Source organism: Rossellomorea aquimaris (genome assembly GCF_001877785.1).
Lineage (GTDB): Bacteria > Bacillota > Bacilli > Bacillales > Bacillaceae_B > Rossellomorea > Rossellomorea aquimaris_A.
Genome location: NZ_MINN01000074.1, coordinates 459,289 through 574,631 on the forward strand (window position 1 = coordinate 459,289; position 115,343 = coordinate 574,631).

Annotated in this window: 103 protein-coding genes, 1 tRNA gene, 1 pseudogene, 1 riboswitch and 1 other annotated feature (2 of these 107 only partly in view); of the genes and pseudogenes, 18 read left to right on the forward strand and 87 right to left on the reverse strand. The window is 42.1% G+C overall.

Going from position 1 to position 115,343, the window contains the following annotated elements; all coding sequences use genetic code 11:
• The 4 genes in view from metH to BHE18_RS06230 are tightly spaced (at most 25 nt apart) and all read right to left on the reverse strand, a layout consistent with a single transcriptional unit that may run on beyond the window.
• Positions 1-2,514: the 5' portion of a methionine synthase gene (gene metH, locus BHE18_RS06215; protein ID WP_071617728.1), read on the reverse strand. Its footprint begins 936 nt before the window's first position; only the first 2,514 of its 3,450 coding nucleotides appear in the window; its start codon is at positions 2,512-2,514; the stop codon falls past the left edge of the window.
• On the reverse strand, positions 2,495-4,345 hold the full coding sequence (locus tag BHE18_RS06220; RefSeq protein WP_071617729.1) for a bifunctional homocysteine S-methyltransferase/methylenetetrahydrofolate reductase: 1,851 nt from the start codon (positions 4,343-4,345) through the stop codon (positions 2,495-2,497). Before BHE18_RS06220 ends, metH begins: the two co-directional genes overlap by 20 nt.
• A gap of 25 nt (positions 4,346-4,370) precedes the next feature.
• Positions 4,371-5,555, reverse strand: coding sequence for a cystathionine beta-lyase (metC, locus tag BHE18_RS06225; RefSeq protein ID WP_071617730.1), 1,185 nt, complete (start codon positions 5,553-5,555; stop codon positions 4,371-4,373).
• Positions 5,548-6,669 (reverse strand): methionine biosynthesis PLP-dependent protein, encoded by a 1,122-nt coding sequence (locus tag BHE18_RS06230; protein ID WP_071617731.1) that lies wholly within the window; start codon positions 6,667-6,669, stop codon positions 5,548-5,550. Before BHE18_RS06230 ends, metC begins: the two co-directional genes overlap by 8 nt.
• A gap of 92 nt (positions 6,670-6,761) precedes the next feature.
• A riboswitch (SAM riboswitch) is annotated at positions 6,762-6,864 on the reverse strand.
• Positions 6,865-7,065: 201 nt separating this feature from the next.
• Between BHE18_RS06230 and BHE18_RS06235 the strand changes: the two genes are divergently transcribed.
• On the forward strand, positions 7,066-8,199 hold the full coding sequence (locus BHE18_RS06235) for a zinc-dependent alcohol dehydrogenase (protein WP_071617732.1): 1,134 nt from the start codon (positions 7,066-7,068) through the stop codon (positions 8,197-8,199).
• A 54-nt stretch (positions 8,200-8,253) separates the two neighbouring features.
• Here BHE18_RS06235 and BHE18_RS06240 read toward each other — a convergent pair whose 3' ends face one another.
• From BHE18_RS06240 to BHE18_RS06300, 13 genes are all read right to left on the reverse strand, one after another.
• On the reverse strand, positions 8,254-9,255 hold the full coding sequence (locus BHE18_RS06240; protein WP_071617733.1) for a tryptophan--tRNA ligase: 1,002 nt from the start codon (positions 9,253-9,255) through the stop codon (positions 8,254-8,256).
• 46 nt (positions 9,256-9,301) lie between these two features.
• Positions 9,302-9,547, reverse strand: a binding site (T-box leader).
• Positions 9,548-9,599: 52 nt separating this feature from the next.
• Complete coding sequence (locus tag BHE18_RS06245) at positions 9,600-10,226, reverse strand: metal-dependent hydrolase (protein ID WP_071617734.1); 627 nt, start codon at positions 10,224-10,226, stop codon at positions 9,600-9,602.
• An 80-nt stretch (positions 10,227-10,306) separates the two neighbouring features.
• Positions 10,307-10,942: an NUDIX hydrolase gene (locus BHE18_RS06250; RefSeq protein WP_071617735.1), complete on the reverse strand. Its 636-nt coding sequence runs from the start codon at positions 10,940-10,942 to the stop codon at positions 10,307-10,309.
• A 29-nt stretch (positions 10,943-10,971) separates the two neighbouring features.
• Entirely contained in the window at positions 10,972-11,841 is an 870-nt protein-coding gene (locus tag BHE18_RS06255) for a GNAT family N-acetyltransferase (RefSeq protein ID WP_071618265.1), read from the reverse strand.
• A gap of 520 nt (positions 11,842-12,361) precedes the next feature.
• Positions 12,362-12,934 (reverse strand): VanZ family protein, encoded by a 573-nt coding sequence (locus BHE18_RS06260; protein WP_071617736.1) that lies wholly within the window; start codon positions 12,932-12,934, stop codon positions 12,362-12,364.
• 107 nt (positions 12,935-13,041) lie between these two features.
• The gene (gene selB / locus BHE18_RS06265; RefSeq protein ID WP_235860261.1) at positions 13,042-14,931 is read right to left on the reverse strand and encodes a selenocysteine-specific translation elongation factor; all 1,890 of its coding nucleotides are present in this window, start codon (positions 14,929-14,931) and stop codon (positions 13,042-13,044) included.
• Positions 14,932-15,250: 319 nt separating this feature from the next.
• A complete protein-coding gene (locus BHE18_RS06270; RefSeq protein WP_328585873.1) occupies positions 15,251-15,847 on the reverse strand; it encodes an SCO family protein in 597 nt (198 codons plus the stop codon).
• A gap of 84 nt (positions 15,848-15,931) precedes the next feature.
• The gene (gene coaW, locus BHE18_RS06275; RefSeq protein WP_071617738.1) at positions 15,932-16,759 is read right to left on the reverse strand and encodes a type II pantothenate kinase; all 828 of its coding nucleotides are present in this window, start codon (positions 16,757-16,759) and stop codon (positions 15,932-15,934) included.
• Positions 16,756-17,046, reverse strand: a complete 291-nt coding sequence (locus BHE18_RS06280; RefSeq protein ID WP_071617739.1) for a hypothetical protein — start codon at positions 17,044-17,046, stop codon at positions 16,756-16,758. The genes coaW and BHE18_RS06280 overlap by 4 nt, the downstream gene beginning before the upstream one ends.
• 122 nt (positions 17,047-17,168) lie before the next feature.
• The gene (locus tag BHE18_RS06285) at positions 17,169-20,303 is read right to left on the reverse strand and encodes an SbcC/MukB-like Walker B domain-containing protein (protein WP_071617740.1); all 3,135 of its coding nucleotides are present in this window, start codon (positions 20,301-20,303) and stop codon (positions 17,169-17,171) included.
• Positions 20,300-21,445 (reverse strand): exonuclease SbcCD subunit D, encoded by a 1,146-nt coding sequence (locus BHE18_RS06290; RefSeq protein WP_071617741.1) that lies wholly within the window; start codon positions 21,443-21,445, stop codon positions 20,300-20,302. The genes BHE18_RS06285 and BHE18_RS06290 overlap by 4 nt, the downstream gene beginning before the upstream one ends.
• 155 nt (positions 21,446-21,600) lie before the next feature.
• Positions 21,601-21,738: a YvrJ family protein gene (locus tag BHE18_RS06295; protein WP_032088683.1), complete on the reverse strand. Its 138-nt coding sequence runs from the start codon at positions 21,736-21,738 to the stop codon at positions 21,601-21,603.
• Positions 21,739-21,859: 121 nt separating this feature from the next.
• Positions 21,860-22,387 (reverse strand): hypothetical protein, encoded by a 528-nt coding sequence (locus BHE18_RS06300; protein ID WP_071617742.1) that lies wholly within the window; start codon positions 22,385-22,387, stop codon positions 21,860-21,862.
• Positions 22,388-22,672: 285 nt separating this feature from the next.
• Here BHE18_RS06300 and BHE18_RS23175 point away from each other — a divergent pair.
• Positions 22,673-22,769 (forward strand) — tRNA-Sec (locus BHE18_RS23175).
• 55 nt (positions 22,770-22,824) lie between these two features.
• On the opposite strand, the gene BHE18_RS06305 is transcribed toward BHE18_RS23175, so the two are convergent.
• Positions 22,825-24,150, reverse strand: a complete 1,326-nt coding sequence (locus tag BHE18_RS06305) for an ATP-binding protein (RefSeq protein WP_071617743.1) — start codon at positions 24,148-24,150, stop codon at positions 22,825-22,827.
• A gap of 215 nt (positions 24,151-24,365) precedes the next feature.
• Here BHE18_RS06305 and BHE18_RS06310 point away from each other — a divergent pair, with 215 nt between their 5' ends.
• A complete protein-coding gene (locus BHE18_RS06310) occupies positions 24,366-24,794 on the forward strand; it encodes a DUF2621 domain-containing protein (RefSeq protein WP_071617744.1) in 429 nt (142 codons plus the stop codon).
• Between the two features lie 157 nt (positions 24,795-24,951).
• Here the strand turns inward: BHE18_RS06310 and BHE18_RS06315 are convergent, their stop codons facing one another.
• From BHE18_RS06315 to BHE18_RS06330, 4 genes are all read right to left on the reverse strand, one after another.
• Positions 24,952-25,431 carry a site-2 protease family protein gene (locus tag BHE18_RS06315; RefSeq protein ID WP_071617745.1) on the reverse strand — a complete coding sequence of 160 codons (480 nt, stop codon included), beginning with the start codon at positions 25,429-25,431 and terminating at the stop codon, positions 24,952-24,954.
• Positions 25,432-25,624: 193 nt separating this feature from the next.
• The gene (locus BHE18_RS06320) at positions 25,625-26,104 is read right to left on the reverse strand and encodes a CcdC family protein (RefSeq protein WP_071617746.1); all 480 of its coding nucleotides are present in this window, start codon (positions 26,102-26,104) and stop codon (positions 25,625-25,627) included.
• Between the two features lie 105 nt (positions 26,105-26,209).
• Positions 26,210-26,572: a response regulator gene (locus BHE18_RS06325; RefSeq protein WP_071617747.1), complete on the reverse strand. Its 363-nt coding sequence runs from the start codon at positions 26,570-26,572 to the stop codon at positions 26,210-26,212.
• 131 nt (positions 26,573-26,703) lie between these two features.
• Positions 26,704-27,411 carry a cytochrome c biogenesis CcdA family protein gene (locus BHE18_RS06330; protein ID WP_071617748.1) on the reverse strand — a complete coding sequence of 236 codons (708 nt, stop codon included), beginning with the start codon at positions 27,409-27,411 and terminating at the stop codon, positions 26,704-26,706.
• Between the two features lie 257 nt (positions 27,412-27,668).
• Between BHE18_RS06330 and BHE18_RS06335 the strand changes: the two genes are divergently transcribed.
• Positions 27,669-27,845 (forward strand): aspartyl-phosphate phosphatase Spo0E family protein, encoded by a 177-nt coding sequence (locus BHE18_RS06335; protein ID WP_071617749.1) that lies wholly within the window; start codon positions 27,669-27,671, stop codon positions 27,843-27,845.
• 72 nt (positions 27,846-27,917) lie between these two features.
• Here BHE18_RS06335 and BHE18_RS06340 read toward each other — a convergent pair whose 3' ends face one another.
• From BHE18_RS06340 to yneA, 9 genes are all read right to left on the reverse strand, one after another.
• Positions 27,918-29,729: an ABC transporter ATP-binding protein gene (locus BHE18_RS06340; RefSeq protein WP_071617750.1), complete on the reverse strand. Its 1,812-nt coding sequence runs from the start codon at positions 29,727-29,729 to the stop codon at positions 27,918-27,920.
• A 5-nt stretch (positions 29,730-29,734) separates the two neighbouring features.
• Positions 29,735-31,483, reverse strand: coding sequence for an ABC transporter transmembrane domain-containing protein (locus BHE18_RS06345; protein WP_071617751.1), 1,749 nt, complete (start codon positions 31,481-31,483; stop codon positions 29,735-29,737).
• Between the two features lie 536 nt (positions 31,484-32,019).
• Positions 32,020-33,144: a CamS family sex pheromone protein gene (locus tag BHE18_RS06350; RefSeq protein ID WP_071617752.1), complete on the reverse strand. Its 1,125-nt coding sequence runs from the start codon at positions 33,142-33,144 to the stop codon at positions 32,020-32,022.
• Between the two features lie 364 nt (positions 33,145-33,508).
• Entirely contained in the window at positions 33,509-33,727 is a 219-nt protein-coding gene (locus BHE18_RS06355; protein WP_071617753.1) for a YneF family protein, read from the reverse strand.
• 84 nt (positions 33,728-33,811) lie between these two features.
• Positions 33,812-34,249 (reverse strand): sporulation inhibitor of replication protein SirA, encoded by a 438-nt coding sequence (gene sirA / locus BHE18_RS06360; protein WP_071617754.1) that lies wholly within the window; start codon positions 34,247-34,249, stop codon positions 33,812-33,814.
• 178 nt (positions 34,250-34,427) lie between these two features.
• Complete coding sequence (gene tkt, locus BHE18_RS06365) at positions 34,428-36,431, reverse strand: transketolase (protein ID WP_071617755.1); 2,004 nt, start codon at positions 36,429-36,431, stop codon at positions 34,428-34,430.
• Between the two features lie 719 nt (positions 36,432-37,150).
• Entirely contained in the window at positions 37,151-37,384 is a 234-nt protein-coding gene (locus BHE18_RS06375) for a DUF896 domain-containing protein (protein WP_032088697.1), read from the reverse strand.
• 89 nt (positions 37,385-37,473) lie between these two features.
• Complete coding sequence (locus BHE18_RS06380) at positions 37,474-38,124, reverse strand: YneB family resolvase-like protein (RefSeq protein ID WP_071617757.1); 651 nt, start codon at positions 38,122-38,124, stop codon at positions 37,474-37,476.
• Positions 38,125-38,139: 15 nt separating this feature from the next.
• Positions 38,140-38,466, reverse strand: coding sequence for a cell division suppressor protein YneA (gene yneA, locus BHE18_RS06385; protein ID WP_071617758.1), 327 nt, complete (start codon positions 38,464-38,466; stop codon positions 38,140-38,142).
• 159 nt (positions 38,467-38,625) lie between these two features.
• Between yneA and lexA the strand changes: the two genes are divergently transcribed.
• Positions 38,626-39,246 carry a transcriptional repressor LexA gene (gene lexA / locus BHE18_RS06390; protein WP_071617759.1) on the forward strand — a complete coding sequence of 207 codons (621 nt, stop codon included), beginning with the start codon at positions 38,626-38,628 and terminating at the stop codon, positions 39,244-39,246.
• A 114-nt stretch (positions 39,247-39,360) separates the two neighbouring features.
• Here the strand turns inward: lexA and glnA are convergent, their stop codons facing one another.
• From glnA to hflX, 4 genes are all read right to left on the reverse strand, one after another.
• Positions 39,361-40,695, reverse strand: coding sequence for a type I glutamate--ammonia ligase (gene glnA / locus BHE18_RS06395; RefSeq protein WP_071617760.1), 1,335 nt, complete (start codon positions 40,693-40,695; stop codon positions 39,361-39,363).
• 38 nt (positions 40,696-40,733) lie between these two features.
• Positions 40,734-41,150, reverse strand: coding sequence for a MerR family transcriptional regulator (locus BHE18_RS06400; protein WP_071617761.1), 417 nt, complete (start codon positions 41,148-41,150; stop codon positions 40,734-40,736).
• Between the two features lie 141 nt (positions 41,151-41,291).
• A complete protein-coding gene (locus BHE18_RS06405; protein WP_071617762.1) occupies positions 41,292-42,569 on the reverse strand; it encodes a methionine gamma-lyase family protein in 1,278 nt (425 codons plus the stop codon).
• A complete protein-coding gene (hflX, locus tag BHE18_RS06410) occupies positions 42,569-43,837 on the reverse strand; it encodes a GTPase HflX (RefSeq protein WP_141771819.1) in 1,269 nt (422 codons plus the stop codon). The genes BHE18_RS06405 and hflX overlap by 1 nt, the downstream gene beginning before the upstream one ends.
• A gap of 189 nt (positions 43,838-44,026) precedes the next feature.
• On the opposite strand from hflX, the gene BHE18_RS06415 reads away from it, so the two are divergent.
• Positions 44,027-44,635, forward strand: coding sequence for a trimeric intracellular cation channel family protein (locus BHE18_RS06415; protein ID WP_071617764.1), 609 nt, complete (start codon positions 44,027-44,029; stop codon positions 44,633-44,635).
• A gap of 58 nt (positions 44,636-44,693) precedes the next feature.
• Here BHE18_RS06415 and spoVK read toward each other — a convergent pair whose 3' ends face one another.
• From spoVK to BHE18_RS06470, 11 genes are all read right to left on the reverse strand, one after another.
• Complete coding sequence (gene spoVK, locus BHE18_RS06420; protein ID WP_071618267.1) at positions 44,694-45,635, reverse strand: stage V sporulation protein K; 942 nt, start codon at positions 45,633-45,635, stop codon at positions 44,694-44,696.
• 376 nt (positions 45,636-46,011) lie between these two features.
• Positions 46,012-46,245: an RNA chaperone Hfq gene (hfq, locus tag BHE18_RS06425; RefSeq protein WP_071617765.1), complete on the reverse strand. Its 234-nt coding sequence runs from the start codon at positions 46,243-46,245 to the stop codon at positions 46,012-46,014.
• Between the two features lie 29 nt (positions 46,246-46,274).
• Entirely contained in the window at positions 46,275-47,231 is a 957-nt protein-coding gene (gene miaA / locus BHE18_RS06430; RefSeq protein WP_071617766.1) for a tRNA (adenosine(37)-N6)-dimethylallyltransferase MiaA, read from the reverse strand.
• A gap of 666 nt (positions 47,232-47,897) precedes the next feature.
• Positions 47,898-50,291: a penicillin acylase family protein gene (locus BHE18_RS06435; protein ID WP_071617767.1), complete on the reverse strand. Its 2,394-nt coding sequence runs from the start codon at positions 50,289-50,291 to the stop codon at positions 47,898-47,900.
• Between the two features lie 122 nt (positions 50,292-50,413).
• Entirely contained in the window at positions 50,414-50,989 is a 576-nt protein-coding gene (locus BHE18_RS06440) for an MFS transporter (protein WP_071617768.1), read from the reverse strand.
• Positions 50,986-52,437 carry an FAD-binding oxidoreductase gene (locus BHE18_RS06445; protein ID WP_071617769.1) on the reverse strand — a complete coding sequence of 484 codons (1,452 nt, stop codon included), beginning with the start codon at positions 52,435-52,437 and terminating at the stop codon, positions 50,986-50,988. The genes BHE18_RS06440 and BHE18_RS06445 overlap by 4 nt, the downstream gene beginning before the upstream one ends.
• 175 nt (positions 52,438-52,612) lie before the next feature.
• The gene (mutL, locus tag BHE18_RS06450; protein WP_071617770.1) at positions 52,613-54,508 is read right to left on the reverse strand and encodes a DNA mismatch repair endonuclease MutL; all 1,896 of its coding nucleotides are present in this window, start codon (positions 54,506-54,508) and stop codon (positions 52,613-52,615) included.
• Between the two features lie 13 nt (positions 54,509-54,521).
• Positions 54,522-57,149 (reverse strand): DNA mismatch repair protein MutS, encoded by a 2,628-nt coding sequence (mutS, locus tag BHE18_RS06455; RefSeq protein WP_071617771.1) that lies wholly within the window; start codon positions 57,147-57,149, stop codon positions 54,522-54,524.
• Between the two features lie 331 nt (positions 57,150-57,480).
• A complete protein-coding gene (locus BHE18_RS06460; protein WP_071617772.1) occupies positions 57,481-57,765 on the reverse strand; it encodes a hypothetical protein in 285 nt (94 codons plus the stop codon).
• Positions 57,766-58,401, reverse strand: coding sequence for a DedA family protein (locus BHE18_RS06465; protein WP_071617773.1), 636 nt, complete (start codon positions 58,399-58,401; stop codon positions 57,766-57,768).
• A 114-nt stretch (positions 58,402-58,515) separates the two neighbouring features.
• A complete protein-coding gene (locus BHE18_RS06470) occupies positions 58,516-59,376 on the reverse strand; it encodes a hypothetical protein (RefSeq protein ID WP_141771820.1) in 861 nt (286 codons plus the stop codon).
• A gap of 138 nt (positions 59,377-59,514) precedes the next feature.
• Here BHE18_RS06470 and BHE18_RS06475 point away from each other — a divergent pair, with 138 nt between their 5' ends.
• The gene (locus BHE18_RS06475; protein WP_071617775.1) at positions 59,515-60,435 is read left to right on the forward strand and encodes a VanW family protein; all 921 of its coding nucleotides are present in this window, start codon (positions 59,515-59,517) and stop codon (positions 60,433-60,435) included.
• 42 nt (positions 60,436-60,477) lie between these two features.
• On the opposite strand, the gene BHE18_RS06480 is transcribed toward BHE18_RS06475, so the two are convergent.
• From BHE18_RS06480 to BHE18_RS06545, 14 genes are all read right to left on the reverse strand, one after another.
• The gene (locus BHE18_RS06480; RefSeq protein WP_071617776.1) at positions 60,478-60,846 is read right to left on the reverse strand and encodes a glyoxalase; all 369 of its coding nucleotides are present in this window, start codon (positions 60,844-60,846) and stop codon (positions 60,478-60,480) included.
• Between the two features lie 110 nt (positions 60,847-60,956).
• Complete coding sequence (locus BHE18_RS06485) at positions 60,957-62,303, reverse strand: aspartate aminotransferase family protein (protein WP_071617777.1); 1,347 nt, start codon at positions 62,301-62,303, stop codon at positions 60,957-60,959.
• A gap of 23 nt (positions 62,304-62,326) precedes the next feature.
• Positions 62,327-63,793 carry a CoA-acylating methylmalonate-semialdehyde dehydrogenase gene (locus BHE18_RS06490; RefSeq protein ID WP_071617778.1) on the reverse strand — a complete coding sequence of 489 codons (1,467 nt, stop codon included), beginning with the start codon at positions 63,791-63,793 and terminating at the stop codon, positions 62,327-62,329.
• Positions 63,794-63,967: 174 nt separating this feature from the next.
• On the reverse strand, positions 63,968-65,566 hold the full coding sequence (locus BHE18_RS06495) for a PucR family transcriptional regulator (RefSeq protein WP_071617779.1): 1,599 nt from the start codon (positions 65,564-65,566) through the stop codon (positions 63,968-63,970).
• Positions 65,567-65,637: 71 nt separating this feature from the next.
• Entirely contained in the window at positions 65,638-65,823 is a 186-nt protein-coding gene (locus tag BHE18_RS06500) for a hypothetical protein (protein ID WP_071617780.1), read from the reverse strand.
• Between the two features lie 19 nt (positions 65,824-65,842).
• The gene (locus tag BHE18_RS06505; RefSeq protein WP_071617781.1) at positions 65,843-66,046 is read right to left on the reverse strand and encodes a hypothetical protein; all 204 of its coding nucleotides are present in this window, start codon (positions 66,044-66,046) and stop codon (positions 65,843-65,845) included.
• A 30-nt stretch (positions 66,047-66,076) separates the two neighbouring features.
• Positions 66,077-67,528, reverse strand: a complete 1,452-nt coding sequence (locus BHE18_RS06510; protein WP_071617782.1) for an NCS1 family transporter — start codon at positions 67,526-67,528, stop codon at positions 66,077-66,079.
• Between the two features lie 139 nt (positions 67,529-67,667).
• Positions 67,668-69,095, reverse strand: a complete 1,428-nt coding sequence (hydA, locus tag BHE18_RS06515; protein WP_071617783.1) for a dihydropyrimidinase — start codon at positions 69,093-69,095, stop codon at positions 67,668-67,670.
• A gap of 15 nt (positions 69,096-69,110) precedes the next feature.
• Positions 69,111-70,397 (reverse strand): NAD-dependent dihydropyrimidine dehydrogenase subunit PreA, encoded by a 1,287-nt coding sequence (gene preA / locus BHE18_RS06520; protein ID WP_071617784.1) that lies wholly within the window; start codon positions 70,395-70,397, stop codon positions 69,111-69,113.
• A 23-nt stretch (positions 70,398-70,420) separates the two neighbouring features.
• Positions 70,421-71,776 carry an NAD(P)-dependent oxidoreductase gene (locus BHE18_RS06525; RefSeq protein WP_071617785.1) on the reverse strand — a complete coding sequence of 452 codons (1,356 nt, stop codon included), beginning with the start codon at positions 71,774-71,776 and terminating at the stop codon, positions 70,421-70,423.
• A gap of 119 nt (positions 71,777-71,895) precedes the next feature.
• Positions 71,896-72,786, reverse strand: a complete 891-nt coding sequence (locus BHE18_RS06530) for a nitrilase-related carbon-nitrogen hydrolase (RefSeq protein ID WP_071617786.1) — start codon at positions 72,784-72,786, stop codon at positions 71,896-71,898.
• Positions 72,787-73,166: 380 nt separating this feature from the next.
• On the reverse strand, positions 73,167-74,615 hold the full coding sequence (locus BHE18_RS06535) for a carbon starvation CstA family protein (RefSeq protein ID WP_071617787.1): 1,449 nt from the start codon (positions 74,613-74,615) through the stop codon (positions 73,167-73,169).
• A gap of 262 nt (positions 74,616-74,877) precedes the next feature.
• Positions 74,878-75,396, reverse strand: coding sequence for an ankyrin repeat domain-containing protein (locus BHE18_RS06540; protein ID WP_071617788.1), 519 nt, complete (start codon positions 75,394-75,396; stop codon positions 74,878-74,880).
• A gap of 97 nt (positions 75,397-75,493) precedes the next feature.
• Positions 75,494-77,659 (reverse strand): DNA topoisomerase III, encoded by a 2,166-nt coding sequence (locus BHE18_RS06545; protein ID WP_071617789.1) that lies wholly within the window; start codon positions 77,657-77,659, stop codon positions 75,494-75,496.
• A 134-nt stretch (positions 77,660-77,793) separates the two neighbouring features.
• Here BHE18_RS06545 and BHE18_RS06550 point away from each other — a divergent pair, with 134 nt between their 5' ends.
• On the forward strand, positions 77,794-78,780 hold the full coding sequence (locus tag BHE18_RS06550; RefSeq protein WP_071617790.1) for a YeiH family protein: 987 nt from the start codon (positions 77,794-77,796) through the stop codon (positions 78,778-78,780).
• 191 nt (positions 78,781-78,971) lie between these two features.
• On the opposite strand, the gene BHE18_RS06555 is transcribed toward BHE18_RS06550, so the two are convergent.
• The 3 genes from BHE18_RS06555 to miaB all read right to left on the reverse strand — a co-directional run bounded on the left by BHE18_RS06555 (position 78,972) and on the right by miaB (position 82,032).
• Positions 78,972-79,508 carry an outer spore coat protein CotE gene (locus BHE18_RS06555; protein ID WP_032088754.1) on the reverse strand — a complete coding sequence of 179 codons (537 nt, stop codon included), beginning with the start codon at positions 79,506-79,508 and terminating at the stop codon, positions 78,972-78,974.
• A gap of 522 nt (positions 79,509-80,030) precedes the next feature.
• On the reverse strand, positions 80,031-80,462 hold the full coding sequence (locus tag BHE18_RS06560) for a RicAFT regulatory complex protein RicA family protein (protein WP_071617791.1): 432 nt from the start codon (positions 80,460-80,462) through the stop codon (positions 80,031-80,033).
• Between the two features lies 1 nt (position 80,463).
• On the reverse strand, positions 80,464-82,032 hold the full coding sequence (gene miaB / locus BHE18_RS06565) for a tRNA (N6-isopentenyl adenosine(37)-C2)-methylthiotransferase MiaB (protein WP_071617792.1): 1,569 nt from the start codon (positions 82,030-82,032) through the stop codon (positions 80,464-80,466).
• A gap of 334 nt (positions 82,033-82,366) precedes the next feature.
• Here miaB and BHE18_RS06570 point away from each other — a divergent pair, with 334 nt between their 5' ends.
• Complete coding sequence (locus BHE18_RS06570) at positions 82,367-83,422, forward strand: hypothetical protein (RefSeq protein WP_071617793.1); 1,056 nt, start codon at positions 82,367-82,369, stop codon at positions 83,420-83,422.
• Positions 83,423-83,469: 47 nt separating this feature from the next.
• Here BHE18_RS06570 and BHE18_RS06575 read toward each other — a convergent pair whose 3' ends face one another.
• The gene (locus tag BHE18_RS06575; protein WP_071617794.1) at positions 83,470-84,675 is read right to left on the reverse strand and encodes a hypothetical protein; all 1,206 of its coding nucleotides are present in this window, start codon (positions 84,673-84,675) and stop codon (positions 83,470-83,472) included.
• Positions 84,676-84,853: 178 nt separating this feature from the next.
• Here BHE18_RS06575 and sat point away from each other — a divergent pair, with 178 nt between their 5' ends.
• The 5 genes from sat (at position 84,854) to BHE18_RS06600 (ending at position 90,232) form a co-directional block, all read left to right on the forward strand.
• Positions 84,854-86,008, forward strand: a complete 1,155-nt coding sequence (gene sat, locus BHE18_RS06580; protein WP_071617795.1) for a sulfate adenylyltransferase — start codon at positions 84,854-84,856, stop codon at positions 86,006-86,008.
• A gap of 24 nt (positions 86,009-86,032) precedes the next feature.
• On the forward strand, positions 86,033-87,793 hold the full coding sequence (locus tag BHE18_RS06585) for an SLC13 family permease (RefSeq protein ID WP_071617796.1): 1,761 nt from the start codon (positions 86,033-86,035) through the stop codon (positions 87,791-87,793).
• 20 nt (positions 87,794-87,813) lie between these two features.
• Positions 87,814-88,410: an adenylyl-sulfate kinase gene (cysC, locus tag BHE18_RS06590; RefSeq protein WP_235860278.1), complete on the forward strand. Its 597-nt coding sequence runs from the start codon at positions 87,814-87,816 to the stop codon at positions 88,408-88,410.
• 76 nt (positions 88,411-88,486) lie between these two features.
• Positions 88,487-89,254, forward strand: a complete 768-nt coding sequence (gene cysQ / locus BHE18_RS06595) for a 3'(2'),5'-bisphosphate nucleotidase CysQ (protein WP_071617798.1) — start codon at positions 88,487-88,489, stop codon at positions 89,252-89,254.
• 72 nt (positions 89,255-89,326) lie between these two features.
• The gene (locus tag BHE18_RS06600) at positions 89,327-90,232 is read left to right on the forward strand and encodes a glycosyltransferase family 2 protein (protein ID WP_232353652.1); all 906 of its coding nucleotides are present in this window, start codon (positions 89,327-89,329) and stop codon (positions 90,230-90,232) included.
• A 47-nt stretch (positions 90,233-90,279) separates the two neighbouring features.
• Here BHE18_RS06600 and BHE18_RS06605 read toward each other — a convergent pair whose 3' ends face one another.
• From BHE18_RS06605 to BHE18_RS06645, 10 genes are all read right to left on the reverse strand, one after another.
• Entirely contained in the window at positions 90,280-91,149 is an 870-nt protein-coding gene (locus tag BHE18_RS06605; RefSeq protein WP_071617799.1) for an NAD-dependent epimerase/dehydratase family protein, read from the reverse strand.
• Complete coding sequence (locus BHE18_RS06610) at positions 91,146-91,967, reverse strand: dTDP-4-dehydrorhamnose reductase family protein (RefSeq protein ID WP_071617800.1); 822 nt, start codon at positions 91,965-91,967, stop codon at positions 91,146-91,148. Before BHE18_RS06610 ends, BHE18_RS06605 begins: the two co-directional genes overlap by 4 nt.
• Positions 91,964-92,956, reverse strand: a complete 993-nt coding sequence (locus BHE18_RS06615; protein ID WP_071617801.1) for a polysaccharide biosynthesis protein — start codon at positions 92,954-92,956, stop codon at positions 91,964-91,966. Before BHE18_RS06615 ends, BHE18_RS06610 begins: the two co-directional genes overlap by 4 nt.
• Complete coding sequence (gene wecB, locus BHE18_RS06620; protein WP_071617802.1) at positions 92,946-94,034, reverse strand: non-hydrolyzing UDP-N-acetylglucosamine 2-epimerase; 1,089 nt, start codon at positions 94,032-94,034, stop codon at positions 92,946-92,948. The genes BHE18_RS06615 and wecB overlap by 11 nt, the downstream gene beginning before the upstream one ends.
• A gap of 77 nt (positions 94,035-94,111) precedes the next feature.
• A complete protein-coding gene (locus tag BHE18_RS06625; RefSeq protein ID WP_071617803.1) occupies positions 94,112-94,831 on the reverse strand; it encodes a sulfotransferase family 2 domain-containing protein in 720 nt (239 codons plus the stop codon).
• Positions 94,832-94,873: 42 nt separating this feature from the next.
• Positions 94,874-95,665, reverse strand: a complete 792-nt coding sequence (locus tag BHE18_RS06630) for a sulfotransferase family 2 domain-containing protein (RefSeq protein ID WP_071617804.1) — start codon at positions 95,663-95,665, stop codon at positions 94,874-94,876.
• 35 nt (positions 95,666-95,700) lie between these two features.
• Positions 95,701-96,924 (reverse strand): glycosyltransferase family 4 protein, encoded by a 1,224-nt coding sequence (locus BHE18_RS06635; RefSeq protein ID WP_071617805.1) that lies wholly within the window; start codon positions 96,922-96,924, stop codon positions 95,701-95,703.
• Positions 96,921-97,091 carry a hypothetical protein gene (locus BHE18_RS23180; protein ID WP_171910670.1) on the reverse strand — a complete coding sequence of 57 codons (171 nt, stop codon included), beginning with the start codon at positions 97,089-97,091 and terminating at the stop codon, positions 96,921-96,923. Before BHE18_RS23180 ends, BHE18_RS06635 begins: the two co-directional genes overlap by 4 nt.
• 25 nt (positions 97,092-97,116) lie before the next feature.
• Positions 97,117-98,076 (reverse strand): hypothetical protein, encoded by a 960-nt coding sequence (locus BHE18_RS06640; protein ID WP_071617806.1) that lies wholly within the window; start codon positions 98,074-98,076, stop codon positions 97,117-97,119.
• 20 nt (positions 98,077-98,096) lie between these two features.
• Positions 98,097-98,789 carry a glycosyltransferase family 2 protein gene (locus tag BHE18_RS06645; RefSeq protein ID WP_071617807.1) on the reverse strand — a complete coding sequence of 231 codons (693 nt, stop codon included), beginning with the start codon at positions 98,787-98,789 and terminating at the stop codon, positions 98,097-98,099.
• Between the two features lie 185 nt (positions 98,790-98,974).
• Between BHE18_RS06645 and BHE18_RS06650 the strand changes: the two genes are divergently transcribed.
• The gene (locus BHE18_RS06650) at positions 98,975-100,045 is read left to right on the forward strand and encodes a glycosyltransferase family 4 protein (protein WP_071617808.1); all 1,071 of its coding nucleotides are present in this window, start codon (positions 98,975-98,977) and stop codon (positions 100,043-100,045) included.
• Between the two features lie 85 nt (positions 100,046-100,130).
• Entirely contained in the window at positions 100,131-101,045 is a 915-nt protein-coding gene (locus BHE18_RS06655) for an NAD-dependent epimerase/dehydratase family protein (RefSeq protein WP_071618269.1), read from the forward strand.
• A 54-nt stretch (positions 101,046-101,099) separates the two neighbouring features.
• Here the strand turns inward: BHE18_RS06655 and BHE18_RS06660 are convergent, their stop codons facing one another.
• From BHE18_RS06660 to BHE18_RS06675, 5 genes are all read right to left on the reverse strand, one after another.
• Positions 101,100-101,798: a glycosyltransferase gene (locus BHE18_RS06660; RefSeq protein ID WP_071617809.1), complete on the reverse strand. Its 699-nt coding sequence runs from the start codon at positions 101,796-101,798 to the stop codon at positions 101,100-101,102.
• A gap of 68 nt (positions 101,799-101,866) precedes the next feature.
• Entirely contained in the window at positions 101,867-102,241 is a 375-nt protein-coding gene (locus tag BHE18_RS06665) for a M67 family metallopeptidase (RefSeq protein WP_268876300.1), read from the reverse strand.
• A gap of 25 nt (positions 102,242-102,266) precedes the next feature.
• Complete coding sequence (locus BHE18_RS23750; protein WP_268876304.1) at positions 102,267-102,401, reverse strand: hypothetical protein; 135 nt, start codon at positions 102,399-102,401, stop codon at positions 102,267-102,269.
• Positions 102,402-102,418: 17 nt separating this feature from the next.
• Positions 102,419-103,615, reverse strand: a complete 1,197-nt coding sequence (locus tag BHE18_RS06670) for a hypothetical protein (RefSeq protein ID WP_071617811.1) — start codon at positions 103,613-103,615, stop codon at positions 102,419-102,421.
• A 96-nt stretch (positions 103,616-103,711) separates the two neighbouring features.
• The gene (locus BHE18_RS06675) at positions 103,712-104,899 is read right to left on the reverse strand and encodes a hypothetical protein (protein ID WP_071617812.1); all 1,188 of its coding nucleotides are present in this window, start codon (positions 104,897-104,899) and stop codon (positions 103,712-103,714) included.
• A 484-nt stretch (positions 104,900-105,383) separates the two neighbouring features.
• On the opposite strand from BHE18_RS06675, the gene BHE18_RS06680 reads away from it, so the two are divergent.
• Entirely contained in the window at positions 105,384-106,202 is an 819-nt protein-coding gene (locus BHE18_RS06680) for a hypothetical protein (RefSeq protein WP_071617813.1), read from the forward strand.
• Positions 106,203-106,365: 163 nt separating this feature from the next.
• Positions 106,366-106,803 carry a hypothetical protein gene (locus tag BHE18_RS06685; RefSeq protein WP_071617814.1) on the forward strand — a complete coding sequence of 146 codons (438 nt, stop codon included), beginning with the start codon at positions 106,366-106,368 and terminating at the stop codon, positions 106,801-106,803.
• A gap of 43 nt (positions 106,804-106,846) precedes the next feature.
• Here BHE18_RS06685 and BHE18_RS06690 read toward each other — a convergent pair whose 3' ends face one another.
• The 8 genes and pseudogenes from BHE18_RS06690 to BHE18_RS06725 form a co-directional block, all read right to left on the reverse strand.
• Positions 106,847-107,713, reverse strand: coding sequence for a 2-oxoacid:ferredoxin oxidoreductase subunit beta (locus BHE18_RS06690; protein ID WP_071617815.1), 867 nt, complete (start codon positions 107,711-107,713; stop codon positions 106,847-106,849).
• 3 nt (positions 107,714-107,716) lie between these two features.
• Positions 107,717-109,459, reverse strand: coding sequence for a 2-oxoacid:acceptor oxidoreductase subunit alpha (locus tag BHE18_RS06695; protein ID WP_071617816.1), 1,743 nt, complete (start codon positions 109,457-109,459; stop codon positions 107,717-107,719).
• 159 nt (positions 109,460-109,618) lie between these two features.
• Positions 109,619-110,542: a dipeptidase gene (locus BHE18_RS06700; RefSeq protein WP_071617817.1), complete on the reverse strand. Its 924-nt coding sequence runs from the start codon at positions 110,540-110,542 to the stop codon at positions 109,619-109,621.
• 153 nt (positions 110,543-110,695) lie between these two features.
• Complete coding sequence (gene spoVS, locus BHE18_RS06705) at positions 110,696-110,956, reverse strand: stage V sporulation protein SpoVS (protein WP_034760060.1); 261 nt, start codon at positions 110,954-110,956, stop codon at positions 110,696-110,698.
• 136 nt (positions 110,957-111,092) lie between these two features.
• Positions 111,093-111,896, reverse strand: a complete 804-nt coding sequence (locus tag BHE18_RS06710) for a TIGR00282 family metallophosphoesterase (RefSeq protein ID WP_071617818.1) — start codon at positions 111,894-111,896, stop codon at positions 111,093-111,095.
• Positions 111,897-112,179: 283 nt separating this feature from the next.
• Positions 112,180-113,739: a ribonuclease Y gene (rny, locus tag BHE18_RS06715; RefSeq protein ID WP_071617819.1), complete on the reverse strand. Its 1,560-nt coding sequence runs from the start codon at positions 113,737-113,739 to the stop codon at positions 112,180-112,182.
• Between the two features lie 340 nt (positions 113,740-114,079).
• Positions 114,080-114,508 (reverse strand): annotated as a pseudogene (locus BHE18_RS06720) (recombinase RecA); the annotation flags it as partial.
• Between the two features lie 280 nt (positions 114,509-114,788).
• Positions 114,789-115,343 carry the 3' portion of a topoisomerase I gene (locus tag BHE18_RS06725; protein ID WP_071617820.1) on the reverse strand. Its footprint extends 69 nt past the window's final position, so only the last 555 of its 624 coding nucleotides appear in the window; the start codon falls outside the window, past its right edge — the gene reads right to left on this strand; it ends in the stop codon at positions 114,789-114,791.

The following is a 115,343-nucleotide window of genomic DNA, read 5'->3' on the forward strand; positions in this document are numbered from 1 at the left end:
CTGCACTCCGTTAATGATACTTAATCCATCCATTGCATCTTTGGCATACAATACCAGTCCCCCATATTCCTTCGCTATTTTGGACGAAGTGAATTTCCTGGTAAGTGCTGCCCCTCCGACGATGATGGGAACCGAAATATTTGACTGTCTCAAGTCTTGAGCCGTTACAACCATCTGCTGTGCTGATTTCACCAGTAGTCCTGAAAGACCGACGATATCGGGTTTTTCTTTTCGTATAACTTCAATCAATTCCTGCGGGGTCACTTTGATGCCCAAGTCTTTTACTTCATACCCGTTATTACTGAGTATGATGTCCACCAGATTTTTTCCAATATCATGTACATCACCCTTTACGGTAGCAAGTACCACCTTTCCTTTTGAAGAAGAATGTGCATCTCCCTGCTCCATATGTGGCTCCAAATAAGCGACCGACGCCTTCATTACCTCGGCACTTTGAAGAACTTCCGCCACGATAAGCTGATTATCGTTGAATAAGCGGCCAACCTCACTCATCCCCTCCATCAGCGGACCATTAATGATTTCAAGCGGAGTGCTATACTGTTTAAGTGCCGATTCAAGATCTGGGAGCAGCCCTTCTTTTGTACCTTCCACTATATAATGAGCGAGTCTTTCTTCAAGAGTCATCGTATTTACCGGGATTTTGACTTCTTTTTTCTTCCCCCGGTAAAATTCAGTAAAAGCAGCGAGAGCGGCATTCGTTGTCTCGAACAGGAGTTTTTCTGCCTGTTCCACCTCTTCAGCAGGTATGGATGCAAATCGCTCAAGTTTCTCTGTATTCACAATTGCGTAGTCGAGTCCGGCTTTAGTACAATGATATAAAAATACGGCATTCAAAACTTCCCTGCCGACTGGAGGGAGGCCAAAGGAAACATTGCTGATCCCGAGAATATGAGGACACTCAGGAAGAAGTTCTTTAATTCTCTTGATCCCCTCCACAGTTGCGTTCGCTGAACCTATATATTGTGCATCTCCTGTCCCTACAGGGAAGACAAGCGGATCAAAAATAATGTCCTCTGAAGGAAGCCCATATTTCTCTGTCAGCAGTTTTTGCGACCTCAAAGCAATTTCTACCTTTCTAGCTGATGTCACTCCCATTCCTTTTTCATCGATGGTACCGACGACAACCGCCGCCCCAAACTGCTTGATGAGCGGAATGATTTTCTCAAATCGTTCTTCCCCGTCTTCAAGGTTGATGGAATTGATGATCACTTTCCCCTGAGAATATTTCAACGCAGTCTCAAGCACCTCTTCATCAGTGGAGTCAATGACGAGCGGGACCTTCACCTTTTTTACGACTTCCTGAATGAAAGTATTCATATCTTCCACTTCATCCCTGTCAGGATCTGCCACACAGATATCGATAACCTGCGCTCCGTTTTTCACCTGGGCCCTTGCAATTTCGGAGGCTTCCTCTATTTTGTTCTCGGCAATCAGCCTTTTGAATTTCCTGGAACCGATCACGTTCGTACGCTCACCGACAAGAATCGGACGGTTGTCCTTATCTTCATATAAAAACGGTTCTATGCCTGAAACGGCATGGGGATGTGTATCATTTGGGATTCTTGGTTCGAATTCTTTTGCCATCCGGGATAACGCTTCTATATGCCGGGGGGTTGTCCCGCAGCACCCTCCTAAAAGATTCAGCCAGCCTTTCTCAAGAAACCCTTTCATTTTCAAGCTTAGTGATTCAGGGGTTTCATGATAATTGCCTTCTTCATCCGGCAGCCCGGCATTCGGATAACAACTTACGTAAGTGGTTGCTATATTTGAAAGAGACCTGAGGTGGTCCCTCATGAATTCAGGACCAGTCGCACAGTTTAAACCGACTGCCAGGGGATTCAGATGTTCTAGCGATAAATAAAAAGCTTCAATATTCTGACCCGCCAATGTTGTCCCCATCGGTTCGATGGTTCCTGATAAAAGAATGGGTACCTCCCTGCCGCTTTCTTTCCAGGCAGCCTGTATACCCAGATTGGCAGCCTTCACATTCAACGCATCCTGGCTCGTCTCCAGTAAGAGGACATCGACCCCACCATCCAGAAGTCCTTTTGCCTGTACACGGTAGTTCTCTGCCAATTCATCAAAGCCGATCCCCCCGGTTACCGATAACGTTTTTGTCGTTGGCCCCATAGAGCCCGCTACAAATCGGGTCCAGTCTGCATTTGTATACGAATCTGCTGCTTTTCTTGCAATTTCAGCTGCTGTTTTATTTATTTCATATGCTTTCTTTCCCAATCCATATTCATCAAGTACAACCGGAGTGCCTCCGAATGTGTTCGTTTCAATTACATCGGCTCCTGCATCCAGGTATTCCCGGTGAATATTGTATATGACTTCAGGAGCTGTGAGAACAAGATTTTCATTGCAACCGTCAAGCTCCTCCCCACCAAAGTCTTCCGGTGTTAATTCAGCCATTTGCAGCATCGTCCCCATAGCCCCGTCGAGGACGAGTATTTTCTTTCTAAGCTGTTCTTCAAATAATGTGACGGCCATAAGGAACCTCCTTCTCAATTCCTGCTTTTTCTTTCATATGACGAAGTAATTCTATGCTCATATCATATCTGACAAACGGTGTAATCAGATAGATTCCGTTAAATAAAGTAAGTGCTGTATCCAATAGTTCCTTTGCGATCTCCATACCGGCTGCCCGGGAATGAATGGGGTCTTTACCCGCTTCTTTCATTCTCGTCCTGGCTGCCTCGGGCACTTTTATACCGGGCACCTCATGGTGAAGGAACTCTGCATTCCTTGAACTCAAGAGAGGCATGATCCCGATGAAAATCGGAGTATTCAAATGCTTTGTAGCCTCATATAGTTGAAACATTTCTTCCACCCCGAATACCGGCTGCGAGATAAAGTAATCAGCACCTGCTGTTATTTTTTTCTCAAGACGTTTCACGGAGGCATCCAGATGCCTGAAATTGGGATTGAAAGCCGCGCCGACTGAGAACTGTGTTTTTTGCCTTAGTGACTTTCCGGAAAAAGATATGCCTTCGTTATTCTGCTTGATCAATTCAATAAGCTCTAGACTGGATAAATCATAAACGGATGCCGCCCCGGGAAAATCCCCGATTTTTGCAGGATCTCCGGTAATCGCCAGGATATTATGGATCCCAAGTGTATGGAGACCCATCAAATGGGATTGAAGGCCGATCAAATTCCTGTCGCGGCAGGTGATATGAATCAATGGTGAAATATCATACCTCTCCTTAACCATTGTCCCGATGGCAGCATTGCTCACCCGGGGAGATGCCAGCGGATTATCAGCAAGTGTCAATGCATCGATTCCTTCTTCCTTTAGGGCACGGGCTCCCTGAAAGAATAAGTCTGTATCAAGATGCTTCGGCGGGTCCAGTTCAACAATGACCGTCTTCTTTTCTTTCACTTTTTGATGAATGAGCTTTTCATTCATCGGCCTGGAAATTGGTTCTACTGATTTAGTCACCTTTACCTTCTTTTCCGTCACAGGGATCCTGCTTCTTAACTTCTTTGCAACCGCCCTTATATGCTCAGGTGTCGTCCCGCAGCATCCCCCTATGATTCTTGCACCTTGATTTCTAAGTTCGTTACTAATATCTCCGAAATAACCTGGTTCTGCAGAATAATAGAATCTGCCTTCTTCATAGTTCGGCAGACTTGCATTGGGATAGACTGAAAGAAAAGAACCTTTAGGGATCGGTACTTCCTCAAGGGAAGCTACCATATGGTAAGGCCCCATCCTGCAGTTGATCCCAACAACATCCGCCCCTGAAAGTTCCAGCTGATGCAGCGCTTCTTTTAGCTTCATGCCATTTTGCAGAACTCCCGTTTCATGCAGGGAAACCTGGGCGATGACCGGCAGATCTGTCTCCCGTTTCGCAACTTTAAGGACTGTCATCAATTCTTCAAAATCATAATAGGTTTCGAGGAGGATTCCATCAACACCTTCAAGCAGCAGGCAATATAGCTGTTCCCTGAAGCTTCTTTTGATTTCCTCCAGAGAGACATTTTGCTTTACCGCCCTGATTCCTCCAATGGTTCCAACCACATAGGCAGAACCATCTGCCGCTTTTTTAGCAAGTCTTACCGCAGCAGTGTTGATTTCTTTCACGGAATCCTCAAGGCCATACCGTGAGAGTTTTTCATAATTGGCTCCATACGTGTTTGTCTGGATGATATCCGCCCCTGCCTCTATATAATCCCTGTGGACTTTATATACTTCCTCAGGGTGTGAGAGATTCAGTTCCTCGAAACAACGATCAACTCCATATGAATATAAGAGTGTCCCCATTGCTCCATCAGCAATCAAGATTCTTTCTTTTAGTGATTCTTTGAGCGGCTTCACACAATTCCTCCTTCATTACTGCAAACTATAAATGGATGACTTTTTTCGGTGATGACAAGTTTATTGAATTCAACCCACGGGACAAGTCACTGATTAATTCTTCTGCATTCTCCAGGCCGACAGACAGCCTCAGCAGCCCGTCTGTGATGCCCCGCCTTTCCCTTTCCTGTTTCGGCATCGATGCATGGGACATTTTTGCAGGATATGAGAGGATGGATTCCACAGCACCCAGGCTTACGGCAAATACGGGTATATTCACATGCCTCTTCAATTCCCTTACCTCTCTTTCACTTTTGAGGCGGAATGATAATACTGCTCCTGGTCCTTCTGCCTGCCTGACATGAGTTTTATAACCCTTGTGATAGCTAAGCCCTGGATAATACACTTCTTCCACTTCATTTCTTGCTTCAAGGAAACGGGCTATTTTATATGCACTTTCAGATGACTGCTTGAGCCTCACATGAAGTGTCTTCAAGCCCCTTAACAACAGCCAGCTGTCCTGCGGTCCCAAAACCGCACCGAAGGAATTCTGCAAGAATGCCAGTTTCTCAGCAACTTGATTGCATTTAGTCACAGCGAGGCCGGCAAGTACATCACTGTGTCCAGCCAGAAACTTGGTAGCACTGTGAAGGACGACATCCACCCCGAGTGACAAAGGTCTTTGAAGAAGGGGCGTCATAAATGTATTATCCAGGAATGTCATGCAGTCGTTGGCTTTAGCCAATTTCACAATCCCTTCAATATCGGTAATATTAAGCAGTGGATTCGAAGGCGTTTCAATATAAATCACTTTTGTATTCACCCTGATTGATTGTGCCACCTCATGAAGATCACCCATATCGACAAAAGAGTATTGAATACCGAAACGGTTCAAAACCTCGGTGATCAAGCGATAGGTTCCACCGTACACTTCCTCCGAAATCAATACATGATCTCCCTGAGAAAGCATCATAAAAGTGGTTGAAATAGCTGCCATGCCTGATGAAAAGGCAAATCCCCGGACACCGCCTTCAAGTTCAGCGATCGTATCCTCCAATGCCTCCCTGGTCGGATTACCAGATCTGCTGTAATCATAGGTTCCAAACTGATCAAAGTCATGTTGATGGAAAGTGGTCGCGTGGTAAAGAGGAATTGAAACAGCACCAGTCTGCCGATCATATCCGTGAGAGTGAATAAGGGAAGTTTGTTGAGAGTAAGTTTTTCTACTCATGAGAAAGCACCTCTCCTTTTAGTTGATTGAAAACATTGTCCAAATCAGCAATGATATCCCCGACATTTTCAATTCCAACAGAAAAACGTAAAAGACGATTGCAAATACCGATTTTAATCCTTTCTTTTACGGGAATATCAGCATGTGTCTGGGTGGCTGGATAAGTTATGAAGCTTTCAACGCCTCCGAGACTTTCCGCGAATGTAATGACTTTCAATTTTTCAAGGAAGGCACCGACCCACTCTTCTCTTGAAATCCTAAAGGACAACATTCCTCCTCTGCCCGGGTACAGGACATCCGTCACACACTCATGATTCGTCAGATATTCTGCGATGACGCGGGCATTTTTTTCATGCTGCGCCATCCTCAAACTCAACGTTTTCATACCGCGCAGCAGAAGCCAGCTGTCAAATGGTGAAAGGACTGCACCAATGGAATTCTGGACCGTATATATCTTTTCGCCGAGTTCTTCGTCTCCGACAATCACCGCACCCGCCAGCACATCGTTGTGGCCGCCTAAATATTTCGTGGCACTGTGTACAACAATATCTGCTCCCTCTGCGATTGGCTTTTGCAATATTGGTGTGTAGAAGGTGTTATCCACAATCAGCAGTAAGCCGTTATCCTTTGCAATGGAGGAAATGTTTGTAATACTGGTTTCATTCATCAGCGGATTGGTCGGCGTTTCAAGGAAGATTGCCCGCGTATTCCCATTTATCTTTTCAATTACCCGGCTTTCATCCGATGTATCGACGAAATGGAATCGGATATTATACTGAGCTTGATACTGAAGGAAAAGCCGGTAGCTGCCGCCATACAGGTCTTCGGAAACTATCAGTTCGTCCCCCGATGAAAAAAGATTCAATACTGCCTGGATGGCTGCCATACCTGAACTGAAAGCGAAGGCTCTCCTGCCTTCCTCCAAAAGGGCCAACGTCTCTTCTAGAATGAACCTGGTCGGATTTCCTGTGCGCGAATAATCAAATCCTGTAGATTTACCGATCCCATGATGCTCATATGCAGTTGATAAGTGTATGGCCGGACTGACTGCCCCTGTCCTGCTGTCTGTACGATTACCGGATTGTACGAGGATTGTCTCAATATGCTTTTTCATTCTTTGCCTCTCCTTTTCTCAATTAAATGAAAAGGGGTATAAAATAAAAAGCCCCCTTATGCAATATAAGAAGGCTTAATCATTCATTCTCCCTCTTATCGGCCAAGTTGAATCAACTTGCTGGAATTAGCACCATGCACAATGCTGGTTGCTGAGGTGTCACAGGGCCAGTCCCTCTACCTCTCTTGATAAGAATCTATTTAGTTATTACCAAAACTTTATTAAAATAACTTCTTCATAACTTACAACATACTTTATTAAATGTCAATGAAAATTATGAATACTTCGTCTTTTTATTTAGCGAATTCAATGATGAATAAAAGACTACTGCTTAAATGTTTAAACAGCCTTCATCAAGTCTATATGTATAGAAATATTGAATAGGATGTGATTTGCATGAAAGGCGTAACTTTCCAGGGTAAAGAAAAAATGGTTGTAAAAGAGGTTGAGACTCCTGATATTCAAGAAAATACCGATATGATCGTAAGGATTACTGCAAGTGGAATTTGCGGTTCCGACCTACATCTTTATCACGGCGGAATCGAGCCTGAACAAGATTACGTAGTGGGGCACGAGCCGATGGGGATTGTAGAGGAAGTAGGTTCGAATGTTAAAAGTCTAAAGAAAGGCGATCGAGTCGTCATCCCTTTCAATATTGGATGCGGCGAGTGCTTCTTCTGTAAAAATCAGATGGAAAGTCAATGTGACGATTCCAACCCTCATGGAGAGGCCGGCGGACTATTCGGTTTCACAGAAACGTTCGGGGGCTATCCAGGGGGGCAGGCTGAATACCTTCGGGTACCTTACGCGGATTTTACTTCGTTCAAAGTGCCCGAGTCCAGTACTCTCGATGATGAAAGTGTTCTTTTCCTTTCAGATGTCATTCCTACAGCCTTTTGGAGCGTAGAGAACAGCGGTGTAAAAGAAGGCGACACCGTCATTGTACTCGGCAGCGGGCCAATCGGATTGATGGCCCAGAAATTCGCTAAATTGAAAGGAGCCGAGCGGGTAATCGCAGTCGATCAGGTCGATCACAGACTTCAGCACGCTAAGCGCACAAACAATGCTGAAATTTATAACTTCAAGGAGAACCCTGACATCGGTTCTCTCCTCCATGAATATACAAAGGGAGGCGCTGATGTGGTGATTGACTGTGTCGGAATGGATGGGACAGTCCCACCTGATGAAACATTCGGATCTGATTTCGATAATCAATTCGGTACCATCAGCCCGATAAAAACGGCTTCTCAATCGGTAAGGAAATTCGGTACAGTGCAATTGACAGGTGTTTATGCAACAGAAGCTAATCGTTTTCCAATAGGGGACTTCTTCAGCAGGAATGTATCCATCAAGATGGGACAGGCCCCAGTCATACACCTTATGCCAAAACTGTACGATATGATCGAAAACAAAGAATTTGACCCGACCGATATTATTACGCATCGTATTCCCCTTGAAGATGCTGCACGTGGATACGAGATCTTCGATAAGAAAGAGGATGGGAATATCAAGGTAATCTTAAAACCATAAACATATATTATACAAGCTGCCATTCAACAAGATCGGCAGCTTGTATTTTTATTATCAAGAATGAAGAATCCCTATATTCCTTTTCACCTCCTGCAGAAATGGTCTGGTTTTCTTTCTTGCTTTTTCAGCACCGTCCAGTAAAATTTCATTAAGCTTTTCAGGAGAGTCCATTAATTCAAGATAGCTTTCACGCGGCTCTTCCAAAAACTCATTCATGACTTCAAAAAGCTCGTTCTTTGCCTCTCCCCATCCGATGCCTGACTGGAATCGTTTCTTCATCTCTTCTGTTTGTACTTCTGTCGCAAATTCTTTATATAATGAAAAGATAATCGAATCATTTGGGTTTTTCGGCTCATCAGGCAGACTGGAATCCGTTTTGATTTTATTGATCAACTTTTTCAATTTTTTCGGTTCCTCGAATAAAGGGATGGTATTATTGTAGCTCTTACTCATTTTACGCCCATCCAATCCTGGCAGTACAGCCGTTTCTTTCTCAATAACATACTCAGGAAGAGTGAATGTTTCACCAAAACTATGATTGAAGCTTTCAGCAATATCCCTTGCAATCTCAACATGCTGTATTTGATCTTTTCCGACTGGTACAACTTCTGTCTGGAAAAGCAGGATATCCGCTGCCATCAAAATCGGATACGTAAACAAGCCCATGTTTACACCTGTATCGGTTTCCCTTCCTGTTCGGACATTTTCCTCTGCAAGCGCCTTATATGCATGTGCACGGTTCATTAATCCTTTTGGGGAAAAACAGGCTAATATCCAGCTCAATTCGAAAATCTCTGGAACGTCCGACTGTCTGTAGAAGATCGCTTTCTCCGGGTCAAGACCAAGAGCCAGCCATGTGGCGGCGATCCCGCGGCTGAGCTCATTCATCTCCTCTTTGTTGTGTATCTTTGTCAGCCCATGATAATCGGCTACAAAATATGCGGGGTGATATGTTTCTTCCCGAGCGAGTTCCAGCGCCGGTTTTATGGCACCGATATAGTTGCCCAGATGCACCCTGCCCGTAGGCTTGATTCCTGTCAGCACTTGCTTTTTCATTTCTGCAAACCTCCCTTTCATCTAAACACAAAAAGGGCTCCCGTCCAAAAAGGACGGGAAACCCGTGGTGCCACCTTCATTCGTTCACATAAAGCAAACGCACTTTCCTGTACAGAGGATCCTTTCCCGATACATTGTCTCTTGTATCGGTGAGACTTTCCGCCAAGGCCTACTTTCCTATTCAGCCTGGATGCTCAGAAGCCCATTCGTCTGTCTTCCTACACTGATTCTCACCCGCCATCAGCTCTCTGAAGTGTTTCGACAGCTTACTTTTCTTCATCATCGCATACGTTATATCATTTCCAATATTTTATAGCAACAAAAAATATTGGTCAATAATTTTTTTACATTTCCTTTGAAGAAAAAGGCAGAAACAATTTTACCCCTCTTCTGTTAAAGGGAAGCACTTTCATGTCCCCCGCCAAGTGACTTGCATAGCCCAGCATGCACGCTTCAAAAACGCCTTCGATCATAAGGGAATACTCGAGGTATCTTGCAATAAAACTAAAATAAAGGATTCCTATCAGCGAATGTGTATAACTTCTGTGTGATACCAGAGAGGCAATCAGTATGTATATCCCCAGTAAAAACAGCCAGATCTCATGGATATGCCAGCCCCCCAAGGTTACGGCGATACCCGTAATGGCCAGCATCCGTCTCTGAGTGATCAAGCTTGAAAGTAATAGGATACCAGCCCCGTAACCCATACCTATCCATTGATCCCTTCCTGCTTCTTCAAGGAAGCTGTATATCATCATCAATAATCCTATGACCGCAGCTGCGGCCCGAATCATTTTAGGAGAAAATGTCACCTTATTACTGAGCTTGCCATCAATGTCCAGATCCGGCATCAGTCCTGAGATTCCGCCAATGGTGACCAGTACGGCTGCCGACTCTAAGTCTGCTCCTATTGAGTTGGCTGTAATGAATCCTGCTGCTGACCCCGCTGCCATATGTGCTGTTCCGTTCACTAGTCTCCTCCTCGTTTAGATGAATTGCTGAAACTATTATGATAGTGGATTTAAGACGAAATGAACATGGGAAACCAGAATTATTTTTCCAAAAGTTCAACCTTGATTCTATTTGTCACTTCCACAAAATATGAAAGAGGATGCGCAACAAAGTCTTTAATCGTTGCACTTCTATTTGTATATATTATCTTTGAATTTTCATCTGTAATAAAACCTTCCAGACTGATTTCCTCTCTTTCCTGTTTAAAAAGCTGTTCAGCCTCTTCAAGTCCCGTCCGGAAGATACCGGATAATTCATCTGTTTGCAGACTGAAGTTTTGAAACGAGACAGGCTTTGTATATAAATATATATTTGCTAACTCCCGATCTACCATTTCCGTACCATTCAACTCTTCTTTAATGATTCCTGCAGAAATGAGATCATTATACGGAATATCCAGCCCAAGTTCTTCCTGTATCTCCCTTACACCATCTTCTATCGTCTCCTGTGATAAAATATGTCCTGCAGCTGTAATATCCAAAAGCCCGGGATAGTCTTTCTTTCTTTCGCTTCTCAGCTGAAAATAGATATAAATTTTGCTTTCGGCGTCATCAAAATGTGCCAGCCAGCAGTGGAAAGTCTCATGCCAAAACCCTAGTGCATGCACTTCCGTACGCGTGCGCTCTCCCACTCTATTATACTCTTCATCAAATATCGCCAGTTTCTCTTCGTTCACCGCAGCCCCTCCTTGTTTACTATTGTGCACTATGTATTGCTCACCCGCTTATAAGCATCCAGCAGATCTTTCACTGGAATATCGTTAATCTTCATCCCTGACAGATCACTGTCACTTATCTCAATTCCCTTTAAATCGCAGTTTATGAACTTGCTTCCTTGAAGGTTGCATCCCTCAAAGCTTACGGGTTCTCCCTCTTCTCCCAAATCCGTGTTCGTAAAAGTTACACCGCTAAGTGAAAGATGTGCAAATTCACTTTTTGAAAGATTCAAATCAGCAATAAGTGAATGAGTAAGATTAATATTTTGAAATTTTACTTCACTCATATTACAGTTACTCACGTGAATGCCTTTTAAATTACTGTTGCTGACCGAGCTTTCTTCCATATTCACCCCATAATACTCTGAATGGCTTAAACTGCAATGTTCATAAATTCTGTGAGATAAATCTTCATTTTTTAGAAGTTTCTGGTCGTCGAGTTTCACCTCGATCAGTTTCTCATAGGAATACTCTTCCAGGGATTCAAACGTTTTACTATATCCCATCTTCTCATAAAAATAATGATTACTTATTTGCTTTGCAGAGGTCTCGAGATGCCATATTCTTACGTTTGGGTATCTTTCTTCGATCAATTTTATCGCCTTTGACCCGATGCCCTTCCCCTGATGGTCCGGGTGAATGAAGATACGGTCGATTCGGCCATATGATTTGCCTGAAATGGTGACAAAGATTCCACCTGAAGGTTTTCCACCGGCTGAAATGATGAAAGCTTCCAATTCGCTGATCATATACTCATTCTTTTTAACAGAGTCATACCCGGGCGGCTGTATATTATAATCCAATGAGTTTTTCTCATTTTCCAGCCATCTCGAAGCTTCACGATCAAATGTTTTTTTCATGATGCCGGTCAATAATTCAGCATCAGCCAAAGATGCCTTTTCTATCGAAATATCCACACATACTCTCTCCTTTAATATGAAGTCTTTTCCATATTAACATGTTTTTTCAAAGTCTTTACTCAAAGAGTGAGATCGGGACAAATAATACCAGAATAGGTTCTTTATACGGCTAATGATTTCCGTGCAAGACTTCGCTTTCCGCGGGCAGCCCGTGAGCTTCCTCTCATTCTCGCGGCAGATCCTGTCCAGCTCCGGCGGCTAGCCCCTCGAGGTCATAAGATAAATGGACCAAAAAGGCAAAATACGCCTTTCCGGCCCATTCATCTTATGCTTGTAAGGGCTGAGCAAGCCGCCTCCGCTTTTCTATTGTCCAGCTGCAATCAACCACTGGAAAGGTCTAAAAATTAATATACACAGAACAAATTAAATACCCGAACTAATTTGCCCCATCAAATGCAAATCAGTTCGGGTTTTACATAGACAGAAACACCTTTGTCCCAGCATCTTTTTCAGTAAAGCTTCATCTATTTATCCAGCCATTTATCCTTAGCAATCTGAATATGAAACTTCCCATTATAAATAGAATCCCGCCGAGAAATGAACCAAGCGTGTTCATAAGCCAATCATCAATATCTGTCGCCCTTCCCAATGGAAGGAAGTATTGAGTCAATTCGATAAGAAATGAAAAGATTGCCCCAAGAAATGTCACCTTTAATACAATCGCCCGCTGGTGCCGCATCCACCAGCCTGAGAAGAAAGCAAAGGGTACAAACAAAAACACGTTGGCTAATAAGTTTCGGATCGGAACATCTAAATGATTCCGATAAAGAAGATTCAGTTTCAAATTTGAAAAAGGATCCATATTGGTATGACCTTTTACCCCGCCGTTCATTCCTCCGTCACCCAGCATGGGTGTAAGAGTGATCAAACATATACCGCCTATGGAAATCGAAAGCAATAAAACAGGAAGGAGGTTCATCCACCTTCCTTTGCCTTTTTTCTTTTTCCATACGGAGACGGCCAGGAGGGAAGTCATGGTAATCAGTGCAAGAATGGGGATCACCCATCCAAATGCGCTCCATAATTCCTGCATCTTACGTCTCCTACTTTCCTGCCTTGTCTATTTACTAAGTTATACAATTCCATGAGTACTTTTATACCACTTTTCCTAAAAAGAGAAACATGATTTAGTTATTCTCCTCAAGAAATCCATTTTCTCTCATCATTAATCCTGACTGTATATCCATCTTTATCCAGTCTTTCTAAAAAAGGAATCATGTATTTCCGGGATAAATCTAATATCTCTTTTGCCTCGGTTATGGTGAATCTTCGGTCTGTTTTTTCCTTCAGCTCATTGACTGCCTTATTGTATGTTTCCCATGCATATGCATGCTTCTCATCGAGCGGAACAATCCAATTCTGCCCAATAAAAAAATAATGAAATTCCTGTCTTACGGTTTCTGGGATACCGGCTCCCTTAAAATATTCTTCCATTGTCTTCACTTTCAACTTATCTTCCCTTAAGGAGTGTAAAAGCTGCAAGCATCTTTTTTCCCATTGTGAAGGGAGGCTCGGCGTAAAATCATGCATATGGAGAACTCCATTTTCAAGAGATACTTCCTTCTGCCGAATCAGTCTTCCGATACTGAATTGGATGACTATATCAGTGAACGACTCCAGCAATGACTGCAGTTCCCCCTTATTGATTCCCTTTTCAAGGGGATGCCTCTCATGATAGGAACTGAGGACCTCTACGATCTTTTTTTCACAGCTTTCTACAATACTAATATGTGTCACAAAAGAACTGCGCAGCAAAATCCAGCCTGTCTTCTGCAGTACTTCCTCAAGTTCATCCTGACCAAGGGAAGCTTCACGTATCAGCGTCTGAGAAGGTATACTTTTTTTCTGTTGAAGCAGCTTCATCATTCTTTCTTCTGCGGAACCTTCCATTATCGCACGGAGCTTCAAAATGGTCTCGCTTCCAAATCGATATTTTCCTCCACTTGGATTAATGATCCAACCTCCGCCCAGTGTTTCTGCAGGTGTCGGCCTCCTGATGATAAAACGATCACCCCGTTTGACTACAATCTTATTATTAAGGCGGATTTGACAAAGAATCGAATCTTCTGCCGGTTCTGTCTTATTGCGGTCGAAGAATACAAGTTTACCCATTACTTCTGAAGTTCCCGTATGAAACTTTATCTCCATACGCTGTTTAAGACCATGCTTGATTCCACCAAGAGTTTTCAATGAAACATCGATTATATCCGTTACAGTAAAGAGTGATGAAGATACAACTGCGTCTCCACGCTCAATTTGTTGATAATTGACACCTGCCAGGTTGATGGCTGCACGCTGTCCTGCACACCCTTTGCTGCTCTTCTGTCCATGGACTTGTATCTGCCTTGCTTTTGCCTGGATCCCTTGAGGAAGTATCGTGACTTCTGCCCCTGTTTCTATCTCCCCTTCATATATGGTCCCCCTGACAATGGTACCTTGTCCTTTCAGTGAAAATATCTGATCGATCGGTAAACGGAAATAACCTTCAGAACTCCTGACAGGTATATCTTCAATCGATTTTAAAATCAAATCCTTCAATTCCTGTATACCTTCACCAGATATACTGTCCACCAACATCAACGTGGCATTTTCAAAAGGAGAGCCTTCAAGTTCTGCCTTCACTTCTTCTTTAGCAAGCTCCCTCAGTTCCACATCCACTTTCGACATTTTTGTAAGGACCACGATTCCCTCGGTGATGCCTAGAAGCGAGAGGATATCCAGATGTTCACGTGTTTGAGGCATAATCCCTTCATCAGCTGCAACCACGAGCACGACCAGGTCTATTCCGCCTGTCCCTGCAATCATTTTCCTCACAAAACGTTCATGACCGGGTACATCGACAATGGAAATCTGCATATCCTCTTCTTGATGAAGAGGAGCAAATCCAAGCTCTATTGAAATATTCCTTTCTTTTTCCTCCTTAAGGCGATCGGTGTCAATGTTCGTAAGGGCCTTTGTCAGCGCAGTTTTACCATGGTCAATATGCCCGGCCATACCGATCGTATAGTACCGTTTTCGCAACCTTCCCACCTGCTTTTTCTAAGAGTTCTTCTTTTTATAATTAGTGAATAATACACCTGTCATCAGTGCAAAGCATGCAATAAACAGCATACCTTTCATGCTCTGCCCTTCAGAGAATGATTTGATCGTCCAAAACAGTATCACCACTGTGATGATACAGTCAAAAATAAATATGCCTTTTGAATGTCGAATGTCCCTCACCTGCTTCATTTATAGAATGACTATATTTACTTTACCATAAGCGCAGAGCTGAATAAAAAAATAGCCGTCCGGACAAGCACGCCTTCTAAAGAGGCTTGATCCAACTCGACTATTTCCGCTCAGGTTTTTATTTTGAACCTTCTTTTATAAGTGTCTTCATGTCGGAGGTGATTTCCTCGTAAGGCACATCGCTGTTCCCGCTGTAATTCTTAACCACAACCCCTTCTTGATTGACGAGAAAGAAGCTCGTCTGATGAATGACTTGGTCAGAATTGGGGTCTTTCGCAACGATTGTTTTGAAGGAGTGTTCCGCAAAGTCCTTGATTTCCTCAAACTTATAACCGGTCAATAATTCCCACTTGCCTGTATCCGCTTCGTATCCTGAAATATATTCTTTCAGGGCCTGCGGTGTATCCTTTTCGGGATCGACGCTGAAGGAGACAATCTTATAATCTTCTACTCCTGCCTTCTTAAGTTCCTTTTGCAATTTCGTAAGATTGAACGTCATTGGCGGACAAACCGTTTCACAGTTGGTGAAAATGAAATCTGCAATCCAAACCTTGCCCTCCAAGTCTTTGAGACTTACTTTTTCATTATCTTGATTGGAATAATTGAAATCTGCTATTTCATAATCCGTTTCTGCTTGAAAGTCACTATTGCTGCAACCTGCAAGGAGAATTCCCACTGCAGCCATCACAACCGCTAATGATTTTAATTTAGGCACTTCAATCTCCTCCGCTTTCCACTACTGTTTCTCATTCTATGTTAGTAGAAAGAATAGGAAAAGACAATGCGCTTCACCTGAGTATCAATGACTATTTTGTGAAATTCCAAGACTTTTTAATCCAAGTCTCAGGGCACCGATACTTCCGGAGAAGGATCCATTCTCTATAAAAATGCACTGGTACCCCAAAAATTTTTCAAATTGTTTGAGATCTTCTTTCAAAGGAGAATTGGCAAGGAGTGTGCTGCCTATGAAAACAAGTTTTTGGCATTGATGTGAGGCTGCAAGCTGATGGGCAAGCAAAATAACCGTCTCCGCTATCAAGTTGGTCAAAGAGCGGATCACATCTTTTCTGGATGCTTCACCCAATCTGACTTTAGCAAAGTTTGCTGCCGTCAGATAGTCTGGTACAGGAGTTTCATCCCCTTCATATATATCCTTCACCATCAAATCGACTGCTTCACGATTTCCGTTTTCGGCCAACTCCACGAGTTCATGGAAATCATCTGTCCCTGATAGCAGCGCCCCCAGCCCCATGAACATACCTCCTCCCATTCCGCTTCCCGTTACACGGGAGAAATCATTGGGAGCGACCTTAAAGAAAGAAGTGCCGGTGCCAATATTCACCAAGATGTATCGATCCAGCTTTCCATTTTGAGTATGAACAAGAATTCGCATACCTTCTTCAATCGAATCGAATTCAGGAAACACTGTACTCACCGGATGCAGTGTTTTCATCTTTTCGGCCTTCCCGCCGGTCAGGAACAACGTTGAATCCGGCGAGGTGAGCCCTATCCAATTCATCACCTGAGGAAGTTCTTTACTATCAAAGACTTTATAATGGTACCTGCCATGTTCTTCGTATACAAGCTTAGTGAGGGTTCCACCTGCGTCGATTCCGAAATATCTCATTGTGATACTTCTTTCTTCTTTTTGGAGAATAAATAGTGAAGGACATATCCATGGATCACCATAATAACGAGAAAAGCTATGAGATAGTAAAAAACACCCATTATTCCGTTTGATATGTCCTCTGTCACCAGCCACCAAATGGAGGCGATCACAAAGAATAAAAACTGCAGGGCTGCCCCTTCAACAAATGGTTTTTTATATGTGTTAAAGTCCAGGAGCCGCTTCCAGCTCCATCCGATGGCGACTGCTGCCGAAATGAATAATATTAAAATATAAATACTTATCACAGATTTCACCCGCTTTGTTTGAGTCTTAGTGATTTAATCATATTAAATATGAGTGGAAATTAAAAGCAGAAAAAGAAAAGCCTGGGGACATCCGGCTTTTCTTTTCTTTCAATTATCTTTACCTAAATCATAAATTGAAATTCCGTCCTGCTTCCGTTTTGTGAAGAGATGACTTCAAGCCTTGCATCGATACGCTCTTTCAATTCGGGAACATGGGATATCAAACCGACCAGGCGTCCGCTGCTCTGGATATCCATTAACGCTTCAATAGCATGATCAAGAGACTCGGGATCGAGTGTACCGAAACCTTCATCGATGAACATCGTTTCAAGCGAAACCCCTCCTGCGTATTGCTGCACGACATCAGCCAGCCCCAGTGCCAATGCAAGTGAAGCCTTGAAGCTTTCTCCTCCCGATAACGTTTTGACATGCCTTTCCTGGCCGGTATATTGATCAAATACGAGCAGTTCCAGGCCGCTTTGTATATTCCCCTTGCTGCGGTCCGTCTTTCTAATCAAGTTATACCTGCCGGCTGTCATCTTCGATAATCGTTCATTTGCAACGCTCAGGATATCTTCAAGGAATGAGGCCAATACGTATCTTTCAAATGTAAGCCGGTTTGCATTCTGCCCGCGGGCGATGTCTGCAAGATGTCCGACTGTTTGATAAGTCTCTTCATGCTCCTTAATGCTGGCATTGATGTCCATGACTCTTGAAAGAATCTCTTTATTTTCCTGTGTGTGTGAAATGAGTCTGTTTAAAATTTCGTTGATTTCCTTCATTTCCAAGGTTACAGCCGTCAGCGATTGTTGTATGACTTGTATATCCGGCTTATCCTTATTTTCCAGCTGTTTAGAAACATCCGATAAACGATCCTTTACAGAACGCAGGTCTTCGCCATAATTTTTAACCCTTGCCTCAAGTATGGCAATCTCCTCATCGGTTCTTTTCGATTCGTGAAAAGCCCTGTAATGCGGGAATCCCTCTCTGTTCAATAAGGAAAGAAATTCTTCCCTCTCGTGATTCATATCAGATTCTGCCTTCTCAACTTGAGCTTCTTTATCTTTCAATTGAGCTTCTTTTACTTTGTAATCATTTTCACTTTGATAAAAATCTGACTGCGCTTTCTCAAAAGCTGCTTTCATTTTATCCAATGTTTCCTTTGTCTTTTGAAACGCATCATCAAACTCTTCTCTTGTATAAAGATTTGACGGAATGGATTCCTTGATTTTCTCAAGGGAAGTTTTCTTTGTTAAAAATTCCATTTGCAGTTCCTGCTGAATTTCCAGACGTTTCTTGCCGGCATCCTCGAGTTTTTCCAGTTTCCTTTTTTCATTCTTAACTTGCTCACTCATCTGCTTCAACTGTTCAAGCTCATTTTTCTTTGCAAGGATTTCCCTTTTTAAGGATTGAACTTTTGATTGGAATTCTAAGGTTACTTCCTTATGATTCTCCAATGTAAGGTTCTCTGCCTGATTCCCTGCCCTTTTGATGAGTAGACGTATTTGCTCATCTGTATTCTGGATTTTTGTTTCTTCCTGGGCCATTGAAAGACTTAACTGCTTTTCTTCGGATTGAAGGGCTTGCAGCATTTCCCTTGCACTCTTCATGTCTTCCTCTGACGGCAATGTATGTTTGTCTGTTGCAAGATTAGGATGGTGCTCTGAGCCGCATACAGGACATGGTGCTCCTTCCGTGAGTTCACGTGCCAGAGCGGCGGATTGAGCCGCCCGCCATTCACCTTCCAAATAAGAGATTGAATCTGAAGCATCTTTCATCCGTGCAGCATTGTTTCCATACTGGTCACTCAATTGTTTCATTGTGACCTTATATCGATCCTGTCTTTCTGACAGTGTAGAAATTTCTTTTAGAATTTCCAGGCCAGACTCTTTTTCCTGGAGTGACTTTTCATAGTGGAACAACTGGCTTTGGCTCTCTCCAAACTTCTCGAGCCGTTCCTCTCTATCCTTTATCCATTTTGATAAGTAAGCCTTCTCTTCAGTGTCTTTATTAATCAAATACTGCTGCTTTGTACTTTTCTCCTGTAACATTTGCAATTCCGATTGTAAGGAATCGAGCGAATGAACATCGCCTTGAATGCTTTCCAGATGATTGATTTTTTTTACGAGTTCTTCTTTGGCCGGTTCCTTTCCCGCTTCTTCCTCATAACGTTTCCTGGCAAGCTCCAGCCTGTCTTTGGCTGTATCTTTTTCTCTCATTAATCGATCCATATCCTGTTTAAGTCCCTTGAGAATACTATTCAGTTTATGGCAATATTCATCTTGTTTTATTAACCTCGCAGCCTTATTTGCAAGTGTGATTTCTTGAGAAGCTTGTCTGATTTCAGTTTCCTGGTGCTGGAGGACGGTCAGCTCTGCTCCTAACTTTTCCTTCAGTTCAAATAGCTTCAAGAGATTATTTGCATCAGCAAGCTCCTTGTTTACGTTATCTCTCTTATTTTGAATGGTTTGGTATGTTTGTTCCACATCATCCAGCCGCTTTTCCATCCCTTCGATATGTCCCGGGAGAAGGGAAAGTATTTTACTGTCATTAACAGGTTCTTCAAGCAGTAATTGTTGTAATTCCTCATTGTCATTACTATGGATTTTCAACAGTTCCCTTGTACGCAATTCAACGGAAGCCTCCACCTGCTTCCGCAAATCATCTGCTTCCGCCTTCAATCCTTCCTGAATCATTTTGTACAGCTGTGTATGGAACAATCTCTGCAAAATGACTTCTTTATCTTTACTGTCAGAGGTCAGCAATTTACGAAATTCACCTTGAGGAATCATCAGGATCTGTCTGAATTGATTCGCATCAAGCTGGATGAGTGATTTCACTTTTTCGTCTACTTCCCTGACATTGGCAGCAAGTATTATTTCCCCGCCTTCCTCATCAAAGGTAAATAACTCTGCACGGGCGTTGATGGTCGTATACCCATCTCCCCGGGCTTTCTTTTTATCCTGCTGAGGCGATCTCCAGATCCGGTAAGTTTTCCCCCGCAAATTGAATAACAGCTCAATTTCCGTAATGTCCTCTTCCTTCGCGAATTGACTCCTCATATCTGTCGGGGTCCGGTCCTCCCCGCTTGCCTTCCCATAAATCGCATAGGAAATACCATCGAATATCGTCGTCTTTCCCGAACCGGTCTTGCCTGAAATTACAAACATCGTGCGGCTGTCCAGCTCACGGAAATCAATTTCTTCCCTTTCGGCATAAGGTCCGAATGCCTGCATCGTCAGTTTAAGAGGTTTCATGCTTCATACGCCTCCTTCCTGGCTTTTTCGATTACTTTTTCCAAGACTTCCTGCTTCAAAGCTGAAAAATCACCTGTCGTCATATCTGAATAAAATTCTTTGAATAATTCAAGCTCGGTCTTCTTTTTATCTTCTATGACGTTAAAACTGTTTTTCTTTTTTGCATCCCTCAACTCCAGTTTCCGCTCGAGATGCAGCACGTTCGGATACACTTGTCTAAGTTTGTTTATCGGATCGATAAGGGTTCCCTCGTCATGCAGGGTCACCTTTAAGAAGTCATCCGTTTTCTGGGATTGATAGAAGGCTGGATCAAGCAGTTCCTCCATATGCCCCTGCAGCTCTCTCATATCCTGCTTCGGTTTTAATATCCGTTCACTTAATTCAAACGATCCGTTTTCTTTCATATCCACCACTGTCACTGATTTCCTTTGCGATGCTTCCGAGAACGAATATTTCATCAATGACCCTGAATAACGTATCGTATCATGCTTTAATGCATCCGGGCTGTGCAGATGACCCATAGCCGTATAATGAAAAGGCTCGAATAATTCACTGCCTACACATCCTGACCCGCCTACGGAAAGTGTCCTTTCAGAATCCGTGGTTTTCCCTCCAAGGACAAAAGCATGCCCTACGAATACATGTGGTCCCTCCCCATGCATGTTTTCCTGGATACGGTCTATGATTGCTTTCATTGCATCATGATGGGAATGGATTGAATCATCCCCAAGAAGCTGGCGAACTGTCCCCGGTTCTGCGAAAGGAATACAGTGGAAGTTCACCCCGGCTACGTTTACGGGTGTAAACTCATTCGAAAGTTTCCCCTTCAGGTAAAAGTGACTGTGCTTGTACCAGGAGGAACCAAACGATAAACGTTCGGCACTGTCATGGTTGCCTGAAACGGCAATGACCGGTGTATTCAATTCGACATTGATTCTGAAAAGCACCTCATCCAGTAATTCCACCGCCTCGGTAGGTGGTACGGAACGGTCGTACAAATCCCCTGCAATCACGACTGCATCCGGCTTCTCCTCCTCCACCAATGCAATGAATTGCTCCAGTATGTACCTCTGCTCTTCCGTCATATAAATACCGTGAACTAATTTTCCTAAATGCCAATCAGCCGTATGTATGAATTTCAACGTCCAATCTCCTCTCTTGCTTCTATATAGTTTAAATTATATCAAACTCTAAAACTCTGGGTAAAAGGAAATGCCGCCTGGAAGGAACATAGTCTCACTTATCAAAATCCACTTTGTGGGAACGTCAATAAAAGAGAGACCACCGGCCTCCCTTTCTATTCTTTCATTCTTTGAGGAAGAGTCTGCAGGGAAGTCACGACTGCATCAAGCTTCGTTTCAATGCGATATAGCAGATACATCGTCACCACGATCGGAAAACCGACCTCAGAGATAAAAGGAATGATGGACTCCATGGACTATGCCTCCTTTCACCTTATATATAGAAGTATGAAGTGAAAAGAGACACCAAAAGGAGTAAAAAAAACGAACCCCGATGCCGGGATTCGTTTTCTGTTTGTTTTTAATAATTGATTGTTAACCGTTTAAGTCGTTCACCAGGCTTGAACTTACCAACCCGGCTTTATCAAGGATTGCTTTGATTTGGTTTTCAGCTTCGACCATTTTTTCATCTGCTTCTGTAAGGTCCGCTTCACCTTCTGCTTTAAGGGCTTCAGCTTTCATATTGTAAGACTCTGCCAATGTAGACTTGAACTCTTCAATGTCTTTTTTATAGTCTTCAAGCCCGGATGGAACTTCAGTATTCTCTACTGCTTTAGCAGATTCTTCTGCAGATGCTGCAGCTGAATCTGCTAATTTTGCAAGCTCGTCACCTGTTGGAGGTGCTTCTCCGCCTACTGCAGCTTCGTAACCATTCAAGTCAATATCTGTACCATTTATCGTGGTTGTTAAATTAAGATAAAAATCCATTAATTCCCCAGCTGCGTCAGTATTCGCACTGCTTGTATCTGCAGATTCCTCTTTCTTGCCTTCTTCTGAACCAGCATCTGAGCATCCAACTAACAACAAAGCTAAACCTAATCCTAAGAACCATATTTTTTTCATAGTTCAAATCCCCTTTCTGTCTCTCTTGCATGAAATGAGCGGGAGATCAAGCGTAGAAATCGCTTACTTCTTCCATTTTTTAGCCGGCAAAATGTATCTTATCATGTGGATAATCAGTTGGTAAAGAAATAGTTTCTACTTTCTCTAAAGTTCTAATTTTATAAATAGTTGGAATAAACAGCTAATTTCTACCGGGGTTTTTGTCCTGCTATCCTTTTAGCAGGTTTATGGGTATATTGATTGAACAGAATCTGTGAACGTGATATAACTAATTAAGAAAACTACGGGGCTGATTGTTGAGCTGGTGCTTGCCTAGGTCTTCAAAACCTCTTGGGAGGCGCGTGCCGTCTCCGCTGGGTTCGATTCCCAGGCAGTCCCGCCATTCTTCTCCATTAAAAAAGAAGCTTCAGGATGACCCCCTAAAACTTCCTCGACTATTATGTATGTATTTGTTCCCGCTTTTTCCTTCCTTGCTGTTTTACTGCATCGAATGTAATCGAAAACGTCGTCCCTTCTCCCTGTTCACTCTGTACGTTGATATCTGCCGAATGGTCTCTCAAGATCCGCAGACAAATGGTAAGACCAAGACCGGTTCCTTTGGTTTTAGTCGTAAAGAAAGGTTCTCCGAGCTTATCCAAGACTTGTTTCTTCATGCCGACCCCTTCATCTTTAAAGCTGATTTCGACTTTATTGTAATCATTCAGTCCTGCATGGATCCTGATCCTTCCACCGTGCGGCATTGCCTCGATGGCGTTTTTCACCAGATTGATAAAAACCTGCTTCAGCTGATTTTCGTCTCCCCTGATAAATAATTCTCTCTGCTTAAAAGCAGTCTGTATTTCAATATTGTAAAGAATCGCATTCGTATTCAGAAGTTTTGCCACGTGATCCAGTGTTTCTACGATATTGATGCGTTTATAGGTCACAGATTGAGGTTTTGCCAAGATCAATAACTCACTGAGTACAAGCTCGATTCTCTTAATTTCAGAAAACACTATTTCCAGGTATTCCTTAGTCTTAGAGTCGGCGTCATCTCTTAACAGTTGCAGAAAGCCATTAATGGAGGTCAACGGATTTCTCACTTCATGTGCAATACCCGCTGCCAGCTGTCCTGCTACAGATAATTTCTGTGATTCGATTGCAAGTGTTTCATTCATTTCCAGTAACTCTTCTTCATTATGTATTCGTTCTGTAATATCCGATATCGTCCCTACTGTACCTGCGAGTTTTCCGTAATCATCGTAATTCAGTTTGATATTCACTTCACCCCACCGATACTGTCCATCCCTCATTTGAAAAGAAAAATCGATTTTTGTCTTCTCCTTTTTCTCACTTATACTCCTTCTGAGCAACCGCAGAAATTCGTGGCGTTCATTAAGTGAAATGAAGTGCAGTGCATTTCTATGCAGGCTTTCTTTCAGGCTGAAACCCGTGAAGTCTTCCCAGGATTGATTCAAAAATTGAAATTCCCCCTTGGAATTCGTATGGAAGACAACCTCAGAGATGTTCTGCAGGACCAGCTGCAGCTCTTCATTCAGCCTTTTTATTTTCTCTTCGCTCTTACTGAGTGCCGAGACAGTTTCATTGCTGTCATCGTAGTTTTTTCCAGTATAATATCCAATGAACAAGATGAGAGTGGTAAAAAGCAAGTCAATTTGCAGATTGAAGGAGTAGTGAAGAACAAAATAGTAAATGAAATCCCAGATAATGATCAATAGAGCACCTGCGGCAATAAACAAGATTCTGCCCTTATATTTCGTCATGTGACTTCCCCGTCCTTCCAAAACAGCTTGAAATAGATGATTATCGAAAAAGAATGAATTTTCACGATATTTGTTATTTATTAGTATATCATTTCTTATTAAGAACAGTATAGATATCTTTTAGATTTATTATGATATTCTTGTCACGGCGATTTACGTTGTCTATAATGAAATACGATACATATTCGTTTATCGAAATACTTTGAGGTGATAGCATGCAGCTAGACGGATGGTTTTTATATTTTATCCTTTTTTGGGTTGTTTTTTTAATGGCTTCCTTTGCGATCGGCGGCTTCTTTATGTTCCGGAAATTTTTGAAAAGGTTTCCGAAAGAAGATGGGAAATCCGATATGGACTGGGAAGAGTATTATGTAAATGAAACGCTTCATCTTTGGCATGATCAAGAAAAGAGAATGCTGAATGAATTAGTCACTCCCGTTCCAGAGTTATTCAGGGATGTGGCAAAGCAAAAAATAGCCGGGAAAATCGGGGAATTGGCACTGAAAGAGAAAGCTCCTTCCATTTCCAAGGAGTTGGTAATAAGAGGTTATATTATGGCCACCCCCAAGCGGGACCATAAATTCCTCCGCAAAAAGCTGGATGAAATGAATATTGATGCGGCTCCATATGAACACTTATTCTAAAGGAGAAAAGGGTTGAAAATATAGGATCTATCCTCGTAATCCCGGTTATTCTATACATTATCTTTACAGCAGCTGCAGCATTTCTTTTCATGAAATGGAAAAAGACTAAAAAAAGGTAGACGATTCACATCGTTTACCTTTTTTGATTACTTTTGGTTCAATCTATCGGATCTTCTGCCTTTCCATATTTGATTACATCATAAATGGCTTGTCCATCACTTGGCTTTCCTTCACCGTTTCGATATGGAAAAAGTGAAAAAAAGATAAAATAGACCGAGAAATAAACAAATTGATAGAAAAAGATATGAACAGGAAATACGCCCTGGTAGATCAAAAAATTCATCAGTAATATCACGATCAGATTAAACAGGCTGCCAGATAAATAGATCAGAACATGTGACCATACTGTATTATATTTCAACTCTGTATATTGGCACCATCCCTCCATGAAATACATCCTGTTTACTTCAAGGGGTCCTATATTAAATAACTTCTTTCCGGTTCCAATTGCAAATTTTATCTTTGCGCCAAATATCCTGGCCACCAGTACATGCCCTGCTTCGTGAACAATTGTCACAAGAGGAAGCGTTAAGAAAAATGCCAGAAAAAACGTCCAGATATCATGGAGAGTGAACAACATGAAAACCCCTTTATAATATATTTGTTTCTCTCCGTGTTTCCCCTGACAAAAATTCGATACTCACATTTTGGTTATTTGTAAGAAAATCGTAACATCATACTTGTTTATTTGGATTTTAAGTATAAGACAACTTCATTCAAAGAAATACAAAAAGCGGAACAACATGATCAACATCTGTCCCGCTTCTGATTTAAATTGAATTTGTGGTTAAGTCACTGTTTTCTTGATGTAATCTGCGATATTGAATATACATGGCGATGCGCCAAGGTACAATCATCCCAAACGCAAGGATCCAGAACATCCCGCTAAGTGCACCGTAATCAATTGAAGCACTCAGTATGGATTTGGCAACAATCCTGACAATCAAAAGCCCGATCAGGATAAATGCAAATGCTTTAGATCGTTTTAAGTAAATATCATGATCCCTTACTTCGAATTTGGACGTTTTAATGAGTAAAATGGAAAACAACATTCCTACAGTAAGTGCTTCCAACAGTTCGCCCAGTGTTACCCTGAAAAAAGGAAAAATGAACATTAAAGCTCCAGTACTCATAAATATTGGAGGTAAAATGATTTTCTTTCCGCTTACCGGCTTTTTCTGCGCCTTCATTCTGATAAACAATACAAAAAACCCCATACATATTGCTACAATGGATGAAGCAATCATCATAAACGATCATCCTTTAACTCTCTACTTATTTTCAATACTATTATAGCCTATTTCATCAGAAAACGAAAACTGGCAAAAAAAGAGGCGGCAGGCAGCCACCTCAGTTCATGAACCCAATACCCTCTTAATTGCATCGACGACCCGGACCTCATCAAATGGTTTAACGATGAAGTCCTTGGCGCCGCTCTCAATCGCCTCTACTACGATTCTCTGCTGTCCCATGGCCGAGCACATGATTACTTTCGCTTTTGGATACTGGGAAAGAATGGCCTTCACGGCTTCCATGCCGTCCATTACAGGCATCGTAATATCCATCGTGACCAGATCAGGATGAAGATCGGCATACATTTTTACGGCCTCTGCTCCATTTTCCGCTTCGCCTACTACAGTGTGACCGCTGGATGTCAGCATATTACCAAGTGTCATTCTCATAAACTTCGCATCATCCACTACAAGTATTGTTGCCACAGGTGTTCCTCCTTGAAAAAGCTTTCGCTGCATCCATTTTATCATACTTTAGTCCTATTTATATTCTAATTATAACATTTATTGTAAAATTATTTCAATTCATAGTATTCTCTGTACTGTTTGCTATAATTTTAGAATCCTTGGAATCCCCCGAAGATAGAAGTGAAATAGGAAAGGATGACGGTCATCCAGTCAAAGAAGAGCATAATCCCGACAATAATCATGATATATCCGCCTGCTTTAACGATCTTTGCACTGTTTTTCCTGATCCACTGCATTTTCCCGATGAAAAACGACAGAATGAAGAACGGGATGGCAAACCCAAGAACATAGGCGGTCATATATAATACACCCGACCCCGGATTTGTGGCTGCAAGCGCAAGTACCGAAGCAAGGATCGGACCGGTGCACGGGGTCCAACCTGCAGCAAATGCCATTCCGATCAAGATGGAACCGATGAATCCAGAGGGTTTGTTCTTAAATTCAATACGACGTTCTTTCATCAGCATTTCGGGAGTGAAAATCCCTATCACAACCAATCCGAATATGACAATAAAGATCGCACCAAGCTGACGGATTAAATCCTTATAATCAAGAAAGAACTCCCCGATGAACGAAGTACCAAATCCGATCGCAATGAAGATGGCCGAAAATCCCAAGAGGAAAAAAAAGGTATGTAAAAGACTCCTTCTTTGCAGCATGGCATTATCCGTTTTCAGTTCACTGACACTCATCCCCGTTATATATGATAAGAAAGCAGGGTATAAAGGAAGGCAGCATGGAGAAATAAAACTTAGAAAACCCGCTCCAAAAGCAAGAAATAAATTAATATCTGCCATAATTTCAACTCCTGTTAAATGTTTATTATTATCTATTCTATCAGACATTTGCAGATACTATGAGAATCTATTGTGTGAACGATTTGTGACCATTCATTTACAATGCGATTTGAATCATTCCAATCTTGTTTCAATGCCTTTAAAAATGTATTTTTGTTTTGAAAATCGCTCCTGTTTTCGTTATACTTATAAAAAGTTACAGTTATTACTAGTTTTGTATTCCTTCTGTAAGGAACTACAAAAGAAAGGAAACAGCCGTGTCTAAACAAGAGCTTCTGGACCGCATTGAAAAAAAACGTGCTCAATTGATTGATATCGTCGCCAAAAATGGTTTAACTTCACCGCAAGCCATTCAATATAGTCAAGAATTGGATTTATTACTGAACAGTTATAATTCGAACTACATAAAAAATTTTACGTCCCAAGTAAGCTGATATCACGCCGACATAAAGAAAGCAGACCGTTTAACGGTCTGCTTTTTTGATGATCCGCCTTCTCTTCATCGTTTACATTACACCTTTTGAAACCGCATCCTCCATGCCTTCGACAAGTCCGTTTTGCAATAAGAACATCTTATGATAAATTCCTCTTTTCAATAGCAGTTCCTGATGTGTACCTTTTTCCGCTATCTCACCCTTGTGCAATACCAGAATGAGATCTGCATCTTGAATGGTCGATAACCGGTGAGCGATCGCGATGGTGGTCCTGCCTTTTCTCATTTTTGATAAAGCTGTCTGAATCGATTCTTCCGTCTCTGTATCGATATTCGCTGTTGCTTCATCAAGGATTAGTATTTTTGGTTTGGCTGCAATCGTCCGGGCGAAAGCAATCAGCTGACGCTGCCCGCTTGACAAGGTCGCCCCCCTTTCAACCACTTTACTTGAATAACCATCTTCCAGTTGTTCAATAAATCCGTTTGCCTGAACAAACCTTGCTGCTTCCATGATTTCATCATCGCTCATATTATGATTATGAAGTTTAATATTATCCTTGATTGTTCCGTAAAATAGGAATGGATCCTGAAGGACCAGCCCCATCTTTGTTCTCATTTCACCCAGGGGATAGGATTTAAGGGATTTTCCATCTATCAATATCTCCCCTGTTGAGTAATCATAGAATCTCATCAATAGGTTGATAATCGAACTCTTGCCGCTTCCTGTGTGCCCCACAAGCGCTACAGTTTCTCCCGGCCTGGCCGTAAACGAAATATTTTTCAGTACATCTTTATGACCGTCATAGGAGAAAGTAACATCCTTAAATGTAATTTCTCCTTTATTAATCTTTCGGTACCCTTCATTACTCTCAGTTTGACCCGGGGATACCTCCTTTTCATCTAATAATGCAAATACCCTGGATGATGCAACGATTGCCTGCTGAAACATCGATAGCCGCATCATGATTTGATTGACTGGTTCAAAAAAACGGTCCAGATAATTCACGAAAGCATAAAGGACGCCTATTTCAATCGGCTGACTGAATGAAGTGACGCCAAAAAAACTCAAAACGACAATCAAAGCCGCCGCATAAACCAAATCAATTGCCGGTCTCAACAGCAGGCCATCCACCTTAATATTTTTCATTCCTGCCAAGAAATGCTTCTCATTGATTTCTTCAAACTCTTCCTGCATTCTCTGCTCCTGCCTGAACACTTGAATGATTGACATTCCTTGAAGTGATTCACTCAATTTAGCATTCAATTGACTAAGTCTTTCCCTCATATCCTGATAAAATACAGAGCTGTATTTACGATAGAGAACCATGATATAAAGAATGAGAGGCAAAATGAACAAACAAAAAAGGGCAAGCTTTGAATCAAGGGCAAACATGGCGATAAATATACCCGTCAGTAAAAATGATCCCTGGATAAAGGAGACCATGACGCTCACGAACATATCCTTGATCGCTTCAGTATCATTGGTCACCCGCGATACGATGCTGCCGGCAGGGGTCTTATCAAAATACTTCATCCCAAGGCTTTGTACCTTTGAAAAAACATCCACCCTGAGCTGCTGGATGATCTTCAATGCAATTTCCTGAAACTTCAATAATTGAAAATAAGAAATCAATACATTTCCGATTTGGATACATAGATAGGCCGTTCCCAGAGCAGCAAGCGGACCGTAGGGAAAATCCCTTGGCGTCAAGTAATCATCTATGAAGACTTTAATGATGATCGGCCCTAGTACATCCCCGATCGTCGTTAATAATAACAGTAAAAAAGCTAAAATGATTTTCTTTTTATGAGGTTTTGCATATCCCATTAATCGAAAGAAAATTTTCCGCTGTCCGGCTGTCGTCATGGTTGTATCTTTTCCCATTCCCTTCACCCCCCGTGCTCCACTAGTTCTTCTAACTGCTGCCTGAAATACATTTCCCTGTATATTCCTTTATGGACCATCAGTTCAGCATGTGTGCCCCGTTCCACGATCTTTCCTTCATCAAGTACAATGATGAGGTCGGCATGCTGGATTGCACTCAGCCTGTGGGCTGTAATGATGGTTGTCTTTCCGTTTCTATTTTCTCTTAATGAAGATAAAATGGCTTCCTCAGTCTTCGCATCCACCGCAGACAGCGAATCATCAAGAAGAAGTACTTCCGGATCCATCAAGAGGGCCCTGGCAATTGAAATTCGTTGTTTCTGCCCTCCTGACAAAGATACGCCCCTTTCTCCCACTATCGTTTCATATCCATTAGTGAATTCTTTAATATCTTCGTGGATTTGTGCCAGTCTTGCAGCTTCCTCCACCCGGCTGCGGTCAATCTGCGGATTCGTGAATGCAATATTGTCAAAAATGGTTGAAGAGAACAAGAAATGATCTTGCGGCACGTATCCGAAAGCTTCACGCAATGCAGAAAGTTTATACTTCTTCAGCGAATGGCCTGCCATCAGAATTTCTCCTTCATACCCTTCAAATTCCCTTAAAAGGAGGCGGAGCACAGTGGTTTTCCCCGAACCGGTTTTACCGACTACCCCAACCGTACTGCCCTTTTCAATCGTTGTATGAAAATTTTCCAAAGAACTTTTTTCTTGATCAGGGTAGTTAAACGAATCCACTTTGTATTCGATATCCCCTGCAGGACTTATCTGTAGGGCGTCCTTTTCCTCTTTGATTTCTATCTCTTCACTTAGCAGGGCGGCTACACGATCGTAGGAAGCCCTGCCCCGTTCAACAATATTAAAGAGCCAGCCGAAAGCAAGCATCGGCCATATCAATAAGCCCAGGTAGGTTGTAAAAGAAATCAATTCTCCGATCGTTAATTCCCCATTGACAACCAGCCGTGAGCCAAAAAGGATGGATAAGAAAAAGGATATGCCCACGATGATGGAGATGGTAGGATCGAATAATGAGTCCACTTTTGCCACCGCAATATTTTTCTCAACAACATCATTTGACTGTTTTCTGAATGATTCTATATCTTCTTGTTCCTGCCCGAACGTTTTCAGTACCTTTATACCTGACACACTCTCCTGGGTTTTATCATTAAGGCTTGAAAATGCCTCTTGAGCCTTGTGAAAACGTTTATGAAGAAGAGTACCGTAATAATTGGTCAAGAGTGCCATCAAAGGCATTGGAATAAGCGCAATCAACGTTAGCTTCCAGCTGATTGTAAAAGCCATGGCGATTATCACAAATCCACCCGTCGCAAGGGAATCGACCAGCGTCAGGACACCTGAACCGGCCGTCTGCTGAATTGCCTGTAAATCATTGGTTGCATGGGCCATAAGATCCCCGACCCTCTTTTTTTGATAAAAAGATGGGGACATCTTAGTAAAATGCCGGTACAGCCGATTTCTGAGCAATCTGGATAGTTTAGTTGCTGAACCAAAAATCATGATGCGCCATACGAACCTGAGCCCATACATGGATAATGCCGAACCCATTAGGATCATCATCCATTGTAACAGTTGATCGCCAGTCAGATTGTTGTTTTTCACACTGTCTACCACAATCCCGACAATTTTTGGGGGAATGAGCTGAAGAAAAGCAACAAACAAGAGGATGATGACCCCCGTTAAATATGACTTCTTTTCTTGAATAAAGAACCATTTTAAATTCATAAAGACTCTCATGTGAAATCCTCCGATGGTAAAATAAACGACTCTTTATTTTACCAAATTTTCTAATATTGAGAAATCTATTTTTCCTTGTCCACATAAAAAAAACAGGACTGGGACAAATTTTAACGCTACCATATTATTAGGATAGGTTCTTTATACCGCTAATGATTTCCGTGCAAGACTTCGCTTTCCGCGGGTAGCCCGTGAGCCTCCTCGGCAAGCCTGCGGGAAGAAAAGCGGAGGGGCTTTGCTCAGAGGCCTGTGGCATAAGACGAACCGGACGGGAAGGCGGTCTTTGCCTTCATGTTCGGTTTGGCTTATGACATGTGCCTCTAAGCCCTGGAGCTGGACAAGTCTCTCATAAGCTACTCTTCCCGCAGGAGTCTTCGTCGTGCACTCCAATCAACCTCTTGAAAGGGCTAAGATCTAAATGTTCTTTGGACATATTTAAAACCCGAACTAATTTGCCTCGTATTGCGCAAATTAGTTCGGGTTTTACTTAGACCAAAACAGTTTGTTTTCAGCCTCGTTCCTTTTAATTTGAATAATCATTCATGAATTTCAACAAAAGGTTCTTGATCGACTTCTTTTACAATGGTTGCCTTCAGCCCTTTTGGCGTTTTCACATACAGATAGACGGGCATGTGAGGGAAATAATCGACAATTTCGGGTCCGATTGCCTGGGCAAATCCTATAAGCTCGGTATCTTTGACCATACCGGTATGAACATCGATGACCAGTTGATTCACGTTTTCTTTTTTGTATAAGGCTTTTCCTACAAACTCGATATCCTGATGGGAGAAGTATTGCGCAACGTAATCTTCCAGATCCCTGATTCGGTTATAAAGATCACGATCCTTTTCCTCCCCCTCCTCGCTTGGGAAGTAATAATACTTTTCTTTAATGTCTTCCCACTTTTTAATCCCGTTGTCATTATCATCGACAAACGTGCTGGCAAAATAATTACCTGGAACTACACTGTTCAAGGGCTGCAGTTTATAAAGTGAAATGAAAATCGGTACATCTTTCAGTTCTTTCATGGAGCGTAATCTGCTCACAACTTTTTTGGCAGTTTCTTTTCCGTATTTCTCCAACGTTTCATCATCAATGACTTTTTCGTCAAAATGCATCAAGCCTTTTGAATCTTTCACACGTATGTAATCAATCTTATTCATTGCGAATCCGAGAGAAATACCCTGTATTTTCCCTTTAGTGTCAACATAGTTCTGTTCGTGAATATAAGCAAGATACATTGGGTCTTTCTTTTCCCGTTCGATTCTCTCTTCCCAGCCCATTCCTTCTGTGATCTTTATGGACGGATTCAGACCTTCTTTGTTATCCTTGGATTCCCTGCCCAGCCAAGAGCTGATATTTTTTAAATACTGTCCCTCTTGATATACATAATCATCCGGGGAGAAGTGGTCCGTTGATAAAGACATCAGGCCTGTCTCGATTTCATCCATATCGCTCCGGTTATTAATCATGTTCGTAATCAATCCCCGATTGACTGATTTTTTCTGTTTATCAACCTTATAGGTTAAATAATCCCGTGCATCACTTGCAGCACTGTCTTGTATTTCTAGTGTATCTTCATCAATCACTTCTTGGGGTTCTTTATTGCATCCAGCTAAAAAAACAAAAAGTGAAAGAGAAGTAATCATCCATTTTTTCATTTGACTCCCTCCGCACCTTATTCTATCATAATTTTATTTTTATACTGAATAAAATGTTGAAGTTTTTTTCATTCAATATCGAAAAGCGGAGGCGGCCCGTTCAGGAGCGACAAGCATAAGATGAACTTACCGGAAAGGCGCTCTTTGCCTATTTGGTAAGTTTAGCTTATGACCTCGAGCTCCTGGCCGCCGCAGCTGGACAATCGAAAAGAGGAGGCGGCCCGTTCAAGAGCGACAAGCATAAGATGAACTTGCCGGAAAGGCGCTCTTTGCCTTTTTGGTAAGTTTTCTTATGACCTCGAGCTCCCAGCTGCCGCAGCTGGACAATAAGAAAAGCACTCAGCTCCGTGAGTGCTCTGTTCTCTTACTTCATATTTTTGTTCATTGCATTCATCATTTGATTGATTTTCTTTTGTGACGGTTTCTGTCCCATCTGCATCATCATCATGCGAAGCATTTGTTCATTGATAGGCGGGTTTTTCTTTAAGTAGCTCATCATGTATTTGCGAGCAATGAAAAATCCTAGTGCAATTCCTGCAAGTAATGCTAAAACTGCCACTAGAACAACTAGCCAAGTTGACATGTTCTTACTTCCTCCTTCATGTTGTCCTTATAAAAGTGTACTAAACCAAAGAACATTATACAATATTTCTGTCATAATTTCTTATTAATATATAAATTTTCTTTGTTTAATCGGCTTCAGCCAGCCGTACCTTTCATTTTTGAGGTCGATGGCAAGCAGCCGTCCCATGTTTCTTCTTAAGATCTCAAAGAATAAATACTCGCAGTCATTCGGTCCCCACGCTTCTATTGAAATGCTTCTTTCATTCAGTAAAAGATTAGCACCTGAATCTTTTGCCTCAATGACCGCAGTAGTATCAATCCACCTTGCTCCTTCAACCTTAACCATTTCATGTTGCAGGATTCTTTGTGTAGGAAGGTAAGGAATGGGCTTCGTGATGAATTCCACTTGTTTAGAAATCATTTGATTCAGTTCTCCAGAGCTTCTTTCCCAATCCGAGAATAGTCCAAAAAACATTCTTTCACGTCCATAGTAGTGGTTGGCAAACGATTCTTCAATCCAATAGATTTGATAATTTCTCACCTTATTATCCCCCCTACATTTCCTTCTATTAAGTATAAAGGAAGATAGAAGAGCACCATGTCATAAATTGTTGAGAAATTGCTCTAGTTTTGTCGAAGAAGAGTTCCATGAATAAAGCTGCCGGGGCAGTAAAAAAGGCTGACTCCTGTAACAGGAGTCAGCCAATGAGCATCAAACCTTATTGAAGTAAAGCTTTGATTCTTGAAACCACATTATCAGTTGTAAAGCCATATTCTTCAAGGACTTTTTCTCCAGGAGCTGAAGCACCGTATCCATTGATGGCCAGGATATCTCCGTCTGGACCGGTATAACGGTCCCATCCAAGAGGTGATCCCATTTCGATGGCAAGTCGTTTCGTTACTCCCTTAGGCAGGATGGAATCCTTATATTCTTTAGACTGCTTTTCGAAGCGGTCCCATGAAGGCATGCTGACAACAGAAACACTGATTCCATCTTTCTCAAGGGCCTTCTGTGCCTCTACAGCCAGGCTCACTTCTGATCCTGTAGCAAGCAGCAATGCATCCGGCTGCTCTTTGCCTGCAGGTGAAACTACATATGCTCCTTTAGCCACTCCATTGTAAGACTTATCTGCAGTGCCCTTCAAAGTAGGGAGATTTTGACGCGATAATACCAGCATCGTAGGCTGTTCAGTATTTTCCATGGAAAGCTTCCAAGCAGCCGCTACTTCGTTACCGTCAGCAGGTCTTATCACACATAAGTTAGGCATCGCACGCAAGGACGCAAGCTGTTCAACCGGTTCATGAGTCGGGCCGTCTTCCCCTACAGCAATACTGTCATGAGTGAATACATAAGTCACAGGCAGACCCATAAGCGCTGCAAGGCGGATAGCGGGTCTTAAATAATCGCTGAAAACGAAGAATGTTCCGCCGAATACTTTAAGGCCGCCATGTAATGCCATACCGTTCATAGCTGCACCCATACCGAATTCACGGACACCGAACCAGATGTTCTTACCTTCGTAGGACTCTGGAGTGAAATCTGAAGCTCCCTTGATCATCGTCTTATTCGAACCGGCTAAATCGGCTGATCCTCCGATGAATGAAGGAAGATTTTTCGCAATGGCATTCAATACTTCACCTGAAGAAGCACGGCTAGCCAGTGACATGCCTTCTTCATAAACAGGAATTTCATTGTCCCATCCCTCAGGAAGTTCACCTTTGATTGCAGTTTCCAATTGAACAGCTAACTCAGGATATTCTTCTTTATATTTAACAAATAGATGCGCCCATTCTTCTTCCTTCTGAGAGCCCGTTTGCTGGATTTTCTCTTCAAAACGGCTGTACACTTCATCCGGAACATGGAAATCCTGTTCAAATGTCCATTTATAAGCTTCTTTCGTAAGCTTCATTTCCTCCTCGCCAAGAGGTGCACCGTGAACATCCGATTTTCCTGATTTATTTGGAGCACCGTAACCGATGACTGTTTTCACTTCAATCATTGTAGGGCGTGAAGTATCAGCTTGAGCTTCTTCAATCGCCTTGGAGATTTCGTCAAGATCATTTCCGTCTTCCACTCTGATATACTGCCAGCCATATGATTCAAAACGGCCTTTCACACTTTCAGAGAATGATTTATCCAACTCACCATCCAGTGAGATATCGTTGGAATCATATAAAACGACCAGGCGGCCAAGTTTAAGGTGAGCGGCCAGAGAAGCTGCCTCGGATGATACACCCTCCATCAAATCACCATCACCGCAGATCGAGTATGTATAATGGTCCACTAAGTTATAGTTGTCTTTGTTGTATGTTGCAGCTAAATGTCGTTCTGCCAGTGCCATACCTACTGACATTGCAATTCCTTGACCAAGCGGTCCCGTAGTCGCTTCCACCCCTGGTGTGTGGCCGTACTCAGGGTGTCCCGGAGTTTTGCTTCCCCACTGGCGGAATCCTTTAAGGTCATCCATGGAAACATCATATCCTGATAAGTGAAGCAGGCTGTATAATAGCATTGATCCGTGTCCCGCAGAAAGAACAAAACGGTCCCTGTTAAACCATTCAGGGTTTTTAGGGTTATGATTCATAAAGCGGGTCCAAAGTGCATACGCCATTGGAGCTGCACCCATAGGCATACCCGGGTGGCCTGAATTTGCTTTTTCAATTGCATCGATTGATAAAGTTCGAATTGTATTAATTGCTAGTTGATCTGTTTTATCAAACATTGGTCAGACATCCTTCCTTTTCATACTTACTTATTAATATTAATCTTCTTGGGTAGTTTATACAACTAACTTGAATGATAACATGACTTTGTTTTGTTGGAAAATAAAAACCTTTGCTGTTTGGGATTTTTGTTGAGTTGTCAGCGTTGTCACACGAACACCCTTATTGCCACTATTGATTTCCGTAAAAGACTTCCTTTCCGCGGGCAACCCGTGAGCCTCCTGATATGGACGAAACCGTCAAGAAATTGACTCACACAGATTTGATTATGTTTTTAGGCAACCTTAATCAGAGAATCGCTTTTTCACTCCTCAACATATTTGATTCCATTCATCACCGCTATTGATTTCCGTGCAAAACTTCGCTTTCCGAGGGCGGCTTGTGAGCCTCCTCGGCTTCGCCTGCGGGGTCTCACCTAACCCGCTTCTCCCGCAGGAGTCTACGTTTTGCACTCCAATCAAACGCTGAACCCGTTTTTTGATAAGTCTACTCAAAAATACAACGAAAAATTTGATGGCAGCTTTCTTTAGGTAGAATGCCATCCTTCTTTGATAAAATGGTAGATATACTGATTGGCAATATTTTCACAGTAGTCTTTATTTACTACTTTTATCTATAACAATAAAAAAACCAAACGTATTTAAATCCCCAGGAATCAAATACGTTTGGGTTTTCACTTAGACAACTTTCATTTGTTAGCGTCTAACCTTAATTCACATTAATGCATTTTGCGTTTGTTTTGGATGTCTTTTATTTTTTTGGGGGTGACTTCGTTGCCGTCGGTGTCGAAGATGCGTGTGTTCTCGATGGTTCCTTTCATTGATTGACGGAATGTTTCCAGATATTCTTTTCTTAGTTTTGTTTGTTCTTTTGCTTCGCTGTCAGTCAGTCCGCTCTCTTTTGACTTCTTGGCAAGCTCATTTATCCTGTTCATCTTTTTCTTAGATAGCATCTATGAAAACTCCTTTACAGCTATTATCCAGTACATTACTTCTATAAATATACCGATATGTTACTAGATAAGAGCTTCATTGACAAGGTTTATGTTTCCTTGCCGGAGTCCAAATATTCTTTATATCTCCTATGTACTGTGGCCTTGGATATATTATATCCGAACCCTCTCAGGGTAGCTGCAATTTCTGCAAATGTCAGCTCATTATTTCTTAAACGCACAATTTCCTCCACGGGCACTTCTATCCTTTCCCTTCCCTCCAGATTCCCTCTGTTTTTCAAATTCTTCTGGGGGCGGAAACCATTCTCAACCGCTCTTCTCATGCCTCTTTTAATTTTAAGATTATGAAGCTTCCTTTGATATTCTTCCACCATGCTTACAATGTTGATGACCATCGAGTCTGACTCTGATAAATGCAGTTCGCCGCTGTGAGTCTGACTGATAATCTTGATATCTTCTTTTAGTATGCAATGGATCAGGGCTATCTTTGCATTCCCCCTGCCAATTCTCGTTTCATCCTGGATCAGGACCGCATCAACCGAACCATCTTTTATTAAGTCCAGCAGGGTAAGTACCCCCGGTCGGTCCAGTTCAAATCCACTGGCCTGATCCTTTATAACTGCCTCAACATCAAATTGCTGTTCTTCTGCAAGCTTTAACAATTCTGCTTCCTGTCTTTCCAGTGAAGTCTCCTGCGTATCTTTTTTTGTGCTCACTCTGCAGTAAATCGCTGCTTTCATATAGACATTCACCCTCTACTTATTATTCATCGCAAGCTGTACATCGGATTGGGTTGTATAGGGAGATGCTTCGACCGGCAAAACCAATGACATGCCAGGCTCTATCGCGAAGGTGATTAAATCATTTTCATGTCCCACCCATTCGATGAACTCTTCCTTCGTCATATTGTATTCCCCTTCAAACTTCTCCGCAATCGTCCAGAGAGTATCACCCTTATTGACGGTGACCGTTTCATATGAAGGATCGCTCCCCCCCGATATCACGAAGTAACCCGCTGATAAAAACGATAATATAAAAAGAATGATTATATAAGAGAAGCGATTCCAAATTTGTGTTAACATATTAACGACCTCCATACGAATGTTTGTTCTGTTTGTTTGTAACTAGATTGTAATACGAACATCCGTTTGGTGTCAACCGAAAATTCGAACTTATGTTTGTATCAGTCTGAAAGACATGCTATAATGGGAACATAAGATCTATAATAGAGGTGCGTGTAAATGACTAAATTGTCTAAACGACAGCAAGACATACTTCAATACATTAAAGTATCTGTTAAAGAAAAAGGGTATCCGCCATCAGTACGGGAGATTGGTGAAGCTGTCGGTTTGGCTTCAAGTTCAACCGTCCACGGCCATCTTGCAAGGCTCGAAAGCAAAGGGCTTATCCGGCGTGATCCCACCAAGCCAAGGGCAATTGAGATACTGGATCTGGAGGAAGATACAATCCCCCGCCAGAAGGTTGTAAACGTCCCGTTGATCGGTAAGGTAACTGCCGGACAGCCGATTACAGCGGTTGAAAACGTTGAGGAATTTTTCCCGCTGCCAGAACATCTGGCCCCTTCAGATGAGCAGGTTTTCATGCTTGAAATCATGGGAGACAGCATGATCGAAGCCGGTATCCTTGACGGGGACTTCGTCATAGTAAGACAACAGCAGACTGCCAACAACGGTGATATCGTCGTTGCCATGACGGAAGAAGATGAAGCAACAGTCAAACGCTTTTTCAAAGAAAAAGATTTTGTAAGACTTCAACCGGAAAACTCAACGATGAGCCCGATCATATTACGAAATGTTTCAATCCTTGGAAAAGTTATCGGTGTGTATCGTCAGGTTCATTAATTGCTTCGAACAAACAAAAAAACGCTGAGTGTCAGCGTTTTTTTGTTTGTCTTTCACATCCCCGTATAAAAAGCCAGCGCATCCGTGCAGCGCTGGCTTTAATACTATAAAATTTTAGTACATTTGGATATACTGTTCTCTTTCCCAAGGGTGAACTTGTGTACGGAACATATCCCATTCGATTTCCTTCGCTTCCACAAAGTGTTCGAAGATGTGCCCTCCAAGGGAGTTGATGATTACTTCGTCTTTTTTCAGTTCTTCCAATGCTGCATATAAAGTAGCAGGTAAATCAATGATGCCCGCTTCTTCACGTTCCTTTTTATCCATTACATAGATATTGCGGTCAATCGGAGCCGGTGCATCAAGATTATTTTTGATTCCATCCAGACCAGCCGCAAGAAGGACAGACATAGCCAGGTATGGGTTAGCTGCCGGATCGACACTTCTGACTTCAACACGTGTACTGATTCCGCGGGAAGCCGGTATACGGATTAACGGGCTTCTGTTTTGTGCAGACCATGCTACGTAACATGGAGCTTCGTAGCCAGGAACCAATCGTTTATAGGAGTTTACCGTCGGATTCGTAATTGCAGTGAATGCAGTGGCATGCTTGATTGTGCCTGCCAGGAATTGACGTGCTGTATCACTTAATTGAAGATCGCCTTTTTCATCAAAGAAAGAATTTTTGCCATCTTTAAATAATGACATATTACAGTGCATCCCGGAACCATTCACCCCGAATAAAGGTTTCGGCATAAATGTTGCATGCAGTCCGTGTTTACGTGCGATGGTTTTTACAACCAGTTTAAACGTCTGGATATCATCACATGCTTTAAGAGCACTTGCATATTTAAAGTCGATCTCATGCTGCCCAGGTGCAACCTCATGGTGGGAAGCTTCGATCTCAAAGCCCATTTCCTCTAACTCAAGGGCGATATCACGGCGGCAGTTTTCACCAAGGTCTGTAGGTGCAAGGTCGAAGTAACCTCCGTTATCATTCAGCTCAAGTGTAGGTTCACCATTAACATCCAGCTTGAAAAGGAAGAATTCCGGTTCAGGCCCAAGATTGAAATCAGAGAATCCAAGCTCTTCCATCTCTTTCAATACCCGCTTAAGGTTATTTCGCGGATCACCTTCGAAAGGAGTTCCATCCGGATTGTAAATATCACAAATCAGGCGTGCAACTTTCCCTTTTTCTGCAGTCCACGGGAAGACAAGCCATGTGTCAAGGTCAGGAAACAGATACATATCTGATTCTTCGATTCGTACGAAACCTTCAATAGAAGATCCGTCAAACATCATTTTATTATCCAATGCTTTCTCCAGCTGGCTGAAAGGGATCTCAACGTTCTTGATTGTCCCTAAAATGTCTGTGAATTGGAGACGGATGAATTTAACACCCTCCTCATTCGCTAATCGGATCACATCTTCACGAGTATACTTTGCCATTTACGTAATTCCTCCTCAGATTTAATTAAGGTTATTTATTAATGAAAAAAGCGGGACATATCTCCCTGACGCAAGGAAGCCCGGTTAAATTTTCCTGAATGCATCAATTCATTCCGGAGTAATTTACGAAGCTGTTCGTCAGATAGATCCTGCCGTGCTTTTACTTCCTCCTGCTTGCTTGTTTCAGATACTACTTTCTTTTTGTCCACGGCATTAACCGAGAAGATTTTCTTGATTCCTGCCATGTTCACCCCTTGATCTAACAAATCCTTAACTTCCAATAGTTTATCAATGTCATTCAAGGAAAAGAGTCTGCGATTCCCCTCTGTCCGGGCGGGGGTTATCAACCCGTGCTCTTCGTAGTATCGGATTTGACGAGCCGTTAAGTCCGTGAGCTGCATGACAATACTGATTGGAAACAATGCCATCGTTCGACGAATTTCACTTCCACTCATCTTCGATACCCTCCTTTTCTTTTCCTTCATGGTCTTATTATATGTAATGTTAAGTATTCTGTCAATGAAATGTCAGAAAAACTTACATGAAGTATCAAAAGGAAAGGATAGTCGATTTTAGACTATCCAATTACCTTTCTATTATCCGTTTTTAATGGTAAGTAAACCTTTTTCAATTAAATGATCCAGTGCCGTGCATACTGCAATTTTGACATGAGAATACGTCAGTCCGCCCTGTACAAAGGCGGTATAAGGAGGCCTGATCGGGCCATCTGCCGATAATTCGATACTTGACCCCTGGATAAAAGTACCTGCTGCCATGATGACATCATCCTCATAGCCGGGCATGTAATTTGGGTACGGCGTAAAATGTGAATTAATTGGAGAAGCAAATTGAATGGCCTGACAAAAAGTGATCATCTTTTCCTTATCGTCAAATTGCACCGATTGAATTAGGTCTGTACGCTTGTCCCTAGGGCCAGGATTTGTATTCATTCCCATCTCGGTCAGCATAGCCGAAGTGAATACAGCTCCCTTCAAGGATTGTGCCACTACGTGGGGAGCAAGGAAGAAACCCTGGTACATCTCCTGCAAGCTATAAAGTGAGGCACCTGCTTCTGCCCCTATCCCCGGTGAGGTCATTCTATAGGAACAGCTATCAACCAGTTCCTTTTTCCCGACTATGTATCCGCCTGTCTTGGCAAGTCCTCCGCCAGGATTCTTGATAAGCGAACCAGCAATTAAATCGGCACCAGCATGGCACGGTTCTATATCCTCAACAAATTCACCGTAGCAATTGTCCACAAATACTACAATTTCAGGATTGATTTCCTTTACAAAAGCAATCATATCCCGGATTTCTTCTATAGTAAATGAAGGACGGTTTGCATATCCTTTCGAACGCTGGATGCCTATCATTTTGGTTTTAGGGGAGATGGCCTTCTGTACGTTTGCAAAATCCACCTTGCCGGTTTCATCCAGATCCACGCATTTATATGAAATGTTGAAATCTTTGAGCGACCCGTTCCCTTCACCTCTTGTCCCTACTATTTCTTCCAGGGTATCATAAGGTTTTCCGGTGATATACAGAAGTTCATCACAGGGTCTTAATATACCGAATAAAGCGATGGAGATCGCATGGGTCCCTGAGATGATCTGCGGCCTGACCAACCCTGCTTCACCGCCAAATACATCTGCATATATTTTTTCGAGTGTGTCCCTGCCTATATCGTCATAACCGTATCCTGTGGACGGGGTGAAGTGGGAGTCACTGACTTTGTGTTTTTGAAATGATTTAAGGACTTTAAACTGATTCTTCTCTGATCTTTCATCGATTTCCCTATGAGTTAATTGAATTAAGTTTTCTACTTTATTAACGACAGGTTTTAAAATCTGCCCATGTTTGAGTTGTTCTAACATTACTTGCTTCCCTTCTGCTTTTGAAATTTCTTGATGCTCCCGCTAATCTGATGGTCTTCCAGGTGATACCCTTCCACTTCATACAACTGGGTGTCATCATCGAAGTACAGGTTCAATAAAATGGTATCATTCTTGAGTTGAGAAAGAACCTTCCCTTCATTTGACGGTACCTGTACTTGATATTTATCCATTTGTTTTTTTACCATATCCTCGATCCTCAATAGAAGCTGCCTTCGGTCTTCATTGTCAATCGCACTGATCAAGATCTGATCTGCACCGCTTACAGGCACAAACTCCGAATGGCAGATATCACGCTTGTTGTATACAGTAAGCATTGGCAGCCCATCCATCCCCAGCTCTTCAAGCAGAGAATGCACGGTTTCTTCGTGCTGGTGATAATCGGGATTCGAACTATCCACAACATGTAATAGGAGATCCGCTTCTTTTACTTCCTCAAGGGTGGAGCGGAATGCCGCTATCAGGGATGTAGGAAGATCTTGTATAAAGCCGACAGTATCAGTCAGTAAAGTGGAGTACCCGCTCGGCAATGGCATTTTCCTTGTCATCGGATCCAATGTTGCAAACAGTTGATTCTCTTCGTATGACTCCGCTGCTGAAAGCCGGTTGAACAACGTTGACTTTCCTGCGTTCGTATAACCGACCAGGGCCGCCTGAAATGTATTATTCTTCTTTCTTCTTTCACGGTACCTTTCACGATGCTCTACAATGGTCTTAAGCTGCTTTTTAATGTCATCGATTCTACGATGAATATGCCTTCTGTCGCTTTCAAGTTTTGTTTCTCCCGGCCCCCTGGTCCCGATGCCTCCTCCCAGCCTCGATAGCGATGTGCCTTTTCCAATCAGGCGGGGAAGCAGATACTGAAGCTGGGCAAGTTCCACTTGGAGTTTTCCTTCCCTGGACCTGGCTCGCTGAGCGAATATATCCAGGATTAACTGTGTCCTGTCGATGACCCTTGCGTCAAGTTCTTTTGACAGATTCCTTACCTGACTTGGGGAAAGCTCGTCATTGAAGATGATGATATCCGGGTCAAATTGTTCTTCCAGGGCCCTTAATTCACCCACCTTCCCTTTGCCTATATATGTACCGGGATCTATCCTGTCCCTTTTTTGGGACAGGACCGCCATTACTTCACCCTGAGCCGTCTTTGCCAATTCTTCAAGTTCTTTCATACTATATTGAAAACGGAGATTGTCTTCATCCAGCTGACAACCGGCCAGGAGTATTTTTTCCTTTACATCTTTTTGCAATAAGTGCCCTTCTTTCTTCTTAATTTAGTTTTATAAATCCCATCTTATCAAAAGTGATATACAAACTCTATTTTTAAAGTAATCAAAAATGATTGCATTTGTATTTTTTCGTGTTAAAATCAGTATGTTTGATTAGAGATACTGAAATGAAATTTACATAGAATGACGGATCTGGTAAGGAGGGGTTACATGACCTGGGAAGTATTGAGCATTATCGGCACAGTTGCGTTTGCAGTATCAGGTGCCATCATTGCCATGGAAGAAGAATATGATATTTTGGGAGTCTACATTTTAGGCATAGTCACAGCTTTTGGCGGCGGGGCAATCAGAAACTTGCTGATCGGGGTGCCTGTGTCGGCATTATGGGAACAGGGAATGCTGTTTCAAATTGCACTATTGGCCATCACGGCCGTATTTATATTCCCTAATAATCTATTGAAACATTGGCGCCGGTGGGGGAATTTCTTTGATGCTGTAGGCCTATCTGCCTTTGCGATTCAGGGTGCCCTTTACGCATATGAGATGAACCATCCCCTTTCAGCCGTCATCGTGGCAGCCGTATTGACCGGAAGCGGCGGGGGGATCATAAGGGATCTGTTAGCCGGAAGAAAGCCCCTTGTACTGCGCTCCGAAATTTATGCGGTCTGGGCCGTCATGTGCGGTGTCGCCGTTGGTCTTGGAATAACAAGTTCACCATTTGAACTTTATACATTATTCATCCTGACGACTGCACTTCGGGTCCTGTCATATTTGTATAAATGGCGGTTACCCAATAGAAGCCTAAGGGCACATGGTTGATTCATCAAAAAACCAGCATTCTCCTAGAATGCTGGTTTTATAATTTATATTTTCATTGTCATTCACTATTTCCTTTTGTGAAAATCAGATCATTGCTCCTGATCGTTATTAAATCATTCCGGCTGTAACAATTCTCAAGAAGCAGTCTCATTGCTTGGGATCGGATTGATTTTTCCAGTATATTCCTTACGTATCTGCCATTGGAAAAAGCCATGGGTGATAAAGAATTCTTGGCGGAATGGAGATGGTCCCTGATTTTTCTTTCGGCATCTGAACTTAATACGTATTGTTTTTCGTCCAGCATTCTTTTTCCGATTTCCATCAGCTGATCTACCGAATAATCGGGAAAATGAAAGACCAGAGGAAATCGGGATTGAAGGCCGGGGTTCAGCGTGAGGAAATGATCCATTTCCTTTGAATAACCCGCCAGTATCAGTATGAACTCATGCTGTTTATCTTCCATGTGTTTGACCAGTGTATCGATCGCTTCTTTTCCGAAATCTTTTTCACCGCCCCTGCCGAGTGAATACGCTTCATCTATGAATAAAATGCCTCCAAGGGATTTTTTGATCAAGTCCCTTGTCTTTTGGGCTGTATGTCCGATGTACTCACCGACAAGGTCTGCTCTTTCCGCTTCGATCAAATGACCCTTCGACAAAACATTCATCTTCAAAAATAATTTGCCTATAATTCTCGCAACAGTGGTCTTCCCGGTACCGGGATTACCTTTGAACATCATATGAAGTGCCTGCTTACCAGCTTTCAACCCCATAGCTTCCCGTTTTTTATTTACATATATCCATGCATATATTTCTTTGACCATCTTCTTCATTTCTTCCATCCCGACAAGAGCCCCTAACTCTTCTTCAATCTCTTTTAAAGCCACATGTTCCTGAGGAAGGGTTTGAGGCAGGCTATCGGGCTTCAGTGTATCCCTTACTGAATTGCGCTTTTGTGAATTTAGCACAATACTGATTTGCCCATTATTTTTCATTCTCATTGGTTGCTGTTCCACTTATTTCACCTCGCCATTCTGCAGACAGTTGACATATAGCGGCCTTTTGGAGGGCAAGCGCCTATAGAAAAATAAATGAAAAAAACGCAGAATTCTGTCATATCATGCGCTTTCCCGAGAAATATACAGAATCTTTGCTGTTCTGAATTCAATAGCAGTTGGAAATGATAGCAGCTCCAGGTTCATCCTCATAAAATTTCAGGTTAAATAAAGATTCAAATAAATTCTCTTATCATTCTATTCAACGTTATCATTTTTCATTAACAAAAGTATCAAGAATATGGGGAGCATATAAAAAAGCTGCCCGAAATGAATCGGGCAGCTTTGGCAATTTCAATTGATTAGAACTGGAACTAAACGATTAATTACTCTCTTCAAAATTTATCTGCACATTCCGCTGAGGAGCGAATGTAGAAATCGCATGCTTATAAACCAACTGCTGCTTCCCTTCGCATTCAAACAGGACGGTGAAATTGTCAAATCCCTTTACTTGGCCGCGGATTTGGAAGCCATTCAAAAGGAATACCGTACATAGTGAATTGTCTTTACGCAACTGGTTCAGAAATTGATCTTGAATATTAATGGATTGTTTCATGTTTAGTCCTCCTCCTCTATCTCTACTTACTAATTCGACTTTCGTTCAAGCTTTCCTGCAATAAATTCAGAAATCCTGCTGATTATTTTATCGTAGTCCTCTTCTTCTGTCATATCAAACCATGTTACATCCATCTTATTACGAAACCATGTCAGCTGTCTTTTTGCATATCTGCGGGAGTTCTGTTTCAGGGCCTCAATCGCCCGGTCAAGGCTTGTTCTCCCCTCCAGGTACTCATAGATTTCTTTATACCCGATGGCCTGAACGGATTGGACGTCACGCACTCCCAGATGATACAGCATTTGGACTTCTTCAATGAGACCTTCTTCAACCATGAGGTCGACCCTTTTATTAATACGGCCGTATAGCTTCTCCCTATCCATGGTAAGACCAAGCAAAGCTGTTTCATAAAGGGGTTCATCGATCTGACATGTCTGGTAATCGGTCATCGTTTGTCCTGTACAGTGAAAAATCTCCAGTGCACGGATCACCCTCCTTGTGTTATTGGGATGAATATTTTTTGCTGCTGAGGGGTCAATGCGCAGCAATTCATTATAGAGGGGACCTATCCCTTCATTCTTTACCCTCTTTTCGAGAGTGCACCGATATTCAGCATCTCCCGGCGTATCAGTAAACTGATAATCATAAATGACGGATTGAATATACAAACCTGTCCCGCCAACAATCATGGGCATTTTCCCTCGTGAATGGATTTCTGAGATTTTCTGCCTGACAAGCAGTTGGAACTCCGCGGCGGAAAAAGACTCTTTAGGATCTTTAATATCAATTAAATGATGGGGGACCCCTTCCATTTCTTCAATGGTTATTTTTGCTGTGCCGATATCCATGCCCTTATAAACCTGCATGGAATCCCCGCTTATGATCTCTGCATTAAATTCTTTAGCCAGATGGATACTGGTTTTTGTTTTTCCGACAGCTGTCGGACCGATCAAAACAATCAGTTTTTCCTTTGTAGTAAGAGCCATACTTTCACTGCTTTCTATGTAATTCTCCTTTACATATTATCGTACCATAATAGTTTATAAAATCACATCTTGACAGTATACCCCATTTCGGATTTTTTACACAGTTTTCAAACTGATACTTTCGAAAAAAGCCTGGGCCAAAATTAAAAAATATTGCCTATAGACGAACATTCTAGAGTCATCTTTAAACACCGCTAATGTTTTCCGTGCAAGACTACGCTTTCCGCGGGTAGCCCGTGAGCCTCCTAGTCACATGCGTTCCTTCGGGCAGAAAAGCGGAGGGGCTTGTTCAGCCCCGACAAGCATAAGATAAATAGGCTGAAAAGGCGCTTTTTGCCTTTTTTGCCTATTTATCTTATGACCTCGAGGGGGTAGCCGCTGGTGCTGGACAAGTCTCACCTGTCCAGCTGCAGGGCTTAGAGGCACATGTCATAAGCCAAACCGGCCAAGAAGGCAAAGAACGCCTTTGTGGACGACTCGTCTTATGCCACCCGCCTCTCTTCAAAGCCCTTCCGCTTTTCTTATAAGCTGCTCTTCCCGCAGGAGTCTTCGTCTTGCACTCCAATCACCCGCTGGATAGAGCTAGTATCTAAATATACATTTAAATAAAACACCCAGACTAATTTGTTAGAAGGCAAATTATTTCGGGTTTTTTTCATCCCAACCTCACTCAGCATTCAATATCAATTTACTGTGGTTTATGGACTCGTCGGTTATTGACGTTTTATGATACTCCCCTTTCACCCATGCTTCCACTTGATTATCATACCATTCACTCTTGAAATGACCTGCCTGTCCTGGCCCGACTATATGGTATCCTTCATTCATTTCAGAAGTATCAATCACAAATCTCCAAGAACCGCCATGGTTGACGATTCCTTCATTATTATAGCTTGCTGCCTGAACAGTCACCCTGCTTCCCCCTACAGGAATCGGATCTTTTCTGTTAAAAAACCATTTTAACAGCGGCGACGCACTTGAAACGGGGTGCTCAAAGAACACCTTGTGGTAATCGCCCCACTTCCAATCATTCATGGATGTTCCGTAAGAATCCTCTAATTCGTTTAAGACTTTTTTCAAAGTAACATTTAAATATGCTCTATATCCCCCAAAAGGTTCAAACCAATTCGATTCTTCCCCTTTATGCGCTTTCCTCAACATTTCATCCACAGTACCCTGCCGCCCTTCAAAAAGGTCCATCATGCTGTTCGGAATCTCTTTCTTGAACATATCTTTTGATAACGTATCCATCCAGGAGTGAAACAATAAAGGAGCCGCAGCCGATTTATCATCTTCATAGTCCCACTCCTCAAGCAATTCGACAGCTTCCTTTTGTGCGGGTGTCAATTCCAGTCCTTTTAGATCTTCTAAAAGAACCGGCAGAAATTCGGCAGCATGTAAATTGATCTTGTCCATTTGAAGAGTTTTCATATCATCAATCGTTAAGTCATCTTTCTGCTCGAGATATTGAGCGATTCTCATATACCTGTAAGGCTGGGCCCAATGGTTGCTGATATGATAAGGATAACTGTCATCAATCACTTTATTATTGGCTGTGGCAATGAACCCGCTCGCTGGATTTACAGTCACAGGCAGCTCGTCAAAAGGAATGAACCCCTGCCATTCGTACTCCGGATCCCATCCCGGAACAGGAAGAAGTCCGTCTCCTTTATTCCGGACAGGTATCTTTCCATTTGCTTTATAGGCAATCGTCCCGTCATTGGATGCAAATACGAAATTTTGGGTCGGCGTATGAAAATCCTCCAGGGCGGTCTCGAATTCTTCCCAATCGCCTGCTTTATTCATATTCAGGATTGCCTGCAGTTCAAGGCTTGGATCCAAAGCTGTCCACCTGAGGGAAAGTACCTGACCGTCATCATCTGATTGGCTGGCAAATTCAGAAATGACAGGCCCGTGTCTTGTGATGGTTACTTCAAAAGGAATCTCTCCCTCTCCCTTGACTCCAATCGGTTCCTTTATGAGAGTCGCTTTTTCCCACTTATTATCGTAAAGAAATAAAGATGGGTCATACTGATTCCTTTTCTCCACATACAAATCCTGGACATCCGGTCCTGTATTTGTCACACCCCAGGCGATTTCTTCGTTGTGTCCTAATATTATCCCGGGTATTCCAGCAAAAATGACCCCGCTTACATTCAATTCCGGTGACTTTAAATGCATTTGATACCAAATGGAAGGCGTACCTAATGATAAATGGGGATCATCCGCAAGAAGCGGCTTTCCATTTGCCGTTTTTTCCCCGCTCACCACCCAGTTATTGCTGCCGTTATTTTCAGGAGGAATCACTGAAGAGGCAAATGACTCTTCTATGTCTAAGACAGAATCACTCATTGCTGACAGAATCTCAGGGGCACCCTCAGGATATGAAGGAAACAGGTCGTATGCCTTTTCCTCGGGAATATTCTTCAATGCCCAGTATCTGAACGCCTGCCCCTGCCAATGCCCTCCTAAATCAAATGCCATATACTTTCCGATGGTCAATGAATCAACAGGGGTCCACTTTTCAGGCTTATAACCCAAAAGAGTGAATTCTACAGGCAGCCTGCCTTTTTCCTGTGCTTCTTCCATGTATGCATTCACCCCTTTTGCATACCATTCAAGTATCTGCTTGGTTTCGTCCGGATAAGCTGTATACGACACTTCGGCAGCCCTTCTCAACCCCAGCGTCCGGAAAAACTTATCCCTTTCTACGGTTTTCCCCCCGATGACTTCACTTAACCGTCCGGATGCCTGCCTTCTGCTTAAGTCCATTTGGAATAGACGATCCTGAGCCTGAACATATCCTTGGGCAATAAATAAGTCCTTTTCTGATTTCGCCGATAGATGCGGAACGCCCTGAGCGTCCCGCGTCACTTCCACATCTTGAGATAACCCATCCAAAGAGATCGTTCCGGAAATCACGGGTAATGATCTTTCCACATAAAGATCCGACGCGATGAGCCCCCCGGCAAGCAGGAACACCAGTACTCCAAACGACCATAGTAAAATGACAGACCGTTTCTTTCTCTTTAACGGCTGTAGATCGGTTCCTCCATTCATCTGAATCCCCCTGTAATTCATTATTGACAATTCCGAGAAATACTTCTCTATTAGTATTAGATGATCTTATTGATTAATCCTTCTTATTTTCAATAAATGGAAGAATAAGAGAGAGAAGATGCTTAAGTACTGGTTGTCTTTTGAAGTCCGGGGGTACGCGTCTCTATAAAATCTTTATTTATCATAATCAATACGATGCCGCTGACGAGAAAGAATATGGAGCAGCCATAGAAAATATACTTTAGGGTGAAATAATTCAACAACAGTCCCGTTCCCATGACGGCAAGACTGGAACATAACGATGTCCAAAAATGATAGTTTCCTATCATCTTCCCTCTTCTTCCCTCATATGGCATTTCGCTGAGTACGAGCTTTTCGCTCGTCTTCTGTATTGCACCCAGGATGCCGAGGACAACTTGAATGAAATAGACTGTCTCTATAGTATGGACAGATGGTATGAGAAGAAAGATAAAACTCATTCCGGCAGCATAAAAGATCAGCAGCTTCACTCCGCCTGATCGATCGGCCCAATCCCCGATCAGGCGCTGGCTGAGCGCTGCACTCAGCGTGAATAACCCATACGCAAAGCCGAATGAAGAAAACGAACGGCCGATATTTTGAATGAAGAGCAAATAAAAAGGAAACGATACACTGGCAGCAGTCATAGCAAAACTTTGCGAAAAAATGAACCATTTCATAATCCGTACTCCTCATAAAATTGATTGATGAATCTCTCGTCTGGATCAAGTCTTCTTTTCTCTTCAAAAAATATTTCACTAGCGGGATAAGCCTCTTTCAACTGTTCTTTTGTCGGATACTCGTAATAAGGCAAATAATAACTGCCTCTGTGATCAAGTGTAATGTCGATCATTCCCCTCACCGTTTCACGGGTTGCTGATATATCTTCTTCATCCATCCCCTGATTGATGAGAAGTACCAGTGCAAACATATCTTCTTTCGCAAATGACATCAGTGCATCATTGTTTCGCGCCACGTACCTGACTGTAATGTTGATCAAGTTCAAATCCCGGTTTTCAAGATACGCCCTCAATTCCTCTATATACGCTTCATACTCATCTACAGGTACAAAATATTCCTGTAAAATATCGGTATCGTTTTTCGCCTCATATTCAAGGAACTCAGATTCTGAGCGCATGACATTGTTCCTCGTCACGGTATTACCGCTCCTGTGCAGGAAAAATGATTTCTGCATATCCCAGAACGCATTTTTCCCCCAATCGAAATCACGTGATAACCCGAGAAGGAATTTCGTTAAAAATGTGAACCTTTCTTCTTTAAGTTTACTGTGATCACTATAATCTTCACGGGTTTTACTGAGCATATAATCTGTTACATACATTTCCTTCAAGAATGTGTCCGGGGCGGTCGATATCCTGGCAAGATGCATCTTTACCCCCTCATCAGCCAAAACATGATTATTGAAGTATCCTGCATACTCTTTAAAAGACATTTCTTTTGTTCTTGTCTTGTACAATTCATCTTCTGCCAATTGAAGTTCCACATCCAGAATAACACCGAACAACCCGTATCCTCCGATCACCAGGGGGAAATATTCGCTGTTTTCTGTTCTAGACACCTTTACCACTGTACCGTCCGGCTTCAATAACCTGAACCAATTCACAGTTTCGATCAACGACCCGTTGCGTATATCCCTGCCGTGGACATTAACGGACAGAGAACCTCCGATGGTGAATATATTTTGTGACTGCATGACTTTTACCGCCAATCCATGAGGGTTAACAGCCCGCTGAACATCATCCCATGTTGCTCCGCTTTGAACATGAACGGTCATTCTTTCAGGGTCGACGTGAAGAATTTCATTGTAATCAGTCATTTCCAATACAACTCCATCAGGGTAGTAAGTATGCCCTCCCTGGCTGTGGCGCCTACCGGCGATCGACAGCTTTAAATCCTGTTCATTCGCATCCATGACGGTTTCAATCAGACTATTTTCTTCTTTGCCTTTCACGACTTGTTTGATTTTAGTCGGCATCAACCGTCCTACGTCCGTCATGATATTGTCTTCATCCTTCACTTTTGTGAGATAGACAAATAATGAAGAGTAAGCGAGTAATAGTACAAGGATGATCAGTATGCTCTTTTTCGTTACCGATTTAACAAACATTTCCATCTCCCCCAATTCAATCCTTTTAGTGTAATTTTACACTAAAGATGAAATATTTCAATTATTTTTTAAAAAAATCGTTTGGAACAGGTTATTGGTTTACATAATAATATTCTAGTATTCTTCTATAAATAAAAAAAAGAAGCCCGGCCGTGCCAGACTTCATTTTTGTTGGTTACATTATTCGTTTAAACATTTTTTCCATCTCATAGGTAGAGTAATGAATAATGATCGGACGGCCGTGCGGACATGTGAAAGGGTCGTTGGTCCTTCTCAGTTCATCCAGCAGTGCAAGGATTTCGTCATTCCTTAAATGGTGGTTTGCCTTGATGGAACCCTTGCAGCTCATTATGATTGCTGCTTCCTCGCGAAGCTTTCGGATATCCACCCGATTCATTTTAAGAACTTGTTGAATCATATCCTCAATGGTTTCCTCTTCTTCACCTGGCGGAAACCATTGAGGATGAGAACGGACAATGAAACTGTTAAGTCCGAACTCTTCCAGAAAGATCCCGACTTCTTCAAGTGCAGACCGGTTTTCATTGATTTTGATATATTCATCCATCGAATATTCCAGTGTAAGCGGCACCAGCAGTTCTTGCAGCTCTTTCGCCACCTGTCCCACTTTTTCTTTGAAGAATTCATATTTGATACGTTCCTGTGCAGCATGTTGATCAATGATATACAGTCCTTGGTCATTTTGAGCGAAGATGTATGTTCCGTGCATCTGTCCCACCGGATAAAGCGGAGGCACCCTGAGTGATTCTGTTTCTTTCTCCGGGTCTTCAGTTTTTGGTTTGAGATCACTTGCAGCATCTTCAGCTGGCTCAACGGCCCTTTCTTCTTCATGAAAAATATCCTCTGATGGAATTTCAGCCTGAAAAGGTCTTCTCTCTTCCGCTGCCATTTGCGGAAATTCTCTTGCCTCATTCTCCCCGGCATTCTCTTTGGGAAGTGCTTCTTCGGGCATTGTCCATGAAATTGTTCTTTTATTTACGGAAGCGGGGCTATGATCCAGACTCATGTACGTTTGCTCAGACTTGGGTTTTTGAGTCCTTGCTGCCGATGTTCCTGAAGGAATAAGCTCTTTCTGTTTAAAGACTGCCTTAATCCCCTCGGTCACAAGCGAATTCAATTCATTTTCTTTACTTATACGAACTTCCATTTTAGAAGGGTGTACATTAACATCAATGATGACGGGATCCATTTCGATATTCAATAATACAATCGGATGCCTTCCAATCGGCAGGAGAGTATGGTACCCCTCCCCTATCGCTTTGGCAAGCGCATAATTTTTTATGAATCTCCCGTTGATCATCGTCGAGATATAATTCCTTGATGCCCGGGTGACCTCAGGTAGGGAAACATATCCGCTGACCCGGAAATCCAGCGTACTCACTTCGATGGGAATCATTTTCTTTGCGATACCGATACCATATATAGCAGCGAGGACTTGCCGTACATCACCGCTTCCATTTGTATGAAGGAGTGATTTCCCATTATGCAGGAGCCTGATTGATACTTCTGGATGTGCAAGCGCGATTCGATTCACCACATCACTGATATTTCCGAGCTCTGTATGGATGGTCTTCAAGTACTTTAAACGTGCTGGTGTGTTATAGAAAATTTGTGAGACCGTAATGTCAGTCCCTTTTCTTGAAGAAGTCTTTTCGAGCTTTTTGATCACACCGCCATGAAGTTCAATAAATGTGCCCGGACCTTCACCCGTACTTGTACTCATCGTAAAGTGGGACACGGAGGCGATACTTGGCAGTGCCTCCCCCCTGAATCCCAGGGTGCGGATCCGGAAAAGATCATTCTCATCTTTAATCTTACTTGTTGCATGCCTCCTGAAAGCCGTCTTAACATCTTCCTCTTCTATACCGTCCCCATTATCAATGATGCGGATCGAGTTAAGGCCCGCTTCTTCTATGTGAAGTTCTATCACATCCCCATTGGCATCGATACTATTTTCCAAGAGCTCTTTTACGACTGAAGCGGGCCTTTCAACAACCTCGCCCGCTGCTATTTTGTTGGAAAGCGAGTCATCAAGTTGAAAGATCTTTGCCACGATTACACCGCCTTTATTTTTTTAACTTTTTTTGTATCCCATATAAAGTGTTCATCGCATCAAGTGGTGTCATTTCAAGGATATCTAGTTTTTTCAGTTCATCCAGCAGTTTCTTTTCTTTTGAAGTGAGTGGTGATTCTTTGGCTGCAGTTTCCTCTGTCTGGAAAAAGGAAAGCTGTGCGAGTTCCTCATTGAGCTCATCATTTGTCTTCTCTTTCGTACCTGCAGCTTCTGCCTTCGACCGGGATACTGAAGACTCATTTTCCTCTCTTTCAAGATGCGTTAAAATTTCGTTCGCCCGCCGGATCAGTTCCTGCGGAAGGTCTGCCAGTTCAGCCACATGAATACCGTAACTCTTATCTGCAGCTCCTTCTTTGATCTTGTGAAGAAAGACAAGTTTTCCATTTTGTTCCATTGCGCTGACATGTACGTTTTTGACCTTTATTAATTCTTCTTCAAGAGCTGTCAGTTCATGATAATGGGTGGAGAACAGAGTTTTTGCCCCGATATTTTCATGGATGTATTCAATGATCGCCTGGGCGAGAGCCATTCCGTCATATGTGGATGTGCCGCGGCCGATTTCATCGAAAAGGATCAAGCTCTGCTGTGTCGCATTGACGATTGCATTCTTTGCTTCAAGCATCTCGACCATGAATGTACTCTGCCCGGAGATCAAGTCATCAGCCGCACCTATTCGTGTAAATACTTGATCGAACACGGGGAGGTCTGCCTTGCTTGCAGGTACATAACAACCGATCTGTGCAAGGATGGACGTAAGTGCTATTTGCCGCATATACGTACTCTTACCGGACATATTAGGGCCTGTAATCAGCAGCATTTCCCGTTCAGCATCCATGAAACAGTCGTTTGGCACATATTCCTGGGCACCCATTACCTTTTCAACAACTGGATGGCGTCCATCATGAAGAGTGATTCTGCGTTCGTCATTGAATGCTGGCTTCGTATAATGCCTTTTCTCGCTTACAGTAGCAAAGCATTGCAGGACGTCCAGCTCACTTACCAGCCTCGCCAATTTTTGAAGCCTTGGGATGTACTCTTTTACCGTTTCCCGAATACCGATGAAAAGTTCATACTCCAATTCAACGGATTTTTCATTTGCCTGAAGAATGATGGATTCTTTCTCCTTTAATTCCGGCGTGATGAAGCGTTCAGCATTCGTCAATGTTTGTTTTCTTTCGTACCTGTCTTCTTTTAAATGGTGAAGATTGGCTTTAGTGACTTCGATGTAATAACCAAATACACGATTGAATCCCACCTTCAAGGACCGGATTCCGGTTCTTTCCCGTTCTTTCCGTTCGAGCTCCGCAATCCAGCTCTTTCCATTCTTGCTTGCATCACGGTACTGATCCAGTTCTTCATGGTAGCCGTCCCGTAAAAGACTGCCTTCTTTAATGGAAAGAGGCGGATTTTCCACCAATGCCTGCTCCAGTAAATCAGTCAGGTCCTCACACGGATCCAGATCCGACACGAGTGCATCCGTAGCTTCATTTCCCATTGTCTGAACCAGATGTTTTAAAACAGGGACTTGCTGCAGCGATTTTTTCAGTTGAATCAGATCACGTGCATTTACATTCCCGAAGGCTACCCTTCCTGCCAATCGTTCCAAATCGTACACTTCTTTAAGTCGTTCCCTTAAATCCTGCCTTTCAAAGAATCTCTCCAACAGGACTTCCACCACTGTTTGACGTTTCTGTATTTCTTTCACTTGAATAAGCGGACGATCGATCCATTGTTTAAGGAGGCGTGCCCCCATTGCCGTCATGGTTTCATCCAGCAGCCATAGAAGGGACCCTTTTTTCCCTTTGGAACGGATCGTCTCTGTCAATTCGAGATTCCTTTTTGAATAGTAATCCATTTTCATATATTGGTAGATATGATACGTCTCTGCTTCTTGCAAATGATCCAGACTTCTTTTCTGGGTGCGGAAAAGATACTGGAAGAGTCTCGCTGCGCTTACCTTCAATTTTTCCTGGTCTAGAGATTCCACAAGATGAGAGAATGAAGGATCCAGACTTGTCTCGTTTTCATATGAAAGTGTAAGGTCATTTCTTTCATTGATTTTTCTTAGGGTTTCTTCATCTACACCAGGGGGAAGCACCACTTCTTTTGCCCCGATTGTCGCCAGTTCATTCAGTAAGTTTTGAATACCTTCCGTGACAAGGGTCACTTTCGATTCCCCAGTGGTAAGGTCACTGTATGCGAGTCCGAACGTTTCATCCTGAAAGGGATTCACGGAAGCAATATAATTGTTTTCTTTGTCGTTTAATCCCTTGCCGTCCATTACAGTACCAGGCGTGATCAGCTGGACAACTTCCCTCTTAACGACCCCTTTTGCCTGCTTAGGATCTTCTGTCTGTTCACAAATGGCCACTTTGTAGCCTTTGTCGATCAGCTGTTCTATGTAATTGGATGCCGAGTGATAAGGGACCCCGCACATAGGGATTCTTTCCTCTCCCCCTCCATCACGGCTTGTTAACGTTATTTCTAGTTCCTGTGAAGCCTTTATTGCATCATCAAAGAACATTTCATAAAAATCACCTAAACGAAAAAATAAAAAGGCATCCTGATAATCTGCCTTTACCTGTAAATATTGCCTGATCATAGGCGTATATTGAGTCATGGTTCGAATCAAACCTTTCATGCTAATTCTACTAATTCCGACTTCTCATTATATCATATCGTCTCAAAAAGAAGCACATAGAAGAAAATAGAAAAGCACAGGCTGAAAAAAACGCCGCTCATAAAAGGCTGGCAGGAGGCGGGTGTTGATTTTTGTAAGGCAGATTTAAAAATCTTGTAGACATCCGGTTGATTTAATAAGGGAAGTTTTTACTGTTATCCTGTAGAATCGGGCTAGGCTCGGGGATATAAGGGAAGTTTTTACTGTTAAAGGAAGGTGAAATGGTCCATTTTCATACATTGGAGTAAATAGGGGAATTGTTTCCCTCTATTTACTCCATATTAAGGGCCAATAAGTCAATAAGAGGAATTTCTCCCTTTATTTTCGGTTCTGGTCTTATTTTATGTAAATGATTATATATTTGGAGATCACAAACCAATGCTGATCTCGGTATAAAAAAATGCTTGGAACATCTATCTCCAAGCATTTTTCTATTCTGATTTTCTTGGCAGGTTGCTTCTTGATTTTGGAGAGTATTACTATACGAAAAGCCATGTTCATTCATATTTTGCACTTCAAAACAGAACCCCTTACTGAAAGGAGCAGCGTTTTTCAATTATGAATCACCTTGTTTAGCCACTTTCGGTGAAACATTATTATTGGTAGAATCCTTTTTCTTTCTGGCGGTATAGAAAAATCTATACGCAATATAAATGATGAGCAGGACAGCCCCTCCGATAAAAATATAGTTCTGTATATTGCTCATCAATGCCTGTACCGATTCCAAATGCCCGTTTTTCCCTACAATGAGCATGATGAAGGTGACGGGAAATATCCCGATGAACGTAAGTACACCAAACTTTATCTTGTTAACTTTACTTATCCCGGAGGCGTAGGAAATATAATTCCCGATTCCCAGAGGACGGGAAAGGGCGATGCTCCATACCCCATATTTCCGGAACCACTTTTGGGCTTTTTCAACTTTTTTTGTGTTTTTGCTGTTTGTCTTTTCCTTTATCGTGTGCTTAATTTTAAACCCTATTCCATAGGGGATATAGCTGAACAACGTATAAATCACGCTGCTGAAAACAGCAAGACTGATCAGCTTCCCCCAGGGCGGGTCAAGCAGATATCCATATGTGAGAGTGACCAGCACACCGGGGAAAGGCAAAGAAGAAGCTTCAATGGCATTTCCTGCAAACAGCCCCCACATCCCCAGTTCTTTAATGACATTTATGATGAACTCCAGCATGAGTTTGTAACCTCCACGACTTATTTAATGTATCTTTTCCCTCTTTGAAAGGGAAAAAACTCAGCTGCATCATTTTTTACATACAATTTTAACAGTAATTGTCATAAGTGAGAATTATTGCAGCAGTGCACCCAATGCCTTGGCATCAAGTCCCCACTGATCTTCAGGACTATTTCTGCGAATAATCAATTCACCCTTTTTCACATTTTGTACCTTTCCCTCCGTAATCCATTTCAATTTTGCATGTACAGTCAGGCAAAAAACCGGGTGTAAGTCTTCTGATGGAAGCAATGATAAATCTGATATGTCTATGTGTTTAATGTCATGGATCATTTTTTTTGCAATACCTTTCTCTCCTCCTGAAAGGATCAATGCAAGTAAATCGTCGTCATGTTGATTGATTGCTACCTCAAGGATGCTCAGGCTTTCATAAGGATCCATATAGTATACATACCTTTCCAGCTCTCCGCCGGCCCTTAAAATCATTAATTTATGAGCCAAATCAGGTGTAGGGGTCTTATGCGTGGTACTGCCATAAAAATGTACACAAAAGTGCCCGGGGAATCCATTCTGAAGTGCTCCTGCACCATGAGGCATCCCATTCATGGAGCCTGGTATTAAGCGGTCTTTATACTGAACCAGGATCGCTCTTCTGTCCCAGCTCCATGTCCCTCCATATATTTTTTTCATCACTTTAGTATCTTCATTTGTAAGCGGCTGTACATCCGCATGTTTGCTTCCTGCACGACGCTGTACGTCGAAACTCAGACCGGTTCGGACGTCAATGATCGTAAAATAAGATTTATTCGGGATCAAATCTTTTACTGTTTGCCAGGGAAGAATTTCGACTGAAAAAGAAGGACGCGGAGCATCTGACTTTTGGCCAAATCCACCAACCGCCCCGGCTTCAGCTCTGTCACTCAGGAACAACAGCAAAAGAATAATGATGAAGATTTTCCTTTGAATTTGCATCAAGAACCATACCTTTTTTCAATAGTTTCTGATTGATCGGCAAATGAATAAGCTGAAATTATTGGTAACTGTAATCTCTTTCATTTTTTACATGAAAGTTCATTCCATACCTATACTACTTTAAGAAGGGAATGATGTACGATGCAGTTATTATCAAAACTAACTCTTATCAGTCTTCTTGCATTACCCGGTCTGAAAGCAGACCCTGCAGATCAAATAGAAATCTTCTTCCAAGAAAGCCATCTTTCTTCTTATTTCAAAACAGATCTTATCTATAACGTAATTGATGAGCCACTATTAAACCCGGCCATAACTGAAAACCTCCTGGAAGACATACAAAAGAAAGTTACGGTTCCTCCTCAAGATGCGTACCTTGATGAGTACAATCTTATTGTCAATCATGAAAATGGATATACTCTGCATCGGGGGAAATTCCGAAAACAACTGCTGGAAGCTTTATTTTCTAAAGGCACAGCCTCCATTGAAGTACCATTGCAAGTCATCTATCCACGTGTGGACAGTGAATTGCTTTCTTCGATCCGTTCCAAGAAAATAGGGCAATACGTCACTTATTTCAATCAACGTAATGTTGAACGTTCCCATAATATCAGCCTCGCTGTCAAGGAAGTCGATAATACGGTTGTATTCCCGGGTGAAGTATTTTCATTTAATAAAGTGGTCGGTAAGAGAACCAGGGAGAAAGGATACAAAAAAGCTCCAGTCATCGTGAGAGGGGAGCTTTCCGAAGATATCGGCGGGGGGATTTGTCAGGTCTCATCCACTCTATTCAATGCAGTGGACCTCGCTGGTGTAGAAATTATGGAACGGTATCATCACAGCAAAAGGGTACCTTACGTACCTAAGGGAAGAGATGCAACTGTAAGCTGGTACGGTCCGGATTTCATTTTCCGCAACATTTATAACCAGCCCCTTTTGATTCGCGCAAAAATATATGGCGGACAGTTGATTGTCTCAATATATTCTTCCGAAACCATACTGGTTAAAAAAAGAAATGTCCCTCCTTCATCCAATGATCTACCTCAAGAGATACGAAAACATTAATAGAGGCATCACACCGCAGCGGGATGCCTGCTATTTCAACAATCAATGGTATTCAAGAAACTCAATCCGATTTCCGAAGGGATCCGATACAAAGAAGCGGCACCTGCCATTTATGGGTGTATCTTCTTTGATTTCAATTCCTTTTTCAATCAAAGAACTGCGGAATTCTTCCAATCCTTCGACGAGCAATCCCGGATGAGCTTTGGTCGCCGGTACAAAAGGCTGCTGTACGCCAATATGAACTTCCTGGGAACCAAATTGAAACCAGCAGCCTCCTCTCCGCTGGAGGTTGTCCGGCTTGGGGATTTCCTTTAATCCTATCATTTCCCCATAAAACCTCCTTGCTTCTTTTTCACACCCTTCAGGTGCGGCCAATTGAATGTGATCAATTCCTTTAAATGTAACAGTCATTCTTCCCTCTCCAATCATTTGTGCGATAAACTTATTTTACCATTATTTTTTCAAAAAAGTGAATAATGAAAAAACGAACAGCTTCTATAATTGAAGCTGCTCATTGTTCATTACATTTGTTTTATTCCGTCAATGACAGTCGAGAGTAAGACTTCAAGATCCTCGACATCGATCGTAAGCGGAGGGGAAAGTGTCAAAACATTGTTATATCCGGCGACAGTCGCTCCATTTTTTCCGATGATGACGCCATTTTGCCTGCAATAGGAAATGACCTTATTCACCTTATCCACTTCCAATGGTTCTTTCGTCTGCCTATCCTTTACCATTTCAATTCCTATTAGTAATCCTTTCCCTCTTACGTCTCCGACCAAAGGATGATCCTGCAGTTGGTTTTTCAATGTATTTATCGCTGTTTCACCGAGTTCAGCCGACCTAGCGAAGAGATCTTCCTTCTCCATGATTTCGATGTTCTTGACAGCCAGTGCACAAGCTGCCGGATTCCCGCCAAACGTGTTGATATGCCGGAAGTAATCATATTCTTCAGAGCCTTTAAAAGCCTCATAGATCTCACGTTTCACTGCTGTTGCGGATAACGGCAGGTAAGCGGATGTAATTCCTTTTGCCATCGTTATGATGTCCGGTTTCACATCATAATTCATGAAACCGAATGGCTTACCTGTTCGCCCGAAACCACATATCACTTCATCGACGATCAACAGGGCGCCATGTTTCTCGCACACTTCCTTGGCTGCTTTCATATATCCCTCTTGCGGCACCAAAATCCCTCCGCCGGTGATGATTGGCTCCATAATGAGAGCAGCCACCGTTTCGCTGAGTTCCCAGGTCATTGCCTGATCGATGGCCTTGACTCCAGGCAGGTCATGCGGGGATTTCCCATTCCCGTCATCACGGTAGGTGTCCGGCGGGGCAACATGGATGAAGCCGGGAGCAAGTGGTTCGTACTTGTATTTTCTTTGCGCCTGCCCCGTTGCAGCCAGCGCTCCCATAGAGTTTCCATGGTAGGCCCGATATCTGGAAACAATCTTATAGCGTTCACCTTCACCTTTTTGCTGATGATATTGACGGGCGATTTTAAACGCCGTCTCATTTGCTTCAGAACCGCTGTTTGAGAAAAAGATGACATAATCATCCCCGAGCAGTTCGTTCAGCTTTTCTGCCAGCTGAATCGCCGGCTGATGACTCTGTGTCAACGGGAAATAGGCCATTTTTTTAAGCTGTTCATATGCAGCTTCAGCAAGCTCCTGTCTCCCATAACCGACGTTCACGCACCATAAACCGGCCATTCCGTCCAAATATTTCTTCCCATCATGATCGGTCACCCATGACCCTTTGGATTCCGTCACTACCATCGTTCCCGCGGGATTATACGGCTTCATCGAATGCCAGACAAATTGTTCATCCTGTCTAAGCCACGTATCTTGACCAGTTTTCACCACGTGCAATCCCTCCTTATTCTTTTTTAGAAATCGAACCTTGAGGTGATCATTTTCTTTCTAGTATAGAAATTTACTCCGTCTTTCCCGTTTACATGCATGTCTCCGTAGAAAGAATCCTTCCATCCTGAAAACGGGAAGAAAGCCATCGTGGCAGGTACTCCGACATTGATCCCCAACATCCCTGCATCCGCCTCTTCTCTGAACTGCCTGACTGCTTTTGCATCCTTTGTATATAGAGTGGCCCCATTTCCAAAACGGGATTTACGTATATATTCCAGTCCCTCATCTATGTCTTTTGCACGCAGCAGGCTCAAAACAGGTGCAAACATCTCTTCTCTGGCAATGGTCATTTCTGGAGTGACATGATCAAATATCGTCGCTCCCAAAAAGTTCCCTTCGTTAAATTCCCCCATTTCCTTTCTTCCATCCCGGATCAGGGAAGCACCTTCCTGAAGGCCATTTTCAATATATTTGAGGGTGCGGTCTCTGTGTTCGCTTCTGATCACCGGTGTCAGAAGCGCTTCATCTTCCATCCCGCTGCCGATAAATAGTTCATCCGCTTTCTTTTTTAATGCATTTACAAACGGCTCATTATCTCCGACTACAACGACTGCACTGCATGCCATGCATCGCTGGCCGGCACTTCCGAATGCAGAACTGATGATGTGGTCGGCCGCCTTATCCATATCTGCATCAGGCATTACGACATGATGATTCTTTGCGCCTGAAAGAGCCTGGACACGCTTCCCATTTGAAGCCGATTTTTCGTACACGTACTTTGCAACAGGCTGGGATCCGACAAAAGAGATGGCTGCAATATCTTTATGTTCAATCAGCCCATTAACAACATCGTGCGCCCCGTGCACCACATTCAGCACTCCCTGAGGTATGCCGGCTTCGGTGAATAGTTCTGCAAGTCTGTTGGCAAGGAGAGGTGTTCTTTCGGACGGTTTAAGGACAAATGTATTTCCACAGGCAACCGCGAGCGGGAACATCCATAACGGTACCATCATCGGAAAATTGAAAGGTGTTATGCCCCCGACCACCCCAAGAGGATAGCGGAACATTTCGGAATCAATATCTTCTGCAATACCGCTGAGGGTCTCTCCCATCATCAGTGTCGGTGCCCCGCATGCAAATTCCACACACTCAAGTCCTCTCTGAACCTCTCCATACGCTTCCTTAAAAGCTTTTCCATTCTCCTGTACTACAAGTTTTGCAAGCTCTTCATGATTGTCAGATAAGAGAGTGTGATATTTATAAAGGATCCTCGCCCTCTTTGGAACCGGGGTTTTCTTCCAGGTTTTCAAAGCTTCCTTGGCTGATTGGACTGCCCGGTCAACATCTTCTTTGGTAGAAATAGGGACTCTGGCCAGCTCTTCATTTGTAGCGGGATTTAATACTTGCATTGTTTGTGAACTGAGTGAATCCACCCAGCTCCCACCAATGTAATTTTTTAATACAGCTGCTTCATTTTTTATAACCGACATTTTAACTCCTCCTTTTAGCCCAATAGGTTTGGGCTGATTTTCTTCTGGAAGTAAGTAAGCGTTATGAAGTATATACATTCATTATGAGAGATGTGGTAAGGGCTTTCATTAGACATAATGTAAAGCAACTGTGCAGGTGCATTTGACATTTCATTTCCTTTTTGACAGAGTTATTTATCTGACAGCCGACTGCTTCATTCCGTTCTTCACGGGGTTCAGATAATCATGGGCTGCCAGCAAAAACTCGATAGCCAGTCTTTTATCAGAGTTCATGTAATCTTCACCTAACAATTCTTCAATTTTCTTGAGACGATGATAAAGTGTTTGCCTTACGATATACAATTTCTTGGCTGTTTCCTGTTTGGAACCTTGGCAGCCGAGAAATACTTTCAGCGTGAGCATTAGACTGCCATCATGTTTTTCATCATACGTAATCAGAGGTTTCAGATACTCTTCTATCATCCCCTTCAGATTCACATTATTGTTCACGATGGAAATCAATCGATAAAGATGTAAATCATCGAAGAAATAGTACCGTTGTTCACCCATGACCTCCGCACGCAGCAACATACTTTCTACAGCAGATTTATAGCTCAAGTGGATATTCATCATCTCTTTTTGGTATTTACCTATAGAAACGGCCGAATCTTTATCTCTTGTAAGAAAATTGGATTCATGTATCTTATCCAGCGCCTTTTTTATCCGATATTTCCAGTCTGTTTGTTTTCTTGTATCAAGCAGGATGAATAAAAGGTCATTTCCATCTTTTTCGGGTAATGCATGGAATCCCTGCTGTTCAAAGATACTTCTTGCCACTAGATTAAAGTATGTAACATCTTGCGTTTCCTGCTGAATCATATCTCCAAATACACATACGACCCCGCCATGAAAGTTCATTCTTAAACTCCTTAAATAGGCAGACAATCTATCACTCGTCTGCTCCCCTTTCAGCCAGCACATAATCCACTTGGATTCTTCAATACGCTTTTTTTCATTAAAGTAAAGTTCCCTCATTAAAAACTGTGCAAGCGCGGTAGCCGTCCTGTCCAGCAGCAGCATTTCATATTCACCGAAACGATGGTCATCCCTGAATATGAACAGCTCTGCATACTCCTGATCGAAGAGGAGGACTTTTGCTGATACGAAATCATTACTTGTATCATTTAAATGTTCAATGTATCTATTCTGTATATTCACTTCATCAAAACGCCTAATGGAAGGATAGAATTGAGGTTCCTGTTCTTTTAACTGAAAAATGACGGGTACGTCCAATTCTTTATGCAGCACGTTCAAAATTTCTTCGGAATGATTCACTGTAAGTAACTTCCTGTTAAGCACTTGAGCAAAGTCATCTAATTTCTTCATAATTTCATATTGTTGATTGATAAGGATTGAATGAATATCTTGTGTAATTCTGACAAATGGGACTTCTTTTTCAAAGACAATTATAGGGAAGTCACATTCATCAGCTCTTCGGGTGATCGAGTGGGGAATGGTAGAAATATTTGTATCAAGTTCGATACAAAGGGCAGCAGCTTCGCTTTGAATGAGCTGATTGAGTAAACTGATGAACGCAGCTTCTTCCTTCAAAGCCAATCCTGTTGTGAGAATCATTTCATTGCCGTTCAGCAGATTCTTGATGGAAGTGACTTCCACCACATGGACCCACTTTACTTGTCGCTGCAAACCTTTGTGACCTGCAATTACACGTGAATGTGCGAAGGAAGGTCTTGACAGAATAGATTCAACTGAAAGATAGTAAAGACTTTTCATCGTTTTCTCCTTCTATTCTAGTATTTTGGATTCAAGATCAAAAGATAAAAAGGATTGGCAGAACCAACCCTTTACTCATTTCCAGGGATCAAAATGTGAACCTCTGAATGGCAGATCATCTCCCATTCATCAACAGGGTTTTCGGGTGAAGTCAAAAAGGATAACATCCATTCCACCAGATCTTCCGGGGTGTGCATAATTACAGGAAGTTTCACTAGCCCATCATTGTCTACTTCCAGTTCCGGCAGGTTCTCCATTAAAATCCCCCTTTCGATATTATGATTGAATCAAAAGATTAGAAAAGTACTTTCTGGCATTCGCTGTCTTGATATGGAGTGTCGCACTTCGCTTATTCTCCGTGTGTTTAAATACGACAAATGCCCCGCTCAGATTTTCGGTCACTTTTTCTATCCTGAACCCTTTTTGTAATAGAAAGTCTATTTTATCCCGTTCACTTAAGAATTCCTGGTATTCCGACATATGCGAACCCCCCAGCTATACTATTAATCGTCATCCTGCTTCTTCAACGGACTTTTCGGTCTCACTATCAATCTCCCAATCTCTCCCAGCAGAAATGCCTAAATACTTATCGTCATCCGGGTCAAGCAATTCAGCCTGTTCGTACTTTTTGAACCACCAATACTTGGCCAGGACATAGTAGAAGACTGCCCCTGCACCAAAACCCACCAGAAATGAAAAGCTTGGAACAAAATAAGAGGCGACAGCTCCGATAATCCATGCAATAAAGCCAGCCAGGTTGACACCGTTCATATATTTATACTGTCCATGATCTTCATATAAAGCAGGGACATTCACCCTTCGCTTCCTGATTAAATAATAGTCTGCGACGAGTATCCCTACAATCGCCGATAAAATACCCCCAATGAACAGCAGGACCGGAATGATGACCCCAAATAAATTCCAAGGCTGTACAAGCGTACCGACAACTCCCGCAGTAAATACACCTGCCCAGAATGGAAACTTAGGTCCTCCTACGTTGGAAAAAATGGTCGCCGCAGGAACAACATTGGCAGCAATATTTGTTGACCATTGAGCCAGCACAATCATGAGCAGCAGGATGCCCAGAACTAATCCGCCGGCTGCTTCCTGAAGTGCTATGACAGGATCATAATTCAGGACTGCGATATATGATACAGCTCCTATTAATACCATGAATGTCTGGGTAATCGGCAAAGTGATCAGATTTCCGATCAGTGAATTTTTATTTCGCTTAAACCAGTTTTTCTCATTTCGAGGTGCTTTCATAAACCGTGAAATCGAAGGAATATCCGCTGCCAAAGTCGCCCAGAAACCCATATTGCTGAAAATGACCACCAGGAATGCAGTAACAGCCGCTCCTCCTGTTACAGGACTCTCCACCCAGCCCCAGATATCTCTCCCTTGCACTGCTGCTGTATCTGATAAAGAAGAGTACATCCATACAGATATCAGAATGATGATCGGAGCTGCAAGATCTGCAAACCTTTCAACTGCTTTGATTCCGAGTGCCGTATTCACAAGCTGCAATAGAGCAAAAATCAGGAAACATACAAACCAGTTATCGAAACCATATAGGAGATTCAAAATACCATTCATGGCAGTTGCGCCGAAATAGGTATTGATCCCAAACCACATGGATGCAGCTACACCCCTGACTAATGAAGGAATATGAGTGCCGAGCGTTCCAAAGGGAGCACGCATATATACAGGAAAAGACAATCCATGTTCAATACCGATGTCCCCTGTCAGGGTGATGAAGAGCCCTATGGCTAAAGAGCCGATAACAGTTGCCAGAAGGACAAGGGGGAGGGGTAAAGACATGACTCCTGCGCCCCCTATGGCAAAGGTGGCGAGCACTACGACCATTCCGACCCACATGAATGAATAGCCCAGACCCGTGATCTTTCTTTCATTTTCTTTTACCGGCAATAGATCAGGTGACTTTAAATAGCTTGTTTTCAAATTGAACACTCCTTTTTGTTTGCTTTAAATGGCAAAACCAAACGCATTAAGAGAGGCATGGGACCCGGGAGGAATTTCTCCTCCCCTTCTCATGCAGGAGATGTTCTGCGATTAAGCAAAATTCATTAGTAGAGTGCTGCTAGGATTTAGAAGGCTGCAGGTTTTCTCTCTCTTCTCTTGAAAGTTGAGTACCGTATCTGGCTCTCTTGATATACTTTCCTTTCCCCAATTTGCCCACAAACTCTTTATCTTTGATGACGAATTCGCCTCTGGATAGAACAGATACAGCTTCACCTTTGACCTTCATCCCTTCAAACGGGTTATAGTCCGCTGCCATATGGTGGTTCTCAGCAGAAATGACGCGCTCCGCATCCGGATCGAAAATCACCACATCAGCATCTGATCCTGCTGCTATGGTTCCTTTCTGCGGATAAAGTCCAAATAGCTTCGCACTTCTCGTGGACATGATATCTACGAACTGATTTAATGTGATTCTCCCTTTTTCCACTCCTTCCGAGAATAAGATGGATACACGGTCCTCAATAATCGGCCCGCCATTTGGTATTTTTGTGAAATCCCGGAGTCCCAATTCTTTTTGGCCTTTAAAGTCGAAAGAACATTGATCGGATCCCAGAGTTTGGAGTTCACCGCTTTTCAGGGCGTTCCATAGTACATCCTGGTTCCACTTTTCGCGAAGCGGAGGGGACCATACATACTTCGCACCTTCGAAATTCGGACGTTCCAAGTAAGATTGATCGAGCACCAGATATTGAGGGCAGGTTTCTCCCCATACGTTCAACCCTTTGCTTCTGGCTTCGGCGATTTGCTTTACCGCTTCCGAACAGGATACATGTACAACATACAGTTGTGAATCGGCAAGCCCTGTCAGCTTAGCTGCTCTCCCCGTAGCTTCCCCTTCCAGCTCGGGCGGCCTTGTCAAAGCATGATAAATAGGGTCTGTTTTTCCTTCTGCAAGTGCTTTTTCAGTTAAATACTCAATGACGTCCCCGTTTTCCGCATGCACCATTACAAGGGCACCAAGTTCTTTTGCCGCCACGAGCGTACGGAACAATGTCTCATCATCAGCCTGGAAAACATTTTTATATGCCATGAACACTTTAAAGGAAGTAATCCCCTCATTTTCAATCACCTGCGGAAGCTGGCTTAATACTTCCTCATTGATCTCTCCGATCATCAAGTGAAAGCTGTAATCAATCACTGCCTTATCTTTTGACTTTGCGTGCCAGGTGTCAATCGCATTTTGAAGCGGCTTGCCTTTATCAGTCAGACAGAAATCAATGAGCGTCGTCGTCCCGCCGAAGGCAGCAGCAATCGTTCCTGTTTCAAAATCATCTTTAGAGACTGTTCCGCCGAACGGCATTTCCAAATGGGTATGAGGGTCAATTCCGCCGGGGAAGATATACTTCCCTTCTGCATCAATGATTTCTGCATCATTCTCATCGAAACTTTTTCCTATACTAATGATTTTTTCTTCTTCTATAAGGATATCTGCTTTATACATGTCTGCCGCTGTGACGATTGTTCCGTTTTTAATGATTTTTTTCATCTTTCACCCTCCTGATTATTTCACTGCATTCGTTTCACACTGTGATAACTTTCCGACTGCAGCCTGGCGTTCATTCCAAGTCATCGGCATATGTCCGCTCGGTACTTCGACCATATCGATCGCTCCATCAACCGGACAGACGATCGAGCATAAATTACAACCGACACAATCTTCTTCGCGTACTTTTAAATAACTGTTTCCATGAGGATCTTTAAGCATGTCAATACATTGATGGGAGGTATCCTCGCAGGCGATATGGCATTTATTGCAATTGATGCATACATCATTGTTAATTTTTGCGACGATGCTGTAGTTAAGGTCTAAATTTCCCCAATCAGAATATTTCGGAACTGATTTCCCTACCAGCTCCTGTACGGATGCTATTCCTTTTTCGTCCAGGTAATTATTCAATCCATCCAGCATATCTTCCACAATCCTGAAACCATGATGCATGGCTGCTGTACAGACCTGCACTCCCGTCGCTCCCATCAGCATATATTCAACGGCGTCCTGCCAATTCGAAACGCCACCCATTCCTGAAATAGGGACACTTATGCGGGGATTCCGTGCGCATTCTGCAACCATATTAAGGGCAATCGGCTTAACTGCCGGACCGCAGTAGCCACCGTGGGCGCCTTTTCCGGCAACATGAGGAATGGTATTCCAGCTGTCAAGGTCGACCCCTGCCAGGCTGTTGATCGTATTGATCATGCTCACAGCATCGGCGCCGCCTTTCACCGCTGATTCTGCCGTAACGGTTATATCAGTTATATTCGGAGTCAATTTGACGATGACAGGTGTTTTAGCCACTTCTTTTACCCAATACGTCTGTTTTTCTACGAGCTCAGGGACCTGCCCTGACGCCGCGCCCATTCCCCTTTCAGCCATTCCGTGAGGGCAGCCGAAGTTAAGCTCTAATCCGTCTACCCCGATGTCTTCCACTTTTTTTACGATTTCATGCCACTTCTCCTGTTTTGGTTCGACCATGAGTGAGGCGATGATGGCATGATTCGGAAAACGCTTTTTCGTTTCATATATTTCCTTTAGATTCACTTCCAACGGCCGGTCCGTGATGAGCTCGATGTTGTTGAAGCCCGCAACGCGCTGACCGTTAAAACCTACCGCAGCAAACCTTGACGATACGTTGATGATCGGTTCCCCCAGTGTTTTCCATACTGCTCCACCCCATCCGGCTTCAAACGCCCGCTGTACTTGATAACCCGAGTTTGTCGGCGGTGCCGAGGCCAGCCAAAAAGGGTTGGGTGATTTAATCCCTGCTAAATCAATATTTAAATTTGCCATGTGTTTCCCCCCTGTAACAAATCTTAATTCACCTGAAGAGACGTCAGTTTACTGTGCAGATGATAAGCAGCTCTCTTTCCTTGTTCTGCGGCTGTAACCACCATCGCTTCCCCGATTCCTTTACCGAATATCACATCTCCACAGGCAAGCACTTTCGGATTGGACGTTTGAAGTGTCTCTTTATCGACTTTCACAACTCCGCCTTTATGCTCTAATCGGAATTGTTCAATCAAGGAATTATGCCTTGTCTGCCCGATTGCCTTAATGACAGCATCTACCGGCAAAGTGAACTCCGATCCTTCTACCGGAACGGGACGGCGTCTTCCATCTTCTCCCGGCTCACCAAGTTCCATCTTCAAGCATTCGATTCCGATGACCTTTCCTTCTTCGTTGCCGATTATTCTCTTAGGGGCCGTAAGCCAGCGGAATTCAACCCCGTCCTGTTTGGCAAACTCATACTCGAAATCATAAGCCGTCATCTCTTCAAGCGTACGGCGGTACAGGATTTTTACATTTTCCGCCCCGAGCCGGACTGAACATGTCGCGCCGTCTATGGCTGTATTCCCTGCCCCGATGACAACAACTTTCTTCCCGACATACTCTTTTGAAATATCACCGCTTTTTGTTGATTTCACAAATTCGATCGCATCATGGACCCCAACGAGATGCTCCCCTTCAATACCAAGCGGCGGAACATGGGACATGCCTGCCGCGAGGATGACATAGTCATGGCTCTCGAGTATTTCGTCTGCAGAGATGTCTACCCCGACCTTTGTATTTGTCCGTATCTCCACATTCAATTTCCGGACTTGATCTACTTCCCAGTACGAGATGCTTTGAGGCAGCCGGAAAGAAACAATGCCATACGTATTCAATCCCCCGGCTTCTTCCGCAGCTTCGTAGATCGTCACTTCATAACCAAAGCGCGCCAATTCCCTTGCTGCCGAAAGACCTGCCGGCCCCCCGCCGACAATGCCAACCTTCCTGCCGTTCGGCTCCCCTGCTTCAAATAAGACAGCTTCATTATGGCGGGCCCAGTCGGTGGCATACCGCTGGAGATCACCGATCATGATCGGTTTTGTAGAGTGATTAAGTACACACGCACCTTCACATAATTCTTCAGTCGGGCACACCCTTGAACAACTGGCTCCTACCGGATTCGAACTCATGATCGTTCTTGCGGAACCTTTCAGGTTCCCCGATGCTATCTTCTTTATGAAAGAAGGAATGTCAATTCCGGTGGGACATGCTTGTATACAAGGTGCATCATAGCAGTACAAACATCGATTCGCTTCTTCCAAGGCATCCCTTTTGGATAAACCTTCATGGGCCTCTTGGAAGTTCTCTTCAAGATTCAACAGTGATAATGCTTTGGACAAAATAGTTTCCCCCTATTCTCCCTGTAATGAATTCACTGAACAAATAAATGCAGGCCGACAAAGAATACATGCTAAGAGCGTGTCGATGTCAGCCTTATTATCAAAAGAAGCAGCAATACTTAAGGCAGCAATGCTGTCATTTCGTTATATGTCTCAGGTCTTCTGTCCCGATAGAACTGCCAGGTATCCCTTACCTCCCTGATCATTTTCTTGTCCATTTCCCCGATTATCACTTCATCCTTGTCCCTGCTTCCGATTGACACAAAGCCTCCGCGGGGATCTACCAGATAGGACTGTCCATAAAATTCTCCCATCTTCCACGGGCCCTCATAACCTACACGGTTGATTGCCCCCAGATAATAGCCGTTCGCAACGGCATGTGCAGGCTGCTCCAGCTTCCATAAATATTCCGAAAGCCCCGCCACTGTTGCAGACGGATTAAATACGACTTCGGCTCCTTTTAACCCTAATAACCTGGCACCTTCAGGGAAGTGGCGGTCATAACAAATGTAAACCCCCACTTTGGCATAAGCCGTATCAAATACCGGATATCCCAGATTTCCCGGCTTAAAATAGTATTTTTCCCAGAAGCCATACCCCTCAGTGCCGACTGCAACATGCGGGATATGCTGTTTCCGGTATTTGCCCAGATATGATCCGTCTGCATCAATAACGGCAGCTGTATTGTAATAGGTAGCTATCCCTTCCCTTTCATAGATTGGCAGGACGATGACGACATTCAGTTCCTTTGCAAGATCCTGAAAGCGTTTCGTAGTAGGTCCATTGGGAATCTCCTCTGCAGAATCATACCATTTGGGATTTTGTTCGGAGCAAAAATACGGTCCGTAGAAAATCTCCTGCAGACAAATGATTTGAGCACCTTTTTTTGCTGCGTCCCTCACCAACTGGATGTGTTTTTTAATGGATTCTTCTTTATGGACCTCTACCGGTTCGCTTCCGTCCACATCATGAGAAGCTTGAATAAGACCAATTTTTACTTTGTCTGACATCCCTATTCCTCCTAGACTGATAGATTAAATAAAATAGTAAGCGCTTACAGATTTATTGATTATTGAAGCATGCTTACTAATTTTCACGGATTTAGTAATGTCTGAATATTTTGTCTTTTCAACTCATTTTAACTTGTACAAAAATAAAATGCACTATACACTATGTAAAATCAGCTCCCTCGGCTATTGGTCATTATGTATATTCTAAAAATAGAATAAATTATTTATAGGAGTTGATATAACGTTAGCATAAGCGTTCTGCGAAATTTGTAAAATAATCAGAGTTTCCCTTTGGAAAACGTCGCTATTTATCGACAAAATATTCAGAAATTGCACCAAAACAAAAATATAGACCCTTCAAATGAAGGGTCTATAATAAGTTAGGAGTTTACTGATTTTACTTTTAACGATTCTTGTTCCATCGGACGATATTTCAGTAGCTGGCGGATGAACCAGATCAGGACGGCTGTCCAGATGACGGCTCCTATGATCATCGATTCCTTGTATGGAAGGTGGAAACCTTCAGGTGCGTAAAAGATATAAGAGCTGACCACAGCTGTCATGAACAGGGCCGGGAGACTGCAGATCCAATGAAACTTCTGATTTTGAAGCAGATAAACAGCTGCCGTCCATAACATGACAGTGGCTACTACTTGGTTCGACCAGCCAACATATCTCCAAAGGAAAGTATAATCAATCTGTGTCAGCAGGAAAGTGGGAAGTGCTACTGGGATAACGAGCAGCCCCGGCAGCCATTTCCCTTTCACTTCTTCCTTTCTCCAATCAGATAATAAATCTGCAAGCATCATTCTCGAGGAACGCAGTGCAGTATCCCCGGTTGTGATCGGGAGGATGATGACACCCAGTACCGCAAGGATGCCTCCCAATGTTCCAAGTGTCGTTTTACTGATTTCATTTACAACCCCTGCAGGGCCACCGGCAGCAAGTGCTTCCTGAAGTCCTCCCGTCCCATTGAAGAAAGCCATCCCGGCAGCAGCCCAGATTAATGCGATGATCCCCTCTGCAACCATTGCTCCATAGAATACTTTTCGCCCTTCGCTTTCCTTCTTCAGCGTCCTTGCCAGGATCGGACTTTGTGTGGAGTGAAAACCTGATATCGCACCGCACGAAACAGTTACCATCAACAATGGCCACAATGGAAGCTCCTCAGGATGCAAGTTGGCGAATGTAAGGTTTGGTACAGGATGTTCAAAGAAGAACAATCCGATCCCGATTGCCACGGCCATGAATACCAGGACTGCCCCGAAAATCGGGTAAATCTTACCGATGATTTTGTTGATTGGCAGCACTGTGGCAAGAATGAAATATGTAAAAATGATTAATAACGATGCCATGAAAGATAATGGTGTCACTTCGGCCATCAATTGAGCAGGTCCTGAAGTAAATGCTGCTGCAACCAATATCATTAAGATGATTGAAAGAATATTCATTACTGACCGTACATGTCTCCCCAAGTATCTGCCTACCAATGAAGGAAATTGAGCTCCATTATGACGCAGTGACAACATGCCGGAGAAATAATCATGGACAGCTCCTGCAAAAAGTGTACCGATGACGATCCAAATGAATGCAACCGGTCCATACAAAGCACCAAGTATGGCACCAAAAATCGGACCAAGCCCCGCGATATTCAGTAATTGGACCAGGCTTGCCTTCCACCAGCTCATCGGCATGTAATCAAATCCGTCTTTACTTGCATAGGCAGGTGTGACATTCTCGTCATCAATACCAAAAATCTTTTCTACCACCTTTGAATAAATAAAGTAACCAGCTACTAAAATACAGACTGATGCAAGAAATGTCAGCATCTTGATGTCCTCCCCTCAGATGAAATTAAGATTCATTTTAATACGTCAGACGACAAATAACAACAGAATTTTCTAAAAAGATTATTTTTTCAGATAATACCTAATATAAATCAGTTCTCATATTTCCCGTTACAGCAACAATGTAAGGGATTACACTGATCGAATAAATTTTTTTCGGTTTTTACGCCTATAAAAATTCGGTTTCCGGCTGCTTTTCAATAAAAAAAAGAAGCCGGATGGCTTCGTGGGTAAACGGGCTGATTTAAATTTGATTTGAGTAACTTTCACATGCGTGTATGAACCCGCTGTTTCCTCTATCTTGTGCGATTTCATAAGGTGATTTCTGACTGACTGCATTCCTGCTCTCCGGGTCACCCTTGAATTTCAGTAGCAGCATGACAAGATCTTCATCCCCGTCAAAAGCTGCGATATGCATAGGAGAATAACCTGCTGAGTCAATGCTGTTGATATCCGCCCCTTCCTCCAGCAGGAACTCTATCATTTCTTTAGGTGCTTTTCCTGCAATCGCTGCATGCAGTGCACTGTTGGAAGGAATATAAGAAACTTTTGAATTTGAAGCAGAATTAATATCCGCCCCGTAATTCATTAATAGCCTGACAATCTCCAGCTGCCCATAATGTGCTGCAACCCCGAGGGCTATCAACCCGTTTTCGTCCTCTGCATTACATAGATTTGTATCTGCTTGTAATGACTTTTCCACAACTTCAGCGTCACCTTCTTGTATGGCTGTGAAGAAACCTTTTACAGTAACAGGCGTCATCGTGCTCACCTCATTCTTTGTATTATTAAGAATATTCTATCAATATAATCATAAAAAAGATAGGGACTTTATCAGTGGTCCCTATCTTTTCCATTTTCTATTGATCAAGTTTTAACTTTGCGAGTGCATCGGCGAGGGCCGTGTTCACCGGTTCATCTTTTTGCTGCGTCTTTAAGTATTGATTCACATCACGCTTACTTGCCTTATTATGCTTCTCTTTCTTTCTCCGCTCATTGAAGGTTGAAAGTTTTTCTTTATGGCCGCATACGCACACGAACAGCTGGCCGTCTCCTTCTCCGCGAAGTTCTAAACGTTTGTGACAATTCGGGCACCGGGCATTCGTTTTCTTGCTGATATTTTTACGGTGACCGCATTCCCGGTCCTGGCAGACCAATTTCTTTCCGTTTTTATTTTTGATCTCCAGCATGAGGTTTCCGCAATCCGGACATTTTGTTCCAGTCAGGTTATCATGTGAGAATTTCTTATTGGAATTTTTAATTTCATGAACTGACTTTTTCGTATATGTTTTTATTTCTTCTATAAATTCGCGTTTTTTCATCGAACCCTTTGCGATTCTATCAAGTTTCAGCTCCCACTCGGCTGTGAGGGAAGGTGAACGCAGCTCTTCAGGCGCCAGGTCCAGTAATTGTTTTCCTTTGGAAGTAAGGTGGATTTCTTTCCCTTTTTGTTCCATCGAGCCTGAATTAAAGAGCTTATCAATGATGTCGGCGCGGGTTGCAACCGTTCCAAGGCCGCCTGTCTCCCCTATCGTTTCCAAAAGCTCCTTGTTGCTTTCTTTCATGAATCCTGCTGGATTTTCCATCGCGGCAAGCAGCGTCCCCTCATTAAAACGACCAGGAGGAGTGGTCTGCCCTTCCGTTTCGCTTATAGAAAGCAGTCTGAGTTCAGTCCCTTTTTCCATTTTCCCCAGTAACTGATCTTCATCCGTTTCAAATCCATATACTTCTTTCCAGCCTTTTTCTTTTACCCTTTTGCCTTTTGTATGGAAATGCACCTTGCCGACAGTCATTTCAACTCTCGTCTGTTCATATTGATATGGAGGCAGGAATATCGCGAGAAAACGTTTGACGATCAAGTCATAAATTTTTGCTTCCCTGTCAGAAAGCTTTCCAAAGAAAGCCGTCTCCTCAGTAGGGATGATGGCATGGTGATCACTTACTTTCCGGTCATCGACATAGGCATTAGACAGCTTCAGGGAGCTTTGCAGAGCTTTATTTGCAGCAGGCCGGAAAGGCTGGACGTTGACTGCCTTCAGACGGTCCTTTAGTGTATCCGTAATATCAGATGACAAATGCTTACTGTCGGTACGCGGATAGGTTACGAGTTTATGCTGTTCATAAAGCTTTTGCATGATCGACAGTGTTTCCTTGGCGCCGAACCCATAGATCTTATAGGCATCTTTTTGCAATTCCGTCAGATCGTAGAGTGACGGTGCATACTGTTTTTTCAACGTCGTTTGTACAGAAGTGACGGTGCCGCTTTTCACATTTTTCAGTGACGTCAGGATACCGTTGATTTCATCTTTGGAGAACGTTTTCGTATCCCCTTTTGAGTTAGTCCATAGAAAGGTCCCTTTATCCGTAACCGCTTTAATGCCGTAGTACGTCTTAGGGTTGAACTTCCTGATTTCCTCTTCCCTCTGTTCGATTATACTCAACGTGGGAGTCTGCACCCGCCCGCAGGAAAGCTGAGCATTATACTTGGTCGTCAATGCCCGTGTTGCGTTCATGCCCACATACCAGTCTGCTTCTGACCTTGCCTGGGCAGCCTGAAATAAATTTTCATAACCTTTTGCGTCCTTGAGCTTATTGAAACCTTCTTTAATCGCTTTATCCGTCACGGAAGAGATCCAAAGCCGTTTAAGAGGTTTTTGCACTCTCGCTTTTTCGATGATCCAGCGTGCAACGAGCTCCCCTTCCCGTCCCGCATCCGTGGCAATGACAATTTCACCGACATCCTGACGGTTCACCTGGGATTTTACTGCATTGAACTGCTTTCCGGTTTTCTTGATCACCACAAGTTTCAATGCTGGGGGCATCATAGGCAGATCTTCCAGATTCCATGTTTTGTATTTATCATCATAAGTCTCTGGATCTGCGAGTGTGACAAGATGCCCAAGTGCCCAGGTCACGATATATTTATTTCCTTCAATGAATCCATTACCCTTTTTCGTGCAATTCAGCACCCTTGCAATATCTCTGCCGACAGAAGGTTTTTCTGCAAGCACCAATGTCTTTTTCATAATAAAATCCTTTCAACAAAAATCTTAGAGTATCTTCCTATAGTAACATAAAAAGTGTACCGTTATGGTTCCCCTTTACTCTCATAATATATTATACTTAGAAAATGGATTTTTAAAGAAGGAGCTATACAACCGTGCAAAAGCAATTAAAGAAATTCCTCCCGAGGGAAACGATCGGGATTGTTTTCATTTTAATAATCAGTATGGTTTCAAAAGTATTAGGCTCGTGGTTTCCCCTGGCCGGAAGCCTTTTATTCGCCATTATCCTCGGAATGATTTTGCGGAATGCAATCAATCTTCCAAACTCGTGGGACCCCGGCATTCAATTCACGTTAAAGAAGCTGTTAAAAGTGGCCATTGTATGCCTTGGAGTGGGGTTGAGCCTCTTGGAAATTATGAAAATCGGCCAATCGGCATTATGGATCATTTTCATTTCGGTCACCGCTGGCATCAGTGTCACCTATGCAGTGGGCAGGATACTGGGCATCAACACCAGGCTGAGCCTATTGATCGGGATAGGAACGAGCATCTGCGGAGCCACTGCCATTTCTGCGGTAAAGGGAATCATCGGGGCAAAAGAGAATGAAACAGCATACGCATTGTCCACCATCGTTTTCTTCAATATCATCGCATTCATTTTTTATCCGATCATCGGACATCTGCTGGGATTTTCACAGCATGAATTTGGGATATGGGCGGGGACAGCCGTTCATGATACATCCTCGGCTGTAGCCGTCGGTTACAGTTATGGTGATATTTCGGGTGAGGTTGCCACTACTGTGAAACTGGCCCGTACCCTCTTCCTGATCCCTGTCATGTTTCTGCTGCCATTTATGTTAAGGGACGAGGCCTCTACTGGTGCAGTATCATTCAAGAAAGCCTTTCCGTGGTTCATCATCCTTTTTCTTGGAGTATCGATACTTCATACCATTGGAGTCATACCAGTATTTGTAGAAGAAACCCTTAATTCTCTTTCGAAGTTCATGATCATCATGGTGATGGCTGCGGTCGGACTTGGGGTCAGGATCAAGGATCTTTCCAAGCTTGGTTTCAAACCCCTTCTGACCGGGTTGATCGCATCCGTTACCTGTGCAGTCATCAGTCTATTATTCATTTTATGATAACCAAAAAGGCAGCTTGCAAACAGCTGCCTTTTTAATTTATAAAAATAAAAAAGAGCATCCATGAGACGCTCTTGTAAGATATTCATCATTTTATTCCTTCATGTATGGTTAAAAGTTCGGAAATGAGACATCTCTTATTTGAGTGTTGCAGAAGAAAAACTAGGAAGAGGCCGTCTTCCTAGCACATGCTATTCTTCTACTCCCTCTAAGAAGTCTGGGTCTAGCTCTTCGAATTCTTCATCGTCTAGATCGCAATCCCAGTCGTCATCATCGCAGCCTTCAGGATTAACAAGCACACAGACCTTGGTTTCCCCGATAACTTCTACCAGGATCTCCCGTTCAACATGAACAATGATTTTATTACCGTTTGGTGAGATAACCGCTTCGCAGCAATTCGGCTGTTGAAGTACGCGCGCACAAACTTCGATATCATCGAGGACATCCGGATCACGGTATTTGAGTTTGATTTCATCACAGTAATCGACTCTTTCAGTTACTACAGATGTTTTCGTATTGTCACTGTGAGAGTACCATACATTTACTTCAAATGAACCGTGTATTTCCACCTTCTTGCCTACTTTGTGTGCTTCATACTTGTGGTTGATGATCCAGCAGCCTAAAATGCTCGATGGATTATGCGGCGGGCTAATCGTATGATGGGATTGTGTGAATTTACGTCCCTTCGCTACGACCGCTTTTGTAATAATCTCTCTATATTCTGCCATTCGAGCGAACCTCCTCATTCATTTTCAATTCATCTTATGCGACTGTCTAGGTGTTTGTGCGAGAAAATTTTATTGCATAATGGGATTGTTGCGAGATAATGTATTGTATGCGAATACCCATTGAATGTTCCCTAAAAGGTATTTCGGGCGATTAATAATGAGGGTTCCTAAGCAGTTTATATCTGCCTTTCTACACCGCTATTGATTTCCGTGCAAGACTTTGCCTTCCGCGAGCGAGCGTGAAGCCTCAACATTTCTTAAGCATTAACTGTCTAGCTGCAGGGCTTAGAGGCACCGGTCATGAGCCAAACCGACCAAGAAGGCAAAGAACGCCTCCCAGGCCAATTCGCCTTTTGCCACACGCCTCTCTTCAAAGCTCCTCCGCTTTTCAGTTAGGAGTCTTCGTCTTCCACTCCAATCAAAAGCTGGAAAGGCCTTTTATTAAGAAAGACCAATGCCATGAAGAGAATTTTCTTCATGGCATTGGCCTTGTTTAACATAAAATTATATTTTCTTACTTTTTTATGAGCAGCTTCCCGGTGTTGAGTTTTTGACCTGGGAGCCGGTTTCCCCGCGGAGGATATCCCCGCCTGTTGATTCGATGATGTGGTCCGTTACATTGTTGGAAATCACGGATGCCACGATTTGAAGCAGATCATTCACATCTGTCTGTGACTCCTTGAATTGCTGCACGACAGGGATCTCATCGATTTCTTTTTCAAGATTTTCAATTTTAGCTTCCACCATTTTCAGTGCTTCTGTTTTTCCATAGTGTTGGAAGTTAACAGCCTGCTTCTGCAGACTTTTGATGCTTGCGATCATTTCACGCACTTTTTGGTTTTCGTGAATCTGCGCTTCAGCGCGCTTGAAGAAGTCTACTTCCTCTGTTTCGGCGATCATTTCCGCCAGTTCTTCTGCTCTCTTCATGATATCGTCTTTTGTGTATTTTGACATCTCACTTCACCTCTGCCGCTTCTTGAAATTCTGAACCTATCTGGCCCACTTCTACCATTTCACCGTCTAATGACCATGACTTTGTATCAGTAATTTTTACTTTTACAATCTTTCCGATTGCTGTTTTAGGTGCTTTAAAGTTCACCAGCTTATTTCTTCTTGTATATCCTGCAAGGATTTCAGGGTTTTTCTTGCTTTCCCCATCAACCAGGACTTCAACCGTTGTACCATCATATTTCTTCAGTGCTTTTGCCGAGTATTCCTGGACGACTGCATTCAGTCTTCTCAGCCTGTCTTTCTTAACTTCCATCGGGACATTATCTTTCATTTTGGCTGCCGGAGTACCTTCACGCGGAGAGTATATATATGTGTACGCCGCTTCAAATTCCACTTCACGATAAAGGGAAAGTGTTTCTTCGAATTGCTCTTCCGTTTCATTCGGATAACCGACAATGATGTCTGTTGTCAATGCAACATCCGGCATGGCCTGTTTGATTTTCCTGACCAGTTCAAGGAACTGTTCGCGATTATACTTGCGCGCCATGATTTTCAAAACAGGTGTAGAGCCTGATTGAACCGGCAAGTGGATGTGTTCCACCAGGTTCCCTTTCTTTGCAAGGACTTCGATCAAATGGTCGTCAAAATCCCTCGGATGGCTCGTAGTGAAGCGGATGCGAGGGATATCGATCTTACGCAGTTCATCCATCAAGTCACCCAGGCCATAATTTTCAAGGTCTTCAATATCTTTACCGTACGCGTTTACATTCTGTCCTAGAAGGGTGATCTCCTGGTAACCCTGTGCTGCCAGGTGCCGAACTTCGGCAATGATTTCTTCCGGTCGTCTGCTCCGTTCTTTTCCGCGTGTATAAGGTACGATACAGTATGTACAGAATTTATCGCATCCGTACATGATGTTCACCCATGCTTTGATGTTGCCGCGGCGGACCTTAGGGAGATTTTCGATAACATCCCCTTCTTTCGACCAGACCTCGACTACCATTGCTTTCGACATATAGGCATCGGATAAGATCTGTGGAAGACGGTGGATATTGTGGGTCCCGAAAATCATATCCACTTGCTGATAGGTCTTCAAAATTTTATTTACTACCGCTTCTTCCTGGGACATACAGCCGCAAACCCCGATCAAAAGATCAGGCTTTTCCCGCTTTAAGTGCTTTAAGTGTCCGAGTTCCCCGAATACCTTGTTCTCGGCATTCTCCCGGATCGCACATGTATTCAACAGGATGACATCTGCATCTTCTGTCGTGTATGTCGCTTCATAGCCCAGGGACATGAAAATCCCAGCCATGACTTCTGTATCATGTTCATTCATCTGGCAGCCATAAGTACGGATGTAAAACTTCTTGCCTTCGCCCAATCCTCTATATTGATCATCAATGGCAAAATCATTATGATATTTCACTTCTTCTTTTCCACGTTTCTTTGCATCTTTCAATGACGGCGGAATGTAGACACTTTGGAAGTATTTACTGTAATCCTTTTCGGATTTTTTGTCCGATGGAATATCTGACTTCGCCTGCTGCCCGTGTTTGCGTTGCTCTTCGTTCATGAAAAACTCCCCTTTCTAACTCTATAACAAACGAAAATAGACCGATTTCTTCTATTATAAAATCCGTATTAGTTAAGCATACAAATACACTTGCACATTATAACAGTATAAAGGTTTTTGGGGGCTTTCACAATAGAGAGCACCAACTGTCGAAATTTGTTCTAAACTACGTTTTCCGGTTCAAAATTGCAGGATGAGCATGTCGAGCCGCTGGTGAGACCGAATTTTAAAATTGGGCTCCAGCTTAGGAACTGCAGGCAAATTCAACGCATAACGTAAAGTAAGACAAATACCCAAGGAGGAGATTGAAATAGAAGAAAGAGTAACGCCTCCCATGTACAACATCGAGAAGCAAGAAACCTTATACCTTCAATCTGAAATCCAACAACTAAAAAAGACCCTTCAAAAGGTAAAAGAAAGCTATTCATATGCGGAGGCCAAACATTATAAAGATATTGTCAACGAGAAGGAAAAAGTAATTAAGGAACTATATTCTCAAATAATGACACATGAAACAACAGAACATGAACTGATCCGTGATCGAAGCAGATTTCAAGAAGCGAAAGAAAGACTCGAAGAAGAAATCCTGGAGCTGCACATGCTTCTGCGCAAAAAAGAAGCCACAATCGAGGAGCAGGGAGAAGCACTGAATAAATTGGATAAAGAGCTCCTTCAATACGAATTAAGTCAAAAAAACCTTTCAACAACCTTGAACAAGGTTGAAGATCTCAATCAGAAGCTGTCTTCACAAAACGAACAGCTTTTGAATGACAATAAAAACCTAGTAAGCAAGTCCGAAGCGATGAAAGCACAAATCAAGAGCCAAAAAGATCACATAAAGGATCTGAATAAAGCACTGAACCATTCGGAGGAAACAAAAAAAGAAATCCTATTTAATTTGATCTCGCAAACTGAAGAACTGGAGAAGCTGACAGCCGAACGCAGTCATACACTTGCTGCATTAGAGTCATCCAAAGAACAGCTTATATCCGCAGAGAAAGAAAAGATTCAATTTGTGAAGGACATCTTCCAGCAATATGAGAAGACGATCGAAGAGAATGATTGGTGGCTCTCATCACAATTTGCAGACATCGATAAACGGGCAAATGAGCAGGAAGAAAAAATGGAACAACTCGAGACCGTTCATGCTTCTCGTTTTTCAAAACAAAACAAAATGATAAACTCAAAATTCAAGGATGTTGAAGAAACTTTCAGTCACTTTATTGGAGAAATCGATTCCCTCAGAGAAACCAACGAAAAGCTGACTCGCCATTTATTCGAAATGAAGCGGATGATAGATAAACAAAAAAGAAATCAGTCTCAGCTGATCCAGAACCTTCCGGTGGAAACGGTTTATGACCATGAGAGCACTCAATCAAAAAACAATTGAAAAAAGGACGTATTGAGTACAGCTTCATCTCAATACGTCCTTTTCGATTAAAATGTTATCATGATTTTATTATTCGAACTTAATTGCAGATTCTCTTCTTCGAAGTATACAAATCCCAGTATGGTTGATGTTTCCTGTTCACTTAAGTTATCAACCGTGAACTGAATCCCCTCGATGCCTGTTGTTTCTCCGGGATGGAGCTCCATTCCCTGAATCGGCTCTATCCAGTATTCCCCCGTGGAATAAGCTTTTTCTAACCAATCTTTCCCACTGTACTTCCACCCTTCCGCCCCCATTTCCCCCTGCACGGAAAAAATTTCACTCATCTCGGGAGGCAGGATCTGTCCACCTATTTCAATTTTTTCAGGCGGATCAACTCTGAAGCAGATTTTTGGATTATTAAGTACAACGTTTCCTGTGTTTTTGATAATGAAATCCGCTTTGATGGTGTATTTTTCTGTTTTGCGGTTGGGGATGAGGTTGTAGTCGAAGTATACTTCTGCTTTCGACTCCCTTGAAATGATTTTTTTGTTTCTTTTCCTTATTTTAGCCTGTTCATATTCATCCTCGCTGATTATATCTATATCTTTATCTGTCTTTTTGCTTTTCGGCTTTTGAACCTTTGATGCGATACGGGCACTTTTAAAAGATAATAAATTGAGTAAATTCAAATCGAGAACATTTGCTTTTCTGCTTTGTATAAAAGATTTTAATACACAGTTAGTCAGCAAATATTCCAATTGTGCCATCAGTTCCTCATTTTGTATTTCATACTCAACGATGCATTTAAGATGTGAGCACCGGTGATTGTTTGAAATCAATTTATATCCTTTAAACTCAACGTACTCTCTGTATAAATGGATCACTTTCGAAAAATCGATTGAGTTAAGTCTGCTGTTCAATCCTAAATAAAGAGATGGCTTTCCCGATTCGATACTTGCAAATGAAACTTCCATGTATAAATCATCATCACTGAATACCGTGTCTTGCTCCCTCGAACCCACTTGGATCCCATAGGGGTCCAAAAACGATTTTAATCTTTTTTTCAAATTAGTTACCGCTTCCAGTTCAGCACCTTTAACAACTAACCAGACTTTTTTTCCTTTTAAATAACTCCAGATCTCAATACTATGATTGTTTTCGTATAAATAGAATTGCAGATCATTCTCTGCACATAAGAATTGAAGTGACGGGATTGATTCGTGGGAGACCTCTCCCCATTCTTCACCATTAAGAATTAATTTCAAATCCAAGCGAATCACACCCTTTTTCCCGAAATTAATATCTTTCCATTTGTATGATTCATCTTTCGTATTTATGAAGATATAGGTATTTGATTATTTTTGAAAAATGCCCTCTCCGAATTTTCCTCCTCACATAAAATAATAGAGAGAATATTTGAAACCAGAAAAGAAAGGAGAAACTTTTCTTATGATTACTCCACATGGAGGCACTCTCATTGACTCGGTGGCAGAAGGAGAGGAAAGAACAAAGTTATTGGACAAAGCAAAGTCTTTTTTTCCTATCAATCTTGATTCATGGAGCATTTCTGACCTTGTACTGATTTCCATCGGTGCTTTCAGTCCACTTAAAGGGTTCATGAATCAGAAAGATTATTTGCAGGTGTTGAAAGAGATGCGGCTGAGCAGCGGGGAAATATGGAGTCTGCCTATTACCTTATCTGTTTCAAAGGATATAAAAGATCAGTTATCCATTGGACAAGCAATCTCATTAAAAGGAGAAAACGATGTCATCTATGGGGTCATGGAAATTGAGGAAATCTATGAATACAGTAAAAAAGCAGAAGCATTATTTGTGTATAAAACAACCGACCCCAATCACCCGGGTGTTAAAAAAGCATTTGAAAAAGAGGACTATTATTTGGCAGGACCAGTGACATTGCTAAACAAGCCTGAAGATATTTTCACCAGTGATTTTCAAACCCCTCAGCAATTAAGAAAGACCTTTCAATCACTGGGATGGAAGACAATCGCAGCGTTTCAAACACGAAACCCTATTCACCGCGCTCATGAATACCTTCAGAAAACTGCACTTGAAAACGTAGACGGCCTGCTTATCCACCCCCTTGTCGGAAATACAAAAGCGGACGATGTACCTGCAGATATCAGGATGAAAAGCTATAAAGTCCTGATGGAGAATTACTATCCATCTGAAAGGGTCCTTTTATCTGTTTTCCCAGCTGCCATGAGATATGCCGGTCCACGGGAAGCCGTTTTTCACAGCATAGTCAGGAAAAACTTCGGGTGCACCCACTTCATAGTAGGCAGGGACCATGCCGGAGTCGGTAATTACTATGGAACCTATGATGCACAAAAAATCTTTGATCAATTTTTAAAAGAAGATCTTGAGATAGAAATACTGAAGTTTGAACATGCTTTCTTTTGTATTAAGTGTTCTTCTATGGCTACTTCTAAAACTTGTCCACACGGAAAGGATATGCACATTCATCTGAGTGGTACCAAGGTTCGATCCATGTTAAAAGATGGTCAAGTACCTCCGAAAGAATTCTCAAGACCGGAAGTGATCGAAGTGCTGATGAAGGAAATGAAAAAAGGCAATTCATAAGGGTAAACAGAGGGAGTTATCAACATGTTTGAATTTTATTTTACAGGTGCTGTTCTGTTATTGATGATGTCCTTGTTGACACTGGAAATCGCAAAACCAGAAATCATCATCCCTTCGACCCTTATGGTATTCGTAATGTCCGGAATCATTTCAGTTAAGGAAGCGGTTAGTGGATTCTCAAATGAAGGAATGCTTACAATTGGCCTACTGTTTATCATAGCTGGAACAATCCAAAAAAGCGGTATTGTCGATAAGCTTTTTCAAAGCCTGTTAAAGCGTTCATTCTCTACTAAAAAAGCATTGATTCGGCTCCTCCCCCCTATATCCCTGCTGTCAGCGTTTATCAACAATACACCGATTGTCATTGCTTTTACTCCAATCATTAAAAAATGGTGTGAAGATCATAACCTGTCACCTTCCAAATTCCTTATTCCTTTATCTTATGCAACTATTCTGGGAGGGATGATTACCCTTATCGGCACATCCACCAACCTAGTCGTACATGGACTTCTTCTCGAGAATGGCCAAAAAGGATTTGCGTTTTTCGAGCTTGCCAAGGTCGGAATCCCCATCACAGTAATTGGCTTGTTTTATCTAATTTTTTTAGCGCCCTACCTATTGCCGGACAGAATGCCTAAATCCTTGAAGGAAGTGAACTCCCTTAGAGAATTTACAGGCGAAGCGATGATCACTAAAGATTTTCCACATCTCGAAAAAACAATCAGGGAAGCCAAATTGAGGAATTTAAAAGGTCTTTTCCTTGTAAGCATCATAAGAAACGGTGAACCAATTGCCCCGGTATCAAATAGTTCTACCCTTTTGGAAGGCGATCGTTTGATTTTTACAGGAGACATTACAACTTTCGCGGATCTTCAGCAAAATAGAGGGTTGGAACTCCAGAGTTCCATAGGAGAAGATTTTCCGAAGAAACATAAGCTAGTGGAAGTTGTAATTTCGCATCATTCTCCCCTCCTTCATAAAAAGATCAAGGAAACCAATTTCCGGAGCAGGTATGATGCAGCGGTCATTGCCGTTCACAGACAGAATCATCGGTTGAAAACGAAAATAGGCGATACTATTTTAAAGCCTGGGGATATTTTATTATTGGTAGCCGGACAGGACTTCAGCAAAAGAACAGACTCAAATGACTTCTATTTTACATCTGAACACTCAAGAATCATCAATTCACTAAATGACGGACGAACAGGCTTGTATGCCGTAATACTGCTGGGATTGATGATTTCACTGGTCACATTAGGCATTTTTCCAATGGTGTCTGCAATGGCTGTTACAGCTATCATCCTTACACTCTTTAAAATGGTCAACCCCAAGGAAATAAAAGACTTCATTCAATGGGACGTACTGCTTATCATTGCATGTTCGTTTGGGATCGGTTATGCATTGACCAATTCGGGAGTAGCATCCTTCATAGCTGATCTTCTTATCAAATCCACCGCTCCAATCGGTGTGTTAGCGATCATTATATGTGTGTACCTGCTTACGAATATTTTTACAGAGATGATGACGAACAGTGCCGCCGCTGTCTTGATGTTCCCCATTGTGATGGAAGTTGCAACAACTATGAGTGTTTCGCCTTCAGCATTGGCGGTTGCTGTAGCAATTGCTGCCTCGGCAAGCTTTGCAACCCCGATCGGATACCAGACTAACCTTATCGTTTATGGCCCCGGTGGTTACAGATTCATTGACTTCTTAAAAGCGGGGCTCCCCTTAAGCTTTCTGACAATGATTACTACTTCAATACTCATCTATTTCTTCTGGATGTAAACGAGTAAGGAGGTGAAATGGTGAGTGAAAAAAATATCGTCTGGCATGAAGGAAAAGTGACTAAACTGCACAGACAAAATATGAATCGGCATAAGAGTGCGATCCTTTGGTTCACCGGATTATCCGGTTCCGGCAAATCAACCCTATCAGTAGAACTTGAAAAATCATTATACGAAATGGGGATTAAAACGTTTCGGCTTGATGGTGATAATATTCGTCACGGCTTGAACAGTGACCTGGGTTTTGCAGAGAAAGACCGAAACGAAAATATCAGGAGGATCGGAGAAGTATCAAAATTAATGGTAGAAGCTGGACTAATGACGCTGACAGCCTTTATTTCCCCCTACAAAAAGGACAGGGAGTTCGTCAGGTCCTTGATGGAAGGGGGAGAATTCATTGAAATATACGTTCATGCCAGTGTTGAAGAATGTGAAAACAGGGACCCAAAAGGTCTTTATAAAAAAGCAAGGGCTGGTAAGATTAATGGGTTTACGGGGATAGATTCTCCTTATGAAATGCCTGTTGAACCTGAACTGATCATTAATACAGAAGTAATGACAATCAATGAATCTGTCCTGAAAATCATTAGCTATCTAAAAGAGCATCACTATATGTAATGTAAATGTAGATTCCTCGTATTTGAGGATTCTACATTTATTTACTTTTATTAAATTCATTTGAAGAGGTGAAAAAATGCTGGATAAAGTGAAAGAAATAGCTGTATTGGCCGGGAAACAAATAATGACTGTTTACAAGAAGGATTTCCAGATAGATTACAAGGATGATGAATCACCATTGACAACCGCAGATCACCTTTCGCATGAGCTGATTCAAAATGAACTGAATAAGAGGTGGCCTCATATACCCGTTCTTAGTGAAGAAGGTTCAGCAATACCTATACAAGAGAGGGCTTCCTGGGAGATGTTCTGGCTGATCGATCCGTTGGATGGAACAAAGGAATTCATTAAAAGGAATGATGAATTTACTGTAAACATCGCCCTGATACGAAACGGAAAACCTGTTCTTGGTGTCATTTATGCCCCCGCATTGGATCTGCTTTATTTCGGGAAAGAAAAAGATGGGGCATATAAACAGTCGGCAGCAAGTAAATGCACCAGTGATCCGGTACGGCTATATGCTGATCGGTTGGGAAGTCAAAAAAAAGTGGTTGTCAGCCGCTCCCATATGTCTAAAGATACAAGAGCTTATCTAAAAGAGCTGGAAAAGAAAGAAGGAGATCTGCAATTTATTTCAATTGGAAGTTCTTTGAAATTTTGTCTTGTTGCTGAAGGTTCTGCCCACTATTATCCCCGACTTGCTCCAACGATGGAATGGGATACCGGGGCCGGACAGTGCATAGCAGAGGAAGCAGGCTGCCTGGTTTTTCAATATCAGACTTCAGCCCCTCTCATTTATAATAAAGAAGTACTTACAAACCCGTGGTTCATATGCTCAATCTAGATATGCGGATTGCAGAAAAGGTGGCAGCATCACGCTGTAAAGCATTTTTGCATATGCTGGAAGGAGCACTCTATGCATACAAAAGGGGCGAAGACCATGGTAAAACACCAGCCTAAAGTATCGGTGATATTCCCGATACGCAATGAAGGCAAGAATGTAAAGATGACGCTTGATTCATTGTTTTCCGTTCAGACCAACCTTGATCTGGAAGCAATCTTGGTGGATGACGGCTCAACTGATGGTTGTTGTGATTTTCTTTCCACTTATCAGAATAAACTAAGAGTCAAATATATCAGTACACAAGGGCTGGGACCCGCAAAAGCCAGGAACGTTGGTGCCTCAAGATCAAAGCATCCTTATTTGGCTTTCTGTGATGCTCACATGACGTTTGAAGACTTCTGGCTCGACCGACTGGTGTTTTTTTTGACCTCCGGTTATTCGGATGCTGTCTGTCCTGCGATCGGATCTATAGATGATCCAAAAGTTATCGGTTACGGTCAATCTTTAACACCTTCCTTAAAGATAAAATGGAACCAGAAACGTAAAGCCTTATTTGAAACTGCCATCCTCCCAGGCGCATGTATCGTAACTTCAAGGAAGGCATTCGAAGATATCGGAGGCTTTGAAGATGGCTTTTCATCCTGGGGGTTCGAAGATGTAGAGTTGTCTATAAAATTTTGGTTGTTCGGATACAGATGCCACTGCGAACCTAACGTAACGGTCCTTCATCTGTTCAGGGCTGCCCACCCATATAAGGTGAATTATGAAGGCATATACTATAATCTCATCAGAATGGCTTATCTTCATTTTGACGAAGCCAGAATAAGAAAAGCCAAATCCCTTGTCATTCACGGATCACATTCTAAAATCGAAAAAAAAGTACTCGCTGATGGAGTACTTGAAAAACGGGCGCGTTACAGTCGAAGGCGGCAGCGGCAGGTCGATGACTTATTCAGGAAATTCAGTATCTATTTCTAATTTGACGAGACATCTCAATGCAAATTCTATTTTGTATGGAGATGTTTTTAGTTTCCATTTAAATACTGGATGATGTCCTTTATACTAGTTTCGAAGGGGATAGTCTGACGCCAGCCAAGGTTTTGTATGTTCGTAATATCCAGACGCGTTGTTTTGATTCTGCTGAATTGATCAGCAGTAATTGTAACATTTGATCCGATAATCGTCTTGATTGTCTTTGCTGCTTCCAGCAGTGTTTTGTACTTACCAGAAGCAATTACATATGTTTGATCCTTGACTCCATCAACTAATATCATTTCATAAGCACTCACTACATCTCTGACATCTATAAAATCTCTTCTGTCCAATAAATTTATAAAATGAAAGGACTCGTTATCTTCCAGGCATTTCTTTGCAAACATGGAGCATATTCCGTTAGAAGGTCCAGGTCCAATCATGTTTGAGGATTTTGCAATCCTGACATCCAATCCATATAAATCTTTCCAGCAAACAGCCGTCAAGGACTGCATATACTTTGAAAGCCCATACGGGTGCTGAGGGACAGAATCGCTGCATGGATTGTATTCCAAAATAGAACCGGCTACAAGTATGACAGCCTTTGGATTATGCCTCCTCAATGCTTCAAGAAGATTTAATGTTCCAATCACATTTGTTGTAATCGTATTTAAGGGAAAGTCCCATGAAATACCTGTGTGATTCTGGGCGGCCAAATGAAGAATCATATCCGGTTGAAAGTCTTGTATAACTCTTTCCACTTCTTCGGCTATAGTCAAATCAACCTTGAGCTGGCTTACCCCGCTTATAGAAGCTGCCGGCCTGCGCACAATGCCGATCACTTCATATCCTTTCTCAAGGAAATGCCTGCACGAATGCATTCCGGCAAATCCGGCAGCTCCTGTTATCAGGATTTTCTTCAAGGCTTATTCATCCAATCGCTCAGTTCCTGAAGCATCTCGCGGTAGCTTTTAACAGGGTAATAGTAATCTTTCCGGGTGTGGATGAGGGTCCGGTCATGAACAGGTTCTTTTACTCCAACGATATTCACATTTTTTTTGCCGAAGATTTCTTTGAAGAGGAGTAGCAGATGGTATTTAGATATCTTCTCTTTGGCGCATAATTGGTATAGCCCTGATACATCTTCAGCGATCATCTGGTCGATCGCTTTTGCAAGTTCCAATGTGGTGACCCCGTTCCAGAAGACGTTTTCATACCCTTTTATCTCACCTTCTTGTTTAGTAAACCAGTGAAGGAGACCGATGCCATTTTGTTTAAGTTCAGGTCCTATAATGGAGGTCCTCACTGTCAAATGTGGAGCACTCACTACTTCGCCCAGTGATTTGGTTTTCGAATATGCATTCGTCCCATCCTTCTCATCGTTCTCTGTATAGCTTCCTCTCTCTCCCGAAAATACACAATCCGTACTTATATGAATCAGCTTACCACCGTAAATGTCCAGCGTTTCTGCCAATACGTGAGGAAGCAGGCTGTTCACCACAATAGCTTCATGTATGTTTTTTTCTGCATTCTCGTTTAAGATTCCTACAGCATTTATTAAAACTTGCGGCCGTTCTGAAAGCACCAGCTCCTTTACCTTATCAAGGTCGGTAACATCAAGCCCAATCCCATCTCCAACCGGTTTCCTCAGAGTATACTTTACGTGGTGGTTCCTTTCCATCAAATGATCGACAAGAACATGACCGGCCATGCCATGCCCCCCTAAAATAAGAATCTTCAATCCAGAAACCCTCCTTCTTCCAACATGCTTCTGATTTCGTGGTAATCTATGATGTTATCGCTGGAAGAATAGGTGTCAAGGTCTACCTTTGGGTGATCTTTATAATACTCTGCGAGGCCTTGGATGGGGATAGTGGGAAGAATGACGAAGTATTCATTATCATAAACGATGGTGTTATGACTCTCGAATTCTGTCAATAGTAGCTCGTGAAGTTTTTCCCCCGGACGTATACCCGCTTCCTCTACAATCACTTCTTTATCTGGAGAATAGACATCTATCAGGACTTGGGCAAGATCGAGAATTTTACAGGTCGGCATTTTCATAACGAATATCTCACCGCCATGGCTCTCATATGTTGCTTTAAATAATAATTTGATGGCATCCTTTATTGTTAAAAAGAATCTTGTCATTTTCTTATCGGTAATTCCAATTTTTCCTTTATTCATTATTCCATGCTTGAATACATGAATAACGCTTCCGTTTGTCCCAAGAACATTTCCTCCGCGGACACAAACAAATTTTGTTTTATCGGTCAGTACGTTTGCATTGATAATAAGCTTTTCACCCATCGCCTTTGTAAAACCATAAAAATTGGATGGGTTAGCCGCCTTATCAGTGGAAATATTTATCACCTTTTCAACTTCATTCTCAATGGCAGCTTCAATGACATTCTGCGTACCGATCACATTCGTTTTTAATGCTTCCAGTGGTTGGAACTCACAAACCGGAACATGTTTTAACGCAGCGAGATGAAATACATAATGGACATTTTCACAAGCTTCCATCACCGCTTCTTTATCCCTCACATCTCCAATAACAAATGTGAGCCTGGGATCATTCTCGAATTTTTGTTTCATCAGCACCTGGCTGGTTTCATTTCTGGAGTAAATACGAATTTCTTTTGGTTTTTTTTCAAGCAGCTGAGATACCAGTTCGTTTCCCCATGAACCTGTCCCGCCTGTAACTAGAATCGTTTTGTTAGTAAACAATTTCAGAACCCCCTAAGAGAATATTAATCACTTTATCTGATACATTTTTATCAAGATATTCAGCCGGACACACCCAGTCGGCCGGTTTGGAACACATAACTTTTACTCCTGTTTGAATTGCCTTGACATCCAGGCCGGATATCAAATTGCTGCCGCAATCGATGGTTTCCGGCCTCTCGGTCGTCTTTCTGACTGTGACGGCAGGAACATGGAATATACAGCATTCCTCCTGAACTGTTCCACTGTCTGTTAAAACACAGCGGGCATTTTTTTCAAGTGCAATAAAATCAAAGAAACCAAATGGTTCATGCAATTCGATTAATGGATTTAGTTTAATGGAGCCTGAAATCCTGGATCTTGTACGGGGATGGGTGCTGAAGATTATTCTCTTATTGTATTGTACGGCTATATTGTTCAATGCGGTCATAATATGTGTAAGATGAGAAGGATTGTCTACGTTTTCTGCCCTGTGGATCGTTGCAAGAAAGTAATCTTTTTCAACGAGATTAAGTTTTCCTAATATTGAACTGGCTTCTATTTGCTGTTCATAATTCAATAAAACTTCATAAATCGGATTACCTGTAATAATAATTTTACTGGGTGTCATTCCTTCTTTTAGAAGATTGTTTTTGCTGTATGGTGTGTAAACGAGATTGAAGGAAGACACTGCATCAATTATTTTTCTATTCTTTTCTTCGGGAACATTCAAGTCGAAACACCTGTTTCCTGCCTCCATATGAACGACTGGTATCATCAGTCTTTCTGCAAGCACTGCACTCAAGCCGCTATTAGTATCACCAAGTACCAATACTTTGTCAGGTTTCTCTTTTATCAGAATCTTTTCAAGTTCTCGAAAAAGTGAAGATAATTGTTCTCCCAGGGACTGCTGATTGTTTGAAAGGATGTAATCCGGTTCTCTAATGCCAAGTTCTTTGAAAAAAACACCATTCAATGAATGCGTGAAGTTTTGCCCCGTATGGACAATGACATGTTTATCAGCAAGCTGATCGAGTTTTTTCATAATTATACTTAACCTGATTATCTCAGGCCTGGTTCCAAGTACGGTAACGATTTTCATGATCACCTCTCCTTTTCTTCCGGGTCCTATTAACTGGCTTAAAGAATTGAATTCCTGCTCCAGAGGGATGAACCCTATTAATTAATGCGTTGTTTGAATGCAGTTAACTTATTCTTTTCACTATTAGAAAGCATTGAAATCCGTCGATTCATCCATGCATCAGCTGTACGGTAAAGCTCAAAATCGAGAGCATTGTTTATTTTTATCTGTTTAATAATGGCATCGGGTACTTCTTTTCTTGCAAGACGTTTTTTAGTTATGTTTTCTTTGGTATAGTGAATGTTTCGCCAACCATATTCCTTTTGAAGAAAATAAAGTGATTCATCAAATCTCTCCGTAATACCGACCATCTTAAAGTCCTTTACATTTTTAATCGCAGCCTCCAAATCGGGGGAATCCATATTTCCGCAAATCAACTTCGTCTGAAGATTGCTTGCTTTCGGATCATCTCTGACGAATTGCTCTAAATTCATTCCATTAACAGATTCCTCCCCTTTGAATTCCAGTAAAAAATAGTAAGAAGATATCACTCTTTCTACCGGATTTCGTACCATTGTAAAATAATTGTGAGGAGTTGAAAAAAATTGATGAACACCATACTTATAGTGCCCGGCAACTGCTTTAATTTTTTTCTTTTCGATTGTATTCAATGTCCCGATACGCCTTGCCTTCCCATTCAAAGTGTTATGATCGAAAAGTTCTCCTTTTATAAACTGTCTTTGAAAAATACGATTTAAAGTTGTTCCGCCAGTTTTCGGTATATGAAGGAAAATGGTCAAAGATGCTTCTCCATTCATGTTCTTTTCACCTCGCTTCCTTTGCATCCTGCACATGCAGGATCAATGTTTTTTCAAGTAATTGTAATGTGAAAAATCATCATGAAAGATGTGATTGCAAAGTTGAATGGTTTCATGGTCAAATAATTCCTTATATTCAGGAAGTGAACCGTTTACAAATTGAGAGGGAGTAATAATTGTATCCGGGGTAAAATCAGCTTGCTGCCTCATTTTTTTGGTATATGAATGGGGAGTGGATAATACGTTAGCTGGTGTTTGCTTCAAATTGTATTTTATTTGTAATCGATTGATTTCTTTATTGAAATTTTCCAATTTAATAATTTTCGGTGACAGATAGTCTTCTTCCGGACAATACTGCTTCGAAATGTGTCCGTCAACAAGCGTATAGTCTGCACCTCGTCCGTCCAAATAATAGAGGAACTGCTTGAATGAAATTCCTTTATATGGGGTTAGCGGATAGAACATCGATGTAATTCTTTGTTTGTCTTTATCCATCGGAAGATTGGGTATTCCTTTTGAATAACAATAATTTGCGATTGTGAAATAACTGCTAACTGCCCTTTTGTAGGGATTTCTGACTAATTTATATATTTTTGCACCACCAGACTCGATTTCTTTGTACGATTTATATTTTTTGGTGAACATTCCTTTATAGACGTGGATGGAAGGATTTATCTTCATTGCTTTTTCCAAATGTCCGATTTGATAAAAGAACCATTTTGTCAAGACCGTACATCCTGCTTTTGGAGACCACAAGAAAGCGACTGGAAGGCTTTTATCGAATAATGGACTCCTGTGATGTTTTTTTAATTTTTCTATTGCGTACCTCTTCATTTTAATTTACTCACCTCCTTACAATATTCCTGGAGCTATTTTGACCCCTTCTTTTTCATGAGGGAACTGGTATATAGCTCAAGTGTGTTTTTTCTAGTTTTATTTAGGTTCCACTTATTTCTTGCATGATTCAGAGAAAGGTGACTCATTTGATCTCTCAGGGACTTATCATTTAACAAAAGGTTTATTTTGTTATATAAAGCATGGCTGTTTCCCTTATCTACAACAAATCCACCTTTGCCGTTTTCAACCATTTCAGGGAGGCCGCCTGCATTACTGACAATGACCGGAACCCCAAGCAGCTGCGCTTCTATTACTGCGAAAGGCTGGTTCTCTTGTAAACTTGGAAGCACGAGCATTTCGGCCCGCTGCAGGATATTTTTTAAATTCTTCGTAGTACCCCAAAAGAGCACCTTTTCCTCCAATCCAAAATTCCTCACCATATTTTTTAGATGATTTTCCATTTCTCCTTCACCAAAGATCCAGCATTCCCAAGAATCATCGTCCTTCTCTAACAGGGACAAGGCGTGAATCAGATGTTCCAGCCCTTTGAGGTAAACCAGGCGGCTCACAGAGAGGATGATGCGTTTATTCGTTCTCATACTCTTCTCTCTTATTGGACCGAAGCCGGCAATATCCACCCCGTAGTTAAAGGTGACTATTTTAGATGGATTTATGCGGAAATCATTTTCAATTATTTTTCTCATCCACATACTCGAAGTATGGATATAGTCACTGGCCACATATCCAATCTGTTCAATTTTTTTATAATAATTAACCAGAAACGTGTTCCAAATCTGATTATCGTCCAATCTCGCATTTGTTGATTTCATCTGATGGAATATAGCTCCCGAGAGATAACCGTGAACGCTGGTGACAAGAGGGGTGTGTGGAGGCTTGACCCTGCTTAATGCCGTCGCTGCTATAACATCCTGAGCATGGATGATATCATAATATTCCAGGTCTAATTTCGTAATGGCCTGCTCAAATAGGTAACGATTCATCTCTGCATGATATACCCCTGCATTCTTTTCCAATCCCGGGCAGTTCCTCAACAAATGGCCGCTGATTGATTTGCGATCATGTTTAAAATCGATTACCTTATCTGTCCCCAAAAGTTCGACTTGAGAATTATGCTTCGTACAGCAGAGGATATCTACATGATGTCCATAAGCATTCAGGCTTTGTTTCAGATTAGAAACAAAAGTCCAAATCCCGCCACCAGGCAGGGGAAAAACGGTTGCTAACAATATTTTCAAAACTTCTCCCCCCTATTTAAAAACGTCTCAAGCAAATCTTTTACTCTTGGATCTGGTATAAGAAGTTGAGCCTGCTTCCTTTTCCGATTTTGAGGAAGCGGGGCTCCTTTTATCGGGATTGAAACCCTATTATTCATATTTGAGAAATAATTTTTTCTCGGCAGCATTTTTCACCCTCCCTTTACAGGAACTTTAATTTATGGAGTAAATAGCATTCATTCCTGCATTTTCCAGGTTTTTTTCCCACAACAATATATTTTTCTTAATATTGAAGCACGCCAATCTGGTTGGCAGAACACCAAAGTCTCCTTTATATTCGATATTCCCGTCCTGGTTTCGTTTACTAGACGGTCTTATTCTCGTAAACCCCACCAGAATAATGTCTTCAGATAATGGTTTTATTCCCCTGCACCAGCCAATTTTCTCTTTGTGTGCACTAATTTGGACCAGGTCAACGATTCGCTCTACTTTCAGCGTATTACGGTTTACAATAACGACTCTTCCGTCAACCTGTGTAAAATAAATATGGTTTTTATACGCTATTCCATCATGGACAAGCTGCCTTCCAATATCTATATGTTTTTCTGGGGATGTAAGACAGACAGCATCCTTCTGTAAACATCTTGTCACCCAAATTTCATCTTCTATTTCAAACACATAATTGGGATGGGATTGATGAGGCTTTGTCGTAGCCACTTTCCGATAATCTACTTCAGGATCAAACCGATGCCACGGCGCCCTCCCCAATACATTCCACAATCTTTCAACACGTCCCGATCCATTCAATTCCACCACCATATCCAATCCTGTATTTGCTACCAGTAAATTTCCATTTTTCATTGGACTGACATGGTGTATATCATTCATGAATGGGAGAGACATATACTGAATGGGGGTGAAATTCGAAACATCATAGACCAAGACTTCTGTTGTGGTTCCCACATATAGTCTATTTCCTTTTAATGTTGCGGCAGTGAATGAAATGGATGCCTCGTGATCTGCACAAACATCTTTAGGGGATGTGTATTCAATGACTTTTTTGGAGGTTTTAGTTTGAAGATTGAACTTTAATATCACACCTTTTTTAAACTGTTCCCAATCCTTCATTACATCCGCTTTTTGCTCTGCACCTACTAAAAATAATTCTTTCATGTAGTTTCACCTCAGTAACTTCATTTTCTATACCGCCTGTAATATGACCTCAGTTTGAATATTTCCTCCTTCATTTTTCGTTGATTGTTAGATGTACCCGTTTTTGGGTGAGACCTATATAATGTTAAAACCCTGTCTAAATAGTGGAGCCTGTAGTTTCTAACGACCATCCTAAGCCACATATCATAGTCTTGGGTAAACTTTAACGCAGGATTAAAATACCCTATTTCCTCAAACACCGACCTTTTCACAAGAACAGTCGATCCATTTATTGGGTTGCGGTCAAACATTTCCCCGTATATTTGTTGATCATTCATGAACTTAAGGTTCACATTTTTCAATAAAACGTTATTATTTTGATCGATGACATTATAATCAGTAAACGAAAGGTCTGCTCCGTGCTTGATTAAGTCTCTCAATTGAGAATCTAATTTATCCGGAAGCATCATATCGTCTGAACTTAACCATGCTATATAGTCCGCTTTGGAATGGTCGATTCCCCAATTCACCGCCGTGGCCGTCCCTCCGTTCGTTTTCTTTAAATATGTTAGCCTGTGCATGAATGGGAGGACTTTTTCGGTATGTTTCGTTGAACCATCATCTACTACTATAATTTCGTAATTATTATACGTTTGCTCAAGAGCACTTCTAATAGACTGGTCTATAAATTCACAATTATAAAATGGAATGATGATTGATACTTTAGGATTCAATTTTCCACCTGCCTTATGCCAGATTCCTCTGTAATTCACTCTTCATATAATATGTACAGCATGTTCACTTTGACATCATAAATAGTCAATTTAAGGGATTCATCCAATTAATAGTGGTTAAGCCCGCTACAAATCTTATAGACAATCATATATAAATAGTATGAAACATCATTGGAGGGTTGAATTTGAAAATATTATTTGTGTTTTATGTGCCTAGCGGCGGTGTAGAAACACTTAATAGAGAACGGGCGGCTGCATTAAGACCTGCTGGGATCGCGTGCGAGTTTCTTTACTATAGTAAAAGGAGGAACCTGCTCAATCATGAGGATACAAATGTTTATATAACCAATCAGGATTATGAAATACAGCAGATCTTGAAAAATGGGAGATATGATGCCATCATCATTACCTCAGACTATTCTGGAATGGAGAGATTCAGGAGATTAGGCTTTAAAGGGAAGATCATCCTTGAAATACAGGGCCTTGGACCCAAAAGTACAGCAAGGGCTGAATTAAAAAAAGCGATTCCCTATGTGAACCAATATTGTAATGGTCTTCTTTATCCAAAGACTTCTCATATAGGGGCATTATTTAATGAGTTTTTCCCTTCAAAGCCTGCTTTTGCATTTAACAATTGTTTTAATCATAATGCATTCAGTTATAAACCACTCCCTCAGAAAAACAAACCCATCATCGCATGGATCGGGAGGTTGGAAGATAATAAGAATTGGAGAGAATTTCTAAAAATAGGCAGTGGCCTGCTTAAGAGAAACTTGAATATTGAATTATATATGTTCGAGGATCCCAGTTTATCGACCGAAAAAGAAAGAAAAGATTTTAATAATATGAAACAGGCGTTGAATTTGGATCGTCATTTAGTTTTATTGCAAGATGTTCCACACAGCCAGATGCAGCATTATTTTTCTAGAATAGGAGACTCAGGAGGTTTCCTATGTTCTACTTCCAAAGTAGAGGGTGCCCCGTACTCACTTCTTGAGGCGATGAGTTGTAGATGCCCCATCCTGACTACAGATTCTGATGGAGTTAGAAGCTCCATCATTCACAATCATACCGGTATGTATTACTCGATAGGCAATATTGATGAAGCCGTCCGTCAAGCCGATCTATTAATGAATAATGTCCAGCTTAGGAAACAGATCATCGATAACGCGCTCATTCATTTAAAGACTCAGTTCAGTCATGAGCAATATCGTAAGCATTTCTGCTCCATGCTTCAGACATTAGGAGTGTCATAAGTAACTTCTTCAGCAACCCTGGGTCACTGTTCCAACAAAAAGGTTATATGTGCATAAACTGTTAAAAAGAAAAGGTGATTCTATCGTGAAAGCATTTGTAACAGGAGGAGCGGGTTTTATAGGTTCACATTTAACAGATTCTTTACTTGATATGGGCACAGAAGTTCATATCATAGATAATTTAAGCAGCGGTAAAAAAGAATACGTTAATCCTGCAGCGGTTTTTCATGAGAAAGATATTTCAGATCCTTCCATCGTTGAGCTCATAGATCTTCATAAACCGGATTATATCTATCATTTAGCCGCCCAGGCAGATGTGAACCGATCTACTGAGTGTCCCTATCAAGATATGAAAACAAATCTTATTGGAACAATCAATCTATTGGACGGGTGCCGAAAAGCTCCGATAAAAAAGTTTATTTTTTCTTCAACTTCAGCTGTATACGGAAATGGCCCCGATAAAAAGTTGACTGAACAATCCCCACTGAACCCTGCTTCCTTCTACGGTTTATCTAAAGTTTCAGCAGAAAAGTATATACAACTGTATGGCGATTTCTTTTCTGTACCATTTTCAATCCTGCGATATGGTAATGTTTACGGACCGAGGCAAACAGCAAAAGGAGAAGGAGGAGTCATTGCAGTCTTTTTGGAAAAGTTGAAGCAAAGTGAGCGTTTAAAATTAAACGGCGACGGTGATCAAACCAGGGATTTCATATATGTACAGGACATTGTGGATGCTAATATTGCAGCAAGTATGCACCACTCTAATGACATCTTTCATATCAGTACAGGTTCCTCTGCCTCAATCAATAAGCTGATTGAATTATTAAAAGATCTGCACCCTTCTCCAATTGATTATTTTCATTCGGAAAATCGGATCGGGGATATCAAACACAGCTGTCTTGATAATTCAAAGGCAGTGAATTCATTAAATTGGTCGCCTTCTTTTTCACTCAAAGAAGGAATCCTGCAGACTTATCGTTCGTTTCTTAAAAAGTGAATTCTTCAAAAATAACCAAGGCCCCTCTTCTGCGAGGGGCCTTTCAGTCATATGTTATTTCCGATCATTCTTTTCGAAAATTTTCTTATATTTGTTCTTGATTGCGGCGGACTCACTATGAATGGATTTTCCATGAGTATAGGAACCCATTTTTTTATGCACCCTGTATAACGTGAGTATTTCATCTAAATAATGAATATTCGTATACTGACTCAGCCTGCACCACATTTCATAATCTTGGGTATATTTAAGCTTTTCATCAAACCAGCCTGCTCTTTTAATTAATTCTATCTTGGCCATCACCGTACATCCATTGATCGGACAGCCTTCTAAAAGGATTTTCTGGAATGTTTTTCGATTAAGCTTTCTTGATCTGATCTCGTTTATAATATTGTTATCTTCATCAATCGTTTTAAACGCTGTATAAGATGCATGTGCATTTATTGACTGCATAAAATGAAGTTGTCTTTCAATCTTATTACCGACGAACATATCATCTGAACTCAGCCAGGCAAAATATGATCCGGTTGCGTGTTTAACACCCAGATTTAAAGCTGAGGCAGTTCCCCCATTCGCCTTTCGAATATATGTGATTTCATTTTTAAACGGCGCCACTTTATGAGCATATTGAGTGGAACCATCGTCGACTACAATGACTTCAATGTTTTTATAAGATTGCTTCAATGCACTTTTAATCGCAGCGTCAACATACCGACAATTATAAAATGGAATAATGATTGACACTCTTTCCATCTTTGTCCCCCTCCCCTTGTTCAAAATTTTGAAGATTAACTTAAAAGGGTGCCTGATCAGGCACCCTTTTAGTAATAGACAATTTCAACGGGCAGGACAGCTCCATTTTTTATTTTGTAGCATCGGAGTTCTTCAGATCGTTTGCTGATGGCAGCGATAAAGTAATACACATCAGGATAAAATGAAGAACGGATGTCATCTTTGGATGGAACCGCCTGACCAAATGGGTGCGTGTGAAATATTCCCATAAAACGCTGATTTTTTTGCTTCATCTTTTTTTCGACCTGGTCTTGTTCATTTACATCCATGGCAAATGAAAATGGCGAGGGTTCTATATTGACCATAGGCCAGAAAGTCATACATTTGTTAAACCTGCCCGATATGAGTCCACATGCCTCATTAGGCAAAAGTCTGCGGCCATTCCTCATCATTTCCTCATACATCTTTTCAGGAAGAAGGACTTGATTTTTATGCGTTGCATCCGCAGCCTTTAAACTTGAATTTCGTCCTTTGCGCTTCCATTTTCTTTCTCTGTTCTTTTTTGATTCCAATGGGTGCACTTTTACTCTGTCTATAAATTTTGTTAAGATCTCTATACTGCATTTGCTCCCCTCCTTTCACTAACGAATATATTTCGTTGGATTGAACATTGTTTTCCTTGAAGATTCTGTTGGAATCGGGATATTCCCCTTTCCATATTTATCAAATTCCGGATTTGACTCCGGGATTAACGGCTTCGTTGAAGCCGGACTCTGTTTCATTTTGCTATAGAGATCATTTTTTTTGTTCGTTTGTGCCTGAAGCTCATAACGCAGTCTTTTTAATTCTTCCTCCAGCTCTTCTTCCCGCCTGCTTGCATTCTCCTTAGTATCGGTATATGTTTCATCTATTAATGAAAGCTTGGCTTCAAGCTCTGATTCCCTTCGTTTATACTCGTCCAGCCGGGACCTTAAAGCATCCAGTTCTTCTTCGTAAAATTCTTCAAGTTTCTTCAAGTCTTCATGCAATTTGTTCATTTTTTCCAAGTAATGATTTTCAGAGTCGGACGAGACTGCCTGATCTGCCATCACTTTATTTACTTCACTGAATTTTGTTGAATACTCAACAAGCTGCTCCTCGATTTTATTCAGTTTTTTCATGACCTCCGGATGATATACTTCCTCTGGTTTCCCCCATAAGAATCTCCACACCTTTTTGTACCACCTTTCTTTTTTTTCACATTGTTTTTTTAATGAGTCCAGGAGTTCCAGATCTTTTTCAATCATCAAGATGAAAAATCTCAAGTCCCCTTCCCCTTTAGGTCTCCCTGCCATTTTGGTAGCAGTGCTGTCAATGAATAAATCAAGCATTTTCTTGGTCAATTGATCCGCCCTGTTTTTATTTTCAGTGAGATTGCTTTCATAAATAATCCTTATTTCAGGTATATTTTCTTTGAACGGTGGAAGCGTTTCTTCTTCAACCGGGTTTACCGCTGGCTCAGCTCTTGTTTCTTCACCAGGTCCCTTGATGGCTTCTACATCGATCTTATTATGAAGAAATCGATTGATTTCTCCTATTCGCTGCATATTTTGGTTTCTTTCCATTAACAGATAGTCTATCTGAGCCAGCAACACTTCAATCGTTTCATGATTTCCTGTAATCTCCGTTTTATAGATTCCTTGTTTTGTTTTCTGTTTAGAGATTTCTTCTGAAGCATTTTTCATTCTTTTTGAATAAGAATGATAAAGGGATTCAATTTCACTGGATAATAGATGAAAATCGTCAAGCAAGCTTTTATAATCGGTTATATGTTCAGGTTCGTTCGATTCCTGATTCATTTTTCATTCACCTCCACATTCTTCATTTGTACTATCTTATGTACAGTTTGTTTACATGTTAAAAAAAAGGAGAGAGTTTCCTCTCCCCTCATTTAATTAGTCATCCAGACCGCCCAGCAGGTCAGCAAACGTTTCACACTCACCGAATTCTACTAATGCTTCTACTACTCCGCTGTCAAAGACTACAGCATTAGCTGTATTTCTCAAGATCAAGCGGAACCCTTCAGCGATAGGTCCAAGTAATCCAGTGAAGATTTGAAGCTCATAAAACATTTGTTCTGGAGCTCCGTCGAAGTAGCGGATACCTTCACCCACTGCAGTCAATGCATCTTCTCCGCAAGTGACCCTGTCAATTGAAGATGGGTTGAAAGAGAAACTGAAGTCAGGCTGGAATCCTGTAGCTGTCGGAGCAGGAGTAGGACCAACTTCTGTATCAGTGAATGAGTAAGACCATGTGCTGTCTGCTAGCGAACATTCTTGACAGATTTCTGCTCTCAATGTGGAAAGACCTGTTACTACGTCTGCATCTCCGCCTGTTCCGAATGTAGCATCGGTGTCTTCATTTCTCGCAAGAGCGGTTGCTTGACACTCACAGTTGTCAACCGGGAATAATCCAGGGCATTGACGAGGGAACTCAAGCAGGCTTAAGTCACACTGTAACTTCTCTTGAGGAAGCGGAATGTTATTCGGACGCGGGAAGCAGAATTTAGCCAATACTTCAAGCTTAACCGGGTACTCCACTTGAACATCTTTACACAGTACAACGCGAAGTGGGATCATTGGACCGAAGGGATCTGGCCCCATTAATACTCCGCCGGTAGAGGAAGCAATAACTTGCGTTGCTCTAATGTTCAAGTTGTCGTTAGTGATGCCTGTAGGCACACAAAGAGCGATTTCATCAGTGAACTGTGTTCTGACTGTGAAAGAACATTCAGCAACTCCATCGATCAGGATGGTTACTTCTACAGGTACTGTCCACACGATCAATACTCTGCCGGGATTACCGTTTTCGATGATCGTACCTGTCACACTGACATCTGCCGGATCAACAGGAGCAGTCTGAACTTCTACCCGCTGACCTGCTGCCAATGCTGCACTGACAGCTGCGCGGCAAGCTTCATCCGGAATGAAGTTCTTGTTTTCATACTTGTTTGCAAAGAACACCCAGTCATAGACTTTGTCTACGCGGATACATTCTGGAGCAAGGTCGTTCGTGTCTAGAGGAATCGGTGACGCTGAAGGTGTAGGAGTCTGGGAACCCCTGATTTGTTTACGTTTTTTCAAACGAATCTTCCTTTCTTTTAAATGAATATTTATATCACACTATATCCTATGGACGAGAAGGAATTTGGTATAGAGTAAATACCTATTTTTCTAAAAAAAATATAATAGGCGTTTTACTAGTTTTTTAAAAATCCGCTGAAAATAGGCAGATTATATAGACATTTGACAGTATTACTTTAGAAAAGAATTCATATTATATAACATGAAAAGGGGGGATGTAATAAAAGTAAGTAAATGAAGCTATCAAATAATCCTTTAAATTTAATTATAAAATTGAGATCTTCGAATACCTTTTGAATGAATATTACGAACGTGAAGAAATGACCTATCATTGCAATGATATTTATTATATATATATAAAGCCGTGTAAACGCTGGGAAGTTTACACGGCTTTTTCTATGGGAATCACATCATGGTTCAATACATACATTTAAATATAACCATACATCCCCGAAAGCATTACTGTGAGGAGAGGTGAAGAACAATGAAGCAGCTCACCCAAACCCAGCTGCAGCAAATGATCATTCATTATAAATCTGAACTTCATAAATATCAGCAAAAATGCAGAGCGCTTGAAACTGAACCAATGGCTCAACTGCTGACAACAATAAAATCGGAACTGTCCCGTGTGCAAACTGAAAATGAAACACACGCCAAAGAGGCTAAGGAGTGGAGAAGTAAATATGAATTCACTTCACAAGAACTTAATGAAAAATTGAAAACAGTAAAGAGCATGCAGACAGAATACAATAGATTGCAATCAGAATTACGAATAATAAAAAAAGCTCTTATAAAAGAAAAGAAAATGAATTACAATAGCTGCTCATTGGCAATGCACCTTGAAAGCGACATTCATTCGTTAAAAAATACAATTAAAAGACTGGAAGATGAATCCACTTCCCTTCATATTAATGTTGCGTTTATTTGTGAAGATTTACGAAAAGAACAAATTAAAACCCACTTTCTGGAAAAGTCATTGCTGGACACAGAAATATCGATTTTCGAAGCGGCTCGGAAAATGCTGGATCAACAAAAAATTGAGCAGCTTATTAGTAATACCCGTTCGGAAAAAGAAGCTTTAATGAAGAAACTCGAATCTTTTAATAAAGTGAATACAGAACTTCGCAGGCAAAAAAGTCATACCGAGCAACAATTAGAGAAAGAAAGAGAAAAAGTAAGGTTGCTTGAGGAAATCGTTCATCAAGAAAGAAAACAAAAAAGCGAATTAGCACATGCCCTGTTATCATTTCGAAAAAAATTTGAAAAGATGCAGAGCATCACACGATATAAAGATAATGAGTAGAAGTACGAATGAGACTTAATTTTGACTAAATTCCGTATTTTTTTATAACTTTTCAGCCTTTCAAATCTGTTTTTTCATTTATGTCAGCTATATCATCATTCAATTTGATAGAGTTGCGCATATGATAGAGAGATTTAGTTAGCAGAAAGGATGAAATATTAGAATGGGTATCTATTTAGATGGACGTACAAGTCAAAATGCAAGTCTTGCTGAAAGTATGACCACCCCGATACTGGTTGGGGATGAAGAACTTTTCGGCATTATTGGATTGGATGTGACAAAAGCAGTTGTGGGACAGATAAGAGTTTCTTTTTCAGGAACCGTGGCAGTACAGCTGCCTTTGCTCCCAGTTTTAACCGAAGTAACCATTACAATTATCAGGGGTACTGAACAAACCGGTCTCACAACTGTTTATTCAGCCACCCAGCAGCTCAGTCTTGAAATTGCAGGACCGCAAATTATTACATTCTCGGGGGCAGACTTCAATGCACCAAAGCCGCAAGCCGGTCCACTCGTTTACAGTGCATACATCACCGCTTCTGCAGTCGGGACCATTCGTGTTGGACCTGAAAGCTTCAGCGCCATAGCCACTGCAGGATAAAAAAATAAGCCGTCTTAAGCAGACGGCTTTTAATCTTATCTATTTACATAAACTCCTTCAACAACCCGCCAAACGTCTCATCATCAAGCTTCAATTCATGAGAATTCAACGGCTCATCTGAATACCCGGCAACAAGTTCCTGATAAGAAGGCTGCTCAGAGTTCTGATAAATCAAACCTGTCACAAGTCCTTCTTTTTCCATCAGGACATTCATCGCCTGCCCTCGGTTGGATGGATCATACCCTTCCACATCGGCAAGCTTCGTCAAGTTCTCTTTGAACCAGTCGTACGTGTTAATTTTGTTGTAGGTCACGCAGGGACTGAATACGTTGATCAAAGAAAATCCTTTATGGTTCAGGCCGGCTTCAATCAGAGCAGTCAGTTCTTTCAAATCAGATGAAAAGCTTTGGGCGACGAATGTAGCGCCCGCTGTCAAAGCCATTTCCATCGGCGCAAGGGCCGGTTCGATCGATCCTTGCGGGGTTGACTTCGTTTTGAATCCTGAAGAGGACCGCGGTGAAGTCTGTCCCTTTGTCAGTCCATAGATTTGGTTATCCATTACAATGTAAGTGATATCTACATTTCGGCGGATGGCATGGATTGTATGCCCGAGTCCAATGGCGAATCCATCCCCGTCCCCTCCTGATGCGATGACGGTAAGGTCTCTGTTTGCCATTTTCAAACCTTGGGCAATTGGCAGAGAACGTCCGTGGATTCCATGGAAACCATAGGAATTGATGTATCCCGAAATACGTCCTGAGCAGCCTATCCCGGAAACGACCGCTAAATTCTCGGGATCGAGTCCCACATTTGCTGCAGCACGCTGGATCGATGCCTGTACGGAGAAGTCACCGCATCCCGGGCACCAGTTGGGCTTAACATTATTTCTGAAATCTTTGAAAGTAGCCATGGATTAGTTCATCTCCTTACATCTTGAGTATATTTCGTGCGGCAAGAATGGAGTTCCATCGTACTTCATCATATTCTTGATTTTACTGCCGTAGCCAACATTCATTTTAATGATGCTTGCCAGCTGTCCTGTCGCATTATGTTCGATGACTGCCACTTTTTTGGCTTTTTGCATTAATGGCTCGAGTTTTTCTGCAGGGAAAGGATGGATCAGCCTGATATGGGCATGATTCACTTTCATTCCTTCTGCTTCCAGTCGGCTCATCGCTTCCTCGATCACACCCCTTGTAGAGTTGAAACCAATTAATAATAAATCAGCTTCTTCGTGAGGTGCATGGATATGAACAGGATTATCAAAGTTTATTTTTTCGATTTTCCGCATGCGCTTGTCCATCTGCGCCTGGCGGTTGACCGGTGATTCGGATGGTTTTCCTGTTTCGTCATGCTCCACTCCGGTTACATGGTGGATACCGTTTTTCATTCCTGGTGTCACACGCGGCGAAACGCCATCAGGCGTCACTTCATAGCGCTTGAAATATTTCTTCGGTTCCAATTCTTCCAGCTCTTCCTGGCTCTTGACCAGTTTGCCTCTGCGAATCTCCACTTTACTGTAATCAAGCGGTTCAACCGTCTGCTTACCGAGGGAAAGCTGAAGGTCAGAAAGAATGATGACCGGACATTGATATTCTTCTGCAAGATTGAAAGCCTCGACTGTGTCATAAAAAGCTTCCTGAACGGTACTTGGTGCCAGGACGATTTTAGGTATTTCACCGTGTGTACCATAAATCATGGCCATCAGATCCGATTGTTCCTGTTTAGTAGGAAGTCCTGTAGAAGGTCCACCCCGCTGTGTATCGACCACTACGAGCGGCTGTTCGGTCATGCCTGAGAGACCGATTGCTTCCATCATGAGTGAGAGACCTGGTCCCGCAGACGCAGTAAATGAACGGATCCCTCCATAATTCGCACCAATCGCCATCGTGGCAGCTGCAATTTCATCCTCTGTCTGGATGACTGTGCCGCCGACCATCGGTAACTTCTTTATCAGGTATTCCATGATCTCCGATGCAGGAGTAATCGGGTAAGCCGCCATCAATCTGACCCCGCCTGCCAATGCTCCGAGTGCAATTGCGTCGTTCCCGATCATGAACATCCGTTTTTGTCCGTCAGCTTCTTTAAGCTGCAGCGCACCAGTTTTTTCCCCAAGCTCAGCTTTCATAACCTGATAACCCTGTCTGATCGCTTCCATATTCTTTTCTACTACGGTTTCACCTTTGCGTCCAAAGATTTCTTCCACGACTTCCTTGAATACTTCAGGGTCCAAGTTAAGGACAGCACATGTGGCGCCGACAGCGACCATGTTTTTCATAAGGGACGTACCAAGCTCCGAAGCAAGTTCCGTGAAAGGCACTATGTACAATGAAGCCTCTGTGTCTTCTGGTTTTTCCGGCTTGAATTTAGCATCTGCAATGATGACACCGTCACTATGCAGTTCCTTATAGTTCACATCGATTGTTTCCTGGTCGAATGCCACCAGAATATCCAGGTCATCCGCAATTGCGCGGACCTGGGTGGTGCTTACCCGTATCTTGTTATTTGTATGTCCTCCCTTGATGCGTGAGGAAAAATGTCTGTATCCATATAGATAATAGCCAAGACGGTTCAGTGCAATGGAGAAAATTTCACCGGTGCTTTCAATCCCTTCTCCCTGCTGTCCGCCAACTTTCCAAGAAAGTTGTTCCTTCATATATTACACCCCTTCTTACAGGTCTATGATTTCTTGATTTTATTAAATTCAAGATTTCTATTATATACGTACTAAATAAGTTTATCACTTTTCACTGTAAATCACTACTACCTGAACCGTGATAAATAAAAACCGGCCGCGCGAGGGCCGGTTTTCATTCTAGCATTTAATCCTTCTATTGAAATTCCCATAAAGGAAATTCTTAATTTGCTTATCAGTATAATATCTCTGCAGGGTTCCTATCAAATTATCATATTGCCTGTAGAAGGACAATCCTTTCACTGTTGTATCGATCCCGTCAAAATCAGATCCAAATCCAACATGCTCCTCGCCTCCGAGGCTGCATATATGCTCAATATGCCTGATGATATCGGTTAGTTCCGCGATGCCTGTTTTGTTTAGGAACTGGGGGACAAAGGTTACCCCTATAACACTGTCTTTGTTAATCAGCGCTTCTATTTGTCCGTTTCTCAAGTTTCTTGGGCTTGGACATATGGAGTATGCATTAGAATGCGATGCAATCGGAAATCGGGCTGCTTCAAGCGTATCCCAAAATGCTTTTTCACATAAGTGGGAGACATCAGTCCAAATTCTCTTTTCATTCAGGAAATCAATCATTTCGTATCCAAAATTGGTCAGCCCCCCGCCGCGCGGTTCCAGTGCACCATCTGCAGCTGCATTGGCCCAATTCCACGTCAGCCCCACAGAACGCACTCCAAGGCGGTACAGCGTTTCCAGTTTCCCTATATCTTCTTCTACCGCTTCAGCCCCCTCAAGCGTCAGCATAGCCCCCGTTTCATGCTTTTGAAGATTATCAATATCCTCTTTTGATGTGACGAACTTAATATCCAGGTGAGGTTCAATGATCCTTTTGTGAAACAGATTCACCATATTTAAAGCTGCCTGAAATCTTTGACCCGGTTTTAAGTAAGATGGTATATAAATAGCAAACAACTGCACTCTGGCTCCTCTTTCTTTCAACTGAGGATATGTTATGTGCATATCTTCCTTTGACTGGAACGATAATTTATCGGGATCAAGATAGAGTTTCATCAATACATCACAATGGGCGTCGAAGATCATTACTTTTCAAATCCTTCCTTCAATCATATATGTACTATAATAAAACATAAAAAGGCTGTCCACTAAAGAAAATCTTTAACGAACAGCCTTGTTTCTTGGAATTCCGAATAAAAAGTACGAACGTATAATCTACATTGACTGCAACCTGACTAATTATCTGGGTTCCACTATCAATTTGATTGCTGTACGCTCTTCTCCATCAATAAGTATGTCTGTGAAAGCCGGAATACATATCAAATCTAAACCACTGGGAGCCACAAATCCTCTGGCAATCGCAACTGCTTTTACTGCCTGGTTCAAAGCACCTGCCCCGATTGCCTGAATCTCAGCTCCCCCTCTCTCACGAAGAACACCGGCGAGTGCACCAGCTACAGAATTAGGATTAGATTTTGCTGAAACTTTTAATATTTCCATTCCTTTTCCTCCTTGTCATTTCCCCCATACCGCATGTCCGTGGTAAAGAACAAACTTGGTATAAATGATTCCACTGCTACTATATTCAGGAAATGGACAATTCATTCCGGTATGGCTGAAAAAGGAACGAAAAACATTAATATTCCGCCATGAAAGGATGATCCTGATTGATAAGGATCCGCTCTATCTTTTTGGCTTTTCCGGTCTTATTATCAATATCTATCAGACATGCACTCAAAATTTTGCGCCCTTCTTTCGGGACTTCAAACCTGACAGGCAGACTTGTTTGGAATCTCTTCAGTACAGAGTCCTTACTCATCCCAAGGACTTCATCATACGGCCCTGTCATCCCCACATCGCACATAAATGCTGTACCGCCAGGCAGAACTCGATTATCTGCTGTCTGCACGTGCGTATGAGTGCCAATCACTGCTGATACCCTTCCATCAAGAAACCATCCCATTGCCTGCTTTTCGCTTGTAGCTTCAGCATGAAAGTCGACAAAGATGACAGAGGTCTTCTTCTTGGCTTCATCCACCAATTCATCGACAACCTGGAATGGATCATCGAGCGGAGGCATGAATGTCCTGCCTTGGGCATTGATCACCGCAATCGTTTTACCATTGACTTCACCAAATACTAAGCCGCTGCCTGGAGTGCCTTCCGGAAAATTGGCCGGCCTGACCATTTTCTTGGATGAATCTATGAATTCAAAAATATCTTTATTATCCCAAGTATGATTCCCTAATGTCACCATATCCGCGCCGTCTTGAAGGAATCTTTTGTAGATCTTCTCCGTGATCCCCCTCCCTGATGCAGCATTTTCACCATTTACGATCGTAAAGTCGGGTTGATGTTTCTTTTTCAATTTTGGCAAGTACTCAGAAATCATTTCACGGCCCATTGAGCCGACTACGTCTCCAACAAATAATATTTTCATAAGAATTCCCTTCTCTGTATGTATTTATAATTGAATGCGAAATTGTTATGTAGCTTATTGTAACACATTTAACCACCAGCCTATGCATGAAGCAGGAAGACCCTCTTACAATCGAAAAGCGGAGGCGGCTCGTTCAGGAGCGACAAGCATAAGATGAACTTATAGGAAAGGCGTTCTTTGCCTTTTTGGTAAGTTTAGCTTATGACCTCGAGTCCTAGCCGCCGGAGCTGGACAAATAAAAAAGCTGACCCCGAAAGAAACATACTTTCGGGAGTCAACCTGATTATTTAGCATATTCAACGGCCCGTGTTTCACGGATGACCGTAACTTTGATGTGCCCAGGATAATCCAGTTCATCTTCGATCCGTTTGCGGATATCCCTTGCTAAACGGTGGGATTCCAGATCGTCGATGGCTTCAGGCCTTACCATGATGCGCACTTCACGTCCTGCTTGGATTGCAAAGGATTTCTCCACTCCTTCATAGGATTCGGAAATCTCCTCAAGCTTTTCAAGACGACGGATATAATTTTCAAGCGTTTCACTTCTTGCACCCGGACGGGCTGCTGATAAAGCATCCGCTGCTGCGACGAGTACCGCGATGATTGACGTCGGTTCTGTGTCTCCGTGGTGGGAAGCGATACTGTTGATGACAACAGGATGTTCCTTGTACTTTGTTGCAAGCTCTACACCAATTTCAACGTGGCTTCCTTCCACTTCATGGTCGATTGCTTTACCGATGTCATGCAGTAGACCTGCACGCTTGGCAAGTCTTTCGTCTTCTCCAAGCTCAGCAGCAAGCAATCCGGAAAGGTAGGCCACTTCCATTGAGTGCTTCAATACGTTCTGACCGTAACTTGTACGGTACTTCAAACGTCCGAGAATCTTGATCAGATCCGGGTGAAGGCCATGAACCCCAACTTCAAATGTTGTCTGTTCACCGATTTCACGGATATATTCATCCACTTCACGACGGGATTTATCCACCATTTCTTCAATTCGTGCAGGGTGGATACGTCCATCCTGTACTAATTTCTCTAATGCAATTCGAGCCGTTTCCCTTCGGATCGGATCGAAACCAGAAAGAATAACCGCTTCAGGAGTATCATCAATTATGAGGTCAATTCCCGTCAATGTTTCCAGCGTACGAATGTTACGTCCTTCTCGCCCAATAATTCGACCTTTCATCTCATCATTTGGCAGGTTCACAACGCTAACTGTTGTTTCTGCCACGTGTTCAGCAGCACAACGTTGAATAGCAAGTGAAAGGACTTCTTTCGCTTTCTTGTCAGCATCTTCCTTCGCACGTGTTTCATGTTCCCTGACCATGATCGCAATGTCATGGGAGAGTTCATTTTCCACGCGGTCGAGAATGATTCCTTTCGCTTCATCACGAGTCAGGCTCGAGATTCGTTCAAGTTCAGTCTGCTGTGATCGTACCATCTCGTCCACTTTGCTTTCCGTCTCTTCAATATGTTGTTGTCTTTCGTTAAGAGCTGCCTCTTTTCTTTCAAGTAAAGCTTCACGCTTATCGAGCGTATCATCTTTACGGTCGAGGTTTTCCTCTTTTTGCATCAAACGATTTTCTTGTTTTTGCAATTCATTTCTTCGTTCACGAAGTTCATTTTCCATTTCAGTGCGAAGTCTATGATTTTCGTCCTTTGCTTCCAGTAGTGCTTCTTTCTTCAGAGCATCTGCCTCGCGCTTAGCATCTTCTAAAATCTGCTCTGCTGAACCTCTGGCACCGGCAATCTTTGCTTCAGCAATGGACTTACGAATTAGGTATCCAACAACTACACCGACGATTAGGCCAAGCAAAATGGAGATGATTGTAATAGGTTGCATTATTTCACCTCCTCTTGCTATGAACTTTCATCATGTCTTTTACATGTCGGCTTGTACATTGCTCATTTGAACTCAATATACAGCGCTAGGCTTTCAAATATTCATTCGAAAAATTTGTAAAATATACATGTTAATTTTAAATCTCAGAAAATTTATTGTCAAGGGGTTGTCCGGTCTAACCCTGGATTTCTCTAGTATTTCTTTCGATTCGACAAAAATCGATAATAAATTCTTTTATGGTTTACATAATATTATTACATTAAATTACGTGATTTATAATATAGCCACAAAAAGAAAGAGAAGCAGACACATAGAGATGTCTGCTTCTCTTCGATCACTCTTAATCTTCCAATAGACTGAGTTCGCTTTGATCTTCAGTGTCTGCAGCTCCAGTATCCAAACCGTAATGGTCACGGATTTTCAACATAATTTCATTGCGGATTTCCGGGTTCTCTTTCAAGAAGATTTTTGCGTTTTCACGGCCCTGTCCAAGGCGTTCTTCGTTATAAGAGTACCAGGCACCACTCTTCTGCACGATATCCAGCTCTGATCCAAGGTCAACGATTTCCCCTTCTTTAGAGATACCTTGTCCGTACATGATATCCACTTCCGCAACACGGAAAGGAGGAGCGACTTTATTTTTCACGACTTTGATTTTAGTTTTGTTACCGACCATTTCATTGCCTTGCTTCAGGGTTTCTGCACGGCGTACTTCCAATCTTACGGAAGAATAGAACTTCAACGCGCGTCCACCAGGAGTTGTTTCTGGCTAATCATCTATAGATTTACCATTTCTATAGTCCGGACTATCTCTTCATCTCACATTTGTGAGAGCCTTGCACTTCCAGCAGCAGCCTATCTTCTGCCGTACCCTACTAGGTTAACAGTATCCATACTGTTCTTTTCGGTAGTCTCTACACCTTTCTCGTGGGCCTCACAAGACTTGGCACGGTATTACCCATTGATGGAGGGCTTCACCGTTAGCAGCAAAAATACATTTGCCACACCCTTAGGCAAAAAGGTTCACAAGGTTTTTTAACATGCTATCACTAGCAAGGGAAACCCATAGTAAACTCCCTAATCTTTACTCTAACAGAATCTAATGTGTTTAGTTCTTCTTCTTTAATAACTAAGTATTTGAATCCTTTATCAAGCAGGTATATTTTTTTCCTTCTATCTCTATCTTTGACTTTGTCTTTAGAATGGGACCATTCCCCATTAACATCGATACAAAATCCCCTTCCGAGATAAAAGTCTATAGACCATTTTTCAATTCTTTTTTGCTTAATAAAGGCCAAATCTAACTCTACTAAAATTTTTTCAACATGTTTTTCAATAAGAGTATCATAATTTTTCTTTCGAACCTTTACATTGAGTTCTTTTCTTCTTTTTGCAACACAAGTGTCAGTTACACCATATTTATGAGCAATTTCTACATGAGATAGATATGGATTTTTTAATTCAGATAGAACTTCTTCGTTTCTGGGTAAATAAATTTTCTTATGGCGTTGTCGCTTTATACCAAGTAAATTTATTATCTCCCCTACCCTTCTGTAATCAATCCCAATTGCATCTGCTATCTCGGTTAATTTCAAACTGTAGTT

Coding starts and splice junctions, on each gene's coding strand:
- metC (WP_071617730.1), bottom strand. CDS start 5,555: ATGAGTAGAAAAACTTACTCTCAACAAACTTCCCTTATTCACTCTCAC.
- BHE18_RS06230 (WP_071617731.1), bottom strand. CDS start 6,669: ATGAAAAAGCATATTGAGACAATCCTCGTACAATCCGGTAATCGTACA.
- BHE18_RS06235 (WP_071617732.1), top strand. CDS start 7,066: ATGAAAGGCGTAACTTTCCAGGGTAAAGAAAAAATGGTTGTAAAAGAG.
- BHE18_RS06240 (WP_071617733.1), bottom strand. CDS start 9,255: ATGAAAAAGCAAGTGCTGACAGGAATCAAGCCTACGGGCAGGGTGCAT.
- BHE18_RS06255 (WP_071618265.1), bottom strand. CDS start 11,841: ATGAAAAAAACATTTGATCGTGAAGCTTCGAGATGGCTGGAAAATGAG.
- BHE18_RS06260 (WP_071617736.1), bottom strand. CDS start 12,934: ATGCAGGAATTATGGAGCGCATTTGGATGGGTGATCCCCATTCTTGCA.
- coaW (WP_071617738.1), bottom strand. CDS start 16,759: ATGAGATATTTCGGAATCGACGCAGGTGGAACCCTCACTAAGCTTGTA.
- BHE18_RS06285 (WP_071617740.1), bottom strand. CDS start 20,303: ATGAAACCTCTTAAACTGACGATGCAGGCATTCGGACCTTATGCCGAA.
- BHE18_RS06295 (WP_032088683.1), bottom strand. CDS start 21,738: ATGGAGTCCATCATTCCTTTTATCTCTGAGGTCGGTTTTCCGATCGTG.
- BHE18_RS06300 (WP_071617742.1), bottom strand. CDS start 22,387: ATGAAAAAAATATGGTTCTTAGGATTAGGTTTAGCTTTGTTGTTAGTT.
- BHE18_RS06305 (WP_071617743.1), bottom strand. CDS start 24,150: ATGACGAAATATAAGGGCAGAATCTTGTTTATTGCCGCAGGTGCTCTA.
- BHE18_RS06310 (WP_071617744.1), top strand. CDS start 24,366: ATGCAGCTAGACGGATGGTTTTTATATTTTATCCTTTTTTGGGTTGTT.
- BHE18_RS06320 (WP_071617746.1), bottom strand. CDS start 26,104: ATGATGATTGCTTCATCCATTGTAGCAATATGTATGGGGTTTTTTGTA.
- BHE18_RS06330 (WP_071617748.1), bottom strand. CDS start 27,411: ATGGCAGATATTAATTTATTTCTTGCTTTTGGAGCGGGTTTTCTAAGT.
- BHE18_RS06340 (WP_071617750.1), bottom strand. CDS start 29,729: ATGGGAAAAGATACAACCATGACGACAGCCGGACAGCGGAAAATTTTC.
- BHE18_RS06345 (WP_071617751.1), bottom strand. CDS start 31,483: ATGAGAGTCTTTATGAATTTAAAATGGTTCTTTATTCAAGAAAAGAAG.
- BHE18_RS06350 (WP_071617752.1), bottom strand. CDS start 33,144: ATGAAAAAATGGATGATTACTTCTCTTTCACTTTTTGTTTTTTTAGCT.
- BHE18_RS06355 (WP_071617753.1), bottom strand. CDS start 33,727: ATGTCAACTTGGCTAGTTGTTCTAGTGGCAGTTTTAGCATTACTTGCA.
- tkt (WP_071617755.1), bottom strand. CDS start 36,431: ATGTTTGATAAAACAGATCAACTAGCAATTAATACAATTCGAACTTTA.
- BHE18_RS06375 (WP_032088697.1), bottom strand. CDS start 37,384: ATGCTATCTAAGAAAAAGATGAACAGGATAAATGAGCTTGCCAAGAAG.
- BHE18_RS06380 (WP_071617757.1), bottom strand. CDS start 38,124: ATGAAAGCAGCGATTTACTGCAGAGTGAGCACAAAAAAAGATACGCAG.
- yneA (WP_071617758.1), bottom strand. CDS start 38,466: ATGTTAACACAAATTTGGAATCGCTTCTCTTATATAATCATTCTTTTT.
- lexA (WP_071617759.1), top strand. CDS start 38,626: ATGACTAAATTGTCTAAACGACAGCAAGACATACTTCAATACATTAAA.
- glnA (WP_071617760.1), bottom strand. CDS start 40,695: ATGGCAAAGTATACTCGTGAAGATGTGATCCGATTAGCGAATGAGGAG.
- BHE18_RS06400 (WP_071617761.1), bottom strand. CDS start 41,150: ATGAGTGGAAGTGAAATTCGTCGAACGATGGCATTGTTTCCAATCAGT.
- BHE18_RS06405 (WP_071617762.1), bottom strand. CDS start 42,569: ATGTTAGAACAACTCAAACATGGGCAGATTTTAAAACCTGTCGTTAAT.
- BHE18_RS06415 (WP_071617764.1), top strand. CDS start 44,027: ATGACCTGGGAAGTATTGAGCATTATCGGCACAGTTGCGTTTGCAGTA.
- spoVK (WP_071618267.1), bottom strand. CDS start 45,635: ATGAGAATGAAAAATAATGGGCAAATCAGTATTGTGCTAAATTCACAA.
- hfq (WP_071617765.1), bottom strand. CDS start 46,245: ATGAAACAATCCATTAATATTCAAGATCAATTTCTGAACCAGTTGCGT.
- miaA (WP_071617766.1), bottom strand. CDS start 47,231: ATGGCTCTTACTACAAAGGAAAAACTGATTGTTTTGATCGGTCCGACA.
- BHE18_RS06435 (WP_071617767.1), bottom strand. CDS start 50,291: ATGAATGGAGGAACCGATCTACAGCCGTTAAAGAGAAAGAAACGGTCT.
- BHE18_RS06440 (WP_071617768.1), bottom strand. CDS start 50,989: ATGAAATGGTTCATTTTTTCGCAAAGTTTTGCTATGACTGCTGCCAGT.
- BHE18_RS06445 (WP_071617769.1), bottom strand. CDS start 52,437: ATGTTTGTTAAATCGGTAACGAAAAAGAGCATACTGATCATCCTTGTA.
- mutS (WP_071617771.1), bottom strand. CDS start 57,149: ATGACTCAATATACGCCTATGATCAGGCAATATTTACAGGTAAAGGCA.
- BHE18_RS06465 (WP_071617773.1), bottom strand. CDS start 58,401: ATGCTGGAGTTCATCATAAATGTCATTAAAGAACTGGGGATGTGGGGG.
- BHE18_RS06475 (WP_071617775.1), top strand. CDS start 59,515: ATGCAGTTATTATCAAAACTAACTCTTATCAGTCTTCTTGCATTACCC.
- BHE18_RS06480 (WP_071617776.1), bottom strand. CDS start 60,846: ATGACTGTTACATTTAAAGGAATTGATCACATTCAATTGGCCGCACCT.
- BHE18_RS06490 (WP_071617778.1), bottom strand. CDS start 63,793: ATGTCGGTTATAAAAAATGAAGCAGCTGTATTAAAAAATTACATTGGT.
- BHE18_RS06495 (WP_071617779.1), bottom strand. CDS start 65,566: ATGAAAAGTCTTTACTATCTTTCAGTTGAATCTATTCTGTCAAGACCT.
- BHE18_RS06500 (WP_071617780.1), bottom strand. CDS start 65,823: ATGGAGAACCTGCCGGAACTGGAAGTAGACAATGATGGGCTAGTGAAA.
- BHE18_RS06505 (WP_071617781.1), bottom strand. CDS start 66,046: ATGTCGGAATACCAGGAATTCTTAAGTGAACGGGATAAAATAGACTTT.
- hydA (WP_071617783.1), bottom strand. CDS start 69,095: ATGAAAAAAATCATTAAAAACGGAACAATCGTCACAGCGGCAGACATG.
- preA (WP_071617784.1), bottom strand. CDS start 70,397: ATGGCAAATTTAAATATTGATTTAGCAGGGATTAAATCACCCAACCCT.
- BHE18_RS06530 (WP_071617786.1), bottom strand. CDS start 72,786: ATGTCAGACAAAGTAAAAATTGGTCTTATTCAAGCTTCTCATGATGTG.
- BHE18_RS06535 (WP_071617787.1), bottom strand. CDS start 74,615: ATGCTGACATTTCTTGCATCAGTCTGTATTTTAGTAGCTGGTTACTTT.
- BHE18_RS06540 (WP_071617788.1), bottom strand. CDS start 75,396: ATGACGCCTGTTACTGTAAAAGGTTTCTTCACAGCCATACAAGAAGGT.
- BHE18_RS06545 (WP_071617789.1), bottom strand. CDS start 77,659: ATGAAAAAGACATTGGTGCTTGCAGAAAAACCTTCTGTCGGCAGAGAT.
- BHE18_RS06555 (WP_032088754.1), bottom strand. CDS start 79,508: ATGGCAGAATATAGAGAGATTATTACAAAAGCGGTCGTAGCGAAGGGA.
- BHE18_RS06560 (WP_071617791.1), bottom strand. CDS start 80,462: ATGTCAAAATACACAAAAGACGATATCATGAAGAGAGCAGAAGAACTG.
- miaB (WP_071617792.1), bottom strand. CDS start 82,032: ATGAACGAAGAGCAACGCAAACACGGGCAGCAGGCGAAGTCAGATATT.
- BHE18_RS06570 (WP_071617793.1), top strand. CDS start 82,367: ATGTACAACATCGAGAAGCAAGAAACCTTATACCTTCAATCTGAAATC.
- sat (WP_071617795.1), top strand. CDS start 84,854: ATGATTACTCCACATGGAGGCACTCTCATTGACTCGGTGGCAGAAGGA.
- BHE18_RS06585 (WP_071617796.1), top strand. CDS start 86,033: ATGTTTGAATTTTATTTTACAGGTGCTGTTCTGTTATTGATGATGTCC.
- cysQ (WP_071617798.1), top strand. CDS start 88,487: ATGCTGGATAAAGTGAAAGAAATAGCTGTATTGGCCGGGAAACAAATA.
- BHE18_RS06600 (WP_232353652.1), top strand. CDS start 89,327: ATGCATACAAAAGGGGCGAAGACCATGGTAAAACACCAGCCTAAAGTA.
- wecB (WP_071617802.1), bottom strand. CDS start 94,034: ATGAAAATCGTTACCGTACTTGGAACCAGGCCTGAGATAATCAGGTTA.
- BHE18_RS06625 (WP_071617803.1), bottom strand. CDS start 94,831: ATGAATGGAGAAGCATCTTTGACCATTTTCCTTCATATACCGAAAACT.
- BHE18_RS06630 (WP_071617804.1), bottom strand. CDS start 95,665: ATGAAGAGGTACGCAATAGAAAAATTAAAAAAACATCACAGGAGTCCA.
- BHE18_RS23180 (WP_171910670.1), bottom strand. CDS start 97,091: ATGCTGCCGAGAAAAAATTATTTCTCAAATATGAATAATAGGGTTTCA.
- BHE18_RS06640 (WP_071617806.1), bottom strand. CDS start 98,076: ATGAAAGAATTATTTTTAGTAGGTGCAGAGCAAAAAGCGGATGTAATG.
- BHE18_RS06660 (WP_071617809.1), bottom strand. CDS start 101,798: ATGGAAAGAGTGTCAATCATTATTCCATTTTATAATTGTCGGTATGTT.
- BHE18_RS06665 (WP_268876300.1), bottom strand. CDS start 102,241: ATGTATGAGGAAATGATGAGGAATGGCCGCAGACTTTTGCCTAATGAG.
- BHE18_RS23750 (WP_268876304.1), bottom strand. CDS start 102,401: ATGCAGTATAGAGATCTTAACAAAATTTATAGACAGAGTAAAAGTGCA.
- BHE18_RS06670 (WP_071617811.1), bottom strand. CDS start 103,615: ATGAATCAGGAATCGAACGAACCTGAACATATAACCGATTATAAAAGC.
- BHE18_RS06680 (WP_071617813.1), top strand. CDS start 105,384: ATGAAGCAGCTCACCCAAACCCAGCTGCAGCAAATGATCATTCATTAT.
- BHE18_RS06685 (WP_071617814.1), top strand. CDS start 106,366: ATGGGTATCTATTTAGATGGACGTACAAGTCAAAATGCAAGTCTTGCT.
- BHE18_RS06690 (WP_071617815.1), bottom strand. CDS start 107,713: ATGGCTACTTTCAAAGATTTCAGAAATAATGTTAAGCCCAACTGGTGC.
- BHE18_RS06695 (WP_071617816.1), bottom strand. CDS start 109,459: ATGAAGGAACAACTTTCTTGGAAAGTTGGCGGACAGCAGGGAGAAGGG.
- BHE18_RS06700 (WP_071617817.1), bottom strand. CDS start 110,542: ATGATCTTCGACGCCCATTGTGATGTATTGATGAAACTCTATCTTGAT.
- spoVS (WP_034760060.1), bottom strand. CDS start 110,956: ATGGAAATATTAAAAGTTTCAGCAAAATCTAATCCTAATTCTGTAGCT.
- BHE18_RS06710 (WP_071617818.1), bottom strand. CDS start 111,896: ATGAAAATATTATTTGTTGGAGACGTAGTCGGCTCAATGGGCCGTGAA.
- rny (WP_071617819.1), bottom strand. CDS start 113,739: ATGCAACCTATTACAATCATCTCCATTTTGCTTGGCCTAATCGTCGGT.